Annotated in this window: 115 protein-coding genes and 2 pseudogenes (2 of these 117 only partly in view); 42 read left to right on the forward strand and 75 right to left on the reverse strand. The window is 71.0% G+C overall.

Annotated elements, in window-relative coordinates; all coding sequences use genetic code 11:
* Positions 1-25 carry the 5' portion of a zinc-binding dehydrogenase gene (locus tag N1031_RS05335; protein WP_259478569.1) on the reverse strand. 1,070 nt of this gene lie to the left of the window's left edge, so 25 of the gene's 1,095 nt are visible here — the first part of the coding sequence; it begins with the start codon at positions 23-25; its stop codon lies beyond the left edge, outside the window.
* A 24-nt stretch (positions 26-49) separates the two neighbouring features.
* On the reverse strand, positions 50-655 hold the full coding sequence (locus N1031_RS05340; protein ID WP_259478570.1) for a TetR/AcrR family transcriptional regulator: 606 nt from the start codon (positions 653-655) through the stop codon (positions 50-52).
* Between the two features lie 149 nt (positions 656-804).
* Here N1031_RS05340 and N1031_RS05345 point away from each other — a divergent pair, with 149 nt between their 5' ends.
* Together N1031_RS05345 and N1031_RS05350 are read left to right on the forward strand one after the other, a co-directional pair.
* Positions 805-3,456 (forward strand): ATP-dependent Clp protease ATP-binding subunit, encoded by a 2,652-nt coding sequence (locus tag N1031_RS05345; RefSeq protein ID WP_259478571.1) that lies wholly within the window; start codon positions 805-807, stop codon positions 3,454-3,456.
* Positions 3,457-3,616: 160 nt separating this feature from the next.
* Positions 3,617-4,000: a hypothetical protein gene (locus N1031_RS05350; protein WP_259478572.1), complete on the forward strand. Its 384-nt coding sequence runs from the start codon at positions 3,617-3,619 to the stop codon at positions 3,998-4,000.
* Between the two features lie 16 nt (positions 4,001-4,016).
* Here N1031_RS05350 and N1031_RS05355 read toward each other — a convergent pair whose 3' ends face one another.
* Entirely contained in the window at positions 4,017-4,982 is a 966-nt protein-coding gene (locus N1031_RS05355) for a hypothetical protein (RefSeq protein WP_259478573.1), read from the reverse strand.
* A gap of 195 nt (positions 4,983-5,177) precedes the next feature.
* Between N1031_RS05355 and N1031_RS05360 the strand changes: the two genes are divergently transcribed.
* From N1031_RS05360 to N1031_RS05370, 3 genes are all read left to right on the forward strand, one after another.
* Positions 5,178-6,218, forward strand: coding sequence for an isopenicillin N synthase family dioxygenase (locus N1031_RS05360; RefSeq protein ID WP_259478574.1), 1,041 nt, complete (start codon positions 5,178-5,180; stop codon positions 6,216-6,218).
* Positions 6,219-6,258: 40 nt separating this feature from the next.
* A complete protein-coding gene (locus tag N1031_RS05365; protein ID WP_259478575.1) occupies positions 6,259-7,437 on the forward strand; it encodes an ABC transporter substrate-binding protein in 1,179 nt (392 codons plus the stop codon).
* Between the two features lie 80 nt (positions 7,438-7,517).
* Positions 7,518-8,009: a DUF2269 family protein gene (locus N1031_RS05370; protein WP_259478576.1), complete on the forward strand. Its 492-nt coding sequence runs from the start codon at positions 7,518-7,520 to the stop codon at positions 8,007-8,009.
* Positions 8,010-8,027: 18 nt separating this feature from the next.
* Here N1031_RS05370 and N1031_RS05375 read toward each other — a convergent pair whose 3' ends face one another.
* From N1031_RS05375 to N1031_RS05395, 5 genes are all read right to left on the reverse strand, one after another.
* A complete protein-coding gene (locus N1031_RS05375; protein ID WP_259478577.1) occupies positions 8,028-8,453 on the reverse strand; it encodes a DUF805 domain-containing protein in 426 nt (141 codons plus the stop codon).
* Positions 8,454-8,463: 10 nt separating this feature from the next.
* The gene (locus N1031_RS05380) at positions 8,464-9,084 is read right to left on the reverse strand and encodes a histidine phosphatase family protein (RefSeq protein ID WP_259478578.1); all 621 of its coding nucleotides are present in this window, start codon (positions 9,082-9,084) and stop codon (positions 8,464-8,466) included.
* An 8-nt stretch (positions 9,085-9,092) separates the two neighbouring features.
* The gene (locus tag N1031_RS05385; protein ID WP_259478579.1) at positions 9,093-9,860 is read right to left on the reverse strand and encodes a glycoside hydrolase family 16 protein; all 768 of its coding nucleotides are present in this window, start codon (positions 9,858-9,860) and stop codon (positions 9,093-9,095) included.
* Positions 9,861-9,890: 30 nt separating this feature from the next.
* Positions 9,891-10,532 (reverse strand): hypothetical protein, encoded by a 642-nt coding sequence (locus N1031_RS05390; RefSeq protein WP_259478580.1) that lies wholly within the window; start codon positions 10,530-10,532, stop codon positions 9,891-9,893.
* A gap of 75 nt (positions 10,533-10,607) precedes the next feature.
* Complete coding sequence (locus N1031_RS05395) at positions 10,608-11,282, reverse strand: hypothetical protein (protein ID WP_259478581.1); 675 nt, start codon at positions 11,280-11,282, stop codon at positions 10,608-10,610.
* A gap of 56 nt (positions 11,283-11,338) precedes the next feature.
* Between N1031_RS05395 and N1031_RS05400 the strand changes: the two genes are divergently transcribed.
* Positions 11,339-12,655, forward strand: coding sequence for a GNAT family N-acetyltransferase (locus N1031_RS05400; RefSeq protein ID WP_259478582.1), 1,317 nt, complete (start codon positions 11,339-11,341; stop codon positions 12,653-12,655).
* 68 nt (positions 12,656-12,723) lie between these two features.
* Here the strand turns inward: N1031_RS05400 and N1031_RS05405 are convergent, their stop codons facing one another.
* Positions 12,724-13,269: a CDP-alcohol phosphatidyltransferase family protein gene (locus tag N1031_RS05405; protein WP_259478583.1), complete on the reverse strand. Its 546-nt coding sequence runs from the start codon at positions 13,267-13,269 to the stop codon at positions 12,724-12,726.
* On the reverse strand, positions 13,266-13,481 hold the full coding sequence (locus tag N1031_RS05410) for a hypothetical protein (protein ID WP_259478584.1): 216 nt from the start codon (positions 13,479-13,481) through the stop codon (positions 13,266-13,268). Before N1031_RS05410 ends, N1031_RS05405 begins: the two co-directional genes overlap by 4 nt.
* Positions 13,482-13,533: 52 nt before the next feature.
* On the opposite strand from N1031_RS05410, the gene N1031_RS05415 reads away from it, so the two are divergent.
* The 4 genes from N1031_RS05415 (at position 13,534) to N1031_RS05430 (ending at position 15,310) form a co-directional block, all read left to right on the forward strand.
* Positions 13,534-13,866, forward strand: coding sequence for an STAS domain-containing protein (locus tag N1031_RS05415; protein WP_259478585.1), 333 nt, complete (start codon positions 13,534-13,536; stop codon positions 13,864-13,866).
* Positions 13,859-14,272 (forward strand): ATP-binding protein, encoded by a 414-nt coding sequence (locus N1031_RS05420; protein ID WP_259478586.1) that lies wholly within the window; start codon positions 13,859-13,861, stop codon positions 14,270-14,272. The genes N1031_RS05415 and N1031_RS05420 overlap by 8 nt, the downstream gene beginning before the upstream one ends.
* A 179-nt stretch (positions 14,273-14,451) precedes the next feature.
* On the forward strand, positions 14,452-14,712 hold the full coding sequence (locus N1031_RS20495) for an excisionase family DNA-binding protein (RefSeq protein ID WP_375163614.1): 261 nt from the start codon (positions 14,452-14,454) through the stop codon (positions 14,710-14,712).
* Positions 14,713-14,773: 61 nt separating this feature from the next.
* Positions 14,774-15,310 (forward strand): PIN domain-containing protein, encoded by a 537-nt coding sequence (locus N1031_RS05430; protein ID WP_259478588.1) that lies wholly within the window; start codon positions 14,774-14,776, stop codon positions 15,308-15,310.
* On the opposite strand, the gene N1031_RS05435 is transcribed toward N1031_RS05430, so the two are convergent.
* Positions 15,291-16,463 carry a PP2C family protein-serine/threonine phosphatase gene (locus N1031_RS05435; RefSeq protein ID WP_259478589.1) on the reverse strand — a complete coding sequence of 391 codons (1,173 nt, stop codon included), beginning with the start codon at positions 16,461-16,463 and terminating at the stop codon, positions 15,291-15,293. The two genes, N1031_RS05430 and N1031_RS05435, sit on opposite strands and share 20 nt — an antisense overlap.
* Positions 16,464-16,519: 56 nt before the next feature.
* Between N1031_RS05435 and N1031_RS05440 the strand changes: the two genes are divergently transcribed.
* Positions 16,520-17,794, forward strand: coding sequence for a hypothetical protein (locus tag N1031_RS05440; RefSeq protein ID WP_259478590.1), 1,275 nt, complete (start codon positions 16,520-16,522; stop codon positions 17,792-17,794).
* Here the strand turns inward: N1031_RS05440 and N1031_RS05445 are convergent.
* From N1031_RS05445 to N1031_RS05475, 7 genes are all read right to left on the reverse strand, one after another.
* Complete coding sequence (locus tag N1031_RS05445) at positions 17,761-18,366, reverse strand: hypothetical protein (protein WP_259478591.1); 606 nt, start codon at positions 18,364-18,366, stop codon at positions 17,761-17,763. The two genes, N1031_RS05440 and N1031_RS05445, sit on opposite strands and share 34 nt — an antisense overlap.
* Positions 18,363-18,986, reverse strand: a complete 624-nt coding sequence (locus N1031_RS05450) for a hypothetical protein (protein WP_259478592.1) — start codon at positions 18,984-18,986, stop codon at positions 18,363-18,365. The genes N1031_RS05445 and N1031_RS05450 overlap by 4 nt, the downstream gene beginning before the upstream one ends.
* On the reverse strand, positions 18,983-19,741 hold the full coding sequence (locus N1031_RS05455) for a hypothetical protein (RefSeq protein ID WP_259478593.1): 759 nt from the start codon (positions 19,739-19,741) through the stop codon (positions 18,983-18,985). Before N1031_RS05455 ends, N1031_RS05450 begins: the two co-directional genes overlap by 4 nt.
* Positions 19,742-19,808: 67 nt before the next feature.
* Complete coding sequence (locus N1031_RS05460; RefSeq protein ID WP_259478594.1) at positions 19,809-20,690, reverse strand: aggregation-promoting factor C-terminal-like domain-containing protein; 882 nt, start codon at positions 20,688-20,690, stop codon at positions 19,809-19,811.
* Positions 20,691-21,066: 376 nt separating this feature from the next.
* Positions 21,067-23,055, reverse strand: a complete 1,989-nt coding sequence (locus N1031_RS05465) for a carbohydrate-binding domain-containing protein (protein WP_259478595.1) — start codon at positions 23,053-23,055, stop codon at positions 21,067-21,069.
* Positions 23,056-23,066: 11 nt separating this feature from the next.
* A complete protein-coding gene (locus N1031_RS05470; RefSeq protein WP_259478596.1) occupies positions 23,067-23,918 on the reverse strand; it encodes a polyphosphate polymerase domain-containing protein in 852 nt (283 codons plus the stop codon).
* On the reverse strand, positions 23,915-24,592 hold the full coding sequence (locus tag N1031_RS05475; protein ID WP_259478597.1) for a DUF4956 domain-containing protein: 678 nt from the start codon (positions 24,590-24,592) through the stop codon (positions 23,915-23,917). The genes N1031_RS05470 and N1031_RS05475 overlap by 4 nt, the downstream gene beginning before the upstream one ends.
* A 167-nt stretch (positions 24,593-24,759) precedes the next feature.
* Here N1031_RS05475 and N1031_RS05480 point away from each other — a divergent pair, with 167 nt between their 5' ends.
* Positions 24,760-25,572 carry an NAD(P)H-hydrate epimerase gene (locus tag N1031_RS05480; RefSeq protein ID WP_259478598.1) on the forward strand — a complete coding sequence of 271 codons (813 nt, stop codon included), beginning with the start codon at positions 24,760-24,762 and terminating at the stop codon, positions 25,570-25,572.
* 45 nt (positions 25,573-25,617) lie between these two features.
* Here the strand turns inward: N1031_RS05480 and N1031_RS05485 are convergent, their stop codons facing one another.
* Both N1031_RS05485 and N1031_RS05490 read right to left on the reverse strand, forming a co-directional pair.
* Positions 25,618-26,799 (reverse strand): cation:proton antiporter, encoded by a 1,182-nt coding sequence (locus tag N1031_RS05485; protein WP_259478599.1) that lies wholly within the window; start codon positions 26,797-26,799, stop codon positions 25,618-25,620.
* A gap of 22 nt (positions 26,800-26,821) precedes the next feature.
* Positions 26,822-27,316 (reverse strand): cation:proton antiporter regulatory subunit, encoded by a 495-nt coding sequence (locus N1031_RS05490; protein WP_259478600.1) that lies wholly within the window; start codon positions 27,314-27,316, stop codon positions 26,822-26,824.
* A gap of 33 nt (positions 27,317-27,349) precedes the next feature.
* Between N1031_RS05490 and N1031_RS05495 the strand changes: the two genes are divergently transcribed.
* Together N1031_RS05495 and N1031_RS05500 are read left to right on the forward strand one after the other, a co-directional pair.
* Entirely contained in the window at positions 27,350-28,012 is a 663-nt protein-coding gene (locus N1031_RS05495; RefSeq protein WP_259478601.1) for a GntR family transcriptional regulator, read from the forward strand.
* A gap of 77 nt (positions 28,013-28,089) precedes the next feature.
* Positions 28,090-29,136 carry an ATP-dependent DNA ligase gene (locus N1031_RS05500; protein ID WP_259478602.1) on the forward strand — a complete coding sequence of 349 codons (1,047 nt, stop codon included), beginning with the start codon at positions 28,090-28,092 and terminating at the stop codon, positions 29,134-29,136.
* 21 nt (positions 29,137-29,157) lie between these two features.
* Here N1031_RS05500 and ligD read toward each other — a convergent pair whose 3' ends face one another.
* From ligD to N1031_RS05530, 6 genes are read right to left on the reverse strand one after another with little or no spacing between them, the layout of a single operon-like run.
* The gene (gene ligD / locus N1031_RS05505; RefSeq protein WP_259478603.1) at positions 29,158-30,186 is read right to left on the reverse strand and encodes a non-homologous end-joining DNA ligase; all 1,029 of its coding nucleotides are present in this window, start codon (positions 30,184-30,186) and stop codon (positions 29,158-29,160) included.
* 9 nt (positions 30,187-30,195) lie between these two features.
* Positions 30,196-31,728, reverse strand: coding sequence for an SPFH domain-containing protein (locus N1031_RS05510; RefSeq protein ID WP_259478604.1), 1,533 nt, complete (start codon positions 31,726-31,728; stop codon positions 30,196-30,198).
* Positions 31,729-31,762: 34 nt separating this feature from the next.
* Positions 31,763-32,770: an oxidoreductase gene (locus N1031_RS05515; protein ID WP_310795666.1), complete on the reverse strand. Its 1,008-nt coding sequence runs from the start codon at positions 32,768-32,770 to the stop codon at positions 31,763-31,765.
* 15 nt (positions 32,771-32,785) lie between these two features.
* The gene (locus N1031_RS05520; RefSeq protein WP_259478605.1) at positions 32,786-33,559 is read right to left on the reverse strand and encodes an SDR family NAD(P)-dependent oxidoreductase; all 774 of its coding nucleotides are present in this window, start codon (positions 33,557-33,559) and stop codon (positions 32,786-32,788) included.
* Positions 33,556-35,217 carry a flavin-containing monooxygenase gene (locus tag N1031_RS05525; protein WP_259478606.1) on the reverse strand — a complete coding sequence of 554 codons (1,662 nt, stop codon included), beginning with the start codon at positions 35,215-35,217 and terminating at the stop codon, positions 33,556-33,558. The genes N1031_RS05520 and N1031_RS05525 overlap by 4 nt, the downstream gene beginning before the upstream one ends.
* A 59-nt stretch (positions 35,218-35,276) precedes the next feature.
* The gene (locus tag N1031_RS05530) at positions 35,277-36,179 is read right to left on the reverse strand and encodes an alpha/beta hydrolase (protein WP_259478607.1); all 903 of its coding nucleotides are present in this window, start codon (positions 36,177-36,179) and stop codon (positions 35,277-35,279) included.
* 179 nt (positions 36,180-36,358) lie between these two features.
* Here N1031_RS05530 and N1031_RS05535 point away from each other — a divergent pair, with 179 nt between their 5' ends.
* From N1031_RS05535 to N1031_RS05560, 6 genes are all read left to right on the forward strand, one after another.
* Positions 36,359-37,522, forward strand: a complete 1,164-nt coding sequence (locus tag N1031_RS05535; protein WP_259478608.1) for an ABC transporter substrate-binding protein — start codon at positions 36,359-36,361, stop codon at positions 37,520-37,522.
* On the forward strand, positions 37,519-38,241 hold the full coding sequence (locus tag N1031_RS05540; RefSeq protein ID WP_259478609.1) for an SDR family NAD(P)-dependent oxidoreductase: 723 nt from the start codon (positions 37,519-37,521) through the stop codon (positions 38,239-38,241). The genes N1031_RS05535 and N1031_RS05540 overlap by 4 nt, the downstream gene beginning before the upstream one ends.
* Positions 38,238-40,847 (forward strand): ATP-binding cassette domain-containing protein, encoded by a 2,610-nt coding sequence (locus tag N1031_RS05545; protein WP_259478610.1) that lies wholly within the window; start codon positions 38,238-38,240, stop codon positions 40,845-40,847. Before N1031_RS05540 ends, N1031_RS05545 begins: the two co-directional genes overlap by 4 nt.
* The gene (locus N1031_RS05550; RefSeq protein ID WP_259478611.1) at positions 40,844-41,890 is read left to right on the forward strand and encodes an ABC transporter permease; all 1,047 of its coding nucleotides are present in this window, start codon (positions 40,844-40,846) and stop codon (positions 41,888-41,890) included. Before N1031_RS05545 ends, N1031_RS05550 begins: the two co-directional genes overlap by 4 nt.
* A 70-nt stretch (positions 41,891-41,960) precedes the next feature.
* Positions 41,961-42,227: a helix-turn-helix transcriptional regulator gene (locus N1031_RS05555; protein WP_259478612.1), complete on the forward strand. Its 267-nt coding sequence runs from the start codon at positions 41,961-41,963 to the stop codon at positions 42,225-42,227.
* The gene (locus N1031_RS05560; protein ID WP_259478613.1) at positions 42,224-43,465 is read left to right on the forward strand and encodes a type II toxin-antitoxin system HipA family toxin; all 1,242 of its coding nucleotides are present in this window, start codon (positions 42,224-42,226) and stop codon (positions 43,463-43,465) included. Before N1031_RS05555 ends, N1031_RS05560 begins: the two co-directional genes overlap by 4 nt.
* 104 nt (positions 43,466-43,569) lie before the next feature.
* Here the strand turns inward: N1031_RS05560 and N1031_RS05565 are convergent, their stop codons facing one another.
* The 3 genes from N1031_RS05565 to N1031_RS05575 are packed head-to-tail and all read right to left on the reverse strand — an operon-like array spanning position 43,570 to position 45,166.
* Positions 43,570-43,848: a DUF6510 family protein gene (locus N1031_RS05565; protein ID WP_259478614.1), complete on the reverse strand. Its 279-nt coding sequence runs from the start codon at positions 43,846-43,848 to the stop codon at positions 43,570-43,572.
* Positions 43,848-44,573, reverse strand: coding sequence for a ferredoxin reductase (locus N1031_RS05570; RefSeq protein ID WP_310795667.1), 726 nt, complete (start codon positions 44,571-44,573; stop codon positions 43,848-43,850). The genes N1031_RS05565 and N1031_RS05570 overlap by 1 nt, the downstream gene beginning before the upstream one ends.
* The gene (locus N1031_RS05575) at positions 44,573-45,166 is read right to left on the reverse strand and encodes a sulfite oxidase-like oxidoreductase (protein WP_259478615.1); all 594 of its coding nucleotides are present in this window, start codon (positions 45,164-45,166) and stop codon (positions 44,573-44,575) included. The genes N1031_RS05570 and N1031_RS05575 overlap by 1 nt, the downstream gene beginning before the upstream one ends.
* Positions 45,167-45,370: 204 nt before the next feature.
* Between N1031_RS05575 and N1031_RS05580 the strand changes: the two genes are divergently transcribed.
* A complete protein-coding gene (locus tag N1031_RS05580; RefSeq protein ID WP_259478616.1) occupies positions 45,371-46,549 on the forward strand; it encodes a Na+/H+ antiporter NhaA in 1,179 nt (392 codons plus the stop codon).
* A gap of 40 nt (positions 46,550-46,589) precedes the next feature.
* On the opposite strand, the gene N1031_RS05585 is transcribed toward N1031_RS05580, so the two are convergent.
* The 6 genes from N1031_RS05585 to N1031_RS05610 all read right to left on the reverse strand — a co-directional run bounded on the left by N1031_RS05585 (position 46,590) and on the right by N1031_RS05610 (position 54,329).
* Positions 46,590-48,524: a glycoside hydrolase family 127 protein gene (locus tag N1031_RS05585; RefSeq protein ID WP_259478617.1), complete on the reverse strand. Its 1,935-nt coding sequence runs from the start codon at positions 48,522-48,524 to the stop codon at positions 46,590-46,592.
* A 3-nt stretch (positions 48,525-48,527) separates the two neighbouring features.
* The gene (locus N1031_RS05590; RefSeq protein ID WP_259478618.1) at positions 48,528-49,346 is read right to left on the reverse strand and encodes a carbohydrate ABC transporter permease; all 819 of its coding nucleotides are present in this window, start codon (positions 49,344-49,346) and stop codon (positions 48,528-48,530) included.
* Positions 49,343-50,260, reverse strand: coding sequence for a carbohydrate ABC transporter permease (locus N1031_RS05595; RefSeq protein ID WP_259478619.1), 918 nt, complete (start codon positions 50,258-50,260; stop codon positions 49,343-49,345). Before N1031_RS05595 ends, N1031_RS05590 begins: the two co-directional genes overlap by 4 nt.
* Positions 50,261-50,334: 74 nt before the next feature.
* Positions 50,335-51,591, reverse strand: a complete 1,257-nt coding sequence (locus N1031_RS05600; RefSeq protein WP_259478620.1) for a sugar ABC transporter substrate-binding protein — start codon at positions 51,589-51,591, stop codon at positions 50,335-50,337.
* Between the two features lie 47 nt (positions 51,592-51,638).
* Entirely contained in the window at positions 51,639-52,658 is a 1,020-nt protein-coding gene (locus N1031_RS05605; RefSeq protein WP_259478621.1) for a LacI family DNA-binding transcriptional regulator, read from the reverse strand.
* Positions 52,659-52,799: 141 nt separating this feature from the next.
* Entirely contained in the window at positions 52,800-54,329 is a 1,530-nt protein-coding gene (locus N1031_RS05610) for a carboxylesterase family protein (RefSeq protein ID WP_259478622.1), read from the reverse strand.
* 59 nt (positions 54,330-54,388) lie between these two features.
* Between N1031_RS05610 and N1031_RS05615 the strand changes: the two genes are divergently transcribed.
* Genes N1031_RS05615 through N1031_RS05630 form a run of 4 tightly spaced genes read left to right on the forward strand, consistent with a single transcriptional unit; the run spans position 54,389 to position 58,362 of the window.
* Entirely contained in the window at positions 54,389-55,432 is a 1,044-nt protein-coding gene (locus N1031_RS05615; RefSeq protein WP_259478623.1) for a FecCD family ABC transporter permease, read from the forward strand.
* Positions 55,429-56,460: a FecCD family ABC transporter permease gene (locus tag N1031_RS05620; protein WP_259478624.1), complete on the forward strand. Its 1,032-nt coding sequence runs from the start codon at positions 55,429-55,431 to the stop codon at positions 56,458-56,460. The genes N1031_RS05615 and N1031_RS05620 overlap by 4 nt, the downstream gene beginning before the upstream one ends.
* Positions 56,457-57,311: an ABC transporter ATP-binding protein gene (locus tag N1031_RS05625; protein WP_259478625.1), complete on the forward strand. Its 855-nt coding sequence runs from the start codon at positions 56,457-56,459 to the stop codon at positions 57,309-57,311. Before N1031_RS05620 ends, N1031_RS05625 begins: the two co-directional genes overlap by 4 nt.
* A 25-nt stretch (positions 57,312-57,336) precedes the next feature.
* Positions 57,337-58,362 (forward strand): ABC transporter substrate-binding protein, encoded by a 1,026-nt coding sequence (locus N1031_RS05630; RefSeq protein WP_259478626.1) that lies wholly within the window; start codon positions 57,337-57,339, stop codon positions 58,360-58,362.
* A 154-nt stretch (positions 58,363-58,516) separates the two neighbouring features.
* Here the strand turns inward: N1031_RS05630 and N1031_RS05635 are convergent, their stop codons facing one another.
* Both N1031_RS05635 and N1031_RS05640 read right to left on the reverse strand, forming a co-directional pair.
* A complete protein-coding gene (locus N1031_RS05635; RefSeq protein WP_259478627.1) occupies positions 58,517-59,545 on the reverse strand; it encodes an alpha/beta fold hydrolase in 1,029 nt (342 codons plus the stop codon).
* Positions 59,546-59,562: 17 nt separating this feature from the next.
* Complete coding sequence (locus tag N1031_RS05640; protein WP_259478628.1) at positions 59,563-59,994, reverse strand: DUF6157 family protein; 432 nt, start codon at positions 59,992-59,994, stop codon at positions 59,563-59,565.
* A gap of 180 nt (positions 59,995-60,174) precedes the next feature.
* Here N1031_RS05640 and N1031_RS05645 point away from each other — a divergent pair, with 180 nt between their 5' ends.
* On the forward strand, positions 60,175-60,390 hold the full coding sequence (locus N1031_RS05645; RefSeq protein WP_259478629.1) for a multidrug transporter: 216 nt from the start codon (positions 60,175-60,177) through the stop codon (positions 60,388-60,390).
* Between the two features lie 79 nt (positions 60,391-60,469).
* Here the strand turns inward: N1031_RS05645 and N1031_RS05650 are convergent, their stop codons facing one another.
* Entirely contained in the window at positions 60,470-62,194 is a 1,725-nt protein-coding gene (locus N1031_RS05650) for a sigma-54-dependent Fis family transcriptional regulator (protein ID WP_259478630.1), read from the reverse strand.
* 67 nt (positions 62,195-62,261) lie between these two features.
* Positions 62,262-62,975, reverse strand: a complete 714-nt coding sequence (locus N1031_RS05655) for a GntR family transcriptional regulator (protein WP_259478631.1) — start codon at positions 62,973-62,975, stop codon at positions 62,262-62,264.
* A gap of 94 nt (positions 62,976-63,069) precedes the next feature.
* Between N1031_RS05655 and N1031_RS05660 the strand changes: the two genes are divergently transcribed.
* Genes N1031_RS05660 through N1031_RS05675 form a run of 4 tightly spaced genes read left to right on the forward strand, consistent with a single transcriptional unit; the run spans position 63,070 to position 67,400 of the window.
* Entirely contained in the window at positions 63,070-64,584 is a 1,515-nt protein-coding gene (locus N1031_RS05660) for an NAD-dependent succinate-semialdehyde dehydrogenase (protein WP_259478632.1), read from the forward strand.
* Between the two features lie 4 nt (positions 64,585-64,588).
* The gene (locus tag N1031_RS05665; protein ID WP_259478633.1) at positions 64,589-66,019 is read left to right on the forward strand and encodes an iron-containing alcohol dehydrogenase; all 1,431 of its coding nucleotides are present in this window, start codon (positions 64,589-64,591) and stop codon (positions 66,017-66,019) included.
* The gene (locus tag N1031_RS05670) at positions 66,007-67,065 is read left to right on the forward strand and encodes a 3-hydroxyacyl-CoA dehydrogenase NAD-binding domain-containing protein (RefSeq protein WP_259478634.1); all 1,059 of its coding nucleotides are present in this window, start codon (positions 66,007-66,009) and stop codon (positions 67,063-67,065) included. Before N1031_RS05665 ends, N1031_RS05670 begins: the two co-directional genes overlap by 13 nt.
* Before the next feature lie 50 nt (positions 67,066-67,115).
* On the forward strand, positions 67,116-67,400 hold the full coding sequence (locus N1031_RS05675; RefSeq protein WP_259478635.1) for a hypothetical protein: 285 nt from the start codon (positions 67,116-67,118) through the stop codon (positions 67,398-67,400).
* A gap of 147 nt (positions 67,401-67,547) precedes the next feature.
* Here N1031_RS05675 and N1031_RS05680 read toward each other — a convergent pair whose 3' ends face one another.
* From N1031_RS05680 to N1031_RS05695, 4 genes and pseudogenes are all read right to left on the reverse strand, one after another.
* Positions 67,548-68,312: an IclR family transcriptional regulator domain-containing protein gene (locus tag N1031_RS05680; RefSeq protein ID WP_259478636.1), complete on the reverse strand. Its 765-nt coding sequence runs from the start codon at positions 68,310-68,312 to the stop codon at positions 67,548-67,550.
* 218 nt (positions 68,313-68,530) lie between these two features.
* Positions 68,531-69,709, reverse strand: a complete 1,179-nt coding sequence (locus tag N1031_RS05685; RefSeq protein ID WP_259478637.1) for a thiolase family protein — start codon at positions 69,707-69,709, stop codon at positions 68,531-68,533.
* Between the two features lie 164 nt (positions 69,710-69,873).
* A pseudogene (locus N1031_RS05690) lies at positions 69,874-70,566 on the reverse strand (3-oxoacid CoA-transferase subunit B); the annotation flags it as partial.
* A complete protein-coding gene (locus N1031_RS05695) occupies positions 70,563-71,351 on the reverse strand; it encodes a 3-oxoacid CoA-transferase subunit A (RefSeq protein WP_259478928.1) in 789 nt (262 codons plus the stop codon). The pseudogene N1031_RS05690 and the gene N1031_RS05695, both read right to left, overlap by 4 nt.
* 109 nt (positions 71,352-71,460) lie before the next feature.
* Between N1031_RS05695 and N1031_RS05700 the strand changes: the two genes are divergently transcribed.
* Positions 71,461-72,249 (forward strand): ABC transporter permease, encoded by a 789-nt coding sequence (locus N1031_RS05700; protein ID WP_259478638.1) that lies wholly within the window; start codon positions 71,461-71,463, stop codon positions 72,247-72,249.
* A 202-nt stretch (positions 72,250-72,451) separates the two neighbouring features.
* On the opposite strand, the gene N1031_RS05705 is transcribed toward N1031_RS05700, so the two are convergent.
* Positions 72,452-73,192 (reverse strand): hypothetical protein, encoded by a 741-nt coding sequence (locus tag N1031_RS05705; protein WP_259478639.1) that lies wholly within the window; start codon positions 73,190-73,192, stop codon positions 72,452-72,454.
* A gap of 57 nt (positions 73,193-73,249) precedes the next feature.
* Positions 73,250-75,901, reverse strand: a complete 2,652-nt coding sequence (locus N1031_RS05710; protein ID WP_375163611.1) for a phosphoenolpyruvate carboxylase — start codon at positions 75,899-75,901, stop codon at positions 73,250-73,252.
* A gap of 94 nt (positions 75,902-75,995) precedes the next feature.
* Between N1031_RS05710 and N1031_RS05715 the strand changes: the two genes are divergently transcribed.
* Positions 75,996-77,843 carry a DEAD/DEAH box helicase gene (locus tag N1031_RS05715; RefSeq protein WP_259478641.1) on the forward strand — a complete coding sequence of 616 codons (1,848 nt, stop codon included), beginning with the start codon at positions 75,996-75,998 and terminating at the stop codon, positions 77,841-77,843.
* A gap of 97 nt (positions 77,844-77,940) precedes the next feature.
* Here the strand turns inward: N1031_RS05715 and N1031_RS05720 are convergent, their stop codons facing one another.
* Positions 77,941-78,477, reverse strand: coding sequence for a CGNR zinc finger domain-containing protein (locus N1031_RS05720; RefSeq protein ID WP_259478643.1), 537 nt, complete (start codon positions 78,475-78,477; stop codon positions 77,941-77,943).
* 136 nt (positions 78,478-78,613) lie between these two features.
* Here N1031_RS05720 and N1031_RS05725 point away from each other — a divergent pair, with 136 nt between their 5' ends.
* The 5 genes from N1031_RS05725 to N1031_RS05745 all read left to right on the forward strand — a co-directional run bounded on the left by N1031_RS05725 (position 78,614) and on the right by N1031_RS05745 (position 83,044).
* A complete protein-coding gene (locus N1031_RS05725; RefSeq protein WP_259478644.1) occupies positions 78,614-79,099 on the forward strand; it encodes a DinB family protein in 486 nt (161 codons plus the stop codon).
* A complete protein-coding gene (locus N1031_RS05730; protein ID WP_259478645.1) occupies positions 79,096-80,316 on the forward strand; it encodes a MalY/PatB family protein in 1,221 nt (406 codons plus the stop codon). The genes N1031_RS05725 and N1031_RS05730 overlap by 4 nt, the downstream gene beginning before the upstream one ends.
* Complete coding sequence (locus tag N1031_RS05735; RefSeq protein ID WP_259478646.1) at positions 80,300-80,932, forward strand: hypothetical protein; 633 nt, start codon at positions 80,300-80,302, stop codon at positions 80,930-80,932. The genes N1031_RS05730 and N1031_RS05735 overlap by 17 nt, the downstream gene beginning before the upstream one ends.
* A 149-nt stretch (positions 80,933-81,081) precedes the next feature.
* On the forward strand, positions 81,082-82,215 hold the full coding sequence (locus N1031_RS05740) for a Dyp-type peroxidase (RefSeq protein WP_259478647.1): 1,134 nt from the start codon (positions 81,082-81,084) through the stop codon (positions 82,213-82,215).
* A 28-nt stretch (positions 82,216-82,243) separates the two neighbouring features.
* Complete coding sequence (locus N1031_RS05745) at positions 82,244-83,044, forward strand: family 1 encapsulin nanocompartment shell protein (RefSeq protein ID WP_259478648.1); 801 nt, start codon at positions 82,244-82,246, stop codon at positions 83,042-83,044.
* A 6-nt stretch (positions 83,045-83,050) separates the two neighbouring features.
* Here N1031_RS05745 and N1031_RS05750 read toward each other — a convergent pair whose 3' ends face one another.
* Positions 83,051-84,385 carry a glycosyltransferase gene (locus N1031_RS05750; RefSeq protein WP_259478649.1) on the reverse strand — a complete coding sequence of 445 codons (1,335 nt, stop codon included), beginning with the start codon at positions 84,383-84,385 and terminating at the stop codon, positions 83,051-83,053.
* Positions 84,386-84,448: 63 nt separating this feature from the next.
* Between N1031_RS05750 and N1031_RS05755 the strand changes: the two genes are divergently transcribed.
* Both N1031_RS05755 and N1031_RS05760 read left to right on the forward strand, forming a co-directional pair.
* On the forward strand, positions 84,449-84,868 hold the full coding sequence (locus tag N1031_RS05755; protein ID WP_259478650.1) for a BphX family protein: 420 nt from the start codon (positions 84,449-84,451) through the stop codon (positions 84,866-84,868).
* A 10-nt stretch (positions 84,869-84,878) separates the two neighbouring features.
* Positions 84,879-85,514 carry a TetR/AcrR family transcriptional regulator gene (locus N1031_RS05760; RefSeq protein WP_259478651.1) on the forward strand — a complete coding sequence of 212 codons (636 nt, stop codon included), beginning with the start codon at positions 84,879-84,881 and terminating at the stop codon, positions 85,512-85,514.
* 57 nt (positions 85,515-85,571) lie between these two features.
* Here the strand turns inward: N1031_RS05760 and N1031_RS05765 are convergent, their stop codons facing one another.
* The 4 genes from N1031_RS05765 to N1031_RS05780 form a co-directional block, all read right to left on the reverse strand.
* Entirely contained in the window at positions 85,572-86,594 is a 1,023-nt protein-coding gene (locus N1031_RS05765; protein ID WP_259478652.1) for an aldo/keto reductase, read from the reverse strand.
* Between the two features lie 88 nt (positions 86,595-86,682).
* On the reverse strand, positions 86,683-87,291 hold the full coding sequence (locus N1031_RS05770) for a TetR/AcrR family transcriptional regulator (protein WP_259478653.1): 609 nt from the start codon (positions 87,289-87,291) through the stop codon (positions 86,683-86,685).
* Positions 87,288-88,691, reverse strand: coding sequence for a dihydrolipoyl dehydrogenase (gene lpdA / locus N1031_RS05775; protein WP_259478654.1), 1,404 nt, complete (start codon positions 88,689-88,691; stop codon positions 87,288-87,290). Before lpdA ends, N1031_RS05770 begins: the two co-directional genes overlap by 4 nt.
* 73 nt (positions 88,692-88,764) lie before the next feature.
* Positions 88,765-89,142 carry a hypothetical protein gene (locus N1031_RS05780; protein WP_259478655.1) on the reverse strand — a complete coding sequence of 126 codons (378 nt, stop codon included), beginning with the start codon at positions 89,140-89,142 and terminating at the stop codon, positions 88,765-88,767.
* A 61-nt stretch (positions 89,143-89,203) separates the two neighbouring features.
* Here N1031_RS05780 and N1031_RS05785 point away from each other — a divergent pair, with 61 nt between their 5' ends.
* On the forward strand, positions 89,204-89,698 hold the full coding sequence (locus N1031_RS05785; RefSeq protein ID WP_259478656.1) for an SRPBCC family protein: 495 nt from the start codon (positions 89,204-89,206) through the stop codon (positions 89,696-89,698).
* Positions 89,699-89,701: 3 nt separating this feature from the next.
* Here the strand turns inward: N1031_RS05785 and N1031_RS05790 are convergent, their stop codons facing one another.
* Positions 89,702-90,808, reverse strand: a complete 1,107-nt coding sequence (locus tag N1031_RS05790) for an NAD(P)-dependent alcohol dehydrogenase (RefSeq protein WP_259478657.1) — start codon at positions 90,806-90,808, stop codon at positions 89,702-89,704.
* A 123-nt stretch (positions 90,809-90,931) separates the two neighbouring features.
* Here N1031_RS05790 and N1031_RS05795 point away from each other — a divergent pair, with 123 nt between their 5' ends.
* Entirely contained in the window at positions 90,932-91,282 is a 351-nt protein-coding gene (locus N1031_RS05795) for a winged helix-turn-helix transcriptional regulator (protein WP_259478658.1), read from the forward strand.
* Between the two features lie 7 nt (positions 91,283-91,289).
* Here the strand turns inward: N1031_RS05795 and N1031_RS05800 are convergent, their stop codons facing one another.
* From N1031_RS05800 to N1031_RS05820, 5 genes and pseudogenes are all read right to left on the reverse strand, one after another.
* Complete coding sequence (locus tag N1031_RS05800; RefSeq protein WP_259478659.1) at positions 91,290-91,808, reverse strand: YbhB/YbcL family Raf kinase inhibitor-like protein; 519 nt, start codon at positions 91,806-91,808, stop codon at positions 91,290-91,292.
* A gap of 61 nt (positions 91,809-91,869) precedes the next feature.
* A complete protein-coding gene (locus tag N1031_RS05805; RefSeq protein ID WP_259478930.1) occupies positions 91,870-92,076 on the reverse strand; it encodes a zinc-binding dehydrogenase in 207 nt (68 codons plus the stop codon).
* A 118-nt stretch (positions 92,077-92,194) separates the two neighbouring features.
* Positions 92,195-92,914 (reverse strand): annotated as a pseudogene (locus tag N1031_RS05810) (alcohol dehydrogenase catalytic domain-containing protein); the annotation flags it as partial.
* Positions 92,915-92,991: 77 nt separating this feature from the next.
* Positions 92,992-94,353, reverse strand: a complete 1,362-nt coding sequence (locus N1031_RS05815; protein ID WP_259478660.1) for an NtaA/DmoA family FMN-dependent monooxygenase — start codon at positions 94,351-94,353, stop codon at positions 92,992-92,994.
* 62 nt (positions 94,354-94,415) lie between these two features.
* Positions 94,416-95,030 carry a cupin domain-containing protein gene (locus tag N1031_RS05820; RefSeq protein ID WP_259478661.1) on the reverse strand — a complete coding sequence of 205 codons (615 nt, stop codon included), beginning with the start codon at positions 95,028-95,030 and terminating at the stop codon, positions 94,416-94,418.
* A 112-nt stretch (positions 95,031-95,142) separates the two neighbouring features.
* Here N1031_RS05820 and N1031_RS05825 point away from each other — a divergent pair, with 112 nt between their 5' ends.
* Positions 95,143-96,291, forward strand: coding sequence for an ABC transporter substrate-binding protein (locus N1031_RS05825; protein ID WP_259478662.1), 1,149 nt, complete (start codon positions 95,143-95,145; stop codon positions 96,289-96,291).
* Positions 96,292-96,354: 63 nt separating this feature from the next.
* On the opposite strand, the gene N1031_RS05830 is transcribed toward N1031_RS05825, so the two are convergent.
* The 18 genes from N1031_RS05830 to N1031_RS05915 form a co-directional block, all read right to left on the reverse strand.
* Complete coding sequence (locus tag N1031_RS05830; protein WP_259478663.1) at positions 96,355-96,834, reverse strand: nuclear transport factor 2 family protein; 480 nt, start codon at positions 96,832-96,834, stop codon at positions 96,355-96,357.
* A gap of 123 nt (positions 96,835-96,957) precedes the next feature.
* The gene (locus N1031_RS05835; RefSeq protein ID WP_259478664.1) at positions 96,958-97,911 is read right to left on the reverse strand and encodes an Lrp/AsnC family transcriptional regulator; all 954 of its coding nucleotides are present in this window, start codon (positions 97,909-97,911) and stop codon (positions 96,958-96,960) included.
* Between the two features lie 23 nt (positions 97,912-97,934).
* Positions 97,935-98,774 carry an aldo/keto reductase gene (locus tag N1031_RS05840; protein ID WP_259478665.1) on the reverse strand — a complete coding sequence of 280 codons (840 nt, stop codon included), beginning with the start codon at positions 98,772-98,774 and terminating at the stop codon, positions 97,935-97,937.
* A gap of 32 nt (positions 98,775-98,806) precedes the next feature.
* Positions 98,807-99,571, reverse strand: a complete 765-nt coding sequence (locus tag N1031_RS05845; protein WP_259478666.1) for an ABC transporter ATP-binding protein — start codon at positions 99,569-99,571, stop codon at positions 98,807-98,809.
* The gene (locus N1031_RS05850; RefSeq protein WP_259478667.1) at positions 99,568-100,635 is read right to left on the reverse strand and encodes an ABC transporter substrate-binding protein; all 1,068 of its coding nucleotides are present in this window, start codon (positions 100,633-100,635) and stop codon (positions 99,568-99,570) included. The genes N1031_RS05845 and N1031_RS05850 overlap by 4 nt, the downstream gene beginning before the upstream one ends.
* A 42-nt stretch (positions 100,636-100,677) precedes the next feature.
* The gene (locus N1031_RS05855) at positions 100,678-101,529 is read right to left on the reverse strand and encodes an ABC transporter permease (RefSeq protein ID WP_259478668.1); all 852 of its coding nucleotides are present in this window, start codon (positions 101,527-101,529) and stop codon (positions 100,678-100,680) included.
* On the reverse strand, positions 101,496-102,266 hold the full coding sequence (locus tag N1031_RS05860) for an ABC transporter permease (protein ID WP_259478669.1): 771 nt from the start codon (positions 102,264-102,266) through the stop codon (positions 101,496-101,498). Before N1031_RS05860 ends, N1031_RS05855 begins: the two co-directional genes overlap by 34 nt.
* Positions 102,267-102,430: 164 nt before the next feature.
* Positions 102,431-103,408 (reverse strand): nucleoside hydrolase, encoded by a 978-nt coding sequence (locus N1031_RS05865; RefSeq protein WP_259478670.1) that lies wholly within the window; start codon positions 103,406-103,408, stop codon positions 102,431-102,433.
* Entirely contained in the window at positions 103,405-104,415 is a 1,011-nt protein-coding gene (locus N1031_RS05870) for an acrylyl-CoA reductase family protein (protein ID WP_259478671.1), read from the reverse strand. The genes N1031_RS05865 and N1031_RS05870 overlap by 4 nt, the downstream gene beginning before the upstream one ends.
* Positions 104,412-105,551: an FAD-dependent oxidoreductase gene (locus N1031_RS05875; protein ID WP_259478672.1), complete on the reverse strand. Its 1,140-nt coding sequence runs from the start codon at positions 105,549-105,551 to the stop codon at positions 104,412-104,414. The genes N1031_RS05870 and N1031_RS05875 overlap by 4 nt, the downstream gene beginning before the upstream one ends.
* A gap of 14 nt (positions 105,552-105,565) precedes the next feature.
* Positions 105,566-106,771, reverse strand: coding sequence for a dihydrolipoamide acetyltransferase family protein (locus tag N1031_RS05880; protein ID WP_259478673.1), 1,206 nt, complete (start codon positions 106,769-106,771; stop codon positions 105,566-105,568).
* Entirely contained in the window at positions 106,768-107,751 is a 984-nt protein-coding gene (locus N1031_RS05885; RefSeq protein WP_259478674.1) for an alpha-ketoacid dehydrogenase subunit beta, read from the reverse strand. The genes N1031_RS05880 and N1031_RS05885 overlap by 4 nt, the downstream gene beginning before the upstream one ends.
* Positions 107,748-108,740: a thiamine pyrophosphate-dependent enzyme gene (locus N1031_RS05890; RefSeq protein ID WP_259478675.1), complete on the reverse strand. Its 993-nt coding sequence runs from the start codon at positions 108,738-108,740 to the stop codon at positions 107,748-107,750. Before N1031_RS05890 ends, N1031_RS05885 begins: the two co-directional genes overlap by 4 nt.
* Entirely contained in the window at positions 108,737-109,549 is an 813-nt protein-coding gene (locus tag N1031_RS05895; RefSeq protein WP_259478676.1) for an enoyl-CoA hydratase/isomerase family protein, read from the reverse strand. Before N1031_RS05895 ends, N1031_RS05890 begins: the two co-directional genes overlap by 4 nt.
* Before the next feature lie 4 nt (positions 109,550-109,553).
* The gene (locus N1031_RS05900) at positions 109,554-110,039 is read right to left on the reverse strand and encodes a DUF3830 family protein (protein WP_259478677.1); all 486 of its coding nucleotides are present in this window, start codon (positions 110,037-110,039) and stop codon (positions 109,554-109,556) included.
* A 60-nt stretch (positions 110,040-110,099) separates the two neighbouring features.
* The gene (locus tag N1031_RS05905; protein WP_259478678.1) at positions 110,100-110,804 is read right to left on the reverse strand and encodes a purine-nucleoside phosphorylase; all 705 of its coding nucleotides are present in this window, start codon (positions 110,802-110,804) and stop codon (positions 110,100-110,102) included.
* 1 nt (position 110,805) lies between these two features.
* Positions 110,806-112,113, reverse strand: a complete 1,308-nt coding sequence (locus N1031_RS05910; RefSeq protein WP_259478679.1) for an ABC transporter permease — start codon at positions 112,111-112,113, stop codon at positions 110,806-110,808.
* A protein-coding gene (locus N1031_RS05915) for an ABC transporter permease (RefSeq protein WP_259478680.1) crosses the window boundary here: on the reverse strand, positions 112,110-112,876 show its 3' portion. 457 nt of this gene lie beyond the right edge of the window; only the last 767 of its 1,224 coding nucleotides appear in the window; its start codon lies off the right edge, out of view; its stop codon occupies positions 112,110-112,112. Before N1031_RS05915 ends, N1031_RS05910 begins: the two co-directional genes overlap by 4 nt.

The following is a 112,876-nucleotide window of genomic DNA, read 5'->3' on the forward strand; positions in this document are numbered from 1 at the left end:
TCTCGCGCACCAGGGTGGCTTTCATGGGTGTTCCTCTCTTCGGGTCGGTTCAGCGCACTCCGCTGAACCACGGTGGCAGCAGGCGGGTCAGGTGGTCGACCAGCTCTGCGTCGGCGAGGTCGATCTCGCCGGTGATCCACGCGTCGAGCAGCCCGTAGGCCGCGCCCGCGATGTAACGGGCCGTCGCCGTCACCTCGAGACCGGTGGGCAGCCCTGGCTGCCGGCCCAGCGCATCCTCGATCTCGGCGGCCATGGCGCGCACGTCGGCGAGGTAGGCCTCCTTCGACACGGGCAGGGCCGCCACCGCGGCGTAGAGCGCGCGGTTGTCGGCGAAATGGGCGACGAGCCTCTGCTGCGAGCTGAGCATGGCCTCGGCCGACCCGTGCGGATCGGCGGCGTAGAGCTCGGCGATGGTGTGGAAGGCGGTGCGGCGCAGGCTCGCCGCGAGGTCGTCGAGCCCGGCGTAGTGGGAGTAGAAGCTCGCGCGGCTCACGCCCGCCGTGCGCACGATGGCCGACACCGAGAGCTCGTCTCCCGCCGCGACGAGCTCGTGCACGGCGGCGAGGATGCCCGCCCGCGTGCGCACCACCCGGGGGTCGGAGGAGCGGTCGAGGGTCGATCGGATGCTCTCGTTGCCACCCTGCTCGACCGCCACGCTGCGATGCTACGCCTGTTCTGGACAGCTGTCCAGAATCTTCGATTACGGACGAGTTGAGTCGTTCACAGTCAACTTTCGGGAATAGGGATGCGCGCCCTGCGTTGAACCTGAGCGTAAGGCACTCAAGTTTCAACCCAGGAGGTCTCGTGCCCGACAACTTCTCCCCCGACGGCACCCCCGAGGAGACCGGCGGCAACTCGTTCGACGAGTTCCTCGCCCGGTACCTCGAGGGTGAGCAGCGTGCGGCCAGGGCCGGGCGCTCGATCGACCTCAGCAAGCTGATCAGCCGGCGCACCCAGGAGTTGCTCGCCCAGTCGGGCAACTTCGCCATCGAGCACGGGCACTCCGAGCTCGACGCGCTGCACATCCTGCGCACCATCGCGCCGCAGCAGCCTGCGGCCGACGCCATCCGCCGCGTGGGCGCCGACCCGCGCGCCATCGCGGCCGCGGCCGAGCAGCGCCTGCCCGCCGCCTCCACCGATCGCGTCACCGCGCCCGCGCTCACCCAGAGCGCGCAGCGCACGCTGTTCCACGCCTACCAGGTCGCCCGTGCCTCGGGCTCGACCTACATCGACCCCGAGCACCTCTTCTTCGCCCTCGTCATCGCTCAGGACTCCCCCGCCGGCCAGGTGCTGGCGCAGGCCGGCGTGACCCCCGAGGCGCTGCAGGAGGGCATGCGGCAGAGCGTGGAGACCGGTGCGCCCGGCGCCTCCACCACCGGAGCCCCCGCGGCCGCCGGTGCCGTCGGCGAGCCCGGGGCATCCGACACCCCCACCCTCGACGCCTTCGGCACCGACCTCACCGCCCAGGCGCGCGAGGGCCGGCTCGACCCCGTGATCGGGCGGCTCGACGAGATCGAGCAGACCATCGAGATCCTCTCCCGCCGCACCAAGAACAACCCGGTGCTCGTGGGCGAGGCGGGCGTGGGCAAGACCGCGATCGTCGACGGCATCGCCCAGGCGATCGTCGACGGCGAGGTGCCCGAGCAGCTGCGCGACAAGCGCATCGTCTCGATTGACCTGCCGGCGATGCTGGCCGGCACCCGCTTCCGCGGCGACTTCGAGGAGCGCCTCACCAAGCTGATGGACGAGATCTCGGCGCACAAGGACTCGGTGATCGTCTTCATCGACGAGATCCACACCGTGGTCGGGGCCGGCGGCAACGGCGAGGGCGGCATGGACGCGGGCAACATCCTGAAGCCCCGCCTCGCCCGCGGCGAGCTGCACCTCGTGGGCGCCACGACGCTCAAGGAGTACCGCGGCATCGAGAAGGATCCGGCGCTCGAACGCCGCTTCCAGCCCGTGACCGTCGGCGAGCCCTCGCTCGGCGACGCCGTGCTCATCCTCCAGGGGCTCCGCCCCGCCTACGAGGAGCACCACGGCGTGAGCTACACGGATGCGGCCCTCACCGCGGCCGTGGAGCTGAGCGCCCGCTACGTGAGCGACCGCTTCCTGCCCGACAAGGCGATCGACCTGATCGACCAGGCCGGGGCGCGGCTGCGGCTCGCCCTCGGCAAGAAGGCCGAGCCCGTGGACATCTCGGCGCTGCAGAGCGACCTCGCGTCGCTCGAGGCCGCCAAGAATGCCGCCGTCACGGCGGAGCACTACGAGGAGGCCTCGCGCATCCGCGACGAGATCGAAGACGTGCAGCACCAGCTGGCCGAGGCCACCAGCGCCTCGCGTCGGGCGGCCGTCGTGGCCGCCGAGGCGGCACGGGATGCGGTGGTCGACGAGAAGGAGATCGCCGCGGTGGTCTCGCGCGCCACGGGCATCCCGGCCGGCCGCCTCGGCGAGGTCGACCGGACGCGCCTGGCGGTGCTCGAGCAGGAGCTGCACGACCGCGTGATCGGGCAGGACGACGCGGTGACCGTGGTCGCGCAGGCCGTACGGCGCAACCGCACGGGCATGGGCGACGCGCGCCGGCCGATCGGCTCGTTCCTCTTCCTCGGCCCCACCGGGGTCGGCAAGACCGAGCTGGCGAAGACCCTGGCGTCGAGCCTGTTCGGCGACGAGAAGGCCATGCTGCGCTTCGACATGTCGGAGTTCGGCGAGCGGCACACCGTGTCGCGGCTGGTCGGCGCCCCTCCCGGATACGTCGGCTACGACGAGGCCGGGCAGCTCACCGAGCGCGTGCGCCGCAACCCGTACTCGGTGGTGCTGTTCGACGAGATCGAGAAGGCCCACCCCGACGTGTTCAACCTGCTGCTGCAGGTGCTCGACGACGGGCGCCTCACCGACGGTCAGGGCCGCACGGTCGACTTCCGCAACACGGTGGTCATCATGACCTCGAACCTCGGGTCGGAGTTCCTGGCCTCGCGGTCGGGAGCCATGGGCTTCGTGGCCCACGCGGAGGGCGACACGACCGGCTTCGGCTCGGAGAAGGCGCTGCGCGACCGCGTGATGGGCAAGCTGCGCGAGGCGATGCGGCCCGAGTTCCTCAACCGCATCGACGAGATCGTGCTCTTCCGCAAGCTCGAGAAGGCGCAGCTGCGCTCGATCGTGACCTTGATGCTCGGCGCCACCCGCGCCCGGCTGGCGGTGCGGAAGATCGAGCTCGTGGTGACGGAGGCGGCGACCGACTGGATCGCCGACGCGGGCTACGAGCCCGAGTACGGCGCCCGGCCGCTCCGCCGCGTCATCCAGCGCAGCATCGACGACCGCATCGCCGACCTGCTGGTGTCGGGCGAGCTGACCGACGGCGGCACCGTCACCCTTGACGCCGCCGACGGCCGCCTGAGCGTCACCGCCGGCGCATCCAGCCCCACCGCCGCCGAGACCCCCCTGGCCTACGCCGCCTGACGCAGACCATTGGTCTCGACGACCACCCAGGATGAGCGGCCTGGTACCGGAGTGCCGGTACCGGGCCGCTTTTTCGCGACCGGGGGATGATTCGGGGCGCGTCGTGGTTGAGAAGGATGGAGTGATGAGGCGCACGGGGCGCCGGAGGAGGTTCGGGACCATGTCGGACGTGTGGGTCGTGCTGAACGGCGACGGAGACGGCGAGAGCGCGAGCAGCGCATCGCGGGAGCTGGTGGAGCTGCTGCTCGCCCAGCGGCACCAGGTGGCCGTCATCTCCCCCGACGTCGAGCCCTTCGCACTGCTGGTGAACCGCTACGCCGACGCGGTCGTGACGGCCGAGCTGCGCGAGCCCGACCTGCTCGCCCTCAACGAGGCGGTGTGGTCGATCGACGAGAACTTCGGGGCGGTCGATGTGATCGCGTTCGTCGGTCAGCCCGCCGACGCGGAGCGCGCCCGCCTGGCCACCGAGTTCTTCGCCGGCCGCTGGCCCGACGCCGACATCGTGGTGGCGCCCACACCTCTGCCGGCTGACTGCGGCCGCTGACCACAGGCGGCCGCAGTCAGCCGAGGGGCGAGCGCACCGTCTCCCGTCCCGACAGCGACCACTCGATCACGCGCACCTCGTGCACGTCGTCGACACCGCGCTCGGCGAGCCGCTCGGCCACGGCGACCGCGTTGGCACGCAGCCGCGCCGACATGCCCGACTGCACCTGCACGATCGGCACCACTGTCGGTGAGGCACCGGGCAACGGGGTCTCGGGCGGGAGCAGCCCCAGGGCCACCCGGGTGCGCACTGTCGCGGCGAGCGCCGCCACCGCATCCGGGTCGTGCTCGAGCCAGAGCCGCAGCATCCGCGCGTTCACGAGCGCGATGCCCGTCGACCACGGCACCTCGCTGGCCCGGCGCGGATGCACGTCGCCGATGAGCAGGTCGCCGGCCTCGTCGACGTAGAGCACGACCGCCTCCACCTTCATCGGGTGCGGGAACGCTTCGATCGGAGACGGGTCGAAAGCCTCCTCGATGTCGGCCTTCAGACCCGCGAACACCCGCTTGCGCAGCGCGTCGTCGCGGAACTGCGGGGCGAAGTCCTGCGCGATGCACCACCGCGTTCGCGTGCCCGGGTGGAACCGCGACGGTGCCATCGCGCCCATCGCCCCACGGCTCTCGGCCGCCCACGGCACCGCCTGGTCGAGGAAGAGTTCGAGCGCCTCATCCCACACCTCGCCGACGGGCCGCCAGCCCAGCCACGCCTCGTCGAAGCCGAACTCGCGCCGAAGGGCACGCAACGGATGCAGGCGCACGACACCCTGACGGAACTCCAGGTCGAGCAGCCGGTTGAGCCCCACGTGCAGCGTGGCGTGCTGCGAACCCGATACCCAGTCGCGCCGGAAGTGCAGGTCGACCGGGTAGTCGCTGAAGGCGTACTCCACGAGCGGCCGCAGCGTGCCGCCGGGCAGGAACGCCTCGAACACGAGCGGGTCGAGCCGGGAGTCGAAGCGGAAGGCGAGATCGGCCGGCGCGCTCATACGGCCCAAGTATAGGCAGGGGCGGGAGCGATTTTCGCAGGCCGATACGGCCGTGAAATCTGCCCGAAACACGCGCACCGCACCATGGAGGCAGCACTTGGTTTTCCTGGAGCCTCGCGCGGTGTTCGCCGCCGAGTCAGAACAGCAGATCGTGAAGTGCCTCGTTCCGTTCACCCATGACTGGAGGAGGCATTCGTGTCTTTCGCTGTTCCCACCATCGACATCACGCCCTACGTGCAGGGCGGCTCGGCCGACGAGAAGGCCGCCGTGGCGCGCGCCGTCGACGAGGCCTGCCGCACCGTCGGCTTCATGCAGGTCACCGGCCACGGCATCCCCGACGAGGTGATCGAGGGCCTCAAGGGCGCCATGGACGCGTTCTTCCTGCAGGAGCTCGACGCCAAGAAGGCCTACCAGACCCCGCCCGGCATCAACCGCGGCTATGCCCCGCCGAAGTCGGAGTCGCTCAGTCTCTCGCTCGGCGTGGAGTCGGCCTCGAAGATGAACGACTTCTTCGAGGCGTTCAACATCGGGCTCACCCGCGACCACTTCCCCGGCCACGACGTGGCCGAGGTGGAGTTCCAGGACAACGTGTGGCCCGACGTCGACGGCTTCGAGACGGATGTGACCACCTACTTCGACGAGGCCCGCCGCGTGGCGCGCACCCTGGCGGGCATCTTCCCCGACGCGCTCGGGCTGCCCTCGGACTACTTCGACGCCGGCCTGGTCACCGACACCGGCACCATGCGCATGAACAACTACGCCCTCGCGCCCGGCCAGCTCATCGAGCTCGACGGCGATCTGCGCGGCATGGGCGAGCACACCGACTTCGGTGTGGTGACGGTGCTCTGGGCCGACCAGGTGAAGGGCCTCCAGGTGCTCGGCTCCGACGGCGGCTGGTACGACGCCTCCCCCGCCGACGGCGCCCTGCTGGTGAACCTCGGCGACGTGATGGGTCGCTGGACCAACGACCAGTGGATGTCGACGCTGCACCGCGTGAAGCCGCCGATCGTCGACGGCCAGATCGAGCGCCGCCGCAGCGCCGCCTACTTCTTCTCAGCTGCGCCCGAGACCGTCATCGCGCCGATCCCCGAGATCCTGGCCGAGGGCGAGCATCCGCTCTACGACCCCATCACCGTCACCGAGCACACCCAGGCCAAGCTCGCGGGCTCCCGCGGCGGCAAGCGCAACGACACCGTGCCCGGCGACGCCGCGCGCGTGCTCAGCTCGCACTACTGATCCCCCTTCCCCCACCCCTCCCACAGCAAGGAGCACACCCATGCCCAGATTCACCCTCCCCCGCACGGCCGTGGCCGGCGGCGTCGCCGTCATCGCGGTCGCCGCCCTGGCCGGGTGCTCGGCGGGCTCCGGAGCCACTGAGCCCTCCGCATCCGCCGACCTCACCATCGGCTCGGTCGACCTCGCCGCCGCCGGGTGCCCCGCCACCGTGGTCATCCAGACCGACTGGAACCCCGAGGGCGAGCACGGCCACCTCTACGAGATGTTCGGCGACGACTACACGCTCGACGCCTCCACGAAGGCGGTGCGCGGGCCCCTGATGTCGCAGGGCGAGTACACCGGCGTCGACCTCGAGGTGCGCTCCGGCGGGCCGGCGATCGGCTTCCAGACGGTGTCGAGCCAGCTCTACCTCGACCCCGAGATCACCCTCGGCTACGTCTCGACCGACGAGGCCATCCAGCTCTCCGACCAGAACCCCACCGTCGCCGTGATGGCACCACTGGACAAGAGCCCGCAGGACATCATGTGGGACCCGGAGTCCTACCCCGGCGTCACCACCATCGCCGAGCTCGCCGAGGCGGGCGCGATGGTGCGCTACTACAGCGGTGCGGCCTACATGAGCTACCTCATCGGCGCGGGAATCATCCCCGAAGACCAGACCGACGGCAGCTTCGACGGCACGCCGGCGAACTTCGTGGCGTCGGGGGGCAAGGATGCGCAGCAGGGCTTCGCCTCGGCCGACCCCTACATCTACGAGAACGAGGTGCCCTCGTGGAACAAGCCCATCACCTACCAGCTCATCCATGACACCGGGTACCCCTACTACCAGGGCGCGCTCTCGGTGAAGGCCGACCAGCTGGAGTCGCTGTCGGGCTGCTTCGAGGCGCTCGTGCCGGTGCTGCAACAGGCCGAGGTGGACTACTTCGCCGACCCGGCCGCCGCGAACACCCTCATCGTCGACGCCGTCGAGGCGTTCGACACCGGGTGGGAGTACTCGGTGGGCGTGGCCGACTTCGCCCACGACACCATGCTCGAGGAGGGCCTCGCGTCGAACGGCGACGACGGCACGATCGGCGACATCGACGAGGAGCGGGTGCAGCGCATCATCGACATCACCACGCCCATCTTCACCGACGCGGGTACCCCGCCGGTGGACGGGCTCGTGGCGGGCGACCTGTTCACGAACGAGTTCCTCGACGAGAGCATCGGCCTGCAGTAGCGGACGCCGGCCGGCGGCCCGCGGTGGCCGGCGGCCCGCGGTGGCCGGGCGCCGGCGGCGTGCTCGATAGCCTGGAGGGCATGGATACCCTCTTCGCTGTTCTGCACGTCGTCGGCGCCGTCTTCATCGTGGGCCCGATGGCCATCCTCCCGATGACCGCGATGCGCGCGCTCCGCTCCGGTCAGCTCGCCCAGGTCGCGACGCTGGCGAAGTCGACCACGATCTTCACCTACCTCTCGCTCGTGGTGATCGTGCTCGGCTTCGGGCTCGTCGGCATGGCCGACCCGCGCTACGAGCTCTCGCTCACCACACCGTGGGTGCTGGCCTCGATCGTGCTCTCGCTCGCCGCTGTCGTGCTCAACCTCGCCCTCGTGGTGCCGGCCATGAAGCGCGCGGCCGCGGGCACCGCCTCCGGCACCGCGACAGACGCCGTCGCCTCGAGCACCGTCGCCGTGGCGGGTGCGCCCACCGCCTCCCCCGGCCGCTCCGGCTACGCCGTCATCAGCGCGGGGTCGGGCGTCGTCAGCCTCCTGCTCCTCGCCGTCGTCGTGCTGATGGTCTGGAAGCCCTGACCCCGGCTTCCTGTGCCGTCAGATGCGGGGTTGATCGGGGGCGGCTGCGAGGGTGCGGGAGGGGTCGCAGAGGCGCAGGATGATGATGATCAGGCCGGCGATGGGGAGCAGGAGCCAGAACAGCTGGGTCCAGCGGTTGCCGCCGTCGCGGAGGCGGCGCACGGCGACGGCGAGGCTCGGGAGAAGTACGGCGAGGCTCCAGAGGCCGCCGAGCACCGAGCCGACACCGGCGGCACCCACCACCATGAGCTGATCGAGCGTGCCCAGCCCCGCACTCACCAGCACGGTGAACAGGGTGAACCACCAGAACTCCGAGAGGCTGGCGGTGCCGTCGAAGCGGGCGTAGTTGCGGAATGCGACCACGATGGCCGTGCCGAAGTCGACCGGGCGGGCTGTCGGCGCGGGTGCGATGCCCGGGGCCTGTTGCGGGTACTGGCTGCTCACGGCACCGACTCTAGCCGAGCATCCAGCCCGCCGGCCCCCGCTCGATGGTGGTGACGCTGGCGTTCTCGAGCGCGAGCGTGTCGTAGCCGGCGATCTGCCGGTGCAGGTGCACGACGAGGGTGATGCCATGCCCCACCACGAGCACGTCGCCCGAGGGATGCGCGGCCTCGATGGCGGCGAAGCCCGCGGTGACACGGTCGAGGTAGTCGCGCGACGACTCCGCCCCCGGGAACACCGAGTCGCTGCCGTCGAGGATCCCGGCGAAGATGACCGCGGGGTCGCCGAGTTCGACGAGTTCCGAGACCGGAGCCGACTCGAGCTCACCGAAGTGCAGCTCGCGCAACCTCTCGTCGACGACGAGCCGCACTCCCGGATGGTGCACGAGGATCTCGCGCGCCGTCGCGACCGTGCGCCCCGACGACGAGCTGTACGCCGCGACGAACGGCACCTCGCGAAGGGCCTCGGCCGTCGCGCGCACCCCGACCAGACCCTCCGCCGTGAGCGCGGAGTCGTGCCAGCCCTGCAGCTTCTCCTCGGCGTTCAGCACCGTCTGCCCGTGGCGCACGAGGTGAATGCGGAGTGGGGGCGGCGGCGGCGCACCGTCGCGCTCGGCCAGGACGACGTCGTTCATCGCGACCATTATGACCGGTCGTCCCCGACGATCCGCTGCACGAGCGCTGCCTTCGGGTACTCTCCCGGCGGTCGTTCGTCGCCCACGGGGAACTCGAACAGGTCGACCAGCAGCATCAGCGGATAGTCGATCCGCTGATGCGACTCGTGCACGCACCGGCCGTCGATGGCGAACCGCACCCCCGTCGCATCCCACTCGGCGGCGTAGCGGTGCACACCGTCCGCGCTGTCGAAGGGCAGCGCCACGTCGGCCACATCGTCTCGGAGACCGGGGTCTTTCAGCGCCTTCACCCCGAGTCGGGCGGTGCCGCGGGCGTCGCCGAAGAGCTCGGCGACCGTGATCTCGCCCGACTCCCGCGGGTCGCCGGCCTCCACCCCCACCAGCCAGGCGGCGAGCATGCAGGTGGGGTCGGGGCTCGAACGCATCCACACGTCTACCCGCCCCGCGCCCGCGGGCGCCCAGAGGAGGCGCGTCGGCACCGCAGTGACCACGTCGAGCCCCTCGCGGTGCCGGTGCGTGCCGTGCCCGGAGCCGACCGGGCCCGAGAACGTGGCGGTCTGGATGCTCGACACGCGCATCCGCCCCTCGTCGGGCCGCCAGGCCGGCTGGTCGGCGTCGATGCGCAGCACGAGACCACCGCCGGGCGCGAGGTGGTAGCGCGCCCGCGAGCGATCGGGGGTGGACCAGTGCGGCAGATAGTGGTCGACCCAGAGGGCGCCGTCGAGCGCGCCCCCTTCGGAACCGCCTGTGCCGAACCGCTCGTCGAACACCCTCACGGCGCCCACGCTAGAGGACGCCGCCGACACTCACCACGACGACGGGCTCCCCGACCCCGACACCACGAACCACTCCGACATCGGGTCGACGGATGCGGGCGCGAGCGCGATCCACGCGTCGGCGAGCGCGGCGCACTCCACCGGGAGCGCCGTGCCGGAGCGGCTCGCCAGGTGCAGGGCGGTGGTGCAGCCCGCCAGGGTCCAGCGGTCGGCGGCCTCCGCCGAGGTGTCGAGAGCGCCGAGCGCCTCGGTGAGCAGTTCGCGCTCGACGTCGTCGCGCACCACGGAGGGGTCGATCTCCCAGTCGCGGTGGCGCGTCGTGAGATCGAGACCGTCGCGGAAGCTCGCGGCGCAATCGGGATCGCCCGCCAGCTCGGCACCGGCGCACCCGAACAGGCGCCACCCGCCCGACCAGTCGAGGTAGGTGTAGGCGAAGGCCCGGGCCGCACCGCGGGAGGCCGCTTCGGCCGCATCGGCGGCAGTGCCGGCGGCGGGCGTCGGAAAGCCGGGCGTCGAGGTGGCCTGGGCCGTCGGGGCGGCGTCGGCGACGCCGATCCAGTCGAACGGCACGGGCGCCACGCATCCACCGAGCACGGTGAGCACGGTCAGGCCGACGAGCGTCGCGACGCCGGCGCTTCGGGCGGCGCGGGTACGGCGGGGAGCGGTGGACACGAACCCGAAGCTACCGATCCACGAGGTCGACTCCTCGTGGTTCTCCCCCGCCGCAACGCTGCGGCAATGCGCCCGTCAGAGGCCTCGGTCGGCTTCCCGTTCCACGGGCGCGATCGCGGCCAGCGCCGCTCCGAGCTGGGGAGGCTCGGCCCCGCCGCGGGGCACCGCCCGCTCCCCCGCGGCGCGAGCGGGCACGGCGGTGACCGCCACGGCCGCGGGCGGAGATGCCTCGGTCTGCACGGGCGCGACTCGCACGGGCCGCACGGCCCCGGGGCGCGCGCCGGCCCCGGTCGCCACCAACGCCCATCCCTCGCCCGGCACGCGCGGCCGTCGCGGCCGCCGACTGCGCGCCAGCGACACGCCCGCCGCTGCCCCGCCCACCGCGGCCGGGATGGGCACCGAGAGCAGCACCATCCCCACGTCGGGCATGAGCGCCGCCGCCGTGACGATGCCCGCGACCACCACGAACAGGGCCGACGCGACCCCGATCATCCAGCCGGCCGTGCGCGGCCGCAGCGCGGGCGAACGAGCCCCCGCATACCAGCCGAGCACCGTGCCGGCGGCCGAGAACAGGGCGAGTGCGAGCGCGATCTGCAGGCTGGCCTGGGTGGTGACCGTCCAGGAGTGCGGGTCGAGCCGGGAGGAGGTGGTGAGCAGGAGCTGGGTGGCCAGTGCGCTCGCCACGAGGGTGGCGGTTCCGCTCATGGTCGCGAACCAGGGCAGGGAGTGCCGTTCAGACGCCGTCGTCATGCACCCGAGTATGCCACTGCCGGGCCACAGATGTCGGCAAGCTCTACGCTGTGTGCATGAGCACCACCGAGCAGCCCGCGTTCGACGACCGCTACGACCTCACAGTCTTCCCCGCCGCCGTCGACGCCGGCGGTCACGCCGACCCCGCCACGGCGGCGTGGATCCAGGCCGAGGCCCAGGGCTTCCACGACCCTCACCTCGCACCCGAGCTCGTCGACCGGCTGGCCGGCCATCACGCGGTCGACCGCAAGCGCTTCACGAGCGTGCTGCAGCGCGAGCCGCTGGCCGGATCGCTCGGGGCCGACGCCCCCGTCGCCACCTTCGCGAGCTTCGATCGAACCCTCCAGGTGGGCGGCGCCGAGCCGCTGCCCGCGCACCTCATCTCGAACGTCACCGTGCGCCCCACCCATCGTCGCCGCGGCGTCCTGCGCGCCATGATGACCGAGAGCCTCGGCTGGGCTGCCGCCGAGGGCTACGCGGTGGCCGCACTCACCGTGTCGGAGGCCACCATCTACCGCCGCTTCGGCTTCGGCCCCGCCACCACGGTGCACTCGGTGGCGGTGACCACGGATGCGCGGTTCCGGCTGCAGTCCGCCCCGTCGGGCCGCTGCGAGCTGATCGACTCCCGCACGCTGCTCGAGCTCGGTCCCCGGCTGTTCGCCCGCTTCCACGCCGTGCATCCCGGCTCGGTCGACCGGCAGTCGAAGCACTGGGGCCGCATCGCCGGCACGGAGGCCGAGAAGGGCGGAGACGACCCGGCCGTGCGGGCAGCGGCACACTACGACGAGGCAGGCACGGCCGACGGCTACGTCAGCTACCGCTTCGGAGGGTGGGATTCCAAGCCCCACACCCTCGAGGTGCTCGACCTCGTCGCGGCCACCCCCGACGCCTACCTCGGGCTGTGGGACTTCCTGGCCTCGGTCGACCTCGCCGAACGCGTCACCTGGGAGGCGGCCCCCTCCGACGACCCGCTGCGCTGGGCCCTGGCCGACTGGCGGGTGGTGAGCACCACGAGCCTCGACGACTGGCTCTGGCTGCGCGTTCTCGACCCCGTGCGCGCATTCGAGGCGCGCGGCTACACCGAGGGCGCGGAGGGCTCGCTCGTCTTCTCGGTCGCCGACCCGCTCGGGTTCGCCGACGGGGTGTTCCGGATGCGCGTGGCCGGTGGCCGTGCCACGGTCGAGCGCGACGACGCGGCGGTCGCCGAGCTGGCGGTCGACGCGCCCACCCTGGGGTCGCTGTACCTGGGCGGTACGGATGCGCGGGTGCTCGCGGCCGCGGGCACGTTGCGCGAACTCGTGCCGGGCGCCGCGCAGAAGGCGGCGTCGCTGCTCGCCCCGGTGTCGCCCGTGTGGGGCATCAGCCACTTCTGAGCCGGCCCGCGCCTCCGTGAGCCGGCCCGTGCATCCGGGGCCCGCACATCCGGAGCCCTCCTGGCCCGTCAGACCTCGCTGGCCCCCACGGGCTGCCGCGCGACCAGCACCACGTAGAGCAGGTTCGCGACCGCGTGCAGCAGCACGCCCGCACCCACCACGACCAGCGCACCCGTGGTGAGCACGGGGCTCTGCGGCCACAGCGCGGCGACGAGCAGCAGCAGCGGGAAGCCCACCATGAGCAGCACGGTGCGCACCCGGCCGATCACGCGCACGCGCACGACCTGGGGCTTGCGCACGAGCACCACCACGCCGAGCAGGAGGTCGCTCACGAAGAGCACGAGCGCCATCCAGAGCGGCACCAGCCCGGCCAGCACCAGGCTCACGCACACCACGAACTGGCTCACCCGGTCGGCCACGGGGTCGAGCTTCTTGCCGAACTCGGTCACCAGGCCGAACCGCCGGGCGATGAAGCCGTCGGCCCAGTCGGTGACGCCGAGCACCACGAGCACCACCAGGGCCGCGAGCTCGTCGCCGAACCCGAGCAGCACCACCGCGAAGAGGGGCGTCAGGATGACGAGGCGCCCGAGCGAGATCGCGTTGGGGAGGTTCACGCCTCGGGCAGCGCCTCGGTCGTGATGATGGTGCCCTTCCAGCCGGGCTGGGCGGCGATCACTCCGGTGAGCTCGGCGTTGATGTAGAGGGTGCCGCCATCGGGACCCGCCGAGTGGAAGTAGGAGTCGGCGAACACCGAGTCGCTGAGCACCACTTTCACGTTCGGGAAGGCTTCGACTATGCGCGCGATGGCGCGTTCCGGATCCGCCATGCCCGTTCCTTTCGCTAGCCTGAGAACAGTTTAGGCGGAGGGATACAAGAACATGGAGTTCCGGACGGATCCGGTCGGCACCGACATCGCCGTGATCAGCGGGGAGGGAAGGCTCAACATGGTGTCGGGCCCCCTGCTGCGCGATGTGGTGAAGCGTGCGATCGACGACGGACGGCCGCGGGTGGTGGTCGATCTCAGCCGGGTGGCGTTCATGGACTCGTCGGGACTCGGAGCCCTCATCGGCGCCCTCAAGTCGACCCGTGAGGCGCAGGGCGACCTGCGGATCGTGGCTCCCTCGACGCAGGTGTCGATGGTGCTGAAGCTCTCCAACGTCGACACCATCCTGCCGCCGTACACCACCGCCGAGGAGGCCTACCGTGACTGAGGAGCGCAAGAACCTGGTCTTCTCCTCGCCGCCCGACGACGTCGACGCGGTGCACGCCTTTCTCGAGACGGTGTGGGAGGCGAACCCCGAGGTGGGCGAGTTCGACCGCATGGCGTTCGAGACCGCTCTCATCGAGCTGGCCTCGAACGTCATCCAGCACGCCTCGGGCGACAGCGGTGTCACCTGCGTGCTCACGGTCTCCGCCGGCGACGACGGGCTGACGGCCTCGCTGGCCGACACCGCGGATGCGGGCGGCATCGTGCTGATGAACCGCGAGATGCCCGAAGAGCTCGCCGAGTCGGGCCGCGGCATCGCCCTCATCCAGGCCCTCGTCGACGACCTTCGCTATGAGCGCCGCGACGAGCGCAACGTCTGGACCATCACCCGAGGCCGCAGCGCCGACTGACCCCGCGACTGCACTGAACCTGGTTGTCATTATTGCAGTTGAGGCGTAGCGTGATTGTCATGAATGCATTACAGCTCGCGGCAACTCTCGATCCGGTCGATTCCTCGGTGCGCGCCCGCGCTCACGAGCTGGCGGAGACCCTGGAGGGTGACAGCGCGCTCGAGGCTGCGATCCGTTCGATGCTCCGAGACGTAGCGGGAGGTGCCCGAGTCGTCGTGCTTCGCACCGAGGATGAGCTGACCCCCGCTGAGGCCGCGAAGCTTCTCGGAGTGACGCGCCAGTTCGTCGACCGGCTCTGTGAAGATGGCACCCTTCCGTTCCGCCGGCTTCCGGGCAGTCGCCACCGTCGCATCCGAGTACAGGATGCGCTCGATGTCGCCGCAGAACGCGAGCAACGCCGCGTCGGCGGCGACGCTCTCCGATCCGCACTGACCGCGTAGCCTCGTGGCCCGCCCACCGCGGGTCTTCATCGACACGAACGAGTTATTCCCGTTCACGATCATGGACGTGCTGCTCACGCTGTGCGAAGACCTCCATTTCACCTGGGTCTGGACCGACGAGATCCTCGAGGAATGGGAGATCGTCATCGTGCGTGAGGGAATGCGCAGCCGCGAATCCGCTCGTTCTGTCACCGATGTGGTCCGCGAGCACTTCGGTCAACACCGCCTCGATCCAGCGCTCTACCGTGACAAGGCTGCGGAGGACCTCTCACCCGATCCGGACGATCGGGTGCACGTGGCCGCCTGCTTGTACGGCGACGTGGATGTGATGCTGACTCGCGACGTCAAGCACTTCCGCGGGGTAGCCCTCGACGCCGCTCAGGTGGAGGTGCAGACCGCCGATGCATTCCTTTGCCGACTGCTCGGCCGGCACGGACACGGGGTGGCCGAGTCCTTCGCTCGAGCCGCGTCTGCGAAGGAGAACCCGTCGACCACGCCTGAACACCTGGCGATCGCGATTGCACGGGCAGGGGCTCCCGTCTTCGCCGAGAGGATCACGGCGAAGTTCGCCGGCGGGGTCAGGGGGCGGCGCGGGTGACGACGACCATGGTGACGTCGTCGTCGGGCTGTCGGGTGGTGATGAGCTGCTGGAGGCGGCGGAGCACGTCGTCGGCGTCGGAGGCCTCGGCGACGAGGGCGGCGACCTCGGGCAGGCAGTCGATGGTGCCGTCGTAGAGGTCGAGCACGCCGTCGGTGAACGTGACGAGCCTGTCGCCGGGGGCGAGCTCGACGCTGCCCACGCCCCAGCGCGCATCCGCCACGATCCCCAGCGGCAGCCCCGTGGCGGCGAGCCGCTCGCTCGAGCCGTCGGGATGCACGACGAGCGTGAGCCCGTGGCCCGCGTCGGCGTAGTCGAGGCGGCCGGTGGCCACGTCGATCACGCCGTGGAACAGCGTGGCGAAGCTGCCGATGCGGTCGAGGTCACCGGCCAGCTGGGCATTGGCGGCGTCGACGGCGGCGGCCACGTGCAGCCCGCTGCGTGACTGGAAGGCGGAGCGCACCGCTGCCGCCACGATCGCACCCGCGGTGCCCTTGCCCATGACGTCGGCCAGCGTGAGTTCGATCTGCTCTCCGGTGCCGTGCCAGCTGTAGAAGTCCCCTCCGACGGTCTTCTTGGGCAGGGACAACCCTGCGACGTCGTAGGAGGGCCAGCTCGGCTGCCCTTCGGGAAGCAGCAACTGCTGCACCTCGGCCGCGCGGTCGAGGTCGAGCGTGTCCTTCAGTTCACGCTCCACCCACGCGCCCATCTCGTCGAGCAGCTGCTCCTGTTCGTGGCTGAAATCGCGCGGCGCCGTGTCGACCAGGCAGAGGGTACCCACCCTGAACTCATCGCCGAGGCTCAGGGGCCGCCCCGCATAGAACCGGATGTGGCGCTCGTCGCTGACCGGAGACCGCCACGAGAACCGGTCGTCCTTCGTCGCATCCGGAACCACCACCAGGTCAGGCCGCTGCACCGTCACCTCGCAGAACGAATCGATGCGGTTGATGCTCGCGGGCTTGGGCGACTTGGTGAACTGGTGCTGGTCGTCGATGAAGTTGATCTCTGCGATCGGCACGTCGAACAGTTCTTTCGCGATGCGCGTGATGCGGTCGAAGCGCTCCTCGGGCGGGGTGTCGACGAGTCCGAGCCGCTGCACGGCGGCCACACGTAGCTCTTCGAATCGCTCGTGGTCGGTGTCTGGGGTGGCCATGATTCCAGGGTAGCCAAGGCCGTGCCGCCGCGGGGAACCCGTTGTAGCGTGAGGGCGTGGCCGCCGTTCTGACCAGCACCCTCCGCCTCGCCGCGGCGCGCTGGCCGGTGCTGCTCGCCTGGTTCCTCGCCGGCTGGCTGGTGCGCTACCTGGTCATCGAGGTGGCCGCGTTCTTCGGCGCGACGTCGAGTCTGCTGGGCCTGCTCATCCTGCCGCTGGCCATTCTGGCCCGGCTCGGCAGCTTCATCGCGATGTTCCTCGTGCTGCGCGGTGACATGCCCGCCTTCCGTGAACTCCGCGCCACCGGCGGCGACGCCGTCGACCGCACGGCGACCGGCCCCCGGCAGCGCGTGACCGAGATCGTACTGGTGAGCATCCTGCCGTTCTTCGCGTTCTACGCCGCCTGGCAGCTTCTCGCCGACGACGTGCGGGAGTACGCCGAGAAGGCCCTCGGCAACATCGACTACTTCGCCGACGACGCCGCCGGCGCGGGCTCCCGGGTGCTGGAGCTGCAGCTCGACGTGTGGACGATCGTCGCGATCGTGGTGGCGTTCACGGGCCGTTTCCTGCTCAAGCGCTACGCGGCGAAGCTGCCGCGGTGGACGAACCTGGTGGCGGTGTACCTGGAGTCTGTCTGGGTCTTCCTCACCCTCTTCCTCATCAGCAACTACACCGGGCAGTTCCAGAACTGGATCGACACGCGGGCCGGCACGGTGTGGTTCGAGTCGGTAAAGGATGCCGCGTTCGACCTCGTGGCCCCGCTGGCCTGGATCTGGCACGGCGCGGAGTGGGCCATCGGCGAAGCCGGCGCGCTCGTGCTGCTGCCCCTCGCCTGGCTCACCCTCGCCGGCATCGTCTACGGCCGCGCCCTGGCGAAGCCGACGGTGGCCTTGCAGCCCACTCACCGCTACTACACCGGCGTGCGCGACCGGATGGCGGCCCTGCCGAAGGGCGTGCTACGCCGTGCCCGCGACGTGGGCGCCGACCTCACCGACCGCTGGCGCCCGCTCGCGGACGCGCTGCTGCTCATCTGGCGGGCGGGTGTGGTGCCGATGGGGCTGTTCGTGCTCGCCTACACCGTCATCGACGCCGCGGGGTCGTGGCTGCTGCTGGCCGGCGTGCGGCTCATCGGCCCCCACGAGCTGGGTGCGTTCTGGATGAACTTCGACGCGGTGCTCATCTTCGTGGTGAACGCCGTGCTCGAGCCGTTGCGATTGTGCCTCATCGCCGCCGCCTACGACTTCTGCCTGCGCAAGCTCGAGGAGCGGCGGGAGGCGGCGGCCCAGGATGCGAGTGCTCAGGATGCGGGCGGAGCGGTCACCGCCACGTGAAGGTAGCGCGGGAGCTCCGCGGCGACCTGCACCTGCAGCGCCAGATGCTCCCCCGCATCCGAGGGCACCAGGAAGATCGACTCGAGCCGGTAGGGCGTGGTGAGCTCGGTGTCGCAGTAACTGCTGCTGTCGTCGGCGGTGTCGTGATCGATGGCCGAGAACGCGGAGTCGCTCCACGTGCGCAGCACCGCTCCCCCAGCGCCGTCGAGCTCGTCGAGCCGCACGATGCAGCCCGGTGAGCGTCCCTCCTCGTCGAGTTCTCCGGGCTCGACCCGCGTCGTCACCACGACGAGGTCGGTGCCCTCGGGAAGGCCCGCCTCCTGGCCCGCGGGGTCATCGGCGGCGATCCTCCGCACGCTCTCGAGGCTCCAGGAGGCCCCGGCGAAGTCGGCCGTGGCCTCGGCCGCCACCTCGATCGGCGCGCTCGGCCGACCGGAGATGTACCCGCCGAACTCGGTGGAGAACATCACCCCGACGGTCGCCGGCGCCAGCACGGCGAGCGCCACGAGTCCCACGGCGTTGCGCCGCCACCAGCCCTTCTGCGGCGTGTTCACGGGCTGCGACGCGCTCACGGGTTCGCCCATCCGGGTTCGGCGGTCTCGATCGAGGACTGCAGCTCGAGCGCGGTGAGGTCGATGGGCACCTCGATCATCGAGTCGGCGCGCGGATCGGAGTTGATCGCGAGTTGCACGGTCGCGTGCGCCGCCTCCTCGGACTGCAGCACGGCCCTCGGCACCTCGAACATCAGCGGGCCCGAGGTGGGGATGCCCGTGGCGAGCGAGTCGCCGGCCAGCGTGCCGAGATCGGGGCGGTCCGAGGCGCTGTACACCACGTCGCCCACTCGCAGCTGCGCGGTGCCGAGCAGCGCGCCGAAGTCGTCGACGACCGATTCGACGGTCGCGTCCACCACCACCCACACCCCCGTGGTCTCGCCGGCCCAGCCGTTCGACGCCACAACCCGCTCGGCGACCCGTACCTCGTCGACGGTGGCCGCGATGTTGCGCCCCACGACCCGCTCGCCGAGCTGCCCCGACACCGGGATGGCGGCCTGCCATCCGGCGTCGGTGGGTGCCGTGTGGGCGACGACCCCCGCCACCACCAGCACGACGACCAGCACCACGCCGTGCGCGAGGTGACGCCACCACGGCACTCTCGCCGACGGTGCGGCGGTCTCGGTGACGGCCCCACTCATCCGTCGCTCCCGTCGGCCTGGTCGTTCTCTGCCTGATCGTCCTCGGTCACGCCGGCGCCCACGTCGGCGACCTCGAGCGTGACGGTCGCGGCGACCACCGGGTTCTCCCAGCGCTCCCCCGAGGTGACGAAGCCGTCGGCGCGGTAGCTCTTGTCGTACACGTCGACAGCGATCTCGTCACCGTCGGCCACCGCATCCGGAGTCACCTCCCAGATGAACGCGAGCTCGATCGGCACGCCGGTCTGCAGCTCCGGGTACTCGGCACCGTCGTTCAGCACCGCCACCGTCAACGGCTCGGAGGCGGCGTCGAGCCCCGCGACGCCCACCGGCCGCAGGTTGTCGGCGGCGCCGATGTTCGAGATGGTGGAGGCCGGGTTGCGCCAGAGGTTCTCGACGGTGGCGACCACCACGAGCAGCCGGTTGCCCTCGGTCTCGGGCTCGATGTACTGCTCGGGGAAGCCGTCGATGAGCGCCGCCCGCTCGACAGCGATGCGCAGCTGCGCCCCGCTGTAGGGCTCACCCGCGGCGAGCGCCGGGGGCGGCGTGACGGCGGCGGTCTCGAGACCACCGAAAAGGGCGGAGCACGCGAGGAACACGGCGAACAGTCCCGAGACGAGCCACTTCGTGGGCACCTTGTCGCCGAGGGCCCTGGCCCGGGTGCCGATACCCGGCCGGGCGACTCCGCCGGCGGCGGCACGGCGGGTGGCCGCCGCCTTCGGCTCGTCGGCCGGGGGCCGCTCGGTCGGTGTCGTCACCTCCTCGAGCGTACCTCGATGCCCTCGTCGCGGCCCGTGTCAGCGACCGAGTCAACAGGTCGGCCGATCAGTACCAGTTCACCGACTGCGAGTGCGACCAGGCGGAGCAGGGCGTGCCGTAGCCGCGCGCGATGTAGTCGAGGCCCCAGGTGATCTGGGTGACCGCGTTCGTGGCCCAGTCGTCGGCGATCGACGACATCTTCGAACCGGGCAGCGACTGCGGGATGCCGAAAGCGCCGCTCGAGGCGTTCTCGGCCTGGTAGTTCCAGCCCGACTCCTTGGTCCAGAGCGAGTCGAGGCACTGGAACTGGTCGTCGCCCCAGCCGTAGTTCTCGGCGGCGAGCTCGGCGGCCACCGTGCGGGCGCCGTCGGGGGTGGCCGCCAGAGCGATGCGGTCGGCGATCGCCTGGGCGGCTGCCGCGGCCGCGGCGGCCTCCGCGGCAGCGGCGTCGGCGGCGGCCTTGTCGACCGCAGCCACACCGGCCTGCACGACGGCCGTGGCGGCGACGGCCGTGTTCGTGAGGCTCTGCACCGTCGTGGTGTCGAGGTAGGCGTAGTTCGCCAGGGCCGCGATCGAGCTCACGAGGGTGGAGTCGTCGACCTTGCCCTTCGCCGAGCCGAGCACCACGTTGGCGCTCGCGAGCGCCGTGGCCGCGCGCTCGTCGGCGCGTTCGGCCGTGCGGGCGAAGAGAGTGTCGCCGTCGTCGGCCGCAGCGGCGTTCGAGCTCACCGGTGTGGTGGCCGACAGGTTGACGCCGGCCGGGGTGGCGGCGTTGGCCAGGGTCGGATGCGCGAAGCCGGCGACGGTGACGAGCAGCCCGGCGGCGGCGACGCCCGCGATCGGGGCGGCGACGGCCCGAAGGCGTGCGCCGCGCCTGCGGCGGCGGAGTTCTCGGCGGGTGAGCGGCGCTTCGACGGTGGTGGATTCGAGGGGGGAGGAGATGTGCATGCTGATCCTGAGGTTCAGCCGGCGCACACGGGCACGACGGAGCGGCCGACGTCGGGTCGGCGGGGTCGCGCGGGCGGGCCGGCGCTGACGGACGGTGTCTCTCCACGCGGCACTCGGGGGGTGCACGCGGTGTGGCGTGCACTCGGTCGGCGTCTCACGTGGCGTTCGCCCGGGTCTTCGGGTCGGGTCGGGGTTCGGGTCTGCCGCGGCGAACGATTGAAGCCACAAGTATGGGTGGCGTTTCTGGGAGAAATCTCCATACACCGTAATGGGCCGGGTGCACGGGGCGGGTGGCCCGCGCATCCGGCCCTGTGGGTGGGCCGACCGTCCGGTCGGCTGGGTGGCCGGCGGAGTGAACGGCTGTGGCGAAACCCGGTCAGCCCTGGCGGGTGCCCGGGCCTCCCCCCGAACCGCCGGGGCCGCCGCTCATGCCGCCCCCGCCCATCCCGCCCGCGGCCGCCTCACCGGCGGTGACCGTGGTCGCGGTGGTGCCGCCCGAGCTGTCGCCCGAGGTGGCCAGGCCGCCGAGCAGGTCGCCCGAGACGGTGCCGCCCACCACGATGCTGTAGCTCGCGCCCGTGGAGATCGACGACGACGAGTAGACGATGTTCTGGAACTGCTTCGACGACTCGAACGAGGCGAGCTCGGTGCCGTCGTCGGAGACGACGTGCACGATCGTGCCGGCGTCGACGGTGGAGTCGAGGGTGGCCGAGATCCAGCCCTGGCTCGACGAAGTGCTCGGCGACACGACCATGCCCGAGCTGCCGGCCGCGAGCAGCACACCGCCCGAGATGGTGAAGTCGCCGTTCACGTCGAGCGCGCCGTTGCCGTTGCCGGTGGGGCCGCTCACGACGGTGGTGCCGCCCGTGATGGTCATGGTGCCGTTGGAGTCGAGGCCGTCGCCGTCGGCGTCGACCACGAGGGTGCCGCCCGAGATGGTGATGGAGTAGTCGCCCACGCTCATCTCACCGCCCCCGGCGCCGCCGGCGCCCTCGGTGGCCTCCGTGGTGCCGCCGGCGGCGTTGAGGCCGTCGTCGGAGGAGGTGACGGTGGTGGCCCCGCCGGCGATGGTGATGTCGGCCGACTCGAGGCCCTCGTAGGACCCGGTCACCTCGAGGGTGCCGCCGTCGACGACGAGCGCGGTGTCGGCGTGCACGCCGTCGTCACCCGCGGTGAGCGTGACGTCGCCGTCGGAGACGTGCACGTAGGCGGAGGAGTTGACGGCGTCGTCGGAGGCGTCGACCGAGACGGTGCCGCCCTCGAGCACGGTGATGACGCCGCTCGAGATGCCCTTGTGGGTGGAGTCCTCGGTGGTGTCGGTGGTGCTGGTGCCGCTGGTGCTGGTGTCGCTCGATGCGGCGTCGTCGTCCCAGCCGGAGCCGGTCGCGGTATCCCGCGCATCCGCCTCGCCGGAGCCGCCACCCGCCGTCACATCGAGGGTGCCGCCGGTGACCACCACGTCGGTCTCAGCCTGCACGCCGTCATCGCCGGCCACCACCGAGATGGTGCCGCCCGAGATGTCGATGTAGCCCGGGGTGGCGTCGTCGTCGGCGTCGGACTTCAGGCCGTCGCCGCCCGCGGTCACGTCGAGAGTGCCGCCCGTGATGACGAGGTAGTGCTTGCCGCGGATGCCGTCGTCGACCGCGTCGACCGTGATGTCGCCCGACTCGATGACCAGCGCATCCTTGCCGGTGATGCCGTCGTTGCCGTTGCCGGTGATGCTGAGCGCGCCGTCGCCGGTGATGAGGAGGTCGGCCGCGCTGTAGAGCGCCGCGTTCGCCTCGGCGGTGTCGTCGTAGCTCGCGGTGTCGCTGAGGCTGTTCGAGCTGCCGTCGGCCAGTACGAGCACCACCTCCTCGGCGGCCTCGACGTCGATCGCCGAGGTGGTGCTGCTGGAGATGTCGGCGTCGTCGAGGATGAGGCGCACGGTGCCGGTGTCTCCGGAGTTCACGACCAGCTGGCCGTCGGCGAGGGTGCCGGTGACGCGGTAGGTGCCGGAGGCGGTGATGGTGACCGTGGTGCCGTCGACCGTCACGGCCGCGGCGTCGGCGGCGCTGCCGTCGGCGTTCGTGACGGTGGCGGAGTCGCCGGTGAGGGTGATGACGGTCGCTTCGGCGTCACCGCTGTCGTCGTTCGTGAACTCGTGCGCGGAGTCGTTGGCGGCGCGCACCGCGGCGGCGTTCTGCGTGGCGTCGACACCGGTGGCGTCGGCGGTGGTGCCGGTGGAGTCGACGGTGGTCTGGGCGGTGGTGCCCGAACCGGTGTCGGTGGTGACGAGGGTGGCGCAGCCGGCGAGGAGGCCGACTGTGACGATGCCTCCGGCGAGGAGGGGGAAGACGAGGCGGCGGCGGGGGCGGGTGTTCATGGCGTGCTCCTTCAGGTGAGCGGGAGGGTGGGGTCTGGGTGGGTGTCGACCCGAGGGTCGAGGGGGGCGTCGAAGTGGCGCCGCAGGGTGCGGGCCCACTTGTTCGCGCGGAGGCGGGGGTCGAGGGCGGCGAGCCCGGTGCCGTATTTCGAGATGGTGTCGGGGCGGTGGCCGTGCGACCAGAGCACACGGTCGACGCGCGAGGGGCGGGAGCCCGACTTGGTCTCGACGACCACCACGTGCGGGGTCTCGAGCGAGGCACCCGCCGTGGCCCACTCCAGGTGGGTGTCGATGGTGGCGCGGCTCTCGTCGAGGCCGGGCACGAACAGGGTGGTGCGGCGGTAGCGGGTGACCAGGGTGGCGCTGAGCCCGTCGAGGTCGAGCGCGATGCCGGCCGCGTCGAGGGTGTCGGCGGCGTAGTCGAGTCCGGCGTCGGTGAGCGACTCGCGGTCGGAGAAGGCGTACTCCAGACGGTCTTTCACCGTCGCCGAGCGCGCGCCGCGGGTCTTCACCTCGAAGAAGGCCGTGGCGGAGTCGACGTAGGCGCGGGTGCGCATCTTGAACCGGCGGCGGCGACCGTGCGCCGCCATCCAGAAGCTGTCGAGCCCGGGGGTGTCGAAGTACACCGACTCGTAGCGGAAGTCGCGCACCTCCTCCATCTCGAGCACGCGGGTCGAGTCGTCGAGTTCGCCGAGCACCGCGGCGAGGTCGCGGGTCGGCACCACGTACTTTCGGTCGACTCTGGTCTGCAGCGAGGCGCGCTCGATGAGCTCGTCGAGGCTGATGGGGTCGAAGGCGTGCACGAGCAGCTCGGCGCGGTCGAGGTCGGTGGCGCGGGCGGCGTCGGGGGCGAGGAGGGTCATCGGAGCACCTCGCTCGGCACAGTCGGGGCCGGGGCGAGCGGGGCCGGCTGCGCGGACGGGGCCTGCCGCGCGGACGGCACCACCTCGGCCACGTGAGACTCCTGGGCGTCCCTCCGCGCGCGGCCACGCGCATCCTGAACCTGGAACCGCACGTCGACGAGGGTGGTGTCGTTCACCAGGTCGAGGCTCTTCACCTGCACCTGGCGCACGCGCCCGCCGAGCAGCTGCTCGAGGTGGGCGGTGAGGGCGGCTTCGTCGGTGTACGCACGGTCGACCACCACGGTCTGCTGCCGGTATCTCGGGAAGAGCGCGTGGTTGTCGCCGATGAACATCACGACGAGGATGAGCGCCATGAGGCTGACCGTCAGCACCGTGACCGTCGAGGTGAGGCCGGCGAGGAGGCCGAGAGCCAGCGCCGAGAAGTAGTAGGCCACCTCGTGCTGGGCGATCTCGTCGGAGCGGAGGCGGATGATCGAGAGCACACCGAAGAGGCCGAGACCGAGGCCGGCACCGATGGTGGAGGAGCCGAGCACCATCGAGACGGCGAGCACGCCCACGTTCACGCCCAGGAAGGCGACGACAAGGTCGCGGCGGTGATGGCGGCGGAAGTAGAGACCGAAGGTGAGGATGCCGACCGCCACGAGATCGATGGCGACGAGGAGTGCTTGCGACACGGAGGCTCCAGATGAACTAGGCGGAAACGGACGATGTCCATTCAGCGCTGCGTGGCTATGCCGTTCCTATGACGCGTCTATGGCGGGGTTTCGAATCGGCGGACCGGATTGCGGGGTGGGGCGTCCGGCGGGTTGCCGGGTGGGCCGGGTCGGCCGAGGATGTGGTCATGCACGGATACACGGCGCAGCAGGTGCGCGAGGCGGAGCGGCCGCACCTCGAGGCGGGTGAGCCGCTGATGGAGAGGGCTTCTCGGGGGTTGGCGGAGCGCATCCGGGGACTGATCGCGGCACGGCTCGCGGCGCGCGGGGAGGCACCGGGGTCTGGCGTGCGGGTTCTGGTGCTCGTGGGGTCGGGATCGAACGGCGGCGACGGGCTGTTCGCGGGGGCGCTGCTGGCGGGGTGGGGGCACGAGGTGATCGCGCTGACGCTGGGGTCGCGGGTGCACGAGGCAGGGCGCGATGCTGCGGTGGCCGCGGGGGTGCGGCTGGTGGGTGCGGGGGGCGCCGACGCCGTGCTCGACACGCTCGCCTCGGGCGTGCTCCCGGTGGAGGTCGTCATGGACGCCCTTCTCGGGACCGGTGCCGCCGCCGGCGCCGCGCCCGCAGCCGCGTTGCGCGGGGAGGCACGCCGCGTGGTGCAGCTGCTGCGGGCCGTGACGCTCGCGGGTGCCGACCCGGTGGAAGCGGTGCCCCTCGGCGGCTACGCGCCCGAGACCGCGGCCGCCCTGCTGCAGGCGGCTCCCGTGCGCGTGGCACCGGCCGTCGTGGCCGTCGACCTGCCGAGCGGGCTCGACCCCGACACCGGCGACACCGACGGCCTGATTCTGCCCGCCGACCTCACGGTCACCTTCGGCGGGGTGAAGGCCGGCCTGCTGCGGGGGCACGGCCCGCAGCTCGCCGGTGAGGTGGTGCTGGTGCCGATCGGCATCGAGGCCGACCTCGCGCTGCTCGAACCCGCCGTCACCGTAGGTTCTGCATAGGAATCCGGGGTGGCATCGACACTATGTGGATGCCACCCCGGATTCCTATGCAGAACCCACGAGCCTCCGCCGCCGCACCGCCTGCTTGAACCAGACGGTGTCGGGAATCCTTGCCAGGAACGGCCCCACCACCACCGTGATGAGCACGTAGGCCGTCGCGAGCGGCGCCAGCCGCGGCTCCACCCCCGCGCTCACCGCGAGCCCCGCGATCACGATCGAGAACTCGCCCCGCGGCGTGAGCGCCAGCCCCGCGCGCCACCGCCCGGGCACCCCGATGCCGCCGCGCTTGGCCGCGAGATACCCGGTCGCCACCTTGGTCGCCATCGTCGCCGCCGCCAGCAGTGCCGCGGGCACGATCATCGTGAGCAGCTCCCCCGCATCGGTAGAGAGCCCGAAGAACACGAAGAACACCGCCGCGAACAGGTCGCGCAGCGGCGTGAGCACCTGGCTCGCCTGGTGCGCCACCCGCCCCGACAGCGCGATCCCCACGAGGAACGCCCCCACCGCCGCCGACACGTTCACCTCGGCGGCGAGCCCCGCCACGAGCATGGTGAGCCCGAGCACCCCGAGCAGCAGGGGTTCGGGATGCTCGGGCGTGAACAGCCGCGAGATGACGGAGCCGAATCGCAGCGCCACGAACAGGATGCCCGCGACCACCGCCACCGCGATGGCCACGGTCACGGCCCCCTGCAACAGGCTCACCCCCACCACGAGCGCCGCCAGGATCGGCAGGTAGAACGCCATCGCGAGATCTTCGAGCACGAGGATCGCCAGCACGATCGGGGTCTCGCGGTTGCTCAGACGCCCGAGATCGCGCAGCATCTTCGCCACCACGCCCGACGACGACACCCACGTGATGCCGGCGAGCGTCACCGCCGCGACCGGCCCCCAGCCCAGCACGAGCGCGAGCAGCGCACCGGGCAGCGCGTTGAACAGCGAGTCGAGCAGCCCCGCGGTGCGCGACTGCTTGAGGTTCGTGAGCAGCTCCTGTGCCGTGTACTCGAGCCCGAGCAGCGCCAGCAGCAGGATGACGCCGATCTCGGCCCCGACCGTGAAGAAGTCCTCGCTGGCGTCGAGCGGCACCAGCCCGCCCTCGCCGAAGAGCAACCCCACGAGCAGGTAGAACGGGATGGGCGAGATGCCGATGCGCAGGGCCAGCCGTCCCAGCAGGCTCATTCCGAGCAGGAGCGCGCCGACCTCGATCAGGATCAGCGTCGTCTCGTGCATGGCGGATCTGGGCGGGGGCGGCTCAGTCGGGCCCGTTGGCCACGATGCGGGCCAGCAGGTCGAGGCCTTCGCGGATGCCGACGGCCACGATCACGTCGCCCGGCCGCAGCACCTCGGCGGGCGTGGGCGACGGGATGACCTTGTCGCCCCGCACGAGCGCCACGATCGACACCCGCGTGCGGGTGCGCGCCTTGGTGTCGCCCAGCGGCCGGTTGAGGTAGGGCGAGTCGGTCGGCAGCGCGAGCTGCTCGGTGAAGAGACCCTCGGCGTCGCCCGCGAGACTGGTGAGGCGCGACATCGTGACCGAGCTGCCGAGCAGGTCGGCGAGCGCCGCCGCCTCGTCGTCGGTCAGGGCCACCGACTCGCTCGACGCATCCGGATCGTCGACGTCGAAGAGCGCCAGGTCGCGCTCGCCGTCGCGGTGCGACACGACGCTCACGCGGCGGCCACCGTCGGTCAGCAGGTCGTGACGCGTGCCGATTCCCGGCAGGTCGACCTTCTCGATGCGTACGCTCACGAGGCACAGGCTACCCGACACTACGCTCGAGGAATGACCGACCAGCCCTCGACCGCGGTCGAGCAGCTCGCCGACACGCTGCGCGAGCTGATCCTCGACGCCGGGCTGGAGGCCGCCGAGCCCCTGCGCGAGGCCGCCCTCGCGGCGGAGTACGGGGTGAACCGGCACACCGTCCGAGCCGCGTTGCAGCGCCTCGCTGCCCAGCGGCTGGTCGACTTCGAGCCGTATCGGGGGGCACGGGTGCGGGCGTTCAGCGACGACGACATCGTGGCGCTGATGCAGTACCGCACCGCGCTGGAGGCCGAGGCGGTGCGGCTGCTGGGGAGTGCATCCGAGGGCGCGATCGAGATTCCGGATGCGGTGAGCGCGGCGAACGCACGCCTCCGTGACGTGTGCGAGACCGCACCGCACGACCATCGCGCGATCGAAGAGGCGCACGCCGCCCTGCACCACGCGCTGGTGGCGGCGGCGGGCAGCCCGCGCATCACCGAGGCGCACGCGGGCCTCGAGAGCGAACTGCTGCTCTTCCTCGCCCAGCTTCGACCGCTGCTCCCCGCCGACGAGATGGCCGACCAGCACGACCGCCTCCTCGCCGAGATCGCCGACTCGGGCGACGCCGCCGTGCGCGCCCACCTCGCCCACTCCGCCCAGCAGCTGCTCGCCCTCCGCCACGATCCCCCGGCGTCGTCGCCCTGACGTGGCCGCCCGCGGGTGGGATGCGCGAGGCTCAGCCACAGGATGCGCCGAGCCAGGCGGCGCGGCATGATCAGAGGATGACGCACGCTGAGTTGCCCGCGCCGATGCTCGCCAAGGCGGTGGACGCCGTCCCGGATCCCGGGAAGGTGGAGGGCGGGCTGTCGTACGAGCCCAAATGGGACGGGTTCCGCGGGATCGTGTCGTTCGACGGCGACACCGTCGAGATCGGAAGCCGCGGCGCGAAGCCGCTCACGCGGTACTTCCCCGAACTGACCGAGGCCCTCGCCCGCCTCCTGCCACGGCGCTGCGTGCTCGACGGCGAGGTGGTGGTGCCGCGGGGCGAGCCCGGGGCGCAGCGACTGGACTGGGAGGCGCTGTCGCAGCGGATCCACCCGGCGGAGTCGCGCATCCGCAAGCTGGCGGAGGAGACGCCGGCGCTGTTCGTGGCCTTCGACCTGCTGAGCCTCGACGGCGAAGACCTGCTCGACTGGCCCTTCGAACGACGGCGGGATGCACTGGAGGAGTTCGCGGGCCCGCTCGCCTCACCGCTGCACGTCACCCGCACCACGCGCGACGTCGAGCTCGCCCGCACCTGGCTCGAACGCTTCGAGGGTGCGGGGCTCGACGGTGTGGTGGCCAAGCCGCTGGCCGCGCCGTACGCGCCGGGCAAGCGCACCCTGTTCAAGATCAAGCACCACCGCAGCGCCGACGTGGTGGTGCTCGGCTACCGCGTGCACAAGAGCGGCGCGGGCGTGGGCTCGCTGCTCGTGGGACTCTACGGTGAGAACGGCGAGCTCTACGGCGTGGGCGGCATCTCGGCGTTCAGCGACGTGAAGCGGCTCGAACTGGTCGACGAGCTGGCGCCGCTGGTCGAGCGCGACGAGTCGGGTGAGGCCGTGCGCGGCGAGGGCGAGCGCAATCGCTTCTCGTCGGCGAAGGACGTGTCGTTCGTGAAGCTGCGGCCCGAACGGGTGGTGGAGGTGCGGTACGACCAGATGGAGGGACACCGCTTTCGGCACACCGTGCAGTTCGCGCGCTGGCGCCCCGATCGCGACCCGGCGTCGTGCACCTACGAGCAGCTCGAGCTACCGCACTCCTACGACCTCGGGGCCGTGCTCGACTGAGCCGAGCAGCCCTACGGGGGCTTACTCGGCGACGGACTTTTTGGCCCGCGAGGGCTGCACGCGGGGCGGCTCGCCCGGCATCTTCGGGAAGTCGGGCGGGAACGGCAGCTCGCCGAGCCCCGCCGCGAGGTCGCGCTCCCACCAGCCGAGCAGCGTGTCGATGCGCCCGGGCGAGGCACCCATGCCCGCCCACGGGTCGCCCACCGACGCGAGCCTCTCGGGCACCGTCAGCACGGTGAAGGCGGCCGGGTCGACCGACGGCAGCTCCTCCCAGGTGACCGGGGTGGAGACCGTGGCGGTCGGCAGCGCCCGGGCGCTGTAAGCGCCGGCGATGGTGCGGTCGCGGTTGGCCTGGTTGAAGTCGACGAAGATGCGCTCGCCGCGCTCCTCCTTCCACCAGTGGGTGGTGACCGCCGTGGGCATCCGCCGTTCGAGCTCACGGGCCGCGGCGATGACGGCGTGCCGCACGTCGAGGAACTCGGCGACCGGCTCGATCGGCGCATAGACGTGCAGGCCCCGGTTGCCCGAGGTCTTGACGAACGCGGTGAGCCCTGCCTCGTCGAGCACCGCACGCAGCTCGAAAGCCGCCGTCACGGCCTCGGCGAACTCCGTGCCCGGCTGCGGGTCGAGGTCGATGCGCAACTGGTCGGGGAAGTCGGAGGTCTCGGCGCGCGAGGCCCACGGGTGGAACACGATCGTGTTCATCTGCGCCGCCCACACCGCGGCGGCCGGCTCGTCGATGACGAGTTGCGGATGCGAGCGGGCGCTCGGGTAGGTGACCGTCACCGCGCGGATGAACGGGGGCGCACCCTTGGGCGGGTTCTTCGAGAAGTACTGGTCGCCGTCGACCCCGTCGGGAAAGCGCTGCAGCGCCACCGGCCGATCGCCGTTGGCCTCGACGAACGGCCCGCCGACGGCGACGAGGTAGTTGACGTAGTCGAGCTTGGTGATGCCGAGCTCAGGCCAGAGCACCCGCGAGGGGCTGGAGACCCGCATTTCGCGGTCGCCGTCGGGCCCGGGCACCGACACCGTCGTCGCTTCGCTGGCCATCGTTCTGCGCTACTCCGTGGCCTTCGGCGTGACGCGGGGAGCGGCCGCCTTTCCGAGCGCCTTGCCCGCCGCCTCGCCCGCGGCCTGACCCGACACCCGCCCCGTGACGATCTCGGCGATGTCGATGCCCACGAGGTCTTTCACGATCTGCACGCTCGACGCCAGCTGCGACGCCACATTGTCGCCCACCTGCGAGGCGCCCGACCCGTCGCTCGAGATGACGGTCATGTTCGCGATGGCCGCGAGCGGCTCGGAGGCGGCCCGCACGATGGCGGGGAGCTCGGCGATCACCTGCTGACGCAGCAGGTCGTCGGCGCCCTCCTCCAGCGCGTCGGCCTTCGCCCGCGTGGCCTCCGCCTCGGCGGCACCCTTGAGGCGGATGGCGGTCGCCTCGGCCTCACCCTCGGCCTTGAGCGCCTCCGAGGCGGCGATGCGCCGGTTCTTCTCGGCCACACCCTCCGCCTCGAGGGCCTCGGCCGCGCTGCGACGGCGGTTGCGCTCGGCGAGACCCTCGGCCTCCACGGCCTCGGCCACAGCCTTGCGTCGGTCGCGCTCGGCGTTCGCGGCCGCGACCGCCGCCGCGGCGTCGGCCTGCGCCTTCTTCTCGAGCGAGTAGGCCTCGGCGTCGGCGACCGCGCGGATCTCGGCGTCGAGCTCCTGCTTGCGCAGACCCACGCGCTTGCCCGCGGTGATCTCCTGCTGGGCGATGACCTCCTGCTGCGAGATCGCCTCGGCCAGCGGCCTCGAGGCCGCGGCCTCGGCGCGCGCCTTGTCGGTCTCCTTCTGGATCTCGGCGTTGCGCAGGTCGAGCTTGCGCTGCTGCTCGGCGACGGCCTGGTCGGCCTCGATGCGCGCCTCCTCCGAGGTGCGCCGCGCCACCGACTCGGCCACCTCGGCGACCTGCTTCACGCGAGCGGCCTCCGCGCGCCCGAGGTCGCGGATGTAACCGTTGTCGTCGTCGATCTCCTTGATCTGCAGCGTGTCGATCTGGAGCCCCTGCACGTCGAGCGACTCGCGCACCGCGTCGAGCACCTGGCCCTGGAGCGCCTGCCGGTTGGTGATGATCTCGGTCACCGTGAGCTGACCCACGATCGATCGCACCGAACCCGAGAGCACCTCCTCGGTGGAGGTCTCGATCTGGTCCTGCTGGTTGAGGAAGCGCTGGGCGGCGGCGCGCACCATCGACTCCGAGCCGCCCACCTTCACCACGGCGACCGCGTTCACCTTGATGGTGATGGCGTCCTTCGTCTGCGCGGTGGCCTGCACGTTGAGCTGCCGGCTGCGCAGCGACAGCTTGAAGTAGGCCTCCACGATGGGCTTCACGAACACGCGCGAGCCGAACACCACGCGCTGGCCGGCGTTCTCGTCTTCTTCGAGCGGGGTGGTGCCGGGCTTCACCGACTTCTGACGAGAGGTGACGATGATCGCCTCGTCGGGCTTGGCCACCTTGATGCCCCGCAGGAGCACGATGAGCACGATGAGCAGCACCACGATGCCGGCGGCGACGCCGATGGCGGCGAGGAGGGAGTCGAACGAGAACAACAGGCGGCCTTCCAGGAGGGAGCGGTCGGATGGATCAGAAACCGTTCGGGTCGATCTCTCCCCTCCAGTATGGCTGCTCCCCCCGACACTGCCTACGGGATGGCTCCCGCGAACCGCGCCATGCGGTACTGGTCGGGCCACTCCATCGACGCCCCGAGCTCCACGGCCGCCCGCCGCACGAGCATCCGGTCGCGCAAGAACTCGCGCCCCACGAACACGGCGTCGGCCGCCCCCTCGGCGAGCACCTCCTCGAACTCCCGGGGCGTCGTGAGCAGGCCCACGGCAGCGACGGGCACCGTGGCCGCCTCGCGCACGGCCCGGGCCAGCGCCACCTGATACCCGCGGCCGATGGCGATCGCCTGCCGCGGGTCGAGCCCGGCGACACCGCCCGCCGCACGTCCTCGACCACCTCGAACAGCATCCGGGCGCGACCCTCGGGCGACGAGCCGTAGCCGTCGGTGCGGTGGTTCGCGAGCGGCGACAGGAACTCGTGCAGCAGGTACCCGTGCGCCGCGTGGATCTCGACCACAGCGAAGCCGGCATCCTCGGCCCGCCGCGCAGCCTCGCCGAACGAACGCACGACGTCGCCGATCTGCGAGACCGTGAGCGACTCCGGCACCGCGTAGTCGCCGTACGGTACCGCCGACGGCGCGACCGTCGGCCACCCGCCGTCGGCGACCGCCACCGGCCCCGAGCCGTCGGCGATCGACGCGGTCGAGGCCTTGCGCCCCGCGTGCGCGAGCTGCAGCCCCATCGGCACGCCCTGCGAGCGCGCGAACGCGGTGATGCGCGCCCACCTCCCCTGCTGCTCGGCGTTCCAGATGCCCGTGCACACCGGCGTGATGCGCCCCTCGGGCCGCACCGCGGTGGCCTCGGCCATCACGAGCCCCGGCCCGCCGACGGCGAGCGCCCCGAGGTGCACGGCATGCCACTCCTGGGGCAGCCCGTCGACGGCCGAGTACTGGCACATGGGCGACACCCAGAGCCGGTTCGCGAACGAGACCCCGCGGATGCTCAGCGGAGCGAACAGCAGCGACGACACGACGCCATCACCCGTTCACCGCGCCGTGTACCCGCCGTCGAGCGGCAGGTTCACGCCGGTCACCCACGCCGACTCGTCCGACGCGAGGTACAGCACCGCGTACGCGACCTCGACAGGCCGCCCGAGCCGCCTGATCGACTGGTTCGCGGTCATCATCTCCTCGTACGCGGGCAGGCCACCCGGGTACGCAGAGGCGATGCCCTCCACCAGCGGGGTGAGCACGGTCGACGGATGCACGGAGTTCACGCGTATGCCGTATCGGCCATACGACGCCGCGTCCTGCTTCGTCTGCATCGTCACCGCACCCTTGGCCACGTGGTACGGCGTGAACTCGTCGTTGCCGATGAGCCCGTAGATCGAGGAGAAGTTCACGATCGAGCCGCCACCGCGCTCGATGAGGTGCGGCACCGCGTGCTTCGTGGCGAAGAACACGCCCTTCACGTCGACCGCGAACAGCGCGTCCCACTCCTCCTCGGTCACCTCGTGCGTGGGCTTGTCGACCCCGATGACACCGGCGCAGTTGACCAGCACGTCGAGCCCGCCGAACCGCGCGACCGCACCCGAGACCGCGGAGGCGACACTCGCCTCGCGAGCTACGTCCATCTCGAAGAACTCGGCGATGCCACCGGATGCGGTGATGGCGTCCACGACCGAGCCGCTCAGCGCGGCGTTGAAGTCGGTCACCGCCACCGAGGCGCCCTCGGCCGCGAAGAGCTCGGCCGTGGCCGCGCCCATCCCGGAGGCGCCACCGGTGATGAGCGCGACCTTGCCCTCGAGCCGCCCCGTCACGCCGAGGCCCCCGCGGTCACGGGCGCGCCCGCCGGCGACCACAGCAGCGAGGCGTAGCCCGACTCCTCCAGCTCCTTGCAGTGCGCCTGGTACACCTGCCCACCTCCCATGTACACCTGGAACTCCTCGGCCTTGCCCGGCACGTTCTCGCCCAGGAACCAGGCCTTCGCCTTCTTGCCCTCGGAGTACATCACCGTCGCCTTGCCGGTGCGCTCGGCCTCGGCGGCCCACCACTCCTCCGACTCCGGCGTCGCCTCGAACCGCTCCACGCCGTTCGCCTCGGCCCAGGCCAGCGCCCGCTGCAGCCACTGCGCGCCGAGCTGGATCGGCACGACGAGGTTGGAGTACGGCGTCTGCGGCCCGAGCGACATGAAGAAGTTCGGGAAACCGTTCGCGTTGATGCCGAGGTTCGACTTCAGCCCGTCCTCCTGCCACTTCTCACGCAGCGTGCGCCCACCGCGCCCGCGGATGTCGATGTTCGTGAGCGTGCCCGTCATGGCGTCGAATCCGGTCGCGAAGATGATGACGTCGAGCTCGTACTCGGTGTCGCCCACCACGATCCCGCGCTCCGAGATCGACGTGATCGGCACCGCCTCGGTGTCGATGAGGTGCACGTGCGGCAGATTGAAGGTGTTGTAGTACCCGTGCCCGGTCGGCACCCGCTTTCCGTTGAAGGAGTACGAGGTGGGCGAGAGCAGCGCGGCCGTCTCCGGGTCTTTCACGATCTCGCGGATCTTCGACCGGATGAACTCCGAGGCGAGCTCCGAGGCCTCGTGGTCGGTGGCGAGGTCGTTGAAGCACTCGTTGGCGAAGTGGAACCCGCCCTCGTTCCACTTCGACTCGAAGATCTCGCGACGCTTCTCGGGAGACACCTCGAGCGCCGAGAACTCCGCCGGCTCCATGGCGACGCCGAACGGATGCGCGGCCGCCTTCGCGTAGATCGCGTCGTAGTTCTCGCGCACGTACTGCATCTCCTCGGTGGAGACGGCGTCGTTGTTGGTCTCCACGATGAAGTTCGGCGTGCGCTGGAACACGAAGAACTCATCGACCTCCGGGGCGATCACGGGCACGATCTGGATGCCCGAGGCCCCCAGTCCGATGAGCCCGACCTTCTTGCCCGTCAGGTCGACGCCCGTGCGCGGCCAGTGGGCGGTGTGGTACTTCTCGCCCCGGAACGAGTCGATGCCCGGGATGTCGGGGTAGATCGCCTGCGAGAGCACCCCCATCCCGCTCACCAGGTACTTCGTGGTGAGGGTGGAGCCGTCGGCGAACGAGACCGTCCAGAGGTTCGTCTCCTCGTCGTACGCGGCCGAGTCGACCCGGGCGTTCAGCCGGATGTCCTTGCGCAGGTCGAGCCGGTCGGCCACGAAGTTGAGGTAGTCGAGCACCTCGGGGCCGGCCGGGTAGCGCTGCGTCCAGGTCCACTCCTCGCGCACCTCCTTCGAGAACGAGAAGGAGTAGTAGCTGAACTCGCTGTCGGTGCGCACGCCCGGGTAGCGGTTCACCCACCAGGTGCCGCCGATGCCGTCCTCGCCGTCGACGACGAGGGTGTTCAGGCCGATCTCGCGCAGGTGGTGCAGCAGGGCGAGGCCGGAGAAGCCTGCTCCGATGACCACGGCGTCGTAGTCTCGGGTGGCCGCGGTGGTGGTGTCGGTCATGAGGTGTTCCTTTCGGTGGAAGGGGTGTGCGGGAGGGCGGGCCGGGGCTCGCGGGGCGTTCAGTGAGCGCGGTACCAGTCCGCGATGGCGGCGATCGACTCGTCGGCGGCGGGCAGGTTGCCCGCCTGGAGGGGGTAGACATGCTGCATGCCCGATGCGGCATGGAAGGTGACGTCGACTCCGGCGGCTCGCGCCACCTCGGCCAGCCGCTGGGCGTCGTGGAAGAGCGACTCGCTCTCGCTCGCGTCGATGTAGAGCGGCGGGAACCCGGTGAAGTCGGCGTAGAGCGGGTTCACGAGAGGATCGGTCGGCGATGCGCCGCCGGAGAGATACCGGTCGATGTTGCCCTGCAGCCCCTCGCGGGCGATGAGGAAGTCGGTGTCGTCGTTGGTCTCGATCGTCACGCCCGAGTTCTCCATGTCGACCCAGGGCGACACCGTGATGACCGCGCGGGGCAGCTCCCGGCCGGCGTCGCGCATCCGGAGCACCGTCGCGACGGCGATCGACGCCCCCGCGCTGTCGCCCACGAGCACGATGTCCGAGGCCGACCGTCCCGACTCCAGCAGCGCGTCGATGACGGCCGTGGTGTCGTCGAGCTGTGCGGGGTAGGGATGCTCGGGCGCCAGTCTGAAGTCGAGCACGAAGCCGTTCGCGCCGCACGCCTTCGCGACGTGCCCGGCCATCTTGCGGTGGCTGGCCGAGGAGCCCAGCGCGAACCCGCCGCCGTGCAGGAAGAGCAGGATGCGCGACGCATCCGCCCCCGCCGGAAGCACCTCGAGACCGGGCACGCCGCCGATCGAAGTGGAGCGGTAGCTCACCTCCTCGGGCTCCGCGGTCGCCCGCTGCCAGTCCTCGAACACCCAGCGCATCAGCTGGAGGCTCATCTCGGGGTTGGCCTGGAACTCGACCGTCCACTGCGCATAGATCTCGCCGAGCAGGTCGGTCGGCTGGTTCGCTGACATGCGTTCACTCCTCATCGTCGGGGATGACACCAGGATGAACGCGGCCCCGAGCGGCCCGGAACGCTTGTCTCAAAAAGACGCAACGGTGTCTCAGGGTGAGCCGTCCGGCCCCCTCTCCCAGCCCGGAGACTTCTTGTCACGCAGCTCCTGCTCAACGACGAGAAACGAGGACAACGCCCATGTTCACCAAGAAGACACCGCTCATCGCACTGGGTGCGGTGACGCTGCTGGCCCTCTCGGGCTGTTCCACCGGATCGCTGTCCTCCGACGGCTCCGACGCCGGGTCCGGGTCGGACTCCGGCAGCACCACCAGCGCCTCCGAGGTCACCGTCGGCACCGTCGGCGTGCAGGGCGACATCCAGGACATCTCGGCCTTCTGCGGCGACGACGACCTCACGGTCGCCCTCGCCGACGGCTTCGGCGGCAACTCCTGGCGCAAGATCACCCGCGCCATCTTCGAAGAAGAAGCCGCCAAGTGCCCCAACATCACCAAGGTGCTGTACACGGATGCGCAGGGCGACACCCAGAAGGCCATCAGCGACATCAACTCGCTGGTCGCCCAGGGGGTCGACGTGATCGTCACCTTCGTCGACGGCGGCGAGGCCCTCCTCCCCACCATCCAGAAGGCCACCGAGGCCGGCGTGAAGGTCGTGCCCTACGTCGGCTCGCCCGGCGGCACTCCGGGTGTCGACTACGTGGACTTCGTGTCGGAGGACATCAACACCTACGGCAAGAACCTGGCCGAGTGGACCATCGAGAAGATGGGCGGCGAGGGCAACCTCGTCATGCTCGGCGGCATCGCCGGCAACTCCTACTCGCAGGCCGTGTTCGACGGCGTGATGGAGGCCGTCGAGGCCAACCCCGGCATCACCCTCCTCAACGAGGACGGCCCGGTGGCGACCGACTGGGAGCCCGGCAAGACCCAGCAGGTGGTGGCCGGCCTCATCACGAAGTACGGCGACATCGACGGCATCGTGGCCGACTACGGCGGAGGCTCGGTGGGCGGCATCCGCGCCTTCGAGGCCGCCGGCAAGCCGCTGCCGGTGTGGTCGGCGAACGACTCCAACGAGTTCGCCTGCCTCTGGTACCAGTACAAGGACGCGCAGCCGACCTACCAGATCGCCACGGAGTCCAGCCGCAACTGGGTCGTCACGGCCGCCCTGCACAAGGGCCTCGCGGCCGCCAACGGGCTGCCCAACGACGAGCCGTCGACCTACAACCTCGAGATCATCGAAGACTCCACCGACCCCGACAAGCAGCCGAAGTGCGAGTCGGAGCTGCCGCCCGACGCGATCCTCTCCTCCGGCCTCAGCGTCGACTCCCTGAAGAAGCTGTTCCAGTGAACCGCCTCGACGGAAAGGTCGCCATCGTCACCGGGGCCGGCCGCGGCATCGGCCGCTCCATCGCCGAGTCGTTCGCCGAGGAGGGCGCCACGGTCATCGCGACCGGCCGCGCGCCCTCCGACGCCTCCTTCCCCGACGGCGTCGAGTACCACCGGCTCGACGTCTCGCGGGAGGAGGACTGGCAGCGGGTGGTGGCCGATGTCATCGCCGCCCACGGTCACGTCGACGTGCTGGCCAACAACGCCGGCATCATCGCCTACGAGACGCTGCACGACCTCACGGTCGACGACTGGAACACGGTGGTGGCCGTGAACCAGACCGGCACCTGGCTCGGCATGCGCGAGGTCATCCCGCACATGATCGCGCAGGGCGGCGGGTCGATCATCAACATCTCGTCGATCTGGGGTTCCGTCGCGGTCTCCGGTGCGCACGCCTATCACGCCACCAAGGGCGCCGTGCGCACCATGTCCAAGAGCGCGGCGATCACCTACGCGAAGGAGAACGTGCGCGTGAACTCGGTGCACCCGGGCTTCATCGAGACGCCGCTCACCGACGCGCAGGCGCCGGAGATCAACGACTACGTGGTGTCGATGACCCCGATGGGCCGCGCGGGCAAGCCCCGCGAGATCGCCAATGGGATCGTGTTCCTGGCCTCCGACGAGGCCAGCTTCGTCACCGGATCCGAGCTCGTCATCGATGGAGGGTACCTAGCGCAATGACCGTCTACGACCTCGCCGCCGCCCCCGCCCCGGTCTCCTCCGGGGCGGGGGCGGCCGGGGCGCCCGGCGCCCCCGTGCTCCAGCTCGACGCCATCGTCAAGACCTTCCCGGGCGTGCGCGCCCTCACCGACGTCACCCTCGAGGTGCTCGCCGGCGAGGTGCACGCGCTCGTGGGCGAGAACGGCGCGGGCAAGTCGACGCTCATGGCCGTCGCATCCGGTGCCCTGGCACCCGACTCGGGCACCGTCGCCATCGCCGGCACCCAGCTCGCCACCGCCTCCCCCGAGGCGGCGCGCGAGCTCGGCCTCGGCATCGTGCGGCAAGACCCGGCGCTGCTGCCCGACCTCACCGTGGCCGAGAACATGGCCGTGGGGGTCGGCTACCGCCGAGTGGGCGGTCTGCGCCGGGCGGTCGCCTGGTCGCAGAAGCAGCTCGACCCCTGGGGCATGGGCATCGACGCGAAGACCCGCGTGGCCGACCTCTCGGTGGAGCAGCGCTTCATCGTCGAGATCGCGAAGGCCCTCGCGCTCGACCCCCGGGTGCTCATCCTCGACGAGCCCACCGAGCACCTCTCGCTCGACGAGGTGCAGAAGCTGTTCGCGAAGGTGCGCGAGCTCGCCGCGAACGGCACCGCCGTGGTGTACATCTCGCACCGCATCCCCGAGGTCAAGCAGATCTCCGACCGCATCACGGTGCTCCGCGACGGCCAGGTGCGCGGCACCTTCGAGGCCGCCGAGGTCGACGAGCAGCAGATCGTGGAGCGCGTCATCGGCCGCAAGCTCGAGACCGTCTTCCCCGAGAAGACCGCTCCGGATGCGCTGAGCGGCCAGCACGCGCAGCTCTCGGTGAGCGGGCTGCGCGGCGACGACTTCCACGACGTGAGCTTCGAGGTGAAGCCCGGCGAGATCATCGGTCTCGCGGGCGTGCAGGGCAACGGCCAGGCCGCGCTCATCCGCGCACTTGCGGGCCTCGAGCCCACGACCGGAACCGTGGAGGTCGCGGGTCGCCCCGTCTCGAACGGTTCGAACGCGGCCGCCGCCTCCGCCGGCGTCGTCTACGTGCCGGCCGACCGGCACGGCGAGGGCGTCTTCCTGCCGCTCTCGGTGGGCGACAACATCTCGGCGAAGACGCTCTCCCAGGTCTCCACGGCCGGGATGGTGAGCGAGCGCAAGGTGTTCGCGGTCGCCACCGAGCAGATCCGCCGGCTCGCCATCAAGACCCCCTCGGCGCGCACCCCCATCCAGTCGCTCTCCGGCGGCAACCAGCAGAAGGCGGTGCTCGCGCGCACCTTGCTCGCGAAGCCCAGCGTGCTGCTCGCCGAGGAGCCCACCCAGGGCGTCGACGCGGGCGCCCGCGTCGACATCTACCGCATCCTGCGCGACGCCGCGGATGCGGGGGCCGCCGTCGTCATCCTCTCCTCCGACGGCGTGGAGCTCGAGGGGCTCTGCGACCGCGTGCTCATCATGTCGCGCGGGCAGGTGGTGCAGGAGCTCGTGGGCGAGGAGGTCTCCGAGGCGGCGATCGCCCGGGCCGCCCTCACCTCCACCACGGTGCGGGAGCGCACCGACTCCGACAAGGCGGCCCGGGGCGTGAAGCTGCGCCGCTTCCTGCGCGGCGACCAGTCGCCCGCGGCCGTGCTCGGCGCCATCTTCCTCGTGCTCGGCGTGGTGGTGGCCGCCACGAACCCGGCCTACCTCGGCGCGTTCAACATCAACAACCTGCTCTTCATGGCGGCTCCGCTGCTGTTCGTGGGCGCGGCCCAGCAGGTGGTGGTGCTCGGGTCGGGCTTCGACCTCTCGGTCGGGCCGCTGATGGGGCTGCTGGTGGTGCTGGCCTCCTACTGGATCGTCGACGGCGGCAACCTCTACGTGGGCGTGGGCCTCATGATCGTGGGAGCGATCGGCACCGGGGTGGTGAACGGGTTCCTCGTCACGAGGTTCTCGATCAACCCGGTGGTCGTGACGCTCGCGATGTACATGGCCCTGCAGGGCATCTACCTGACTCTCCGCTCCACCCCCGGCGGCATCATCTTCGGGCCGGTGGCCGACCAGATCCAGGGGCGCATCGGCATCGTGCCGGTCGTCACCATCGTCGCCGTGGCCGTGCTGCTGCTGCTCGAGTTCGCCCTGCGCCGCACGCGCTGGGGCGTGGAGCTGCGCGGCGTCGGCTCGCGCGCCGACGCGGCCGCCCGACTCGGCATCCGGGTGAAGCGCACGCAGTTCTTCTCCTACGTGCTGTGCTCGTTCCTGGTGCTGCCCGCGGCCGTCATCATGATGGCCCAGATCGGCATCGGCGACGGCCGGCCGTCGCTGTCGTACACGCTCTCCTCGGTGACCGTGGTGGTGCTCGCCGGCGCCTCGATCTTCGGCGGGCGCGGTTCGTTCATCGGCATCCTCGCGGCGGCGTTCCTCGTGCAGCAGGTGCTCAACGTGTCGCCGTTCCTCGGGCTCAGCCAGGCGTGGTCGTACTGGCTGCCCGGGCTCATCACGCTGGCCGCCGCCGTGCTCTACGCGCAGCTGCGGCGGTCCAGGCGCCGGCGCCGGGGTGCCGCGCCGATCGCGAGCGCGCCCTCCGCATCCGGTTCGACCTCAGGAGCACTCTCATGACCGACTTCACCAGCCAGGCCGGTTCGGTGTGGCGCCGGATGCTCTCCGGCAGCTGGGTGGGCATCACCGTCGCGACCGCGCTGCTGTTCGCGCTCTCCCCCGTCATCGCGCCCGGGAGCCTCGGGGCGGCGCCGCTGCTCAGCATGCTGCCGTTCGCCTCGGTGCTCGCCATCGTGGCGGCGGGGCAGACGCTCGTGGTGCAGCAGCGCGGGCTCGACCTCTCCATCCCGGGCATGATCGCCCTCGCCGCCGTGCTCTCGACGGGACTGCCGCAGAACTACGGGTGGCCGCTGTGGGCGGCCGTGATCGCGGGAATCGTGGGGCCCGGCATCGTGGGCATCGTGAACGGGGTGCTCGTCACCGTGTTCAAGGTGATGCCGTTGGTGGTGACACTCGGCATGAACGCCATGCTGCTCGGCACCGTGTTCTTCATCGCCGACGGCACGCCCTCGGGGGCACCCGCGGAGCTGAACGGCTTCGCGCTCGACCGCACCCTGGGCATCCCGAACACCCTCCTCATCGCGATCGTGGTGGTGGTGCTCGCGGGGCTCGTGACGCAGAAGTCGATCGTGGGGCGCCGGCTCACCGCGGTGGGCGTGAGCGAGCGGGCCGCAGCGGCGCTCGGCATCCGGGTGAACGTCTACCAGATGTTCGCCTACGCGTTCGCGGGCCTCGCCTACGGGGCCGGCGGGGTGCTGCTGGCGGGGTACACGAAGACGCCGGCGCTCTTCCTCGGCGACTCGTACCTGCTGCCGTCGGTGGCGGCCGTCGTGCTCGGCGGCACCGCGCTCACCGGGGGCATCGCGAGCGTGGTCTCCACCGGCATCGCGGCCCTGTTCCTCACCCAGCTCGGGCAGCTGCTGCGCTCCCTCGGCTGGCAGGACGCCCTGCAGCTCATCGCCCAGTCGGTGGTGCTCATCGCCGTGGTGCTCGTGCGCGAACTCGTCCCCGTGCTCGTGCGCCGATCGCGATCGCGTCGCACACCCCCACCTCTGCGCCAATTCAGAGCTAGTGGTCCCGAATACGCTCATTATGATGCTTAATGGTGCTTATCCGGTCCCTTACGCGTAGAGTGGAGTCATGTCACGCCCGCTTCCCACTCGAGTCTCACAGATGGCCGACGAGCTCGGAGACCACCTGACGGCCTGGCGGAAGCTCCAGGGCCTCACGGCGGAGCAGCTCTCCGAGCGGTCGGGCATCTCGCGCGCCACGCTGCGTAAGCTCGAACACGGAGATGCCGGCTCGAGCCTCGAGTCGTTCCTCCGTGTGGCGCTGTCGCTCGGCATCCTGACCGACGTGGTCGCGGCCGCTGATCCTTACGAGACCGATCTCGGCCGTGCCCGAGCCGACGAGGCCCTCCCGCAGCGGGTGCGACGTTGAGCTCGGTCTCCGTCTCCGTCGATCACGCGGGTCGAACCCTTTCGGTCGGCACGGCCTACCTCACGACGAAGCGCGGTGTCGTGAGCAGCTCCTTCGCCTATGGGCAGAGCTACCTCGCAGACCCCGACGGCTATTCCGTCGAGCCGGCTCTCCCTCTCCTCGCAGGCACCGCCACTCAGCGACTACCTGGTTCGGGGCTACCCGGATGCTTCGCCGATGCGGCTCCCGATCGCTGGGGCCGCTCACTCATCGCGAGGCGCCTGAGAGCTTCAGCGATCGCTGCGGGAAGGACCCCGCCGGCGATCACCGAGCGCGACTATCTCCTCGGCGTGAGCGACGCGACCCGTCAGGGCGCTCTGCGCTTCTCGGCCGAGCCGGGAGGCGAGTACCTCTCGCCCTCCTCCGACGTGCCACGCGTGATCGAGCTGCCACAGCTGATGCGGGCGGCGGAGACCGTCGAGTCAGGAGATCCCGATGACCAGAGCGCCATCAAGACCCTCCTGGCGGCCGGCACCGGGTCACTGGGCGGCGCCCGGCCCAAGGCATCGGTGCGCGACGGAGACGATCTGTCGATCGCCAAGTTCGAGCACTCCGGCGACGAGTGGTCGGTGATCGGCTGGGAGGCCGTGGCACTCGACCTGGCCGGGCGGTGCGGTGTGACCGTGCCGGAGCACCGGTTGCTAAGCATCGACGGCCGGCGGGTACTCCTCCTGCGCCGATTCGATCGGCACGGGGCGGAACGCGTCGGCTACATCAGCTCCATGACTCTGCTCTCGGCGCGCGATGGCGAATCGCGCGACTATCTGGAGATCGCGGAGTCGCTCGCGACGATCGGGGCCTCCGTCGCGATCGACCTCGAACAGCTGTGGCGTCGTATCGCCTTCTCGCTGGCGATCAACAACGTCGACGACCACCTGCGCAATCACGGCCTCCTGCGTGCCCCAGGGGGTTGGGCGCTCTCGCCGGCGTTCGACCTCAACCCCGATCCCGACCCGGCCGCGCAGCGAGTGACGTCGATCGGCGGCTCCACGTCGCTGGACGCCGGCACCGCTGCTCTGCGTCGGATCGCACCCAGCTTCGGAGTGAGCCCCCAGCGGGCCACGGCCATCCTGAGCGAGGTGGCCATCGGCGTGGGTGCCTGGCGTTCTGTTGCATCGCGGCACGGCCTACCGGAGCGTGAGATCACTCGGTTCGAACCCGTCTTCGCCGCGGGCCTCGCCGCGTTGTCCACCGCTTGAGGTCCCGTCGCCCGGCGTGATTCGAGTGGGCGCGATCGGTCGCCTGGGTGCGCCGGCGGCGACCGATCGCGCCCACTCGACGGGCACGCGCATGCGCGCGGGCGCTACGGGAGGGTGAGGGAGGCGAGGCCGGGGAGCTGGAGGCTGCGGCCGGCGGGGGTGCTGAGGTAGGTGAGGAGGGTGTGGCCGCAGGAGCGGCAGAGCACGATGACGCCCTCGTCGTCGAGCTCGGCCTCCGCCTCGGCGAGCAGGGCGCGGGCGCCGCAGTGGGCGCACTCCCCCAGCACCTCGGTCACGTCGAAGCAGAACACCTCGGCGAGCGCCCCCGCCGCCGCATTGCCGTCGACCCTCGCCGCCACGCGGCCGGGTTCGGGGTGGGCCATCATGCGCCTCCGAATCTCTCCGTCTTCACGCGGGCCGGGTCGTGCCCGAGGGCCACGAGCGCCCGCGACACCGCCTCCACGAACCCGGTGGGTCCGCACACGTACACCAGGGGGTTCCCGGATGCGGGCAGCGTCACCCGCTCGATGGTCGCCGCGTCGATGCGGCCGGCCGGGCGCTCCCACCCCGGCGGGGTGCGCCGGGTGTACACCCAGTCGAGCGTGAAACGGTCGCCCTCGAAGCCGCGCAGTTCGTCGGCGTAGTACGCGTCTTCGGGCGCGCGCACCGAGTACACCAGCTTGAACGGCGCCGGGTTCGACGAGGCGTGGTGCGCCCGCGCGATGGCGACCAGCGGCACGATGCCCGAGCCGCCCGCGATCAGCTGTACCGCATCCGGCTGCTCGTCGCGCCACACGAAGTAGTTGCCGATGGGGCCGCGCACCTCGAGCTCGTCGCCGGGTTCGACCACGTCGACGAGGTAGGGCGACACCTCGCCGTCGGGCAGTTCGTCGACCGCGAGCTCGACCCGGCTGCCCTGGCCGTACGAGGCGATCGAGTACGACCGCACGGCCTGGTAGCCGTCTTCGGCGGTGAGCCGCAGGTCGAGGTGCTGGCCGGGGAGGTTGCCCGCCCAGCCGGGCACGTCGAGTTCGAGCACGCGGCCCGTGGGCGTGACCCGCCGGGCCGACGCCACCGTGGCGGGGCCCCAGCCGGAGACGATCGCCACTACCAGTACCGCTGCTCTCTCCACGGGTCGCCGTAGAGGTTGTAGCCGTTCTGTTCCCAGAACCCGGGGTCATCGTCGGCGTGCATGCGGAGCCCGCGCACCCACTTCGCGCTCTTCCAGAAGTAGAGGTGCGGCACGAGCAGGCGCGCGGGGCCGCCGTGCTCGGGGTCGAGTGGCTCGCCCTCGAACTCGAAGGCCACCCAGGCCTTGCCGTCGAGCAGGTCTTCGAGCGGCACGTTCGTGGTGTACCCGCCGTAGGAGTGCACCATCGTGTAGGCCTCGCTGGTGTCGACCTTCTCGAAGAAGTGGTCGAGCGCCACGCCGCGCCAGTGGGTGCCGAGCTTCGACCAGCGGGTGACGCAGTGGATGTCGGTGTGCACGTCGTCGACGGGCAGCGCCATCATCTCGTCCCAGCTCCACGAGACGCGCTCGTTCGACTCGTTGACGATGTCGAACGACCAGCTGTCGGTCTGCACGTCGGGGGTCGGGCCCGCCGAGAGCACCGGGAAGTCTTCGGTGAGGTACTGGCCGGGCGGCAACGCCGGATCCGACTCGCGCCGACGACCACCGAACCCGCGTGAGAACACCGCCATGAGAGCCTCCCCTTCCGTGAGGCCAGCGTACCCGCGCATCCGGTGCCCGCGCGAGGGGCGAGAGTGGCCCTGCCCGCCCCAGCCGGGACGGCGGCGCGCGCGCCGGTACAATCGGATGCGGTGCGCCGGGAAGTCTGGTCGGCGGGCGGTCGAGGTGATCGCTCCCCGCTACCGACGCGCCCGCCGCGTCAGTGAGGACACCGTATGGCCTTCATCCGCTCGGAGCGCGTCGCCGCCTTCCTCCTCCTCGCCGCCGCCGCCCTCGGCCTGATCGCGGCGAACAGCCCGCTCGGCCCCGCCCTCATGGGTCTGCAGGATGCGCATCTCGCCGTCCCGGGCACCCCGCTCGACCTCTCCGTGGGCCACTGGATCAGCGACGGTCTCCTGGCCGTGTTCTTCTTCGTCGCCGCGGTCGAGCTGAAGAACGAGCTCACGGTCGGCCAGCTCAACTCCGTGTCGAAGGCCGTCCGCCCGGCGATCGCGGCCTTCGGCGGGGTGCTCGTGCCCGCGCTCATCTACGTGGCGGTCACCGCGGGGTCGGGCTACGAGAACGGCTGGCCCATCCCCACCGCAACCGACATCGCGTTCGCCCTCGGGGTGCTCGCCGTCTTCGGCAAGGGCATCCCGTCGCGGTTGCGGATCTTCATCTTGGCCCTCGCCATCCTCGACGACATCGTCGCCATCGTCATCATCGCCCTCTTCTTCACCACCGACCCGAACCTGCCTCTGCTCGCCCTCGCCGTGGTGGGGGTGGCCGTGTTCGGCGTGCTGAGCCGCCTGCTGAACACCCGGATGCGGGTGCTCGTGATCGCGGCGATGGTCGCGGTGGCCCTCGTCACCTGGTCGCTGGTGTACCTCTCCGGGGTGCACGCCACCATCGCGGGCGTCGCCCTCGGTCTCGCGATGATGCGGGTGCCCGCGATGCACCTCAGGCACCACCTCGAACCGGCGACCAACGGCGTGGTGCTGCCGCTGTTCGCGTTCTCGGCGGCGCTGGTCGCCATCCCCCAGGTCGGTCTGTCCCAGCTCGCGCCGCCCTTCTGGGCGATCCTCATCGCCCTCCCCGTGGGCAAGCTCATCGGCATCGCGCTGGGAGGCTGGCTCTCGTCGTTCGTCGGTCCTCGCGAGCGCCGCCCGGTCCTGTCGCCCCTGGCGCTGCTGGCGGCGGGCGCCCTCGGCGGCGTGGGGTTCACGGTGTCGCTGCTCATGAACGAGCTCGCCTTCGCCGCCCAGCCCGAGGTGGCCGACGAGGGCACGCTCGCGGTACTGCTCGGCTCCTCGGTGTCGATCGTGGTGGCCGCGGTGCTCGTGTCACGGCTGGCCGTCTACCACCGGCGGCTGCGGGTGCTGCGCTCGGCAGCAGAGCAGCGGATGCGGGGCTGACCGCCGGCGTGCGCAGACCGCCCCGCCCCGCCGCGAGGCGTCAGCCGCGCACGGGGAGGAAGACCCGCATCGTCGCCGGACCGCGCTCGGCCCAGCGGTGGTACGGGATGAGCGGCACGTCGATCGCCGTCGGCGACTCGAGTTCGACGCGCTCGCCCTCACCCGCATCCGGCGCCCCGTAGGGCAGTGCCGGCCCCGCCGCACGGTCGTGCCGCACGATCCCCGACACCACGGCGCCGTCGCCGCTCACGCGCACCCCGGCCGCCACGTCGACCTCGAGCCCCGCGAGCTCGGCCCCGACGGGCAGGTCGGTCGACTCCACGCACAGCACCAGCGGACCGCGCTCCACCGCGACGGTGCCGCGCACCGCGTCGATGCGCAGGTCGGGCCAGGTCAGGCGCGGCCCCACCGGCAGCTCGAGCACCAGCTCGTCTCCGGGCGAGAACACGCGGCGCAGGTCCACCCATCCGGGCAGCACCTCCTCCGCCGCCCCACCGCCCACCGCCAGTCGCGCCCCGTCGGCCCAGGCCGGCACGCGCATCCGGAGCCTCGCTTCGCCCTCAGGCGCCTCGAGCACTCGCACGGCTACCCGGCCGTCGGAGGGATACGCGGTGTCGACCCGCATCCGGAACCCCCCGAGCTCCACCTCCCCCGCCGCGTACTGCAGCAGGCTGACGCCCTCGTCGTCGGCCGACGCCGTGTAGGCGCCGAGCGAGGCCAGCGTGCGCGCCACGTTGGTGGGGCAGCACGACACCTCGAACCACGGAGCCCGCACCCCACCCTCGGCGCGCGTGTTGACGCCATCGACCGCCGCGGCACCTGGCTCCCGCTGGTGCAGCGGGTTGGCGTAGAAGAAGGCGCGACCGTCGGCGCTCGGCGAGGTCGCCACCACGTTGAACAGCGTGCGCTCGATGAGGTCGACGTAGCGCACCTCGCCGCTGGCGAGGTAGAGCCGCCACGCGAGCATGACGGAGGCGACCCCGGCGCAGGTCTCGCAGTAGGCGCGGTCGGCCGGGAGCTCCCAGTCGTCGCCGAACCCCTCGTCCTGATGACGCGATCCCATGCCCCCGGTGAGGTAGGTGCGCGCACCCACCGTGGCGGCCCACTGCCTGGTCACCGCGGCCAGCAGCTCGTCGTCGCCGGTGTCCACCGCCACGTCGACCGCCCCGGCCGAGAGGTAGAGCGCCCGCACGGCGTGGCCCCGCAGCACCGTGGCCGAACGCACCGGCTCGTCATCCTGGAAGTACTCGGCCGACAGGAGCGGGCGCACCGCGAGGGTGCCCCGCCCCCGCCGGTCGACGAACAGGCGGGCCTGTTCGAGGTAGCGACGCTCGCCGAACGCGCGCCCCGCTTCGGCGAGCGCCACCTCTATCTCGGGATGGCCGCAGACGCCGTGGCGCCCCGACTCCCCGAACTCGTCGCAGATCTGGTCGGCCGCCCGGCGGGCGACCCGCACGAGCTCGTCGTCGTGACCGGTGCGGATGCGCGCCACGGCCGCCTGCAGCAGGTGACCGGCGTTGTAGAGCTCGTGCCCCATGGCGAGGTCGGTCCAGCGGCCGGGGAGGCCGGGGTGGCCGAAGGCGGTGTTGAGGTAGCCATCGGCGTCCTGCGCCGCGGCCACCCGCTCCACCAGCCGGCCGAACAGCGCTGCGAGCTCGTCGTCGGGGGCGCGGCCGAATTCCCACGCCATCGCCTCGAGCAGTTTGTACACCTCGGAGTCGGAGAACTGCCAGCCCGGCCGGTCGACCGTCGTCTCCCCCCGGGCCACGCGGTCGAAGTTCTCGATCCAGCCGAGGCGCTCCATCCAGTCGAGACAGTGCCGCAGGGTGGCGGCCCTGTTGACGCCCTGCCTGACACCCCAGAACCCGGCCGGGTCGAGGGTCACCGATGTCACGCCGGCACCGCGGAGCGCACCGCCGGAGGGCACGACGGGAACGGCGGAGGCGGTGGAGACGGTGGAGGGGAGAACGGTCACGGATCAGTCCTTCACGGCGCCGGCGGTGACTCCCGCCGCGACGTAGCGCTGGGCGACGATCAGGAGGATCGCCGCGGGGATGGAGGCGACCACGGCGGTCGCCATGATGGCGTTCCACTGCGTGGTGTTGTTGCCGATGTACGAGTAGATGCCGAGCGTGATGGGCGTGAGCGCGGAGTTGCGCGCCAGCGTGGAGGCGAACACGAAGTCCGACCACGCCCACAGGAAGGCGAACAGCGCCACGGTGAGCGCCGAGTTGCGGCTGAGCGGCATGACCACCGACACGAAGGTGCGCCACGCGCCCGCCCCGTCGATGCGCGCCGCCTGCAGCAACTCCCGAGGCAGTCCGCTCATGAAAGCGGTGAACAGCAGCACTCCGAACGGCACGGCGATCGTGGAGTCGGCGAGGATGAGCCCCCACACGCTGTTGAGCAGCCCCAGCCGCACGTAGATGGCGTAGAAGCCCATCGCCATGACGACCGCCGGGATCATCTGGGCCACGAGCAGAATGAAGTTGAGCGAACGGCCTCCGCGCATGTTGAGCAGCGCGATCGCGTACCCGGCGGGCGCGGCGAGCGCGACCGTGAGCACCACGCAGCCGAGACCGATCAGGAGGCTGGTGCCGAGGTTCGGCAGCTGCTGCCGCAGCACCTCGGCGTAGCCCTCGAAAGTGGCGTCGACGGGGAAGATGTGTGGCGGGCTGAGCCGGAGGTCTTGGGTCTTGGTGAGCGAGACGTTCACCATCCAGTAGACCGGGAAGAGCATGAGCGCGGTGAAGACGATGCCGAGCAGCGTCTTCCACCAGGGCCTGCGGGCGGTCATGAGTTCTCCTGACGGCGCTGCACCCTGAGGTAGAGGAACCCGAAGACGAGCGCGATGACGATGAGGATGTTGCCGACGGCGGCGGCGGGCGAGAGGTCGGGTTGCCCGGTGCCGAAGGCCTCGCGGTACGACCAGATGGCGAGCGTGGTGGTGGCGTTGGCCGGGCCGCCGTTGGTCATGATCCAGATGATGTCGACCACCTTGAGGGTGTAGACGAGGCCGAGCAGCAGGGTGATCGCCGAGACCGGTCGCAGCAGCGGGAAGGTGATGCTCCAGAACTGCCGCCACGCCCCCGCCCCGTCGAGCGAGGCGGCCTCGTAGACGTCGGCCGGGATGTTCTGCAGGCCCGAGTAGAGGATGACGAGGTTGAACGGGATGCCCAGCCAGATGTTCGCGATGACCACCGCGACCATCGCGGTGTCGGGCGAGGTGAGCCAGTTGATCTGACCGACGCCGAAGGCCTGCAGCACCGAGTTGACGATGCCGTTGTCGCTGTTGAGCATCCAGGCCCAGGTGGAGCCCGAGACGATGAGCGGCAGCAGCCACGGCACGAGGAAGAGGGCGCGCAGCACCCCGCTCAGCCGGAAGCTGCTGCGGAAGAAGACGGCGAGGGCCAGGCCGATCGCGTATTGGAAGAGCAGCGACGCCACGACGAACACCGTCGTGTTCCACAGCGCCTGGCCGAACAGCGGCGAGGAGACGACGTCGATGTAGTTCTGCAGCCCCACGAACTCGGCATTGCCCTGCACGAAGGCGCGGACGGTGTAGTCGTGGATGCTGAGGTCGATGCTGCGGATGAGCGGGTAGGCGTAGAAGGCGAGCAGGTACGCGATGAGCGGGGCCGCGAACGCGAACGCGATCCAGCGGGAGCCTGAGCGGCCGTCCCGCCGCCGGCGCACCGTGGTGGTGGTCATGGGGTCATTCCTCGGTGGGTGTCGGGGCGGAGCGGACGGACGTCGATGACGCCCGCCCGCTCCCCTGCTGCGTGCTACTTGCCGGTCTCCGCCGCAGCCGCCGCCTGGGCGTCGGCGAGGGCGTCCGCCGGCGACTGGGCGCCGGAGAGGGCGCTCTGCACGGCCGTCCACAACTGCTCGGAGATGAGCGGGTAGTCGGTGCCGAGGTTGTCGCTCGTGCGGCCCTTCGCGGCCTGCACCGCCGACACCCAGGTGCTGAGGTCGGCATTCTCGGCCAGCAGCTGCTCCTGGCCCTCCGCGGTGGGCGGGATGTAGTACGCGAAGGTGTTCGCCGTCTCCACGAAGCCTTCCGGCGTGGTCATGCAGTCGACGATCTTCTTGGTGGTCTCGTAGCGCGCGGTGTCCTGCTGCACCGGGGCGATGATGAACTCGCCACCGGTGGGCGCGGGGGCCACGCCTCCGTCGATCGCGGGCAGTTCGATCACGCCGGTGGCGAAGGACTGGTCGGCGGCGCTGTTGACCTGCCAGGTGCCGTTCTCCGAGAACGCGAAGTCGCCCGTGATGAACTCCTCCCAGCTGGTGTTCTGCGAGTTGCCGATGACCGACTGCGGCGCGTAGCCCTTGTCGACCCAGTCCGTCCAGAGCTGGAGCGCCTCGACCGCCTCGGGCGAGTCGAGCTCGGTGAGGTCGGCGCCCGCGCCCCAGAACCAGGGCAGGAACTGGAACGAACCCTCCTCGGTGTTGATGCCCGCGAAGGTGATGCCCTTGTGGCCGGTGGCGGACACCTTCGCCAGGGCGTCGGTGAGGCTCGCCCAGTCGGTGATCGACGCGGGGTCGACCCCGGCCTCGGTCAGGATGTCGGCGTTGTAGTAGAGCGCGAGGGTGTTGGCGCCGATCGGGATGCCGTACGACTCGCCGTCGAGCTCGCCCGCGGCCAGGAGGTTCTCGTCGATGCCCGAGGTGTCGAGACCGAGCTCGTCCGTCGTGGTGAGCATCCCGGTCTCGGCGAGGGTCGACACGGCGGGGTTGTCGAGCAGGATGATGTCGGGCGAGGTGCCCTCCTGCGCCGACAGGAGCGCCTGGTTGGTGAGCGAGGTGGTGTCGTAGGCGGTGCGCTCGATGGTGACGCCGGCCTCGGTGCCACAGGCCTGCACCCGGTTGGCCCAGTCGGAGCCCTCCTCGTGCTGCGGGTACGGGTCCCACCAGGTGTAGGTGCCGCTCGCGGCGTCGGTGGAGCCGGTGCCTCCGCCGGCGCTACAACCTGCCAGTGCTCCCACCGCGATCGCGGCGACCGCGACCGCGAGCGGCGCTCGAAGCGTTCTGGTGTTCATCTGTGTTCCTCCTTGAACGTGCCCCGGTACCACCGGGACTCTCGGTGTCAGTGTTGGGTGGGTGGTGCGGCGATGCTGCCGCGATCGTCGATCCTGGGCGCGATCAGATCGACGACGGTGGTGCCCGCATCCGTGCTGCCTTCGATGCGGGAGACGAGGTGCTCGACGGCACGGCGGCCGAGCTCGGCGGCGGCGCTGTCGATGGCGGAGTACGGGAGCGAGAAGGTGCGGGCGAAGTCGTCGGAGTAGCGCCCGATCACCGAGAGGTCGTGCGGCGAGCTGAGCCCGCGCTCGTGCAGCACGCTCGGCAGGGCGGCGGCGGCCGCCTCGTTGTTGAGCAGCAGCCCCGTGGCACTCGGATGCGCGTCGAGGAAGGCGGAGAGGTCACGGCCGATCTGCGGCTGGGTCGACGACCCGAAGTAGGGGTGCAGGAGCACCCCTAGCTCCGCGGCGCGGTCGGCGGCGGCGTTGGCGAGGCGCCAGACGTAGGCGCCCCCGCGCTCGAGCACGTGCTCGGGCTGCGACACGAGCACCAGCTCGCGGTGGCCGAGGTCGTGGAGGGTGTCGACCATGAGGCGGCCGGCGCCCTCGAAGTCGAGGTCGAACACGTCCACTCCCGCGGTCTCCGCCGGGAGCCCCACGAGGGCGCCGGGCTGGCTGGCCGCGCGCAGGATGTCGAGCCGGTCGTCGCGCTCGGCCACGTTGAGCAGCACGAAGCCGTCGGCCATGCGCGAGTCGGAGATGCGCTTCAGCGCCGAGACGCCGTCCTCCTCGGAGACGAGGAGCGTGTCGTAGCCGAGCTCCCTGGCCTCGTTGGTGACACCGAGGATGTACTGCAGCATGGCCGGCGCGAACTCGTCGTCGAGGAATCGGGCCAGCAGGGCGATCACCTTGGTCTGCGAGGTGGCGAGGGCGCGGGCCCCGGCGTTCGGGGTGTAGCCGAGCTGCCGGACGGCCTGCTCCACCTTCTCGCGCACCTCGGGCGAGATCGACCGTTTGCCCGAGAGCGCGTACGACGCCGTGCTGCGGGACACCCCCGCCTCACGCGCCACGTCTCCGATCGTCACCACGTTGTGTCTCCATCGCCGTCGAAAGCTGTCGAATGTGTCGAACCGGTTCGATTCGAACCGGTTCGACGATAGGGCATCCAGCCGGGGCGCGCAACCCCGGAACCGGCCGGCCGCCGCGCGTCCGGCCGCGGCCGCGAGTCAGTCCTCGGCCTGCAGCAGCGTCAGCAGGTCGAGGTAGCGCGCCGGCCGGGCGGCCCAGAAGGCCGCGTGGATGGGTGAGCCGTCGAGGTCGAGACGCCCGCCGTCGTCGCCGAACACCACGCGCGGAACCACGCCCGGCACGGATGGCACCTCGTCGACGTGCGCTGTCCCCGCCTGCAGTGCGGGCCAGGCCAGCGCCGCCGTCGAGGGGTCGCCCGTGCGGGCGAACGCCGCCCAGGCAGCCGAGAGCACCCGGGAGAGCGGCCCCGACTCTTCGTGCTGCGGCAGCCCGATCGCGAGCGCGAGCTCGGCGGTGTGGAACGCGCCCATCGCCCCGCCGTCGTGCGGTGGCACGTGGGTGAACAGATACTCGAACACCGCTCCCCCGGCCTCGGCGCGCCGGCGGGCGAATCGCGCGACGTCGGGGCCGAACGAGGCATCGGAGGCGGCCCGCAGCACCGTCGCCGGGTCGAGCCGGTCGACACCGTACTCCACTCGGAGCGCCTCGCGGTCGCTCGCCTCCGGGCCCACCAGCAGGCGTACGACGGCAGCCGCCTTGGCTTCAGAGATCGTGGCGTCCGCGACGAACATGGTGAACTCGTCAGCCGCGTGCCCGATGATGACGGGCACCTCGGGCATCACGCCCGCTGCCTCCTCGCCGAACGGGTCAGCCACCACGACTCGCCCGTCGATCACGGGAACGTACGACCAGGGCGAGAGCACCGAGGCGGCGAAGAGCTCGTCGGCGGTGGCCTCGGTGAGCGCCGCCACCGAGCCGAGCGCCGCGGCCAGCGCGGCTCTGTCGGCGGCCTCCTGCTCCGGCGTGCGCATCGAGAACTCGGCCGGGCTCTCCATCACGGCCCGGTGGAACAGACCCCGCGCATCCGGCATCACCAGCAGGGTCGCGATCTTCACGGCGCCGCCCGAATCTCCGACGAGGGTCACCGCATCCGGGTCGCCCCCGAACGCGGCGATGTTCCCGCGCACCCAGCGCAGGGCGGCGACGAGGTCGAGCATGCCGGGGTTCGGCGCGCCGCCCGAGACGAAACCGAAGGCGCCGAGACGGTGGTTCACGCCCACGAGCACCACGTCGTGCTCGGCCACGAACGGCTGCGCGGCGGTGGTGCCGATGCTCGAGCCCACGATGAAGCCGCCGCCGTGCAGGTAGACCAGCACGGGGCGCCTGGCACGGGGATCGGGCGCCGGGGTGAGGATGCTCAGCTCGAGGCAGTGCTCGTCGCTGCGCTCGGCGTCGAGCCGGATGCGGTCGAGGCGGCCGCCGGTGAAGTAGTCGCCGAGCGAGGTGGCGAAGAGACTGCCCTCGCCCTGCGGGCAGCGGGCAGAGGGCGTGGTCGCCTCGCGCGTCCCGGGCCACGGCTCGACCGGTGCAGGCGCGGCGAAACGGCGCGGGATGCGCGCGTAGGGCACCCCGCGGAAGGTCGCCACACCGTCGACGATCTCGCCCCGCACGGCACCGGCCGCCGTGCGCGCCACGACGCGGGCGAAGGGCGTGCCGGACTCGGGCATGACGTCTCCTCACACGGAACGATGAAGCGTCCCTGGTGAGGCAAGGCTACGCTTACACGGTGCACCCCGACACGATCCAGCGATCCGCCACGCAGGCGCCGCGTCGTCCGTCCCCGCTCACCCGGGCGGTCGTGATTGTCGTGCTCGCACTGGTGACCCTGCTCGCCACGGTTCTGAGCCTGCTGCTCGGCAGCAACCTCATCGATGTCGGGGCCGTGATCGGCGCCCTGCTCGACCCCGCGAACGACCCGGGCGCCGTGGTGTGGGGTTCGCGCGTGCCGCGCACCGTGCTCGGACTCATGGTGGGGTTCTGCCTCGGCATCGCGGGCGCCGTGATGCAGGGTCAGACCCGCAACCCGCTCGCCGACCCCGGCATCTTCGGCGTCTCAGCCGGGGCGAGCCTCGCCGTGGTGATCGGCGTCTACGTGCTCGGCACCAGCTCGGTCATCACCACGCTCTTGCTCGCGCTCGCGGGCGCGCTCGTGGCGAGCGTCGTCGTATTCGGCGTGGCCGCGCTCGGCCGCGGGCTCACCAGCCCGGTGCCGCTCGCCATCGCGGGCACGGCGGTGACGGCACTGCTCGTGGCCATCACCTCGTACCTCGTACTCTCCGACGAGACCACCCTCGCGGCCTACCGCATCTGGGTGGTGGGGTCGCTCTCGGGCCGCACGCTCGACGGCGCGGGCGCGGCGGCGCTGTTCGCCCTCGCCGGGCTCGTGTTCGCGGTGGCCAACGTGCGCTCGCTCAACAGCCTCGCGCTCGGCACCGAGCTCGCGCACGGCCTCGGCGAGAACCTCGTGCGCGCCCGCATCGTGGGGCTGCTCGCCATCACGCTGCTCACGGCGAGCGCGGTGGCCATCACCGGCCCCATCGGCTTCATCGGCCTCACGGCACCCCACATCGCCCGGCGGTTCGTCGGCGGCGACCATCAGTGGCTGCTACCCGCATCCGGTCTCATCGGGGCCGCGCTGCTGCTGCTGTGCGACGTGATCGGGCGGATGATCGGCGGCAACGCCGAGGTGCCCGTGGGCGTGGTGCTCGCCGTCGTGGGCGGCATCGCGTTCATCGTGATCGTGCGGCGCGGAAAGGTGGCGACGCTGTGATCGACCGCAGACTCTGGCGTGGACGCGTCGTCATCGTCACCCTCGCGTGCCTCGTCGCCGCCGTGCTGGTGGGGCTCATCGGCATCGTGGTGGGATCCTCCTCGCTCACCATCCCCGACGTGGTGGTCACCCTGTTCGGCGGCGGCACCGGCAGCCAGGAGCTCGTGGTGTTCGAGCTGCGCATGCCCCGCGTTCTGGGCGGCCTGCTCGTCGGGGCCGCGCTGGGGCTCGCCGGGGCGCTCACGCAGACGTTCGCGCGCAACCCGCTCGCCACCCCCGACATCCTCGGTGTCACCTCGGGCGCCGCCCTTGGTGCGGTCGCCGCGATCGTGCTGGGTGGCGGAAGCTACGCGGTGGGCGCGGGGCTGCTCAGCCTGGGGCTGCCCGTCGTGGCGGCGCTCGGTGCCATCGGCACAGCGGTCATCGTCTACGGGCTAGCCTGGCGCGGCGGGGTGGACAGCTACCGCCTCATCCTCATCGGCATCGGTGCCACGGCCGCCCTCATGGGTGTGACCAACTACCTCATCGCGCGGGCGCAGATCACCGAGGCCCAGGCGGCGTCGCAGTGGCTCGTGGGCAGCCTCTCGGGCATCTCGTGGGCGAGCGTGTGGCCCGTGCTGATCGCGCTCGTCGTGCTCGTGCCGGTCGCGCTGCTGCAGTCGTCGCGGCTCGACCTGGGGCTCCTCGGCGACGAGATGGCGACGGGTCTCGGCATGGCCGTGCAGCGGCACAAGCTGCTCGTGATCGCCTGCGCAGTGCTGCTCACCGCGGCGGCGGTGTCGGCGAGCGGTCCGATCGAGTTCGTGGCGTTCGTGGCTCCGCAGATCGCGCTGCGGCTGGCCGGGTCGGGGCGTCCCCCGCTGGTGGCCTCGGCGCTGATGGGCGCACTCATCGTGGCCGGCGGCGACGCGTTCGCCCGCGCCGTGCTGCCCGACGAGACGCCCGTCGGCATCGTCACCGCCGTCATCGGCGCCCCCTACCTCATCTGGCTTCTCACCCGCCGCAAGCACCGGGAGTCCCTGACATGACCTCTGCATCCGCATCCGCGCCCTCCGCATCCGCACCCGCCGCCGCGGTGCCCTCATCCGCGCCACCCGCCCTCGAGGCGCGCGGACTCACCATCGGCTACGACCGCGTCCCCATCTTCGAGAACCTCGACCTCACCATCGCCCAGGGCGAGGTGACCACGCTCATCGGGGCGAACGGATGCGGCAAGTCGACGCTGCTCAAGGCCTTCGGGCGACTGCTCCCGCCCACCGAGGGGTCGGTGTCGCTCGAGGGGGTGCCGGTGCGATCGATGTCGGCGAAGGCGGTGGCCAAGCGGCTCGCGATCCTGCCCCAGAAGCCGCTCACGCCCTCCGCCACCACCGTGCGCGACCTGGTCTCGCGCGGGCGCCACCCGCACCAGAGCCTGTTCCGGCCGTGGACGGCGGAGGACTCCCGCATCACCGACGCGGCCCTCGCCGCCACCGGCATCGCCGAGCTCGCCGATCGCGACGCGGGCGAACTCTCGGGAGGGCAGCTGCAGCGCGCCTGGATCGCGCTCGTGCTCGCGCAGGAGGCCCCCATCATCCTGCTCGACGAGCCCACGACCTTCCTCGACCTCAGTCACCAGCTCGACGTGCTGCGGCTCGTGCGCTCGATCAACCGCGAGCGGGGGGCCACCGTGGTGATGGTACTGCACGACCTCACGCTCGCGGGGCGCTACTCCGACCGGCTCGTGGTGGTCGGCGGTGGACGCGTGATCGCGGACGGCAGCCCGTGGGAGGTACTCACGCCCGAGGTGCTGCGCGAGGCGTTCGCGCTCGAGGCGCAGGTGATCGCCGACCCCGCCACGGGCACGCCGTTGATCGTTCCCGCAGCCGATATCGTTTCGTGATTTAGGATCGGCTAACCTAACAAGCGTGAAAAACCTTGCCACCCAGAACTCCCGCACCGCGCTGAAGCGTTCAGCCCTGCTCGTGGTGCCCGCCCTCACCCTCGCCGCGCTGGCCGGCTGCTCCTCCTCCGACACCGGAGCCGCGTCGACCGCCGCCGGCGAGTGGAGCTACACCGATGCCACGGGCACTACCGTCACGCTCGACCACACCCCCGAGCGCATCGCGAGCTACACCGACTACGCCGTCGGGCTCATGAGCTACGGCATCGACCCCGTCGCCATCTTCGGCCGATTCGACGTGGCCAGCGACACCCGCTTCGACGAGTTCGACATCACCGACACCGCCGTCGTGGGCAACAGCTACGGCGAGATCGACCTCGAGGCCCTCGCCGAGGCCGCACCCGACCTCATCGTCACCGGCATCTACCCCACCGACCGCGAGGGCACGCTCGACACCGAGGGCGCCTACTACGGCGTCGCCGACGTGGAGCAGCAGGAGCAGCTCGAGAAGATCGCGCCCGTCGTGGCGATCGAGGTGGGCGGCCGCGGCCTCGACGTGATCGAGAGCCTCACCGCGCTGGCCGAAGACCTCGGGGCCGACGCCTCCACGGTGGCCGCAGCGAAGGCGGAGTTCGACGCCGCCGCGGCCGACCTCACGGCCGCCGGCGAGGAGAGCGACGTCGAGGTGACCCAGATGTACGCCGACGCCGACGGCATCTACGTGGTGAAGCCGCAGGACGAGCCGGAGACCCAGCTCTACAGCGAGCTCGGCGTGACCTTCACCGACCTCAACCCCGACACCGACTACTACTGGGACATCTACAGCTGGGAGAACGCCGCCCAGATGATGACCGGCGACGTGCTGCTGGTGAACAACGAGGGCTTCCAGGAGGCCGACCTGCTCGCGCAGCCCACCTTCGCCTCGCACCCCGCCCTGGCCGCCGGCCAGGTGCACGACGGCTGGGTCGGCGCCGCCCTCGACTACCACTCGCAGGCCGCCCACATGGAAGAGCTCGCCACCATCCTCCGCGACTCCAAGAAGCTCGGCTGACCTGAGCTGACCCACCACCGGGCCCTGCGCCCCGCCCGAGAGCCCCGTCCCGCACCCACCGCGCGCGCCGGGGCTCTCCCGTTCCACCCCCCCCGCACCGACCATGGCACCCCGCACCACCCGCACGCGCCCGCGGGCGAGCGGCGCCGGGGGGTCAGCGGCGGCGGGTGTAGGCGTGCCAGAGGAGCTTGGCGTGCTCGCGCTTGGCGCGGCCGACGGCGGCGTCGTCGCCGCGGAGGGCAGCACCCCACTCGGCGGCACGGCTGCCGAGCGCCCGCAGCACGAGCGCGAGGTCGGCGTGACGCGCGGGCGGCACCGCGGCCTCGGCCGACGGCATGCGCCCGCGTCGGGCCAGGGTGCCGCGCACGTGCCCGAGCGTGAGCTCGGCCACCCCGAGGGCGTGCCCGTTGATGATGGAGTGCGCCGCCTCCTCGATCTCCCACCGCCGTGACCGCTCCGCACCCACCGCCGCCACGAGCCGCGAGTGGAACCGCCGCGGCGAGGTGCGATCGAACTCGCCCCGGATGAACAGCACCGACGCCCGCACTCCCCCGATCCGCGCGACGATCGGGTAGCTCAGCAGATGCGGCAGCACCGTCAAGAAGTACGCCACCCCACACAGTATGTAGGCCGACAGCGCCGTGAGCACCAGGTGCACCGACTCGTGCACCCCCGCCTGCGCGAACCGCACCGCCTGCACCGGCGCCGCCCGCTCGGCATCGTTCACCACGGGGCTCACGAGCACCGCGTGGGCGAGTTCGGGATGCGCGGCCAGCACCTCGGTGACCACCTGCGTGCCCATGGAGTGGCCGAGCAGCACGGGGTTCTCGAGCTCGTAGCGATCGAGCACGTGCGACACCTGGCGGGCGAAGAACGCCGCCGTCGGCTGCTCGTTGCCTCGAGGGCGCGGCATGCCCGCGAAGCCGGGCAGGTCGAGCGCGTACACCGTGCCATGCCTGGCCAAGGCGGGAGCGAGGAACTCGAAGTACGTCGCCGCCACCCCCACGCCGGCCACGAGCACGAAACTCCGCTCGGACTGCACACCCTCGACCGACACGATGGTCACCCGGGTGCAGGCCCCGTCGAGCTCGACCCGCTCGACCGTGAGGTCGATGGGCGCCTCGTCGACGTCGCCCGAGTCGAGCGCGCCGGTCTCGCCGCCGCCGTCTCCCGCCTCGCCCATCACCCCAGCATGCCAGGTCAGCGGGCGCGCGAACTCCGCATCGCCTTCGTGACCGCGACGACCCCTCCCGCCGGCCCGGCACCCGCCGCGAACGCCTCGTACTCGGGCGTTCCGATCGGCACCAGCGCTACCCGGCTCTCGGAATCGGCGTGCACGCCCCACCCGTAGCGCTTGCCGAGGTCGCTCGACCGCAGGCACGGCTGCCCCTTCGAGAAGAACTCCTGCCGAGCCGCCGCGCCCTCGGCCGAAGCCGCGTCGATCCCCCGCCGCTCCGCCCACACCCCGAACACCACGTCGTCGGAGGTGTAGCGATACGGATGCTCGGCGATCATGCGGTAGGTGAGCTCGGCGACGCTCGGCGTGGCCCGCGCGGGCGGCACCACCGCCCCGGGCGCCGTGCTGTCGTCGGCCACCGCGATGAACGTGTCCACGTAGTTCGTCGTGTGCATGCCCCCATGCTGCCCCTGACCCCCGACATCCACCAGCGCCATATCCACCAGCGCCACATCCACCACCGCCGCATCCGCCACCCCTGCCTCCACCGGCGAGTGGTGCGCCGCAGCCGGTGCAGGGCCAGGCTCGACAGCACACGCCCGCCGGCAGGCCGGCCTGGACGAGAGGAATTCAGCATGGAACGGAACGGCCACTCCCCCGAGGAGCCCACCGAGGTGGACCGCGACGACTTCGAGTCCAAGCGCCACGATCAGCTCACGGCGGCCCCGAAATCGACGGAGGACGACGCCGAGCCGCGGATCGACGTCACCAGCACGGACCACGGCACGACCCGCATCGACGTGCGCGACGACGCCGAGGTGCGTCCCGGCGGTGATCGCACGTCACACTGAGGCGTCACCGGGGCCGTCGCACCGGCCACCGGCGCGGCACCTCCCGGTCCGCCGGAGCACGCCTCGGCCCCGCGCATCCTCAGGCCGTCAGCCGGTACGCCTTCATCTTGCGGTACACCGTCGCCCGCGACAGCCCCAGGATCTCGGCCGCCTTCGACCGGTTGCCGTCGGCCTCGTGCAGCGCCTTCCTGATCGCCTCGAGCTCCACCCGCTCGATCATCGACAGCGCCCGCGAGCCCTGCATCGAGTCGGGCAGGTCGGAGGGCAGCACCGCACCCCGCTTGCCGGTGAGCGAGAGCTGCTCCAGCACGCCCCGCAGCTCTTTGAGGTTGCCGGGCCAGCCGTACGCTTGAAGTGCATCCAGGGCGTCGGCCCGCAGCTCGAGCCCGGCGCCGTGCGCCACCTGCTCGGCGAACACATGCCAGAGAGCCGGGATGTCGGCCGACCGTTCACGCAGCGGCGGCACCCACAGCGAACTCATGCCGAGCCGCGAGGCCATCGCCTCGGCCTCCTCGGGCGACGTCGCGGCGAGCGTGAGCAGCACCGGCCCGCGCCCTGTACTCGACTCCACGAGCGAGCGCACGCCGTCGAGCGTGTGGGCGTCGAGGGTCTCGATGCCGCGCACGATCACGGGCGCCGAGGCGCCGAGCTTCTCTGCGAGCCGCTGCAGCCACTTGCGACTGCCGGTGACGTGCCGTTCGGCGGCGTCGGTGACGAGCCCCTGGGCGACGGGCGTGCCCGGCCTGAACGGCAGCCCCAGCGCGAGCGAGGTGCGCCCCGTGCCCGACTCCCCCGCGATCACGAGCGGCCGCCGCGCCTCGCGATGCCGGGCCACCTGGTGCACCACCTGCAGCCACTCGGGCGAGCGCCCCACGAGCTGCGGCCGGGCGGGCCCGATGCTCGTGGTCGCCGTGCGCCGGTCGCGCTCCAGCACCACGATCACGCCGGCGCCCTGCTCGAGCGCGTTCACCTGCAGCTCGGCGGTGCCGGTGGACAGCTCGAGCGCGAGCCGCCCAGAGTGCCGCTCCGAGGCACAGTGCTGCTGGATGAGGTTGAGGTCGGCCACCGTGAGCCGCCCCGCCTTCTGGCTCTGCATCACGAGCCCCTGCGGCCCGAAGGCGAGCACCGGCCCGGTGTGGGCGCGCACCGTCTCGAGGAAGGTGGTGAACATCATGCGCGCCGCCGGCTGCTCCACGTCGAGCACCTGCTGCTCGAGCTGCATCGTCACCGAGGTGATGAGCGGCTTCAGCAGCCCGCTGCGCTCGGAGAGGTCGCTCGAGATGGTGACCACCGCGAGCAGCTTGCCGGTGACCGGGTGCCGCACGGGCGACCCGGTGCACACCGCCTGGCTGTAGAAGTCGGCGAAGTGCTCCACACCCGAGATCTGCACGCTGCGCCCCGTGGCCGCCACGGTGCCCACGCCGTTCGTGCCCACCACGTCTTCGGCGAGCACGGCGCCGCGCACCGTGCCGAGGCGGTCGAGGTGGTCGAGCGCGTTGTGGTCGTGCGACCAGCGCTGCAGGATGCGCCCCTGCGAGTCGGCGAGCAGCAGGCCCATGCCGGTGCCGTCGAGATCGTCGGAGACCCGCGCCAGCGGCGCCTGGAACATGTCCAGGATGTGCGCGTCGAGCAGGTCGTCGTCGACCCGCGGCACGTCGCGGATGTTGGCGGGCACGCCGATGGCGTCTTTGGAGCGCTGCCACGATTTCAGCAGTTCGGGATTGAGCGTCTTGGTGAGCGCATCCGCGGCGAGGAAGTCGTCTTTGACCTTCTGCACGCGATGCGCGTCGAACGGGATTGGCACGATGAACTCCTGTGTTCCGAACCGTGACGTCATCATCCCGGCTCCTCTGGGGCAGGTCAAGTCACGATCAGATAGCGATGGCCTCGGTCTGGCTCGGCTGGCCGCTGTGGCCCAACCGCTTGGTGTACTCCAGCACGGCGAGCTCGCCGGCCAGCTGGATGTGGTGCTCCGACGCCTGCCGCGCGGCGAACGGGTCCCGGGTGACGGCGAGCTCGTGCACGATCTGGCGCAGCTCCTCCATCGAGATCGCCACGCGGCGCTCGTCGACGAACGCGTAGCGGCGGAACAGCCCGATGCGCGTGTGCACGCCACGCAGCTGGCTCTCGAGCACGGGGTTTCCCGCCCCCTCGAGCAGCAGCCGGTAGAACTCCTCCTTGCTCTCCTCCCGGCTCTCGACCGTGCCCCGCAGGTAGCGGTGCTCCATCGAGTCGATCAGGATGCGCATCCTGGCCGCCTGGTCGTCGCTCGCCTCGCGCGCGAAGAGCTCGGCGGCGAGCCCCTCGAGCGCCCGCCGCACCTCGTAGAGCGACTCGATGTCGTGCCTCGTGAGCACGGTGACGATGGGGCCGCGGCCCGGCAGCATGGTGATGAGGCTCTCGGTCTCGAGCTGGCGCAGCGCCTCGCGCACGACCGTTCGCGACACCCCGTAGCTCTCGCAGAGCGTGTTCTCGAGCAGGCGGTCGCCGGGGGCGAGCACGCCCTCGAGGATGTCCTCACGCAGCTGCAGCACCACCTGCTGGCGGAGCGGAGCGGCGTGGCGCTCGATCTTGACGGCGGGCATCCGATCCTCCTCGATCTCAATCTGACACACTCGGCCCGAGCGGCCGTGCTGGGATCTTATCGTAATACGAGATTATTACCGGAAGGACAGATCGATGACGATCCTCACCGACACCCTCGGCACGGAGCCCGCCGACCGGGTCGCGCTCCGCGACCACACCGTCGCCGTGGGCCTCTACCTCGGCGGCGCGTGGCGCCCCGTGGCCGAGGGCCCCACCTTCGAGGTGGTCAACCCGTCCACCGGCCAGGTCATCGCGCGCGTCGCCGACGGCAGTGCGGCAGACGCGCTCGCTGCGCTCGACGCGGCCGCCGCCGCCCAGGAGGCCTGGCGCGACGTGCCGCCCCGCGAGCGCGCCAACCTCTTCCACGCCGCCCATCGCATCCTGCTCGACCGCGCCGACGCGATCGTCGAGACCATGACCCTCGAGAGCGGCAAGCCCCTCGCCGAGGCCCGCGGCGAGTTCCAGCTCTCGGCCGACTTCTTCCTCTGGTACGCCGAGCAGATCGCACACCTGCACGGCACCTACGCCGAGGGCTCGCGCGGCGGCTACCGCATCGTCACCACGCACCAGCCCGTGGGGCCGTCACTGCTCATCACGCCCTGGAACTTCCCGCTGCTCATGATCGCCCGCAAGGCCGGTGCCGCCCTCGGCGCCGGGTGCACGGTGGTGGTGAAGTCGGCCAAGGAGACCCCGCTCACCTGCGCGCTGTTCGTCGAGGTTCTGCACGACGCGGGTTTCCCGCCCGGCGTGGTGAACCTCGTGCACACCACGCACTCGGCCGAGGTGTCGGCGGCGGTGATGGCGGATGCGCGGCTGCGCAAGGTGAGCTTCACCGGCTCGACCGGGGTCGGCTCGACGCTGCTGAAGCAGGCCGCGCCCGGCATCGTGAACGCCTCGATGGAGCTCGGCGGCGACGGGCCGTTCGTGGTGCTCGACGACGCCGACGTGGAGCTCGCGGCGCGGCAGGCGATCGTGTGCAAGTTCCGCAACGCCGGGCAGGCCTGCGTGGCCGCCAACCGCATCATCGTGCACGAGGCGGTGGCCGACGAGTTCACCCGCCGCTTCGTGGAGCTCACCCGGGCACTCACCGTCGGCGACGGGTTCGCCCCCGGCGTCGACGTGGGCCCCATCATCTCGGCGAAGCAGCGCGACGGGGTCGCCCGGCTCGTGGCCGCGCTCGGCGAGATCGACTCCGAGCTGCTCACCGGCGGGTCGCCCGTCGAGGGCGAGGGCTTCTTCTTCGAGCCGACCGTCTTCAAGGTCAACGACCGCGACAACGACGTGTGCAACCAGGAGCTGTTCGCCCCCATCGCCACCATCTACACGGTCGGCTCGACCGCGGAGGCCGTCCGGGTGGCCAACGACACCAGCTACGGCCTGGCCGCCTACGTGTTCACGCAGAACCTCTCGCGGGCCATCGCTGTGAGCGAGAGACTCGACTCGGGCATGGTCGGCATCAACCGCGGCATCATGGCCGACCCCGCCGCCGCCTTCGGGGGCGTGAAGTCGTCGGGGCTCGGCCGCGAGGGCGGACACGACGCCATCTACGAGTTCCTCGAACCCAAATACCTCGCCATCACCGTCGATGAGAGCACCGGACTGGAGTAGGACCATGAGCATCACCACCCCCGCGGGCGCGCCCGCATCCGCCGCGGCCACCGCATCCGCCACCGCCGCTCCCTCGACGCCGGCCACCGCATCCGTCGCCCGCCTGGGCATCCTGCGTCAGCCCAAGACCGTGCTGTTCGGCCCCGGCCAGCGCCACCAGCTGCCGCACCTCGTGTCGGCGATCGCCGAGCACCTGCTCGTCACGACGGATGCGCGCATGGCCACCACGCCCGAGTTCCTCGAGGTGGTCGAGGGCATCCGCGCCGCCGGCGTCGAGGTGTCGATCTACGCCGAGGCGGAGCCCGACCTGCCGCGCGAAGACGTGGTGGCCGTGGTCGAGCGTTTCGGGCACACCGAGATCGACGCCATCCTCGGCATCGGCGGCGGCTCGTGCATGGACCTCGCGAAGGTCGTGTCGATCGTGCTCGCGAACGGCGGCGACGTGCGCGACTACTACGGCGAGTTCCTCGTGCCGGCGCCCGGTGTGCCGGTCATCACCGTGCCCACCACGGGCGGCACGGGGGCCGAGGTCACCTGCATCTCGGTGGTGTTCGACAAGGAGAAGGGGATGAAGATCGGTGTGGCGAGCCCCTTCCTCGAGGCCCACACCGCGGTCATCGACCCCGAGCTCACGCTGAGCTGCCCGCCCGGGCTCACCGCGGCCACCGGAGCAGACGCGCTCTCACACCTGGTGGAGTCGTTCACCGACCGGGTGAAGACCCCCACGCCCGACGAGATCGCGTCGAAGCTCTACATCGGCAAGAACCCGCTCACCGACATCTACTGCCGCAACGGCCTCGCCCTGCTCGGGCAGTCGCTCGAGGTGCTCGCGACCTCGCCGCGCGACCTCGAGGCCCGCTCTGCCGTCATGCTCGCCGCCTACAACGCCGGCATGGCCATCAACACCGCGGGCACGGCGGCGGCGCACGCCATCCAGGGCGCGATCGGCAACCTCACCCACACGCCGCACGGCTTCGGCATCAGCGCGCTGCTGCCGTCGGTGATGCGGTTCAACCTGCCCGAGCGGGTGGCCGAGTTCGCCGAGATCGGGCGGCTGCTGGGCGCGGTGACGCCGGATGGGCGGGATGCGACGGGCGGGCGGGATGCGGCGGGCGGGTCGGGCTCGGCCGGTGGGGCAGGCGGGGCAGGCGGGCCGGGCTCGACCGGCGCGGCCGTCGGGTTGGACGCGCCGCTGTCGCAGATCGAGCAGGCGCACGCGGGAATCACGCGGGTGGAGGAGATCCTCGCAGCACTCGGTGCCCCGCTCGACCTCGAGACCCTCGGACTCTCGCGCGACGACTTCGGCTTCGTCGCCGACCAGGCCCTGCTCGCCACCCGCCTCACCGCCAACAACCCCCGCGAGCTCACCCGCGAGGCCGTGCTCACCATCCTCGAGCACGCCTACACCGCCGACCGCACCTGGTGGTCGGAGTGACCCCGCCCCCACCTGCCGCGCCGACGTCGTCGGTGCCCGACGCCGACGCGGGCGACACGGTGGGGGTGCTCGGGGCGGGGTCGATCGGGGTGGCGTTCGCCGTGCTGTTCGCGCGGGCGGGGATGCGGGTGCGGGTGTGGGACGCGTTCCCCGAGGTGTTCGAGCGTGCCGCCGCCGACCTCGGCGACCGGCTCGCGCTGCTCGACCGGCACGGGATGCTCGGCGGCGCGCCCGCATCCGTCGCCGCTCGCGTCACGTTCCACGCCGACCTCGCCGACGCGCTCGACGGAGCAGCCCTCGTGCAGGAGTGCGCCCCCGAACGCGTCGACCTCAAACGCGAACTCTTCGCCCGCGTGCTCGAGTCAGCCCCCGCCGACGCCGTGCTCGCGAGCTCGAGCTCCGCCCTCACCCCGAGCACGATCGCGGGTCTCCCCACCGGAGCCATGCCCACCCCCAGCACCGTCGCCACCGCCGAAGCTACCCCCACCACCGCGGGTGCCGTCGGCGAGCTCGCGCGCCGCCTGATCGTGGGGCACCCGGGCAACCCGCCGTACCTGCTGCCCGTGATCGAGGTCGTGCCCTCGCCCGCGACCGACCCTGATGTCGTCGACCGCGCATCCGCGCTTTACCGTCGCGCCGGACTGCGGCCGGTGCTGGTGCGGCGCGAAGTTGAGGGGTTCCTGTTCAACCGGCTGCAGGGCGCGGTGCTCCGCGAGGCGTACGCACTCGTGCGCGACGGGGTGGCGTCGGTGGAGGACATCGACGAGGTGGTGCGCTCGGGCCTCGGCCGCCGGTGGGCCTTCATCGGGCCGTTCGAGACCGTCGACCTCAACACCCGCGGCGGGGTCGAGTCGCACGCCGCGAAGATGGGCCCCGCCTACGAGCGGATGGGCGCCGAGCGCGGCCAGCACGACCCGTGGACCCCCGAGCTTGTCGCCGAGGTCGCCGCCCAGCGCCGAGAGGCTCTTCCACTCGACGAGTGGGATGCGCGCGTGCGCTGGCGAGACGAGACCCTGCTGCGGGTGACGGCGGCGCTGCCGGGGTGAGCTCCGCCCGGCGGAGGATCCTCCCAGCCTCGCGGGCCACACTCACGCTCATGGATCTCGTGTTCGTCGCCGCCGCGATGGTGGGTGCGGTGCTCCTCGCGGTCATCGGCATCCCGCGGATGATGCGCTCCGAACGCACCCGCCAGCGCTCCGAATTCGAGGCGGGCGAGCGCGGGGTCGCCGGCTTCGGCGTGGTCGACGAGCTGTTCAACCCCTCCGCACGCAACGCGGTGTTCGAGCGCCAGGCGCAGCTCGAGCTGCCCGCACCCGCTCCGGCGCCGGGCGATCCGCCGCTCGAGAGCGGCCGCATCCGCATCACCCTTCCGCCCGAGTGACCCGCGCCCTCCCCCTCAGGGATGCCCGCTGTTCGTTTCGCCACGCCTGCGCCACACCGGTCCGCATAGGGGCTCGGATGAGCGCAGGCGTGGCGTTCCGCTGTTGGGCCGGGGTGGTAGACGGCCGTGAGCGGGCGGGCGGGCTGGTCAGCGCACGAGATCGAGCTCGGTGGAGATGGCGGTGGCGGCGGCCAGGAGCGGGGGCACGAAGTCGCCGGTGAGGCGTTCGAGCGGGGTGGTCGCCGCGGCGGTCGACACGTTGATCGCGGCCACCACCCGGCCGCCACGGCGCACCGGGGCCGCGAGCGAGCGCAGGCCGTTCTCGAGCTCCTGGTCGACGAGGGCCCAGCCCCGCTCGCGGGTGACGGCTATCTCGGTGCGCAGTGCATCGGCATCGGTCACGGTCGCCGCGGTAGGGCCCTGCTCGGGCAGGCCGGCGAGCGCCTCGTCGAGGGCGGCAGGCGGCAGCCCGGCCAGGAGCACGCGACCCATCGAGGTGGCGTAGGCGGGAAAGCGGGTGCCGATGGTGATGGCGACGGTCATGATGCGCCGCGCCGGCACCCGTGCGACGTACACGATGTCGGCGCCGTCGAGCACGGATGCGGAGGTCGACTCGCCGAGGTCGCGCGAGAGCCGCTCGAGGTGGGGCTGGGCGACCTCGGGCAGCGAGAGTCCCGAGAGAAAGCCGTAGCCGAGCTCGAGCACGCGAGGCGTGAGGGCGAACAGCTTGCCGTCGGTGCGCACGTAGCCGAGCTCGACGAGGGTGTGCAGCAGGCGGCGCGAGGTGGCGCGCGTGAGCCCGGACGCCCGCGCGACGTCGCTCAGCGTCTGCTCCCGGCTCTCCGCCGTGAACGCGGTGAGCACCCGCAGCCCGCGCGCGAGCGACTGCACGAACTCCTCACGACCCTCCACACTCACACGCTACCTCCCCGGCCTCGCGCGGCCCGCGCATCCCGCACCTGCTCCGAGCGTCCGCCTCGCGCGTCCCGCACCCGCCCCGCGCAGGCGCGTGCCTTCCGTTCGCTACCGCAAGAATCACGCCGACCGACCGCCCTACAGCAGCGGATGCGCTGATTCCTGCGTCTCTGAACCGCCCGGCGCCGTCGCGCGCATCCGCCCCGCGCATCCGCTCAGCGCTCGAGCACGACCGCGAGGCCCTGCCCCACGCCGATGCAGATCGCCGCAACCGCGACGCCCCCGCCGCGGCGGGCGAGCTCGTGCGCCGCGTGCCCGATGATGCGCCCGCCCGACGCCCCCAGCGGGTGCCCCAGCGCGATCGCCCCGCCGTGGATGTTCACGATCGACGGATCGAGCTCGGGCCACAGCTTCAGGCACGCCAGCGACTGCGACGCGAACGCCTCGTTGAGTTCCACGACGTCGACGTCGGCCCAGGTGCGCCCGGCTCGCGCGAGCGCCCGGTTCGCCGCTTCGACCGGCGCGATGCCGAAAACCTCGGGCGACACGCCCGACACCCCGCGCCCCGCGATGCGCGCGAGGGGCTCACCGCCGAGCGACCCCGCGGCCGACTCCCCCGCGACGAGCACCATCGACGAGCCGTCCGACAGCGGCGACGAGTTGCCCGCCGTCACGCTCCCGCCCACGGTGAACGCCGGCTTCAGCGGCGCCAGCGTCTCGACGGTCGACGACGCGCGGATGCCCTCGTCGCGCACCAGCTCAGACCCGGGCACCACGGTCGTCTCCGCGGAGTACACCCCCGCATCCCACGCCGCCGCAGCGAGCTGGTGCGACCGGGCGGCGAAGGCGTCCTGCTCCTCGCGCGAGATGTCGTAGCGCTCGGCGAGCAGCTCGGCCGAGAGGCCGTTCGAGATGCTCCACTCGTCGGGCATCGCGGGGTTGACGAAGCGCCAGCCGAGGGTGGTCGACGTCATCGTCACGTCGCCCGCACCCCACGGCCGCGCGGCCTTCGGCACCACGTAGGGCGCGCGCGTCATCGACTCGACGCCGCCCGCCACCACGATCGACGCGTCGCCCGCCTCGATCGCCCGCGACGCCTGCACCACCGCTTCGACGCTCGACCCGCACAGCCGGTTCACGGTCGCCCCGGGCACCGAGGTCGGCAGCCCCGCGAGCAGCACCGCCATGCGGGCGACGTCGCGGTTGTCCTCGCCCGACTGGTTCGCCGCACCGAGGATGACGTCGTCGATGACGGCCGGGTCGAGACCGGGTGAACGCTCGAGCAGGGCGCTCAGGGTCGAGGCGGCGAGATCGTCGGGCCGCACCTCGGCGTAGGCCTTGCCGAAACGCGCGAAGGGGGTGCGCACGGCGTCGTACACGTAGCTGGCGGTCATCGGATGCTCCCGGTGGTCGGGCGGGCGTCGTCGCCCTGGGTGGTGGAGGGGGTGGGGGTGACGGATGCGCGGCCCGCGTCGGTCGCGGCGGTTCCGGTGCCGGGCGGGGTGGTGGGCTCGGTGCCACGCGGGGTGACGGGTGCGGTGGCACCGGGCGGGGTACCCGCCGTCGCGTCGGCGAGGTCGAGGCCGATGAGGGCGCGGAGCTCGTCGAGCGTGGTGTCACCGAAAAGCTCGGTGACCGCGAAGCCGGACGGGGTGACGTCGAAGACGGCGCGGTCGGTGTAGACGCGGCTCACGCATCCGACCCCCGTCAGCGGATAGCTGCAGCTCGCGACGAGCTTGGAGGCGCCGTCGCGGGTGAGCAGGTCGGTCATGACGAAGACGTTCTTGGCGCCGATCGCGAGGTCCATGGCGCCGCCGACGGCGGGGATCGCTCCGGGCGCGCCGGTGTGCCAGTTGGCGAGGTCGCCGTGCTCGGACACCTGGAAGGCTCCGAGCACGCACACGTCGAGATGCCCGCCGCGCATCATGCCGAACGAGTCGGCGTGGTGGAAGTAGGCGCTGCCGGGCAGCTCGGTGACGGGCTGCTTGCCCGCGTTGAGGAGGTCGGGGTCGTCGAGGCCCGATGCCGGCGCGGGGCCCATGCCGAGCATCCCGTTCTCGGTGTGCAGGATGATCTCGAGCCCCTCGGGCAGCGCGTCGGCGATGAGCGTCGGCGCCCCGATGCCGAGGTTCACGATCGACCCTTCGGGGATGTCGCGCGCGATCCGCGCCGCCAGCTCCCGCCGCCCGATGCCTCGCCGCTCCCGCAGGTCCACCCCCGCGGCCGCCGCGGTGCCGCTCGTGGCGCTCATGCCGCCGCCCCCGCATCCCGTGTCCCCGCATCCCGCGCCGCAGTCCCTGGGGCCGATGCCGCACCCGCGGCCGCCCCCGCCGCACCGGACACCCCCACGAACGCGCCGTTGCGCATCCACGCCCGCTCCCCCACCGCGACCACGCGATCGACGAACAACCCGGGCGTCACCACGGCCTCCGGATCGAGCGCTCCCAGCTCCACGACCTCGTCGACCTGCACCACCGTGGTGCGCGCCGCCGCCGCCATGATGGGGCCGAAGTTGCGCGCCGTCTTGCGGTACACGAGGTTGCCCCAGCGGTCGGCCTTGAACGCCGACACCAGCGCCCAATCGGCGCGGATGGGGTACTCGAGAATGTAGTCGCGCCCCTCGATGGTGCGGGTCTCCTTGCCCTCGGCGACCAGGGTGCCGACACCCGTGGGCGTGTAGAACGCGCCGATGCCCGCCCCGGCGGCCCGGATGCGCTCGGCCAGGTTGCCCTGCGGCACGAGTTCGAGCTCGATCTCGCCTGCGCGGTACGTGGCGTCGAACACGTACGAGTCGCTCTGCCGCGGGAACGAGCACACGATCTTGCGCACCCGGCCCGACCCCACCAGCGCTGCCAGGCCGAGATCGCCGTTGCCCGCGTTGTTGCTCACCACCGTGAGGTCGCCGGCGCCCTGCGCGATGAGGGCGTCGATGAGCTCGACGGGCTGCCCCGCCCGGCCGAAGCCGCCGATCATGACAGTCGACCCGTCTTCGATGCCGGCCACCGCCTCCTCGAGCCCGGGTCTCACCTTCGAGATCACCTCGCCACCTCCTTGTGTTCGCTCTGCGCACGCTCGTGCGCTACTCGCACACAATTCTCCCGCCGTCGAGCACGCGGCGCAAGACCCGATCAGGGAGAGTGGAGAGATGAGCCTCCTCTCCACGGGTCTCGCGGTGCTCGCCCTCACCGCGGTGACGTTCGCCCTCGTCGCCCGGCTCCGCCTCGAACGCCCGTGGTTGCAGCCGTGGGCGATCGTGCGCGCGTGCGTGCAGTTGGGCATCCTGAGTCTGTTGCTCACGGGCATCATCGCCGACCCGCGCTGGGTGGCTGTCTTTCTCGTCGTGATGGTGCTGGCGGCCACGGCGGTCAGCGCGCGCCGGCTCGAGGTCGGGATGCGGGGCGCGGTCGTGGTGCTGCTGGTGATCGCCGTCTCAGCCGCCGTACCGCTCGGCGTGGTGTTCACCCTGGGCGCGGTCGGCGTCGACAGCCGCTCCGTGCTCGCGCTCGCCGGCATCGTGATCGGCGGCACCATGACGGTCACCACTCTCATGGGCCGCCAGCTGAACGCCGCACTCTCCACCCAGCACGACGAGATCGAGGGATGGCTCGCGCTCGGCGCCACACCCCGGCGCGCCACGCAACGACTGGTGCGGATGGCGGCGTCGACCGCGCTCGTGCCCTCCACCGATCAGACCCGCACCACCGGGATCGTCACCCTCCCCGGCGCGTTCGTGGGCGCCGTCTTCGCGGGGGCGTCTCCGCTCGAGGCCGCCCAGTTCCAAGTGATCGTGCTGAGCTGCATCCTGCTCGCCGCGGCCATCGCGGTCACGCTCGTCTCGGCCGCGTTCGGCGCCCCCGCCACGCTCCGCACGCCCGCCTCCGCCGCCACCGCCACACCGCGCGACGCGATCGACCCGTCACGAAGCGCCCCCTGACCCGCGCGAGAGGGCACTTCGCGACCGGTCGAGGGGGGTGGGGATGCGGGGCGGGATGCGGCGCAGGCGCGATGCGTGGCGCAGGCGTGGAGATGCAGGATGCGCGGGGCGGGCGGGCAGGATGCGCCGCGTCGAGTTGGTCGACGGTGGGACGGGATGAGCGGGGCCGGGTGCGGCCGGATGCGGTGGACGCGCGCGGGCGTCAGCCCCAGGTGCCCGCGGGGGACGCGACCTCGGGCACCGGGCTGTACGACCAGTGTCCGCCGTTGGCGTAGTGGGAGCTCGCCCAGGGCGACGCCCAGATGGCGGCCTCGATCTGCGAGGTGGGCGCCGACGCCGCGAACCCAGCGACGATCGCCGCGTAGCCCGAGTTGCCGTGCAGCGCGTTGCCCACGTTCTCGGCCGCGGTGACGAGGTTGTCGTAGCTGCCGAGCCCACTGCCGCCGCCCGACCCCCACCCGTTGTTCAGCGGGTTGTTGCGCAGCCACCAGTTGTCGGGACCATTCTCCTGCCGCATCCAGCGCAGCATGACGGTGACGTTCGACTCGCTCGTCGGGAACCCCGCCATGTAGAGCACGAGCACCGCCCAGTCGCGGTTGGTCGACCCCTTCGAGAGGTTCTCCAGCCCCGAGGTCGCGCCGAACCCGTCGCGCACCACGGATGCTCCGGCCACGTCGGACGGCACGGACAGCCCCTGCGTCGCCACGGCACCGGAGGCGAGCCCCGCCAGATCGAGAGCCCCGCCGGCACCCGTGCCGGCACCGCCCGGCCCGAGCGTGGTCTGCGCCATCGTCTGCGGCGTGGGCGCGATCACCACGAGCATCACGAGCGCCACCGCCGACGCGGCCGCCAGCACCGTCAGCGCGCGCCCCCACGCCCGCCCGGCCCTTCGGGAGCCGCGCGCACCACTGCGGAGGAAGAGCGACGCCATCAGGCGCCCCACGCTACCAGCGGATGCTCCCCGCCGCCTGGGCGGTCACCGCACGCGAAGCGCAGCGCGTCACCCCGTGTTCTGCAGCCCCGCCGCCACCCCGTTCACGGCGAGCAGCAGCAGCCGGTGCGGCGCATCCGCCGGATCGCTCGACCCCGACTCCCGCACCGCCCGCAGCGCCCGCAGCTGCAGCAGCGACAGCGCGTCCACATAGGGGCTCCGCAACCGCACCGCACGCCGCAGCACCGGCCGGTCTTCGAGGATCGTCTCGTGCCCGCTGGTGCGCTTCACCCACTCGGCCGTGAGCGCCATCTCCTCCTGCACGAGCGCGGCCAGGTCGGGCCGTTCGCCCAGGGCGAGGTAGCGCTCGGCGATGCGCGCATCCGTCTTCGCCAGCGACATCTCGACGTTGTCGATCATCGCCTGGAACAGCGGCCACCGCGCATAGGCGTCGCGCAGCACGGCCTCATCGCCCACGGCGGCGAGCGCCGAGCCGAGCCCGAACCAGCCGGTGAGGTTGATGCGCGCCTGCGTCCACGAGAACACCCACGGAATGGCCCTGAGGTCTTCGAGCGACTCCACCGAGAGCCCGCGCCGCGCCGGCCGCGAGCCGAGCGCGAGCAGCCCCACCTCCTCCATCGGAGTGACCTGCGCGAACCAGGGCGCGAAGCCCTCGGCCTTCACCAGCTCGAAGAACCGGATGCGCGAGGCCTCGTCCATGGTGGCCGCCACCGCCGCGAAGTCGTCGGCCGCCGCGCGGTTCGCCTCCTCGTTCGAGGGGCTCGAGGCCAGCAGCGTCGCCGCGGCCATCTGCTCGATGTGGCGCACCGCGATGTCTTTGTCGCCGTATTGCGCGAAGATCACCTCACCCTGCTCGGTGAGCTTGAAGCGCCCGTCGACCGACCCCGGGGGCTGCGCGAGCACGGCCTCGTTGGCGGGCCCGCCGCCGCGCCCGAGCGCGCCGCCGCGCCCGTGGAAGAGCGTGAGCACGATGTCGTTCTCGGCCGCCCAGTCGGCGATGCGCTGCTGCGCCGAGTAGAGCGCGAGCGTGGCCGACACGGGCCCGACGTCTTTCGACGAGTCGGAGTAGCCGAGCATCACCTCGATGCGCCGCCCCGTGGCCGCCATGCGCGCCTTCACCGGCTCGAGCTCGATCATCTCGCTCAGGATGCGCGTGGAGGCCTGCAGGTCGTCGAAGGTCTCGAACAGCGGGATGGCGTCGAGCGTGGGGGCGTCGGCGCCGAGCGCCGCCTCGGCGAGCTCGTACACGGCCGCGAGGTCGGCGGAGGACTGCGTGAACGACACGATGTAGCGGCGGGCGGCGTTGACGCCGTAGCGGCCCTGGAGGTACTTGATGGTGCGGTAGACCTCGAGCACCTCCTCGGTCATCTCGCCGCGGGCGCCGCCCGCGCGGACCTCCTCGAGCGCCTGCCGGTGCACCTTCGAGTGCTGCCGCACCTCGAGCTCGGCGAGGTGGAACCCGAAGGTCTGCACCTGCCACACGAGGTTCTGCAGCTCCCCGTTCGCGCTGCGTGCGGCACCGCCGGCGCGCAGCGACTCCTGCACCACCGCGAGGTCGGCGAGCAGCTGCTCGGGGCCGGCGTAGGCGAGCCCGTCTTCGCCGCGCCGCGTGGCCGCGATGCGCTCGGCGATCACGAGCACCACGCGCCGGTGCGGCTCGTTCGGCGCCCGGGTGCCGATGGTGGAGGTGACCCGGCCGGCGATGCGCTCCTGCTCGGCGGCGAGTGCGACGAGCGCCTCGCTCGGCGGGGTGTCGGCCTCGTCGAGGGTGAGGGTGCGGCCGATGCGGTCGGCGGCGTGCTCGAGCCCGAGCAGCACGTGCTCGGCGGCGATGGCCGCGGCGGCCTTGGTGGTCTCGGCGGTGACGAAGGGGTTGCCGTCGCGGTCGGCGGCGATCCAGCTGCCGAGTCGCATGAAGGCAGGCGCGAGGGCGGGAGCCCGGCCGGCGTCGGCCCCGAGCATCCAGTCGTCGAGCAGTCGGTACACCTTCGGCACCGTCTGGAACAGCGTCTGGTCGAAGATGGCCATCGAGGTGCGCACCTCGTCGAGCGGGGTGGGGCGGGTGGTGCGCAGCGGCGAGGTGCGCCACAGCACCTCGATCTCCTCGAGCAGACGCCGCTCGTTCTCGGCGAGCGCCGAGGCGCCGTCCTCGGCGTCGCGCTGATCGAGCAGCTCGCTGATGCGCCGGATGCCCGAGGCGATGGCGCGGCGGCGGGCCTCGGTGGGATGCGCGGTGAGCACGGGATGGAATCGCAGCGACTGCAGGCGCTCGGCCGCCGCATCCGGACCCAGCTCTTCGGTGAGCTTCTCGATCGCGGCGGGCAGCGAGTCGGGGCGCGGGGCGTCGGCGCGCAGCACGCGCACGCGGTGGTGCTCCTCGGCGAGGTTGGAGAGGTGGAAGTAGCAGGTGAAGGCGCGAGCGATCTGCTCGGCGCGCTCGGGGGTGAACGACTCCACGAGCGCCTCGGCGTCTTCGATGGAGGCGTCGCTGTCGCGCTCATAGGCGTGGATGACGAGGCTGCGCAGCTTCTCCACGTCGGCGAGCAGCTCGTCACCGCCGGCCTCGGTGAGCACGCGGCCGAGCAGCGCTCCGAGCAGGCGCACGTCGGCGCGCAGGTCGCGATCGACCTCGTCGCGGACGCTCTGGCGGGTGAGATCGGTGCTGTCGGCGGGTGGTTCCAACTCGCTGTTCACCCTCATCACGGTAGTGCCCGGTCACTCCCCGCGAAAATCCTGCCGTGTTCGACGGCCTCCCTCCCAGCACCGGCACCGCCGGAGGACTACCGTTGACCCCATGTCCTCCCCCAGCGCCGACGACTCGGCCGACCAGTCCACCGCCCCCACCGGCCCGTCCTTCGCAGACCTCGGCCTCGACGACGCGGTGCTGAAGGCCCTCCGCGACGTGGGCTACGAAACCCCCTCCGCCATCCAGGCGGCCACCATCCCGCCGCTGCTCGCGGGGCGCGACGTGCTCGGCACCGCGCAGACCGGCACCGGCAAGACCGCGGCGTTCGCGCTGCCCATCCTCTCCCGCCTCGACCTGGCGCAGAAGACGCCGCAGGCGCTCGTGCTCGCCCCCACCCGCGAGCTCGCGCTGCAGGTGTGCGAGGCGTTCGAGAGCTACTCGGCGCACCTGCGCGGTGTGCACGTGCTCCCCGTCTACGGCGGGCAGGGCTACGGCGTGCAGCTGTCGGCGCTCCGCCGCGGCGTGCACATCGTGGTGGGCACCCCCGGCCGCATCATGGACCACCTCGACAAGGGCACCCTCGACCTGTCGCAGCTGAAGTACCTCGTGCTCGACGAGGCCGACGAGATGCTCAAGATGGGCTTCGCCGAAGACGTGGAGACCATCCTCGCCGACACGCCCGACGACAAGCAGGTGGCGCTGTTCTCGGCCACCATGCCGGCGCAGATCCGCCGGCTCTCGGGCCAGTACCTCAACGACCCCGAGGAGATCTCGGTCAAGTCGAAGACCACCACCTCGGCCAACATCACCCAGCGCTACCTCGTGGTGTCGTACCCGCAGAAGGTCGACGCCCTCACGCGCATCCTCGAGGTCGAGAACTTCGAGGGCATGATCGTGTTCACCCGCACCAAGAACGAGACCGAGACCCTGGCCGAGAAACTGCGGGCCCGTGGCTACTCGGCGGCGGCCATCAACGGCGACGTGGCGCAGGCGCAGCGCGAGCGCACGGTGAACCAGCTGAAGTCGGGCAAGCTCGACATCCTGGTGGCGACGGATGTGGCGGCGCGCGGTCTCGACGTGGAGCGCATCAGCCACGTGGTGAACTTCGACCTGCCGATCGACACCGAGTCGTACGTGCACCGCATCGGGCGCACGGGCCGGGCGGGCCGCACCGGAGACGCGATCAGCTTCGTCACCCCGCGCGAGCGCCGCATGCTGGTGTCGATCGAGAAGGCCACCCGCCAGCCGCTCACCGAGATGAAGCTGCCGAGCGTCGACGACGTGAACGCCACGCGCCTCACCCGGTTCGACGACGCCATCACGGCGGCGCTGGCCGACCCGGAGCAGATCCAGACCTTCCGCGACATCGTGGGACACTACGTGTCGCACCACGACGTGCCCGAGGCCGACGTGGCGGCGGCGCTCGCGGTGGTGGCGCAGGGCGACACCCCGCTGCTGCTGGAGCCCGATCCCGAGCCGGAGCGGCGGTCGCGGTTCGACCGCGATCGCGACCGAGACCGGGACGGGGGTCGGGGCGAGCGCGGCGAGCGGGGCGACCGTTTCGAGCGCGGGGATCGCGGCGCCCGTGGCGAGCGGGACCGCGATCGCGACCGCGGGTCGCGCTACGACCGCGACGAGCGGGACGGTCGCGGCGACCGCTACGGCTCCGACCGCGACGACCGGCGTGCCCGCACCTCGGAGCGCTTCGCGTCGTACCGCATCGCGGTCGGCCGCCGCCAGCGTGTCGAGCCCCGCCAGATCGTGGGCGCCCTCGCCAACGAGGGCGGCCTCCGCCGCGAAGACTTCGGGGCCATCCAGATCAAGCCCGACTTCTCGATCGTCGAGCTCCCCGCCGACCTCCCCCGCGGCACCCTCGACCGCCTCCGCGACACCCGCATCTCGGGCAAGCTCATCGAACTCCGCCCCGACCGCTACACCCGCCGCCCCCGCGACTGACGCCCTGTGCGTCCTCCCCGCGATCGCGGGGGCGGGCGGCACCTGGGCGGCGACGCCCGAGGCGGCGGCCCGGTCGCCCGGCCTCAGCCGCGCGCCCTCAGACGGTCGAGTGCCGGCGCCGATAGGCCGCGGCCTTGACCCGGTTGCCGCACTCCTCCATGCCGCACCAGGCGCGACGGGACCCGCGGGAGCGGTCGACGAACACGCGGGTGCATCGATCGCGACCGCACTCCTTCACGACCAGCGCGGGATCGGCCACTACCTCGACGGCGTTGCGGGCGAGCGCCGAGAGCACCTCCCGGGGAGATCCGAGGTGCTCGACCCCCTCGGCTCTCAGCACCGGGCGCACACTCGGGGTGGCGGCGAAGCGATTCACCGTGGCCACCGCCTCCTCGGGGGGCGCGGTGGCGCTCAGTCGCGCGGTGATGGCGGCGTAGATCGCCTCGCGCAGCTCCCGTGCCTCGAGGAGATCGGCGGTCGAACTGGTGATCGGCGCCGAGACGATACCCGACTGGAGCGCCCAGTCATCGAGATCGGCCGCCACGACGAGCAGCTCCTCCGGCGCGTCGCGGCGCCATTTGAGGGTGCCAGCGAAGTCGAGCGCCGCCTCACCACTGACGAACACGTGTGTCACGTCACCATCTTGACCGGTGACGGGAGTTCATGCAAGTATCGTCACCACTTGAACCGGTGACGCACGCGGGCGCATCGGCTCTCCTGCACATCCAGACGCCGATCCCACCGGCCATCGACCCCCGATTGGAACGCTCATGCTGACCCCCGACGACTACTGGTACTTCACCGATCGTGCCCTGCGAGGTCTCACCGACATCGTGCGCGAGCTCGGCGATGACCTCGCGAACCGGCGCCCGCCGTTGCCGGGCGCCAACAGCCCGTACGCTCTCCTCACGCACTGTCTGGGAGTGGTGGACGCCTGGGTGGGCGGATTCGTGGCCGGGCGCCCGATCGACCGCGACCGCGACGCGGAGTTCGTGGCCGAGGGCTCCGTGACCGCCCTGCTGACCCGGGCTGAGGAAACGCGGGGCCGGTTCCTGCTCGACCTCCGGGCCGCCGATCCGTCCGCCCCGCTGAAGGCGCAGCCGCCCGCCGACTTCGAGGGCCCCGACCGCGGGCTCGACGCGGGCGCCGCACTGCAGCACGTCTACGAGGAGCTTGCCCAGCATCACGGGCAGATGCAGCAGATGCGCGACCTCCTTCTCGCGGTCGAGCGAGGCGATCTGGTGGTCGCGCGGTGAGCGGCTCGAGCCCGTTCGACCGGATCGACGAGGGCCGCCTGCGCAGCGGTGCGGGCGTGAAGTGGGGCGCCGTCGCCCCGGAGGTGCTGCCCGCCTGGGTCGCCGACATGGACTTCGGCATTCCGGGAGCCGTGCGCGAGGCGCTCTCCCGAGCCGTCGCGAGAGAGGACCTCGGCTACCCGTTCTGGCCCGGCGGCGACCCTGTCGTGCTGTCGTTCGAACGCCGGATGCGACGGTTCGGCTGGACACCGGAACCGGGTCGCACCCGCGTGTTCACCGATCTCATCCAGGTGCTGCAGGTGATGATCGAGCACGCCACCGAGCCGGGCGACGGCGTTGCGGTGCACGTTCCGGCCTATCCCCCGTTCCTCGCCGCCATCGAGCGCTCGGGGCGGCGTATCATCCCCATCGCAGCCCGGCTGGGTGCGCGAGGATGGACCTTCGACGACGAAGGGCTCCCCGAACGTCTGCGCCGCGACAGCTGCCGGCTGCTGCTGCTCGTCAACCCCCACAACCCCACGGGTCGCGTGTTCGACCGGCACGAACTGACCACGCTCGCGACGATCGCCGCCGATCTTGACCTCGTCGTGCTGAGCGACGAGATCCACGCCGACCTCACCTATGGTGATCGCGAGCACATCCCGTTCGCCTCCGTGTCGCCCGATGCCGCCGCACGCACCATCACGGCCACGAGTGCCACCAAGGCCTTCAACATCGCCGGGATGCGCTGCGCCGTGGCGCACATCGGCCCCGACGAGGTGCGCGACCGCATCGAGCGGGAGCCGCTGGACTACTTCGGCCAGCCGAGCATCCTGAGCCGGGTCGCCACCTGTGCGGCATGGGACGATTCGGGTCCCTGGCTCGACGGGCTTCGGCTCCGACTTGCCGAAAACCGTGCCATCGTGGCCGACTGGGTAGAGTCGCGTGCTGGTGTGGCGCACGTGCAGCCAGAGGCGACCTACCTCGCCTGGCTCGACTTCGGGGCGACAGCGATCGGATCGGACCCCGCGGGCATCCTCCACCGACGAGGCGGGGTGCTGCTGAGCGAGGGGGCGGAGTTCTCGCAGCACACGATCGTCGACACCCGGTCGTTCGCCCGACTCAACTTCGCCACCTCGGAGCAGGTGCTGCTCCGCGCGCTCGCGCGAGTCGATGCGGTGCTCGACGGCGCACCTGACGGACTGCTCGACGGGCCCGGCCATGCGCCGCGCCGATGACGACCGCCGGGTTCGAGAGCTCCGCCGCGATCGGGTGATCGAGTGCCTCGCCGCCCAACCAGGACCCTGGACCACGGGCGATCTGGCCGTCACGGTGAGGATTCAAGGATCGACCCTAGACCGTGTGCTCGGCGGCCTGGCAGACGAGGGCGCCGTGCTGTCGACCAGGCGAATCGGGTTGATGGCCGGCCCGATGCTCTTCTCGCGAAGCCCTCACGCCCCGGCGAGATGGGCCACCACCTTCGGGGCAGTGATCGAGCCCTACCTCTCCGATACCGACATCGTGGCGGGGACTCCGCTGGAGCTCGCCGTGTCGACGAGAACACGCCTCCTGCTGCTCGCCCGGTACGAGCGGACGGCGGGCCTGGTCTTCGCTCGCGGGGACGGCGGTGCGGCGCATCCCGAGAGCGCGACGCTCGATCGGGCGAGCGCCGCCTCGATCCGCACGCTCCGCGGGCGACTGCTGCTGGGTACACCGCGCGGCGCCCCGCCGACGACCGTCTCGGAACTCCGGCCCGTGGCACAGCGCCTGCAGCGGGCGCTGGCGCGAAACTACCCGCTCGTCTGCGGGCGCACCGAGGTGCCCGACTCCGAAAGCCTCACGACCCTCGCGTGACCACACGTGCGGGGCGTCGCGGGGCGGGTGGCCTCGGGCAGGTCAGGGTGGGCGGGTGACGGATACGCGGCGGTGCAGCATACTGGGGCGGTGGCGGTGTGCCGCGAGGGATGCGCTGCCCTCGCGCCGGAGTCGCAGAGGGAGGGCGCGTGGCCGGGAGTGACGCAGACGGGGCGACCACCGCATCCGGCAGGGTGCCGATCGAGCCGCAGAGCATCGACGCCCCGCTCACACAGTCGGCCGTGTTCCTCGTGCTCACGGTGGGCGACGACCCCGGTGCCGTCGCCCAGGTGCGCGATGTGCTGGCCGGGCTCGACGAGCTCGTGAAGACGGTGTCGTTCCGCGATCTCTCCTCGGCGCTCACCTGCACGGTCGCGATCGGCGCCCGCGTGTGGCCCGCTCTCGTGCGCCGGCCGATGCCGGCCGAGCTGCACCCGTTCCGGCCGGTGCGCGGCAGCACCCACACGGCGCCGTCGACCCCCGGAGACCTGCTGTTCCACATCCGGGCCGACCGCCGCGACCTGTGCTTCGAGTTCGAGCGCATCCTGCTCGACCAGCTGGGTGCGGCCGTGACCGTCGTCGACGAGACCATCGGATTCCGCTACTTCGACGTGCGCGACCTGCTCGGGTTCGTCGACGGCACGGCCAACCCGGTGGGGCGCGAACTGCCCGAGTCGACGATCGTCGGCCCCGAAGACCCGGCGGGCGAGGGCGGCAGCTACGTGGTGGTGCAGAAGTACACGCACCCGATCGAGGCCTGGCGGGCGCTCAGCACCGAGCAGCAGGAGGCGATCATCGGCCGCACGAAGGCCGACAACATCGAGCTCGACGACGCCGTCTCGGGCCAGAAGTCGCACAAGACGCTCAACACCATCACCGACGACAGCGGCGAGGAGGTCGACATCCTCCGCGACAACATGCCCTTCGGCAGCCCCGCCTCGGGCGAGTTCGGCACCTACTTCATCGGCTACTCGCGCCGCCTCTGGGTGATCGAACGGATGCTCGAACGCATGTTCATCGGCGACCCGCCCGGCCTGCACGACCGCATCCTCGACTTCTCCACCGCCCTCACCGGCAGCACCTTCTTCGCCCCGAGCGCCGACCTCCTCGCCTCCCTCGACGACGACCCGGCCGCCGCCGACGACGCCTCCGCCACCGTCAACGACTCACCCGACGCCGCCACCGACACCGATGCCGCTCCTGCCCCGGCCTCTGCCCCACCGCCCGGCCCGGCCTCGGCCGCGCCCGACGGCTCGCTCGGCCTCGGGTCGCTCAGACCCTGATTCCCCGCCACCCCGAGAGGACCACCCCGTGAACCATCTCTTCCGCGACCTCGCCCCCGTCACCCCCGACACCTGGGCGATGCTCGACGACGAGGCCCGCACCCGCCTCGCCCCCGCACTCGGCGCGCGCAAGCTCGTCGACTTCGAGGGCCCGCTCGGGTGGGAGCACTCCGCCACCTCGATCGGCCGGGTCGGCGCCGTCGCCGACTCCCCCGCCGACGCGGTCATCGCCCGCTCGCGCGTGGTGCTGCCGCTCGCCGAGGTGCGCGCCGAGTTCACCCTCTCGCGCGGTGAGCTCGACGCCGCGGCGCGCGGGGCCATCGACGTCGACCTCACCGCACTCGACGAGGCGGCCGCGCGGTTGGCCGCCGTCGAGAACTCGGCCGTGTTCAACGGCTGGGACGCGATGGGATTCGCCGGCATCATCCCGTCGAGCCCGAACGCGCCGATCACCCGCGACGACGACCCTCAGCGCTTCGCCCAGCAGGTGGCCGCGGCGGCCGCCGAGCTGAAGCGCTCGGGCATCGGCGGCCCGTACGGCTTGGCGCTCGACACCGACGCCTGGGTGAACGTGGAGGGCGGCAGCGACACGGGCGGCACGCCACTCATCGAGCACCTCAAGCGCATCCTCGACGGCCCCGTGGAGTGGGTGCCGGGCATCGAGGGAGCCGTGCTCGTGAGTCAGCGCGGCGGCGACTTCGTGTTCGAATCGGGGCAGGACATCGCGCTCGGCTACAGCCACCACACCCCCGACGCGGTCACCTTCTACCTCGAGGAGACCTTCAGCTTCCGCATCGCCACCCCCGAGGCGGCCGTAGCGCTGCGGTAACACCGGTCACCACCACTGCGGCCACGTCTCCACGGCCGCCGCGATCTCGCGCTCGATGTTCGCCAGCGTGTCGTAGCGCGCCGAGGCGGCCGCCATACGCCCCGCCGCAGCCCCGAACCCCGCGTCGCGGTCGAGCACCCGCTCCACCGCGCCCCTCACGGCCGCCGCCGTCGGCGTTCCCGTGTGCAGATCGACGCCCACCCCCGACCACGCCACCCGCGCCGCCACCTCCGGCTTGTCCTCGGTGTCGCCCGCCACCACCAGCGGCACCCCCGCGGCGAGCGCCTGCTGCACCCCGCCGTATCCGCCGTTCGTCACGAACACCGAGGTCAGCGGCAGCAGCCGGTCGTAGGGCAGGTACGACGCCACGCGGGCGTTCGCCGGCACCGGGCCCAGCGCATCCGGAGCCCGCCCGCCGAGTGACACGACCACGAGCACGTCGAGTGCGGCCAGCCCTTCGAGCGTGGGGCGGATGAGGCGCTCGAGATCATGGTTGTCGATCGTGCCCTGCGTGACGTGCACGACCGGGCGGGTGCCGTCGAGGTCGCCCCACCACTCCGGCAACGCGGCTCCGGCCGAGCCGACCGCACCGCCCGAGCCGCCCGGCGCCGCGGCGGCCCCCAGCGGCATCGCCCCCACGAACACCGTGTTCGGCGCCAGGTCGCTGCGCGGGTACTCGAACTCCGGCGGCGAGAGCTGCATGAACCGGTCGAAGGCGCTCGAGATGTCCATGACGAACAGCTCGAGGTGATCGATGCCGAGCCCCGCGAAGATCTGCTCGGCCACCCGCTGCGTGCGCCGGAACAGGATGCGCCGGGCCACCACATCGAGCACCCGGTTGCGCACGCGCCCCGGCAGCGTGGACGACGGCGGGATGCCCGTGCCGGCCGGTGCGACGTCGCGACTGCGCTGCGTGAGCGGCGTGACCCCCAGCGCCAGCACAGGAGGTCGCGGGCCGTCGCGCAGCAGCAGCGGCCCCACTCCCCCGAAGGCTCCGTCGACCAGCACGGCGTCGGGCCGCAACTCGTCGACGATCCGCTGCACCGAGCGGTACTGGTCGGGGATGGTCTTCACGAAGATGTTCTGGATGTCGTACTGCGCCTGCGCCAGGCCCCGGTAGCGCTCCCGCTCGGGCAGGTAGCTCGGCACGTCGCGGTCGTCGAAGTCGGCGATGCCGTCGAGCGGGCGGAACTCGGCCCCCGCATCCGTCACCCGGCGCGCGAAGCGGCTGCCGGTGAGCATGACGACGCGATGCCCACTGCTCACGAGATGAGCGGCGGCGGTGAGCAGCGGGCTCACGTGACCGTGGATGGGCGAGCTGCACACGAGGATGGTGGACACGAGAGATTTATAGCACGAATTTATTCATTGACGTATAGCTCTAACCAATGTAGGAATGCAGCCATGACATTCCTCACCTGGTGGTTCCGCCTCGTCGGCCTCGTCAACATCGTGCTCGGCGCGATGTGGCTCCCGTTCCTCAACGCCCCTCGCCTCGAACTCACCGTGCCGGGGTGGGACGCGCCCATCGGCGGCACTGCGTACCGCGGCTTCCTCGACTTCACGATGCTGTTCGGGCTCGACCTGCTCATCCTCGGCGCGTTCCTCATCGCGGCCTCGTTCCGGCCGTTCGAGAGCCGCATCGTGGCGTGGCTCGCCATCGTGCTGTCGATCGTGCGCGGCATCCTCGACGACCTCTACATGATCGCGGCCGGCTACCCGCTGCCCGGCATGCTGGCGTTCATCGCCCTGCACCTCGCCATCGTCGTGACGGGCCTGTTCGCCCTGCGCGCCGCCGGGCGGTCGCGGAGGACCACCGCCTAGGATCGGCACCATGGCACCGCGCAGCTACTCCTCGCCCATCCGGGAGGAGACCTCGGCGTACACCCGCCGCCGGATCGTGGAGGCCGCGGCCACGCTGTTCTCCCGCGACGGCTACCAGGGCACCACCATGGCGGCCATCGCGAAGGAGGCCGGCGTCTCGGTGCAGAGCGTGCACCTCGCCGGCCCGAAGAGCGCCCTGCTCATGGCCGCGTTCGAGCTCGCGCTGGCCGGCGACGAGGGTACGCACCCGCTGCACGAGCGCCCCGCGGTGGCGGCGATCATGCAGCTACCGCCCGCCGAGGCGCTGCCGGCCTACCTCGCGTTCCTCGCCGAGGCCAATGCCCGCACCGCAGGCATCGACCGCGCGCTCTACGTGGCCGCCGAGACCGACGAGACCGTGGCCGCGCTCGTGGCCGACCTCAACACCCGCCGGCACGCCGACATCGGCGCGGCCATCGCCTGGAGCGCCGCCCACGGCCTCCTGCACGGCGACGTCGACCCCGACGAGCGCACCGAGGTACTCACCCACCTCGTCTCGCCCGACACCTTCCGCTTCTTCACCCAGGAGCGCGGCTGGAGCGTCGACCACTACACCCGCTGGCTCGGCGACGCCATCCAGCGCCTCGTCTTCCGCACTCCCGGCTGACCCCGCGGCTCCGGATGCGCGGGGCGAGCGGATGCGCGGGCCAGACCCGCGGCTCCCTCAGCGGCGGCGCTCGCCCGGCGTGAGCTCGAAGGCGCTGTAGCTGGTGTCGTCGGGGTTGAGGGTGACACCCGGCGGCACGAGCTCGTCGATGCGGTCGAGCACCTCCTCGGAGAGCACCACGTCGGCGGCCGGCAGCTGCGAGACGAGCTGCTCCATCGTGCGCGGCCCGATGATGGCCGAGGTGATGCCCGGGTGCCGGATGACGAACGCCAGCGCCAGCTCGATCATCGTCAGCCCCGCCTCCTCGGCGAGCGCCGAGAGCTGCGTCACCACCTCGAGCTTGCGCTGGTTCGCCGGGCTCGTCATGTCGAAGCGGGCCGCGGGCCGCGCCGACGAGGTGGGGGCCGCATCCTTGCTCCACCGTCCCGAGAGCCATCCGCCGGCGAGCGGGCTGTAGCTCAGCACCCCCATGCCGTGCCGGCGCGCGGTGGGCAGCACGTCGGCCTCGATGCCCCGCACGAGCACGGAGTACGGCGGCTGCTCGGTCACGAAGCGCTGCAGCCGGCGGTCGCTCGCCACCCATTGCGCCTCGACGATCTGGCTGCCGGTGAACGACGACGACCCGATGTAGCGCACCTTGCCCTGGTGCACCAGGTCGGTGAGGGCACCGAGCGTCTCCTCGATGTCGGTGTCAGGCGTGGGCCGGTGCACTTGGTAGAGGTCGATGTAGTCGGTACCGAGGCGGGTGAGGGAGGCCTCCACCTCCTGCATGATCCACTTGCGGGAGCCGCCGCGGCGGTTCACGCCCTCGGCCCCGACGCCACCCATCGGCATGAAGAACTTGGTGGCGAGCACCACGTCGTCGCGGCGCCCCGCGAGCGCCTTGCCGACGATGCGTTCCGACTCGCCCGCCGAGTACACGTCGGCCGTGTCGACGAAGTTCACCCCCGCGTCGAGTGCGGCGTGGATGACCCGGATCGAGTCGGACTCGTCGGGATTGCCCCACGGCCCGAACATCATCGTGCCGAGGCAGAGCGGGCTCACCGAGACTCCGGTGCGGCCGAGGGGACGGTAGTCCATGGAGGTTCCTTCCGATCGTGGTGCTCTTCGCACGCTACGCCGCCACCCGCCGCGGGTGACAGGCACTGCCGGTACCCCCGCGGCGCCGTCAGCGCAGGCCGGCCGCCCGCAGCTGGTCGCGCACGGCCGCGAGCACGTCGGCGGCGGGCGCGGCGGCGGGGGCACTCGCCATCGCGAGATACAGCACTGCCGAGACCACCCGCGCGAGCGCCGCCGCCCGCGCCGCATCACGGGCCGGCGCGGCGCCGGCGCCCGTCACGGCACCGGCGAGCACCCCGGCCACGGCCTCCTCGGTCTCGGCCACGATCGCGAGCGCCGCCTCGCGCTGCGGCTCCCCCGGCGCGCCGAACACCATCTCGCGCAGGTAGTGCCGCCCGTTCTCCACGTGCATCCGGTTGCACTCGACGACGGGCGTGACGAGCGCCATCACCCGGTCGAGATCGCCGGATGCGCGCGACGCCGTCTTCCGTCCCCGCCCGAGCGCCTCCGCGTAGCGCGCGTTCTGCACGAGCAGCAGCAGCTCGCCCTTGGTCTTGGCGTAGAGGAACACGGTGCCGGCCCCCACGCCGGCCCGCTCGGCGACGGCCTGGGTGGTGACCCCGTGCATCCCGTGCGCGTCGAACAGTTCGCCCGCGGCCTCGACGATGCGGTCGAGCTTCTGCTGCTTGTTCAGCGCGCGGCGCCCGACGGCCGTCACAGGTTGATCATGTGCCCGGTCAGCCCGTGGAACGCCTCCTGCAGCGCCTCGCCGAGCGTGGGATGTGTATGCACGTTGCGGGCGAGCTCGGCGGCGGTGAGGTCCCACTTCTGGGCGAGGGTGAGTTCGGGCAGCAGCTCGGCGACGTCGGCCCCGATGAGGTGACCGCCGAGCAGCTCGCCGTACTGCGCATCCGCGACGAGCTTCACGAAGCCGCCCGCCTCGCCCAGCCCCTGCGCCTTGCCGTTGGCGGTGAAGGGGAACTTCGCCACCTTCACCTCGTGCCCCTCGTCGCGCGCCTGCTGCTCGGTGAGCCCGAAGGAGGCCACCTGCGGCTGGCTGAAGGTGGCGCGCGGCATCATGCGGTAGTCGCCGAGCGTCATGGTCTCGGCGCCGGCGATGGTCTCGGCGGCCACGACGCCCTGCGCCTCGGCCACGTGCGCCAGCTGCAGCTTGGCCGTGACGTCTCCGATGGCGTAGAGGTGTGGCACCGAGGTGCGCATGTGGTCGTCGATGGCGATCGCGCCCCTTTCGGTAAGGGCGACGCCGGTGCGCTCGAGGCCGTAGCCCTCGGTGCGCGGGGCGAATCCCACCGACATGAGCACGCGGTCGGCGCGGATGCTCGTGCGCTCTCCGCCCGCCGGCGTGTACTCGACCACGACCGACGAGCCCTCGTCGGTGACCGACTCGACCTTCGTGGAGGTGAGCAGCGTGATGCCGAGCTTCTTGTACTGACGCGCGATCTCCTTCGACACCTCCGCATCCTCGTTGGGGAGGGCGCGGTCGACGTACTCGATGATCGTCACCTGCACGCCGTAGTTGACGAGCACGTAGGCGAACTCCATGCCGATGGCACCGGCCCCCACGATCACGATCGACCCGGGCAGCTCGCGCGAGAGGATCTGCGACTCGTAGGTGACCACGTTCTCGCTGAGCGCGACGCCGGGCAGCAGGCGCACCACCGAGCCTGTCGCGATGATCGCGTCGTCGAACGTGACGGTGGTGGTGCCACCGCCCGTGAGCGCGACCTCGATGGTGCGGGCGTCGACGAAGGTGCCGAGCCCGTCGAGCTCGGTGATGCCGTTCTTCTTCATGAGGTAGTGCACGCCCTTGACCCGGCCGTCGGCCACCACCCGGGAGCGGTCGAACGCGGCTCCGTAGTCGAAGCTCACCTCTCCCGAGATGCCGAACAGTTCGGTCTGCTGCGTGACGGTGTGGGCGAGCTCGGCGTTGCGCAGCAGCGCCTTCGAGGGGATGCAGCCCACGTTGAGGCACACCCCGCCCCAGTACTGCTTCTCGATGACGGCGACGCTCTTGCCGAGCTGCGCGGCGCGGATGGCGGCCACGTACCCGCCGGGCCCGGCTCCGAGAACGACGACGTCGACGTGCTGCGCGGTCATGGGGTCTCCTTCAATTCTGAGTGCACTCAGAATTGTACGCCCCGCCCGCCGGGTCGCGTCGGCCGCGCGCGGATCAGGAGCGGAAGTACGCGTTGGCCCGGGAGGTGTAGAGCATGATCAGTCCCACCACGGCGAGGAGGGCCGACACCACGGGGCCGAGGATGGTGGCGGGCTGCGCGAGCAGCACGTAGATCGCGTTGGCGATGGAGAGCAGCAGCACGATGGTGGTGAGCACCCGGGCCACACCGCTCCCCCGCAGCAATCCCACGCCGACCGCGATGGTGATGACGCCCAGGATGATCGAGATGATCGCCGAGGCCGCGAGCGGACCGGCGAGCTCGCCGCCCGCGGGCGCGGCCACGAGCGAGAAGATGCCGCCAAGCAGGGTGAACAGGCCCTGGATCCACACGATCACGGCGACGAGGGTCACTCCGGCAGGGCGTCTGGCCATGGCCCCACACTACCGACAGTTTCACCCAGCGCGAGGGCGCCACCGCGAGTAGGGTGCGAGCATGCCCGTCACGCAGAGCACGGTCGACGACGACCAGCACAGTCTCACCATCGAGGGCGAGTTCGCCGCCCCGGTCGACCGCGTCTGGCAGCTGTGGGCCGACCCGCGGCAGCTCGAGCGCTGGTGGGGCCCGCCCACCTGGCCGGCCACCTTCCGCGAGCTCGAGCTCCACCCGGGGGGCACCGCCCACTACGTGATGACGGGCCCCGACGGCACCGAGGCGGGCGGGATGTGGAACGTCACCGCCGTCGACGCCCCCACCTCGTTCTCGTTCGACGACCGCTTCGCCGACGCCGACGGGCATCCCCTCCCCGACATGCCCGTCACGCACGGCACCGTCACCCTGGAGCCGATCGGCGGCGACGTCGTGGCCACCCGCATGCTCGTCGTCTCACACTACGACACGGCCGACGAGCTGCACCGGGTGCTCGAGATGGGCATGGAGGAGGGGATGCGCCTGGCCGCCGGCCAGATCGACGCGCTCCTCGCGGAGTGAGCGCTACGGCATCGTGAGCACGGCCTTCACGGCCACGCCCGACTGCGTGTCGGCGATCGCCTGCTCGATCTGCTCGAACGGGTACCGCGTCACCAGCTCGTCGAAGGGGAACAGCCCCGCCTCGAACAGCGCCAGCATCTCAGGGATGAAGATCTGCGGCACCGAGTCGCCCTCGATCGCCCCCACCAGCGTCTTGCCGGCGCCCGACACCAGCCCGAGCGGCAGCACCGCATCCGGCTTCCCCACGCCGAGCAGCGCGATGGTGGCCCCGAAGCGGGTGGCCGCCACGACGTTCTGGATCACCTGCGGCACTGCGGTGGTGTCGACGCCGTAGGCGGCTCCGAGCCCGTCGGTGATCTCGAGGATGCGCGCGACGACGTCGTCGGTGCGGCCGTTCACGACGTGGGTGGCGCCGAGCTTGGTGGCGAACTCGAGGCGCTCGGGCAGCACGTCGACCGCGATGATCGTGGTGGCGCCGGCGACCTTGGCGGCCATGATCGCCGAGAGGCCCACGGCGCCGGTGCCGCTCACGACCACGCTCGATCCGGCGGGCACGTCGAGCGTGTTCAGCACGGTTCCCGCGCCGGTCTGGATGCCGCAGCCGAGCGGCCCCACGATGTCGAGCGGGATGTGCGCAGGCACCTTCACGGCGTTGCGCTCGGCCACGATGGCGTGGGTGGCGAACGAGGACTGACCGAAGAAGGCTCCGTGCATCTCGCCGCCGTCGGGTGCGGTCATGGTGCCGGAGCCGTCTTCGCGCACGCCGGCGACGTTGAGCAGCATGAACTTGAGGCAGTACGCCTCGCGGCCGACGAGGCAGTTGGCGCAGTGGCCGCACGAGGCGAACGACACCGCCACGTGGTCTCCGATGGCGAAGTCGGTGACGGCCGAGCCGACCTGCTCCACGACGCCCGCACCCTCGTGCCCCAACACCGTCGGGAAGGCGGCCGGGATGTGACCGTGCACGACCGCGAGGTCGGTATGACAGAGGCCGGTGGCGACGATCTTCACGAGCAGCTCGTTCGGCCGGATGTCGTCGAGCACGACGTCTTCGAAGGAGAACGGGGAGTCGAGGCCGCGGAGCACGGCGGCGTGGGCGGTGGTGGTCATGGTGTGCCTTTCTCGGGATGACACACCTCAGCCTACGCTTCTCTGACAGGTGTCAGATAGTTGCCGAGAATCGCTATTGATTGCATACTAGATACCCAGAAGAAACCAAGGAAGGGATTCGGCGTGAGCACAGTGGCCTCCGACGCCTGCGATCGAAACGACGTGTACGCAGCAGCCTGCCCCTGCCGCGAGATGCTCGACCTGCTCGCCAACAAGTGGTCGGCGCTGGCGATCGGCACGCTCGAAGACGGTCCGCGACGCTTCGGCGAGATCAGGCGCGAACTCCAGGGTGTGAGCCCGAAGGTGCTCTCCGCCACACTCAAGCGGCTGGAGGACGCCGATCTCATCGACCGGAAGGTGTTCGCGGAGGTCCCTGCCCGGGTCGAGTACTCGCTCACACCGCTGGGGCACAGCGCGGCCGCGCCGCTCGCCCACCTGCGCAATTGGGTGAACGAGTCGGTCACGGCGCACTGAGCTCGGTTCAGCCCCGTCCGACCGCGGTGATGACTCCGCGGGCGATCACGTGGGGCAGGATGGCGAACGACACGAACGCGGGGGTCGACTCCGAGTCGATTCCGAGCTCGCCGACCCCGGCCACATCGAGGGCCTGCACCGAGAGCGCGTAGTGGTCGACGGCACCAGCCGGCGGGGCCGATCCGATGAACGCGGCCACCCGGGCGTCGTTCTTGACGACCCACGCCCCGGCGGGCAGGTCCGCGATTCCGGTCTCGAGCTTCGCCGTCTCAGCCGGCAGATCGACGACCATCCAGTGCCAGAAGCCCGACGGGGTGGGCGCTTCGGGGTCGTAGAGCGACACGACGAAGCTCTTCGCCCCGTCGGGAACGCCGGTCCAGGCGACCTGGGGCGAACGGTCCTCCCCTCCGGGCACTCCGAAGATCGCAGAGTACTGGGGGGTGGCGAAGTCGCCGCCGTCGGCGACATCGGTGCTGGTGACCGTGAGTGCCGGCACGGCGGGCAGGCGATCGAAGGGGGTGGTCATGATTTCTCTCCTCAGAGGGACGTGTGTGTGGTCAGGGTCGGATGGGAAGCGCTCGAGCGGGTCAGTCGCGGGCGATCACGACCTTTCCGATGGCCCGCCCCGACTCGACGATGCGGTGCGCCGCGATCAGCTGCTCGGCATCCAGCGGAGACAGTCGCTCGGTCGCCGTGGTGCGGATGCGCCCCTCGTCGACGAGTTCGGCGACGAGGCTCAGGGTGCGGTGCTGTTCGATCAGATCGGCGCTGTGATGCATCGAGCGGGCGAACATGAACTCCCAGTGCCAGGAGAGCGCTTTGCCTTTCAGCGCTACCACGTCGAGGTGGGCGGGCGTCGATCGCGACGATCTGCCCGAAGGGCTTCGCGATGCGCACGTAGCTCGCCACGGCACCCGGTTTCGCCGAAGCCGAGGTGAAGATCCAGTCGACCCCGTCGGGCGCGGCCTCGAGCACGTGGGCAGCCAGGTCTCCCCCGTGGTCGACGACCGCGTCCGCACCGAGCGATCGCACCCACTGCTGCGACTCCGGGCGCGACGCCGTTCCGATGACGCGCACGCGCGGAGCGAGCACCTTCACCAGCTGGATCATGATCGAGCCCACGCCGCCCGCCGCGCCCACGATGAGCAGCGTTCCCTCGCTGGTCTCCGTGAGATGCAGCTTGTCGAACAGCGCCTCGTAGGCCGTGAGGGTGGTGAGTGGCAGCGCGGCCGCGTCGGCCCAGTCGAGCGAGGCCGGCTTCCGGCCCACGATCCGCTCGTCGACCGCTTGATAATGAGCGTTGGAGCCAGGTCTGTTCAGGGCACCCGCGTAGTACACATGGTCACCGGGCTCGAAGAGCGTGACCGACGAACCGGCCGCCACCACCACACCGGCCGCGTCGTAGCCGAGCACCCGGAATCCTCCCGAGCCCGCGTGCGCACGCTGCTTCACGTCCACGGGGTTCACGCTCACGGCATGCACTTCCACCAGGAGGTCGTGGGGGCCGATCTTCGGCAGAGGAACCTCTCGCTCGACCAGCGCTTCCGCGTCGTCGATCGCTGTGTTCTTCGAGTATCCGATCGCCCGCATGAGTGTGGGGAGGGGCCGTTCCTGGTGCGATTCCGTGGTCATGCCCACATCCTCATCCCGCGCCTCTGGTTACCCACAAGGGCATCTGGTTCCCAATGGGAACCAGTAGAGGAAGTATGCTACGAGCTCAGTCGGAGCCGGGACAGCGGGTGATCGTCGGGGAGCCGGGAGGCAGCACCTCCGAGCCTCTCGCGGAGAGTGAGCGACTCGGCGCGAGGAGCCTTGAGCCCGCGCTCGACCAGGAGCGGCATCACCCGCTCGGCGAACTCGCGGTAGATGTCGGACCCGCCGTAGGTCGGTTCGAGCATGATGCCGTCGATGTCGGTCGCCTCGACCCATTCCGCCAGGTCGTCAACGACCTGTTCGGGGGTTCCGATGAGCTCGAACCCGCGAACACCCTTTCGGCGGTACTGCTCGATGATCTCGCCGACGGCCATCGTGGTGTCGCCGACCCGGTAGCGGTCGATCATGGTCTGGCCGAGCTCGCTCGTGTAGTCGCCGATCGGTCGGGCCGGATCCAACGAGAGGAGGTCGACACCGGTGAGCGCCAGGAAATGCAGGCCGGCGTCGATGCTCAGGTACTCGTCGAGGAGGCGTTCGTGCCTCGCCACAGCCTCGGCGCGCGATGGCGCCGTGATCACCGTGCAGCCGCTCACGATCTTCACGCTGTTCGGGTCACGTCCTTCACGGCGGGCCTGCTCGCGGATGCTCGCGACCACCTCGCGGGTGGCTTCGGGAGTGGTGGCCTGGATGAAGACCCCTTCCGCCACGCGGCCGGCGGTCTTGCGCCCTCGCGCCGAGGCACCCGCCTGGAACAAGTACGGCGTGCGCTGCGGCGACGGCGGCACAGAGAGGTAGCCGGCACTGGAGAAGTGCTCCCCGGCGAAGTCGACGGGGTGGAGCCGGTCGCGCTCGGCATAGACCTTCCGGGCGCGGTCGGCCACGACGGCATCGTCGTCCCAGACCGTCTCCCAGTGGCGCGCGCAGAGCTCCACGAACTCGTCGGCCATCTCGTACCGCTGGTCGTGCCGGATCGGCGAGGCGCCGTAGAGCTTGGAGACCACCCCGTGCTGGGCGCCGGTGACGATGTTCCACGCGATGCGCCCCTTGGTGAGGTGGTCGAGGGTGGCGAAGCGACGGGCGAGTGTGTAGGGCAGCTCGGCCGTCGTCGAGGCGGTGACCACGAAGCCGAGGTCGCGCGTGGCCGCGGCCATCGCCGTGACCAGGGTGATGGGGTCGAGGATGGGGAACTGGATCGAGTGCTCTGCGACCTCGCGGGGCATGTCGCCGTCGCGCTCGGCGTGGCCGAGGGTGTCGGCGAGGAAGAGGAAGTCGAAACCCGCCTCGTCGGCGAGCTTGGCGAGCGATACCCAGTGATCCAGCTCAAGCCAACTGTCGAGCTTGCTGTCCTCGTGCCACCAGGCGGGGGTGCCGTTGCTGAGGAGGAAGCCCTCGAACAGGCCGACGCTGATTTCCTTCACTGCATCCCTTTCTCAGAATGTTTACTTGGTAAACATAGCGAGTCACAGGATCGTAGGCAAGGTCAGCTGTGTGTGGTGAGCACCCGGAACGGCGCGCCGTCAGCACTGCGCCAGGAATGCGGGGTTTGCGCGTCGTAGACCACGGAGTCCCCGGCCTGCAGAAGATGCTCGCCGCCGCCGAGGTGCAGCATCAGGGCACCCTCGATCGCGTAGAGGAACTCGTCACCGTGGTGCACGAGGTGCGACCCTTCGTCGACGTTCGCGCCACTGTACTCGACGAGCAAAGGCAACCGGGGCGATGCGGCAAGCCGACGGGCACTCGCATCGCCGTAGTGGTCGAGCTGCGCACCTTGCCCGCGCACGATGTGCAGACCTCCGGGAGGTACGTCGACCGGCGCCGAATCGGTGAGATCGAGGAGGAATTCTATGGGGTCGGACTCGAGCGCCGTGAGGATGCTCGAGAACGACGTCATGCTCGGCCTCGCCATCCCCCTCTCCACGAGGCTGAGGAAGGGATGCGACAGCCCGGCCTTGGCAGCGAGTTCGGAGAGCGTCATCGATCGCTTCACCCTGAGCATCCGCATGCGGGCGCCCATCGCGACCGCCCGGTCATCAAGCGGAACGGAGTTGCGCTTCGCGCCCGCGGCCACCGATGTCGGATTCTCCTTGCGTGCCATGCACGAAGGCTACCGAACCCCTCAGGAAACACGCCCGTCACGCGACGTTTACATCTCCGCGTTCGTTTACCTGGTAAACATTTGGGCATCACACACCTTGAAAGGACCTGTCATGTCGTTCCGCATCCACCCGGCCGCCGCCCTCGCGCCGGCCCTGCTGCTCACCGCCTGCGCTTCGAGTGCACCCGCCTCCGAGACCACCGGTTCGTCGATCGGCGCCGGAGGTCCGCTGGCGTCGGTCTGCCCCGAGACCGTGGTGATCCAGACGAACTGGAACCCGGAGTCGGAGCACGGGATGCTCTATCAGCTCCTGGGCCCCGATCCCGTCGTGAACGCCGCCGCCAAGTCGGTGAGCGGCCCCCTCACGAGTGGCGGTGAGCCGACAGGGGTCGATGTCGAGATCCGTGCGGGTGGGCCGGCGATCGGATTCCAGCTCGTGTCGTCGCAGATGTACCAGGATCCGTCGATCCTGCTCGGTGTCGTCACGTCCGACGAATCCGTGATGCTGTCCGACGACACGGCCACCACGGCCGTCTTCGCCCCCTTCGAGATCGGCCCCGAGTTCGTGATGTGGGATCCCGAGCGCTACCCTGACGCGACCACGATCGCCGACGTGACGGCAGCGGGCGCGACCGTGCGGTACTTCCCGGGCACGGCCGCCTTCGAGTACTTCATCGCCACAGGCCTGATCCCCGAGAACCAGGCCGACCCCGGCTACGACGGCACCCCTGCAGTGTTCGTCGCCGCCGACGGGGAGATCGCGCAGCAGGGGTACGTGAGCTCTGAACCATATCTCTACGAGCACGAGGTCTCCGCATGGGCGAAGCCGGTGGCGTTCGAACTCCTCTACGACGCCGGGTGGAGGCCCTACACCAACGCCCTCGCCGTCCGAGCCAGCGAGGTGGACACCCAGTCGGCCTGCCTCGACAAACTCGTCCCGATCCTGCAGCAGGCGGAGCTGGACTACTTCGCCGACCCCACGGCCGTTGACCAGCTCGTCGTCGACCTCGTCGAGGAGTACGACACCGGGTGGGTCTACTCCGAGGGGAATGCACGGTACGCGGTCGAGACGATGACCGGGATGGATCTCGTGGGCAACGGTGACGACTCGACTGTCGGAGACTTCGACGAGTCGCGACTCCAGGACTTCATCGACAAGACCGTGCCGGTGTTCGAGGGGCTGGATCTTCAGCCGCTCGAGGGCCTCACGCCGGAGCAGATCGCGACGAACCGCTTCATCGACACGTCGATAGGGTTCTGAGAGCGGGGTCACCGCGATCCCAGCGGTGGGGCGTCGTCGCGGGCGCCCCACCACCCGTGCGGGTCAGCTCGCGGTGGGGCTGAACACGCCGAGGGTGTTGGGGCCACTCGACCACACGAGCTCGTAGTCGATGACGGCGATCCGCCAGAGGCCTTCCGATCGAACGAATCGCCACAGATAGCGGCCCCCGAACATCGAGTCGACCGAGCGCGGGTCGCCTGCACGACCCAGGTGCACTTCGAGGAGGCTCGACGTGCCCTCCGCCTCATCCCCGTCGACCCTCACCGTGAGGTTGGTGAGCAGGTGATAGAGCACGGGAACAGCATCGAGGGTCTCGCCGACCTCACTCAGGATCGACTCCCTCCCCCGAATCGTGCTCCAGGCCGAACGCAACTCCGCGTCCTCCGTCAGCAACGCCGCCATGCCACCCCACCGCTTGTGGTCCCAGTGACCGACGTACTCATCGAGGAGCCGAGTGAGGGCTGACTCGTCTTCGAGCATCGCGAGACGCTGCTCGAGTTCGGCAGCACGCGTTTCATCCATGGAATCTCCTAGAGCAATCAACGTTACTCGCACACGATGTGCTTTCATCTTTATCGACTCTAGCGGGTAGATATCGCCCAAAAATTAACTGGAAGATGCCTGCTCCAACTTTTTTGTCGAGCGTTATGCCCACGCTGGGCTCTCGTGCACGACGGTGTCGAAGGAGTGGAGCTCCCAGGAGCTGATCGCGGGGAAGGCGTGGAGCTGCCGCACGGAGTCGAGGAGCTCTGCGTCGGAACGCGCGCAGAACTCCGCGTGGATCTCGGATCGCCCGAGCACACGGCTCACGTAGTACACGCCGGGCAGCGCCGCGATCGCCTCGGCCAGACGCGTCGTCTCGCCCGTCACCCGCAGGTAGGCCTCGGCCCGAGACACCAGACCGAGTGCAGAGGGCAGCACGTGCACCTGCAGCCGTATGGTCTTCGACTCGAGCAGGCGCAGCGCGCGCTGTCGTGCGGCGGGGGTCGTGAGTCCGGTGATCGCGGCGAGACGGGTGAACGACACCCGCCCGTCGTCGCGGAACGCGTCGATGATCGCGCGGTCCGTCTCGCTGAACGTGGTGGGCGAGTTCACCCCCAGCCAGGGTTCCGACCGCCGGCCCATCGTCTCGGGGAGGAAGACCGCCGTGATCATCTCGACGTCGGCGCGCACGACCCCCGGCCGCTGCTGGATGTTCTGCTCCACGAAAAGGGCAGCCTCGGTCGGATTCGCCGCACTCAGCGTGATGACGAACTGCCCGACCGAACGCAGGGTCACGATCCAGTGCACGTTGCCGAATCCGGCGAGCGCCGTGACGATCGAGTGGAGCGAGTGCTCGACCACCACGGTGGCCTTCACCAGCACGGGGCGCCCGAGGGAGGCGGGGTCGACCAGGCCGAAGACCCGGAGTCTCCCGCTCCCGACGAGCAACGCGATCCGTTGCTGGACTGCGACCCGGGTGGCCCCGACCCGGGTCGCGATGGTGCTCACCGCCGCGCGGGGGTCGTCGCGGAGCACCGCTACGATCGCGAGGTCGAACTCGTCGAGCTCGTCATCGCGGCCGGACTCCGTCGCTCCAGGCGCTCTCGAATCTGTCACGCCTTCAATATAGGTGCACGGGATCAGTTGACCTCGTGGGGGTGCGCACCGATCCGCCCCGCCTCTGCGCGGTCGAGCGCGGCGATCGTCTCGAGCTCGCTGCGGCCGAGCTCGAACCCGCCGAGGTCGAGGTTCTCGCGCATCCGCTCGCGATTGTTCGACTTGGGAATGACGATGTTCCCCACCTGGAGATGCCACTTGAGGATGGCCTGGGGCACCGTCGCACCGTGGGCTCGGGCGATGGCGGCGAGCTCGGGAGAGGCGTTGATCGCACCTTGCCCCAGGGGCCCCCAGGCTTCGGTGGCGATCCCGTGCCGGGCGTGGAACGCCCGTAGCTCCGCCTGCTGGAAGTCGACATGCAACTCGATCTGATTGACCGCGGGCACGATGCTCGTCTCGCCCATCAGCGCCTCCAGGTGGGGCACCAGGAAGTTCGACACCCCGATCGCCCTGGCACGGCCCGACGCCGCGATCGCCTCGAGCCCCTTCCATGCGACCTCGAAGTTGCCGAGCGCGGGCGCCGGCCAGTGGATGAGGTAGAGGTCGACGTAGTCCAGCCCGAGTCGTTCCAGGCTGGCCGCGAAGGCCGCCTCGACATCGGCCTGATCGCTGTTCCAGAGCTTGGTGGTGATGAACAGCTCGTCGCGCGCGGCCACACCCGAGGTGATCACCTCGGCGATCGCCTGACCGACGCCCTGCTCGTTGCCGTAGATCGACGCGGTGTCGATGTGCCGGTATCCGACCTCGATCGCGTCGCGGACGACCCGTGCCGTCTCGTGGGGATCCACCCGGAAGACACCGAATCCCTCCTGGGGGATCTCGACGCCGTTGTTCAGCAGCAGGGTGGGGGTGGTGCTCGTCATGGTTCCAGCCAATCGTTGTTCATTCACAGGTGTCAGTCGTCGCCGAAGAGGATCGCGCTGATCCGGTCTTCGTAGGAGCGGAAGACGGGGTCGCGCATCACGGCCACGGTACGGGGCCGTTCGAGCTCGATCGGAATCACGGAGTGCACCCTGCCGGGCCGGGCCGTCATGACGGCCACGACGTCGGACAGCAGCACCGCCTCGTCGATCGAGTGGGTCACGAGCAGGGTCGTGATGTCGCGCTCGCTCCAGATGCGCATCAGTTCCAGGTTCAGTCGTCGCCTGGTGAGGTCGTCGAGCGCGCCGAACGGTTCGTCCATCAGCAGCACGTTCGGCTCGGTGATCAACGACCTGGCGATGGCGACCCGCTGTTTCATGCCGCCGGAGAGCTGGGCGGGCCTGGCCTTCTCGAAGTCCGTGAGCCCGACGAGCGCGATGACGTCGTCGACCTCGGTCTTCCGGATCGGACGGCCGACGATCTCCAGCGCCAGCTCGATGTTCCCCCGCACCGATCTCCACGGCAGCAGGGACGGGTCTTGGAAGGCGATCGAGATGTGGCGGTTGCGGCGGGCCGCGTCGGGATCCTCACCGTGGACCAGTGCGACTCCGGAGCTGGCCCTCTCGAGGCCACCGAGGATGCGCAGGATGGTCGACTTCCCGCATCCCGACGGCCCGACCAGCGAGATCAGCGAGCCGCGAGGCACCGTGAGGTCGACGTCGTCCAGCGCCGTGATCGTCGAGCGCCCCACGGTGAACGTCTTGCGGAGCTTCTGGAGATCGATCCCCGTGGCGGTCATACCCGGGTCTTCCCCGCGTAGATCTCGTCGAGGATCTCGCGGGTGACGATCGAGTCGACATCGGCGTCGATCCCGAGGGTGTCGAGCACGTCCTGCGTGCCGGCGATGAGGTCGTCCGACATCGTGCAGAGACCGTTGGCCGTGCTCTCCTCTGTCACCACGAAGTCCATCTGGCCCACGAGCGCCGCCATCTGCTCCTCCGGGTTGAGGCCGAGATCCTTTCCGTACCGGTTCACGGTGAGATCGATGGCTTCGTCGAACTGCTCGCCGAACGCGATGTCCTGCCACCCCTGGATCTCGCCCCGGAGGAACGACACCAGTTGTGCTCGTTTCACCTCGTCGTCGAGGGTGGACTTGGTCACCGCATAGGCGGCCGAGATGGGGTTGTACCCGAAGTCCGCGAGTTGAAGGGTCTCGAGGGTCACGTCGGTGGCGAGCTGGAACACCCGGGTCGAGCCGTACCCTTGCACCGCGTCGACCTGCCCTGCGGCGAGCGGGGTGATGTCGAAGCTGCCGGGGACCTCGGTGATCTTCGACCGGTCGACCCCGTTGATCTGCAGGAACGCCGCCCAGTCGCTGTCATTCGAGGCGAAGACGCCGACCGTCATCCCTTCGAGATCCTTCGGGGAGTGCACCGGCTTGTCCGAACGCGAGATGACGGTCAACCCGTACTTCTGCCACAGGCATCCCACGATCTGCAGATCGATGCCGTCGGAGACCAGCATGTTCGCGGCCGACACCACCTTGCTCGACGACACCAGCGCCTGACCCGAGGCGACGAGCTGCTCGGGGTTCGTGTTCGGGCCGCCGGGGAGGAGGGAGACACCGAGGTCCTGCGCCGTCCAGTACCCCTTCGCGTCGGCGATGTAGCTGCCGGCGAATTCGTAGTCCATAGTCCAGGAGAGCTGGTAGGGAAGCGGATCACCAGTCACGCCGGCCATCGAACCGGAGGCCCCCGGCGCACTGCACGCGGCGAGGAACCCGCTGATGCCGAAGGCGCCGGCACCGACGAGCAGGGAACGGCGGGACAGAACAGGGTTGGGGAGGACGAGGGACGATCGCATGATTCTCCTGGGTGAGTGAGGGGGAACAGGGCGGCGGAAGGGTCAGTGAGCGGCGAGCTGGTCGGGGTCGTAGCGAGCCAGGGCGATCGCCTCGACGATCTCGACGGCGACGTAGGCGATCATGGTGAGCAGGGTGGTCGCCGACACGGCCGCCCACAGGGGGGAGAAACCCCCCACGGCCTGCATCGACGTGACCACGAGGTAACCGAGCCCGTCGCCCGTGGCGAGCCACTCCGCCACGAAGGCGCCGAAGAGCGCACCGGGGACGGCCAGCCGGGCGGCGACGAAGAGACCGGCCACCGCGCTCGGGAAGCGCAGCCGGATCATGACGGTCGTGCGTGTCGCATCCAGACTCCGGAACAGGTCGACCGTCGTCGGATGCGGTGAGCGCAACCCTTGCGACACCCACACCAGGGTCGGGAAGAACACGGTGAGGGCGACGATGGCCGTGGTCACCAGGTCACCTCGACCGAAGATCAGGATGAACAGCGGCAGGATCGCGAGGATGGGCACCGTCTGGATGAAGAGCACTGTCGGCAGGCTCGCGCGTTCGATCCGGGGCGCACTGGTGAACACCACGGCGAGGCCGATTCCCACGATCGACCCGACGACGTAGCCGCTCAGCGCGTGCCGCACCGTGACGCCGAGGGCATCGAAGACCACGCGGCGGTGCTCTGCCGAATCCGGCTCGAGAGCCCACCATTCCCACACCCGCCACGGCGTCGGCGTGCCGAAGGAGTCGAGTCCCAGTCCCCGCACGGACAGGTCCCAGATGACCGTGATGACCACGAGCGCCAGGAGCATGAATCCGAGCGTGCTGGCGATGCGCCTGACGGCGGCACCGGCGAAACCGGCCCTCATCATGCGGTGGACCCCGCCATCGGTTCGCTCCACCCGTTCACCTTCCGGTCGGCCAGGCCCACCAGCCAATACAGCACGAGGGTTCCGGCGACCAGCACCACGCAGGTGCCCCAGACGCGGAGGGGCTGCAGATAGGCGAGCGAGTTGACCATGAAGATGCCGAGACCTGAGCTCGCCCCGAGCCACTCGCTCGCGATCGCCCCGAGCACGGCCCCCGGCACGCCGAGCTTGAGCCCCGCGAAAATCTGCGGGAGAGCGCTGCGGAACGCGATCTTGCGAAGCACCATGACCCTGCCCCCGCCGAGCGACCTGACGAGGGAGCGCTGGTCGGCCGTCACCGCGCGGAGTCCTGAGGTGGTGGAGAGCAGGGTCGGAAAGAACACCACGATGGCGACCACGGCCACCCTCGTGCCGTCGAGGCCCACGATGGTTCCGAGGATCGGGGCGATGGCGAGTGTCGGCAGGCAGTAGACGACGAGCGCGAGCTTCGTGACGACCAGTTCGAGCGCCGACGACATCGACAGCACGAAGGCGAGCGCGAGCGCGATGGCCTGCCCGACGACATAACCGATCGCCGCGACGCGGAGGGTGGCGAGCGAGTTGGACAGGTAGAGGTCTCTGTCCTCCCAGAGCCCGGCCACGATCTGCGAGGGTTCGGCCATCACATAGGGATCGATCACTCCCGCGCGACTGGCCACCTCCCACGCCACGATCAGGCCGACCACGAGCGCGCCGACGACGAACCGATCCCTGGTTCCCGCTGCCATCATGACGAGCTCCTCTCGACAACTAAATTAAGTTCGTATTTATTTGCTCAACAGAATCTACATCTTGATTAGGGCTTTGCTCGCCAAATAGTTATTTTTATGCTCGCTTGCGACACATATTTACACGAGTGTCATCTGTGTAACAGGCCCGAAACACGGCGATGTCGTCAGCGAGAGCGCCCGCGACGGAGGATGCGCATCAGATCGGCCACGAAGGCCGCCTTATCGCCCTCGACCACCACATCGGTGTCGGGCACGGGCTCGATCTCGAACGCCGGAAGCGAGCCGTCGGGCAGCCGCATGAGCCGGGCCCGCGCACCGTACCCGTCGGACAGCACGTTGACCGGTCCGCGCTCCACCGCGCGGATCCACCCCGGCTCGAGCGCGAGGGCCACGGCGAAGCCGTCGTGGGCCGGCGAGATGCGTCGCCCCCAGGTGTGCCGGTAGAAGTCGTTGTACTGCTGGAGCACCGTGGCACTGAAGTGGCTCCACGCGCTCCCGCTGGACCTCAGATCCGCCCAGAAGCCCTCGTCGAGGATCGCCTGGATGGTCACGTTGACACCCACCGACAACATCGAGACGCGAGGCGCCGCAAACACTGCGCGCGCGGCCACGGGATCGTTCGACACGTTGGAGTCGGCCGTCAATTCGGAGCCGGGTGGGCCGAACGGACCCGATCCTCCCATCACCATCACGGATCGATAGCGGGTGAGGATGAGCGGGTCGAGCTGCAACGCGAGCCCCAGGTTGGTGAGCGGGCCGAGCGCGAAGAGGTGGTGCTGCCGGGGCTCCGCGCGGCCGATCTCCACGATCAACTCGGCGGAGCTCAGCTCGGAGAGCCGGAGCGGCCGCGCCGGCTCTGGCCAGAGTCCACCCAGTCCGTCGATGCCGTGCACCGGCGCCGCGAGCTCGGCCGTCCCCTCCAGGGGTCCGCTCGCGCCTCGCGCCGTCGGTGTCTCGCCGAGCCCCGCGAGGTCGAGCACCCGGGCGATGTTGAGCAGGGCGGAGTCGACATCGGTGTTGCCATAGACACTGGTCACCGCGCGCAGCTCCACGTCGTCGCGCCCGGCCAGATAGAGCAGGGCCATCGCGTCGTCGATCCCCGGATCCGTGTCCACGACGACGCTCCGTATCTCTCGACTCATGCGCCGCTCCTCCACTCACCCACACGGATGACGGTGCGCCCGCTGTGGGTTCCGCCGAGGAGGGTGCCCACGAGCTCCTCGAGCTCGCCCAGTTCCGCGTCGCGCGACCACGCCCCGATGTTCCGGGGCCGGAGGTCGCCGGCGAGGCGCTCCCACAGCTCTCGTCTCCGCGCCAGTCCCAGCTCCACACTGTCGATGCCCCGCAGGGTCACCCCACGCAGGATGAACGGCATGACGGTGGTGGGCACCTCGACACCCCCCGTGAGCCCACTCGCGGCGACCACGGCGCCGTACGCAGATGTGCTGAGCACGTGGGCGAGGGTGCGGCCGCCCACCGAGTCGACGGCACCGGCCCAGGTGGAGGCGCCGAGCGCGCGGATCGCCGCCCCCGGATCCTCGGGCAGCCGCCCGATCACCCGGGCCGCGCCGAGCGAGGCGAGGAGTTCCGTCGCCGCTTCTTTGCCCGTCGACGCCACGACCTCGTAGCCGAGACCGGCGAGGAGGTCGACGCTGACGACGCCCACGCCCCCGCTCGCTCCGGTGACGAGCACCGGCCCGTCGTCAGGGCGGATCCCCGCCTCGAGCAGGGCCTCGACACTCAGCGCCGCCGTGAAGCCCGCGGTGCCGATCGCCATCGCGTCGCGATCGCTCAGTCCACCGCGATGCATGAGGAACTCTGCCGGAACCCGCGCGTATTCGGCGAATCCGCCGTCGATCCCCGTACCGAGGGTGTATCCATGGGCGAGAACCGGCGCGCCCACGGGGAACTCCGGATCCGACGACTCGACCACCTCGCCGGCGAGATCGATTCCCGGCACGATCGGATAGCGCCGCACCACCTTGCCACCGGTCAGGGCGAGGGCATCCTTGAAGTTGAGGCTGGACCAGGTCACCCGCACGAGCACACCGGTGCCCTCGAGCATCCCAGCCGCCCGCTCGGTCAGCTGCCAGGTCACGGCGCCCGATTCCTCCCGGCGCGCCTCGACGGCGGTGTACGTGGTGTTCAAGATCGTCCTCTCCGATCGGTGGGCAGCTCGCGCCAGCGCGCGACGGTCTGCCAGGGCAGTGCGGTGTGGATCACGTCGTCGACGAGCAGTCCGGCTTCCACCGCGACCGCGATTCCCGCGATGAAGGCGGCCGCGTCCCGCCCCGACGCCCAGGCGCCGAGGAGAACGCGGGTGCGCCGGTCGTTGACGAGCTCGATCCACCCCGAGTCCCCTCGCTCCGCACGCACCGAGTCCGTCGGGCGCGCAGCCTCGAGCTCGGCGGACGCGTCGAAGCCCGAGCCGACCGCCGCGATCTCGAACCGGCTCGAACCGTCGTCGATCGCGGCGGCGCACGCCACCGGTCCGCTCCATACGGTCCGCTCCCCTGAGAGTGTCGCGATCGCCGCGCGCGCCTGCGCTACCGCCCGTTGCGGCGTGGCGACACCCGGCACGACGTCGCCGATCGCCGCGATCCGCGGGGCGGCGAGCAGCGTCTCGTCCACGACCACGCCTCCGTCGGCGTCGACGGTCACCCCGGCTCGTTCTAATCCGAGGCCCGTGGTGCCGGGCCGGCGGCGCACGTCGATGCACTTGGTGGCCTCGACCGCCCCCCTGGCCCCGGCATCCCGATCGCGCACGAGGACTCGGTCACCCAGCCAGTCCCAGAGCGCTCGCTCGGCCGCCCGCGGAAACTCGCGGACGAGCAGGGCTGTCACGTCGCCGAGCACCAGTGTCGACCCCGCCCTCAGCAGCTGCGCGATCGCGTGCAAGGCGGGCATCCCGGTGCCCCGGACCTCGACTGCCTCTCCCCTGTCGCACTCAGCGTCGGTGTACGCCGTGTTCTGCTCCCCGTGCGTTCCGGTAGCGACCACACAGCTGTCGAACTCGACGATCAGACTGGGCAGATCAGCGCGCTGCACCCGCAGCGCACTCGACGACAGGAAGGCGCCCCGACCGCGCACCACGTCGATCCCGAGCTCCGTCAGCTCCGGTTCTCCGAACCGGTGATCCGGTGCGGGGGCCCACTCCGCGAGCGCTCCGCCGAGCACGCCGTCGGTCACGAGCGTCACCTCGCGGCCTGCGGCCCGAGCGGCGGTCGCCGCCGCCACCCCGCCCGGGCCTGCTCCGATCACGACGAGATCGCGAGGCTCCGGCATCTCTCCGACCACCATCAGCCGGCCAGCAATCGGATGGGATCGGCGATCAGGCGCTCGATCTGGGAGCAGAACACACTCAACTCGGCGCCGTCGATGAGCCTGTGGTCTGCTGAGATCGACAGCGCGACGGTCTTGCGCACGGCCGGCACCCCGTCGACCGCCACCACCGCGTCGGCGATCGGCCCGAATCCAGCGATGGCGACCTGCGGCGGCACGACCAGGGGCGTGCCGTACCGTCCTCCGAACTGCCCGTAGTTCGACACCGTGAACGTGGCTCCGGTGGTCTCCGCCGCGGTGAGCCTGCCCGCTCGCGCCCGGCCGGCGACGTCGTCGATCGCCTCCGCGAGAGCCGCCAGCGTCAATGAAGCGGCGTCGTGCACCACCGCGACGGTGAGGCCGTCGGGAACCGCCACCGCGATGCCCAGACCCACCGCGGAGTGGTGGCGCACCATGCCGGCGTCGAGATCGAGAGAGGCGTTGAACCTCGGATGCGCGCGGAGCGCCGACAGCGCCGCCGCGGCGAACAAGGCGGTGTATGAGACACGGGCTCCGCCTCGCTCCTCCTGCAACGACCGTCGCGCCCGCACGAGTCCTTCCGCGTCGGCGTCGCGCAGGTCGGTGATGAGCGGAACCTCGCTCCACGCCCTGTGGAGCGCCGACGCGATGCCGCGTCGCATGCGGCTGAGCGGTTCGACACGGTCCGCATGCCCCGCACCGGGCGGCGACGGTTCGACAGCTGCTGTGGCCGGTATCGCGACTGGTGCCGCGGCCGGGCGCGACGACGTGCCGCGGCCCGCCAGGAAGGCCTCGAGGTCGGCCGCGAGCACGCGACCACCCGGCCCGGTCGCGGGCACCTCCGAGAGGTCCGCCCCGTGCTGCGCCGCCCGCCGGCGCACGGTGGGGGCAGCAGGAACCCGGCCCGCACCGTCACGACTCGGCCGGGCGACCCGATCGCCGCCCACCTCCACCGCTCGCGCATCCGCCGTCTCGAGCACCGCCAGCACCGTTCCCACCTCGACGGTGTCACCCTCGGGCGCTCCGTGGCTCACGAGGACACCGTCGACCGGACTGGGGATCTCGACCGTCGACTTCGCGGTCTCGATCTCCACCATCGGCTCCATCCGCACGAGCACACCGCCTTCGGGCACGAGCCAGCGCACGATGGCCGCCTCGGCCAGGCCCTCGCCCACGTCGGGAAGGCGGAACTCCGCGGCGCTCACTCGGCGACTCCGACGGTGCGGCGCACGGCCCGCTTGACCCGATCGACGTCGGGGAGGAAGAACTCCTCGACACCAGGGACCGGGTAGGGCGTGTCGGGTGCCGTCACCCGCACGATCGGCGCCTCGAGGTCGTAGAACGCCTCCTCCTGCACCGTCGACACCACCTCGGCACCGAACCCCGACGTGAGCGGCGCTTCGTGCACCACGACGCAACGGCCTGTGGCGACGACCGCCTCGACGAGTCCCTCGACGTCGAGCGGCACGATCGAGCGCAGGTCGACCACGGCGGCGCTGATCCCCTCGGCCTCGAGTTCTCGGGCCGCTCGCTCGCAGAGTTGCACGGCCGAGCTCCACGCCACCAAGGTCACGTGGGTGCCCTGGCGTGCCAGGCGGATGTGACCCAGATCTACCAGGTGCTCCCCGTCGGGAACCTCGCCCTTCACGAGCCGATATCCCTTGAGGGGTTCCAGCACCATCACCGGGTCGTCGTCGCGGATGGCGGCGAGCAACAGCCCCTTCGCGTCGCCGGGGGTCGCGGGCGCGACCACCTTCAGGCCGGGAGTGTGCGCGTAAAGCGCCTCCAGCGCATCCGAATGCATCTCGGGTGTGCGCACACCCCCGCCGAACGGGGCGCGGATGGTGAGCGCGGGCGCGAATCGCCCCTGCGAGCGGTAGCGATAGCGAGCCACCTGCTGGGTGATCTGGTGGAACGCCTGCGCTCCGAACCCCAGGAACTGGAGTTCGGCGACCGGTCGGAGCCCGGAGAGGGCGAGGCCCAACGCGGCCCCGACGATCGCGCCCTCGGCGATCGGCATGTCGACCACCCGGTCACCCCCGAACTCGTCGATCAGCCCGGCGGTGGCACGGAAGACGCCTCCGAGCCGGCCCACGTCCTCGCCCAGCACCATCACGGTCTCGTCTCGGCGCATCTCGTGGGCCAGCGCCGAGCGCACCGCCTCGAGGATCGTCATCGTGGTCATTCCCGGCCTCCACTCAGCTGCTCGCGACGCTGACGCTCGAGGCGGGCGGGCGGATTCTTGTAGACGTGGTCGAACACCCCGTCGGCACCCGGTTCCGGCTGTGCCAGGGCCCAGTCGAGGGCCGCGTCGAGCCGAGCCCGCACGGAGGCGGTGTACTCACGCTCGCGCTCGTCGTTCCAGGCGCCCTCCGCGCGCAACACACCCTCCAGTCGCTCGATGGGGTCGTCGCGTTCCCGCTCCGCGTGCTCGTCGGGGTCGCGATACCTGCTCGGGTCGTCATTGGTGTTGTGTGCCCCGGCGCGATAGGTGAGGCACTCGACGAGGGTGGCGCCGCCGCCCGATCGTGCGCGCTCGACCGCGTCGAGAACGGCCTCGTGCACGGCGTCGAGGTCGTTGCCGTCGACGGTGCGGCCGGCGATGCCGAAACCGGATGCGCGGTCGGCGATCCGCGATGCCCGCGTCTGCCGAGAGGTGGGGGTCGAGATCGCCCACCCGTTGTTCTGCACCACGACGACCACGGGGGCGCCGGTCACGCCTGCGAGGTTGCACGCCTCGAAGAAGTCGCCCTCGCTCGACCCGCCGTCCCCGACGAAGGCGAGCACCACGCCCGGCTTCTTCTGCAGGGCGAGACCCCAGGCCAGGCCCACCGCGTGCGGAAGCTGTGCAGCGAGCGACACCTGGTTGCAGAGCGCGTTCACGCCCGTCGGCACGGTGAAGCCGGCGGGCAGGTAGCGGTACAGGAGGAAAAGGAGTTCCAGCGGCACCCCGTGATGGACGAGGGCCGGGAGCTCACGGTACTGGGGCACCATCCAGTCGACGGCGGGATCGAGCGCCATCGCCGCTCCGACCAGGGTGGCCTCCTGTCCGCGCGCCTCACCGAAGGTGCCGAACACGCCCTGGCGTTGCAGCCCCACGGCGTAACGGTCCACCGCGCGCGAGAGCTTCATGAGTTCCAGCGCGGAGCGACGCTCTGCGGGATCCAGGGTCATCGGTCGCCGTAGGGGGCGTCTCGGGCGTCGAGGAACGCGCCCATGCCGTGGTCGCCGAGGGTCTTCATGATCGCGTCCTTCTCGGTCACGCCCCGCGAGTCGAGCAGGTAGGTGTCGATCCAGCGGTGCGCCGACTGGGCCGAGTGGAATCCCTGGATGTCCATGGTGAGGCGCACGGCCCGTTTCGCGAGGGTGAGCGCATAGCCGGGGGCGTTCGCGATGCGGCGAGCGATCCGGGCGGCCTCGCTCGCCAGATCCGCGTCGTCGACCACCCAGTTCACGAGCCCGAGCTCCTTGGCCCGCGCGGCGGAGATGCGGTCTCCGGTGAGGTAGAGCTCGTTGAAGCCCTTGAAGCTCGTGAGCCAGGGCAGCAGGAGTAACGGCGAGAGCGCACCGTGCCGGATCTCCGGTTCCCCGAAGGAGGCGCTGGCCGCCGCGATCGTGAGGTCGGAGGCCAGGGCCACGTTGCAGCCGCCGGCGAGTGCGAACCCGTTCACCGCGGTGATGACCGGCTTCGCCGCGTACCACAGCCTCGAGATGGCGTCGGCGTTGCCCCGGGTGTGCGCATCCCACTCGATCGAGTCGGCGGGCAGCCCGTCGGCCTCGAGGTCGATCCCGGTGCAGAAGGCCTTCGTGCCGCTCCCGGTGAGCACGATCACCTTCACGGTCTCGTCGCGCTCGGCCCGGTCGATGGCCGCCGTCAGTTCCCGGAACGTCTGCTGGCGGAGAGCGTTCAGCTTCGCCGGCCGGTTGATCGTGATGGTCGCGACGAGATCGTCGACGTCGTACAGCAGATCATGATCGCTCATGGAGTCACTGCTCGAAGCGGCTGATGGTGGCGATCTGGCGCCCCTCGCCGAGGGTGCGGTAGCAGGTGGCGAAGAGCTCCTCGTGCCGTTCGTCGATCGACGCGAAGAGGTTGCCGCGCACGTCGAGCTCCGTCATGCGTCGCAGCTCCCCCTCTCCGTACCAGATCGCGATCTCGGCGGCTTCTTTCGGGTTGCCCTCCAGGTTCACCTTGTGGGCGATGTTGCCCGCGTTCCGGCCGGGCTGGAGGTAGTAGTAGATGAACTGACCGGGCTTGGGATGCACGGTGTGGTTCTCCAGGGCGAGGTCGACGGCGGGGCAGTAGAGATAGAACTCGTAGCCCGAGAACACCGAGTGGTTCGTCGGCCCGGTGAGCGGCTCTTCGAGGAAGTCCCACACCGTCTGACAGGTGACGGGTGCCTCGTCCCAGTGCATCCGTACCGTGAAGTCGGCGCCGATCGCCGGGATGGTGAGCCTGAGGTCCTTGGTCATGAGCGTCCTTTCGTGTCTGTGTCTATGTCGGTGTCGTGTCTGTGTGTGCGGCGCGGGCGGTCACGCCAGGGTCGCCAGGGCGAGCTCCACCATGGTGCCGACCGCGCGCTCGCGCTCGGTCGCGCTCATCGACGGGCCGCCCAGGGTGTGGTCGGCGACCGTGCCGATCGTGAGGGTCTGCACCCTCTCGCGCAGTCCGATGGCGTAGAGGCCGGCGGCCTCCATCTCCACGGCGAGGGTGCCCAGACCCCTGAGGTACTCGATGAACCCCGTGCGAGGCGAGTAGAAGAAGTCGGTGGAGAAGACCGGGCCCACGTGCACCTGCCCGTCGACGACGGAGGCGGCGCTCATGGCGCGGGCGAGCAGCTGGGGCGACGGTGCGTGGCTGAGAGCGATCCCGTGCTCCTCGAGCGAGCGCAGACCCGAGTCGGTGTGCGCCGACGAGGCGATCACCACGTCTCCGACCGCGACCTCGGCCGGGATCCCGCCGACGGTCCCCACCCGCACCACCCGGCGCACTCCGTACTCACGAACGAGCTCGGTCACATAGATCGAGAGCGAGGGTATGCCCATCCCCGAGGCGATCACCGACAGCGGGCGGCCGTCCACGGTGCCGGTGTATCCGAGGATGCCCCGCACATCGGTGACGAGCCGCGCGCCGGTGAGGTAGGTCTCCGCGATCAGCTGCGCGCGCCGCGGGTCGCCGGGCAGGAGCACGTCGGGGGCGAAGTCGCCCGGTTCGGCGGAGATGTGGGCTGTGGGCATGTCAGATTCCTTTTCCGTAGGAGTCGCCGACCGCGGCCGGCGGGGTGACCTTCCCCGCGAAGCCGCAGACGGCGATCACCGTGACGACGTAGGGGATGGTGAGCAGCAGCTGCTGCGGCACGGCTGTGAGGCCGAGCGTGCTCAGCGTCTGCTGGATGCTGTTCGCGAAGGCGAACAACAGTGCGGCGGAGAGCACGCCGAGGGGCTTCCACCGCCCGAAGATGAGGGCGGCGAGTGCTATGTAGCCCTGCCCCGCCGTCATGTCCTGCGTGAACGCGCCCACCGACCCGATGGTGAAGAAGGCCCCACCGAATCCGGCGAGCAGACCCGACAGCAGCACGTTGCGCCAGCGCACACGGGTCACGTTGATGCCCATCGTGTCGGCCGCCAGCGGATGCTCCCCCACGGCGCGCACGCGCAGGCCCCAGCTCGTGCGTGTGAGCGCCACCGCGATCACGGCGACGGCGAGGTACATGGCATAGACGATCAGCGACTGGTCGAAGAGCACCGGGCCGATCACCGGGATGTCCGACAGCACGGGGATCGACAGATCCGGCAGCCGCTCCGGGGTGTTCCACACCGCGCCGTCGGGCACGAGCACCTGGTTGTAGACGAAGGTGGTGACGCCGGAGATGAGCACGTTGATCACCACACCCACCACGATCTGGTTGACGAGGTAGTCGATCGAGAACGATGCCAGGATCACCCCGGTGAGCACACCCGCGGCTGCGGCGGCGGCGAGGCCGACGAAGACGTTGCCGGTGAGACTGGTCGCCACCGCCGCCGAGAACGCGCCCGCAAGCAGCTGCCCCTCGATCGCGATGTTGATCACGCCCGACTTCTCGGCCAGCAGTCCCGACAGGCCGCCGAACACCAGCGGCACAGAGAGCAGCAGGGTGCCCGAGAGCAGGCCCACCACGGGGATCGTCTGCCCGGCGCCGGCGGCGACGAGGAAGGCGACCACACCCGACGCGATCACCGCGGCGAGAGGGAGGCGGCCGACCGGCCTGTGCCGGAGGACTCGAACGCAGGTCCAGGCGGCGCTCGCCGCGAACAGCACCGTCATGACCCAGCCGGCCGCGAGCGTGGGCACCTGCATGGGAGGCAGCTGCCACGCCTCGGTGCCACCGGCGAGCGTGAACACGGTGACCGCCTGCGGCCGCTGGGACGTGGTCAGGGCGACCAGCAGCGCGACCAGCACGACGAGAACCGAGACCGCGATCCACGCCTTCGCGCGCCCGGCCGCGGACACGGAGGCGCGCAGCGCCGACCTCGCGTGGTCACGGACGATGTCGATTCCGTCGGTCATCGGCTCAGCTCCACCTTCTGCAGGGGCGTGATCGCGCGCCGTTCACTGCGGCGGAGACCGAAGATCTTGGTGATCAGGGCGGGCGCGCAGAGGAACAGCACGATCAGCGCCTGGATCACGAGCACGATGTCGATCGAGAGCCCGGTGTAGGCCTGCATGTTCACTCCGCCGGCGCGGAGGGCGCCGAAGAAGAGAGCCCCCACCAGCACGCCCACCGGGTGCGATCGGCCGAGCAGCGCCACCATGATGGCGTCGCTCCCGATCGATCCGGCGATGCCCAGTTTGAGGAAGTGCTCGTCGCCGGCGAGGTGGATCGAGCCGGCGAGCCCGATCACTGCCCCGGAGAGCGCCATGCCCATCGTCCACACCACAGCGGGCCGCATGCCGGCTGTGCGGGCGGCGAAGGGGTTCGATCCCACGGCGGCCAGCTGGAAGCCGATCGTCGATCGCTGGAAGGTCCACCACACCAGCACCGTCATCCCGATGGCCACGACGATGCCGGCGGTCGTGCGCGTGCCAGCACCGAAGAGAGGGCCGAGCGATGCACTGGCGTCGAGGGCCGGCGACATCGGCGCGTTCGTGCCCGGCCGTTGGAACGCGGGCAGCGTGAGCAGGTAGGCGAGCACCAGGTAGGCGATCTGGTTGAACATGATGGTGAGGATGACCTCGTGGGCACCGGTCTTGGCCTTCAGCAGGCCCACGATGCCACCCCAGATCGCTCCCGCGGCGACGCCGGCGAGCAGGGTGAGCACGAGGTGGATCC

Origin of the sequence: Herbiconiux moechotypicola (genome assembly GCF_024979255.1) — a bacterium.
GTDB lineage: Bacteria > Actinomycetota > Actinomycetes > Actinomycetales > Microbacteriaceae > Herbiconiux > Herbiconiux moechotypicola.

Coding starts and splice junctions, on each gene's coding strand:
- N1031_RS05575 (WP_259478615.1), bottom strand. CDS start 45,166: ATGGCGGTGTTCTCACGCGGGTTCGGTGGTCGTCGGCGCGAGTCGGAT.
- N1031_RS05550 (WP_259478611.1), top strand. CDS start 40,844: ATGACCGACTTCACCAGCCAGGCCGGTTCGGTGTGGCGCCGGATGCTC.
- N1031_RS05450 (WP_259478592.1), bottom strand. CDS start 18,986: ATGAGTGGGGCCGTCACCGAGACCGCCGCACCGTCGGCGAGAGTGCCG.
- N1031_RS05820 (WP_259478661.1), bottom strand. CDS start 95,030: ATGGCACGCAAGGAGAATCCGACATCGGTGGCCGCGGGCGCGAAGCGC.
- N1031_RS05895 (WP_259478676.1), bottom strand. CDS start 109,549: ATGAGCGATCATGATCTGCTGTACGACGTCGACGATCTCGTCGCGACC.
- N1031_RS05635 (WP_259478627.1), bottom strand. CDS start 59,545: ATGGGCGAGGCGGGAGACGGCGGCGGCGAGACCGGCGCGCTCGACTCG.
- N1031_RS05885 (WP_259478674.1), bottom strand. CDS start 107,751: ATGACCACGATGACGATCCTCGAGGCGGTGCGCTCGGCGCTGGCCCAC.
- N1031_RS05780 (WP_259478655.1), bottom strand. CDS start 89,142: ATGGCCAGACGCCCTGCCGGAGTGACCCTCGTCGCCGTGATCGTGTGG.
- N1031_RS05365 (WP_259478575.1), top strand. CDS start 6,259: ATGCCCAGATTCACCCTCCCCCGCACGGCCGTGGCCGGCGGCGTCGCC.
- N1031_RS05660 (WP_259478632.1), top strand. CDS start 63,070: ATGACGATCCTCACCGACACCCTCGGCACGGAGCCCGCCGACCGGGTC.
- N1031_RS05595 (WP_259478619.1), bottom strand. CDS start 50,260: ATGACCACCACCACGGTGCGCCGGCGGCGGGACGGCCGCTCAGGCTCC.
- N1031_RS05640 (WP_259478628.1), bottom strand. CDS start 59,994: ATGCACACGACGAACTACGTGGACACGTTCATCGCGGTGGCCGACGAC.
- N1031_RS05665 (WP_259478633.1), top strand. CDS start 64,589: ATGAGCATCACCACCCCCGCGGGCGCGCCCGCATCCGCCGCGGCCACC.
- N1031_RS05830 (WP_259478663.1), bottom strand. CDS start 96,834: ATGGATGAAACGCGTGCTGCCGAACTCGAGCAGCGTCTCGCGATGCTC.
- N1031_RS05725 (WP_259478644.1), top strand. CDS start 78,614: ATGCTGACCCCCGACGACTACTGGTACTTCACCGATCGTGCCCTGCGA.
- N1031_RS05645 (WP_259478629.1), top strand. CDS start 60,175: ATGGAACGGAACGGCCACTCCCCCGAGGAGCCCACCGAGGTGGACCGC.
- N1031_RS05900 (WP_259478677.1), bottom strand. CDS start 110,039: ATGACCAAGGACCTCAGGCTCACCATCCCGGCGATCGGCGCCGACTTC.
- N1031_RS05430 (WP_259478588.1), top strand. CDS start 14,774: ATGGACGTGCTGCTCACGCTGTGCGAAGACCTCCATTTCACCTGGGTC.
- N1031_RS05610 (WP_259478622.1), bottom strand. CDS start 54,329: ATGCCCGAGTCCGGCACGCCCTTCGCCCGCGTCGTGGCGCGCACGGCG.
- N1031_RS05600 (WP_259478620.1), bottom strand. CDS start 51,591: ATGAACACCAGAACGCTTCGAGCGCCGCTCGCGGTCGCGGTCGCCGCG.
- N1031_RS05735 (WP_259478646.1), top strand. CDS start 80,300: ATGCGCCGCGCCGATGACGACCGCCGGGTTCGAGAGCTCCGCCGCGAT.
- N1031_RS05865 (WP_259478670.1), bottom strand. CDS start 103,408: ATGAGTCGAGAGATACGGAGCGTCGTCGTGGACACGGATCCGGGGATC.
- N1031_RS05395 (WP_259478581.1), bottom strand. CDS start 11,282: ATGACGACGGCGTCTGAACGGCACTCCCTGCCCTGGTTCGCGACCATG.
- N1031_RS20495 (WP_375163614.1), top strand. CDS start 14,452: ATGCTCCGAGACGTAGCGGGAGGTGCCCGAGTCGTCGTGCTTCGCACC.
- N1031_RS05400 (WP_259478582.1), top strand. CDS start 11,339: ATGAGCACCACCGAGCAGCCCGCGTTCGACGACCGCTACGACCTCACA.
- N1031_RS05545 (WP_259478610.1), top strand. CDS start 38,238: ATGACCGTCTACGACCTCGCCGCCGCCCCCGCCCCGGTCTCCTCCGGG.
- N1031_RS05350 (WP_259478572.1), top strand. CDS start 3,617: ATGTCGGACGTGTGGGTCGTGCTGAACGGCGACGGAGACGGCGAGAGC.
- N1031_RS05580 (WP_259478616.1), top strand. CDS start 45,371: ATGGCCTTCATCCGCTCGGAGCGCGTCGCCGCCTTCCTCCTCCTCGCC.
- N1031_RS05785 (WP_259478656.1), top strand. CDS start 89,204: ATGCCCGTCACGCAGAGCACGGTCGACGACGACCAGCACAGTCTCACC.
- N1031_RS05800 (WP_259478659.1), bottom strand. CDS start 91,808: ATGACCACCCCCTTCGATCGCCTGCCCGCCGTGCCGGCACTCACGGTC.
- N1031_RS05760 (WP_259478651.1), top strand. CDS start 84,879: ATGGCACCGCGCAGCTACTCCTCGCCCATCCGGGAGGAGACCTCGGCG.
- N1031_RS05625 (WP_259478625.1), top strand. CDS start 56,457: ATGACCTCTGCATCCGCATCCGCGCCCTCCGCATCCGCACCCGCCGCC.
- N1031_RS05890 (WP_259478675.1), bottom strand. CDS start 108,740: ATGACCCTGGATCCCGCAGAGCGTCGCTCCGCGCTGGAACTCATGAAG.
- N1031_RS05845 (WP_259478666.1), bottom strand. CDS start 99,571: ATGACCGCCACGGGGATCGATCTCCAGAAGCTCCGCAAGACGTTCACC.
- N1031_RS05590 (WP_259478618.1), bottom strand. CDS start 49,346: ATGACCGCCCGCAGGCCCTGGTGGAAGACGCTGCTCGGCATCGTCTTC.
- N1031_RS05525 (WP_259478606.1), bottom strand. CDS start 35,217: ATGACCGACACCACCACCGCGGCCACCCGAGACTACGACGCCGTGGTC.
- N1031_RS05535 (WP_259478608.1), top strand. CDS start 36,359: ATGTTCACCAAGAAGACACCGCTCATCGCACTGGGTGCGGTGACGCTG.
- N1031_RS05555 (WP_259478612.1), top strand. CDS start 41,961: ATGGCCGACGAGCTCGGAGACCACCTGACGGCCTGGCGGAAGCTCCAG.
- N1031_RS05910 (WP_259478679.1), bottom strand. CDS start 112,113: ATGACCGACGGAATCGACATCGTCCGTGACCACGCGAGGTCGGCGCTG.
- N1031_RS05710 (WP_375163611.1), bottom strand. CDS start 75,901: ATGAGGGTGAACAGCGAGTTGGAACCACCCGCCGACAGCACCGATCTC.
- N1031_RS05370 (WP_259478576.1), top strand. CDS start 7,518: ATGGATACCCTCTTCGCTGTTCTGCACGTCGTCGGCGCCGTCTTCATC.
- N1031_RS05355 (WP_259478573.1), bottom strand. CDS start 4,982: ATGAGCGCGCCGGCCGATCTCGCCTTCCGCTTCGACTCCCGGCTCGAC.
- lpdA (WP_259478654.1), bottom strand. CDS start 88,691: ATGACCGCGCAGCACGTCGACGTCGTCGTTCTCGGAGCCGGGCCCGGC.
- N1031_RS05790 (WP_259478657.1), bottom strand. CDS start 90,808: ATGACCACCACCGCCCACGCCGCCGTGCTCCGCGGCCTCGACTCCCCG.
- ligD (WP_259478603.1), bottom strand. CDS start 30,186: ATGGCCAGCGAAGCGACGACGGTGTCGGTGCCCGGGCCCGACGGCGAC.
- N1031_RS05465 (WP_259478595.1), bottom strand. CDS start 23,055: ATGAACACCCGCCCCCGCCGCCGCCTCGTCTTCCCCCTCCTCGCCGGA.
- N1031_RS05755 (WP_259478650.1), top strand. CDS start 84,449: ATGACATTCCTCACCTGGTGGTTCCGCCTCGTCGGCCTCGTCAACATC.
- N1031_RS05905 (WP_259478678.1), bottom strand. CDS start 110,804: ATGCCCACAGCCCACATCTCCGCCGAACCGGGCGACTTCGCCCCCGAC.
- N1031_RS05685 (WP_259478637.1), bottom strand. CDS start 69,709: ATGACCGCCAGCTACGTGTACGACGCCGTGCGCACCCCCTTCGCGCGT.
- N1031_RS05825 (WP_259478662.1), top strand. CDS start 95,143: ATGTCGTTCCGCATCCACCCGGCCGCCGCCCTCGCGCCGGCCCTGCTG.
- N1031_RS05500 (WP_259478602.1), top strand. CDS start 28,090: ATGACGCACGCTGAGTTGCCCGCGCCGATGCTCGCCAAGGCGGTGGAC.
- N1031_RS05850 (WP_259478667.1), bottom strand. CDS start 100,635: ATGCGATCGTCCCTCGTCCTCCCCAACCCTGTTCTGTCCCGCCGTTCC.
- N1031_RS05460 (WP_259478594.1), bottom strand. CDS start 20,690: ATGCACATCTCCTCCCCCCTCGAATCCACCACCGTCGAAGCGCCGCTC.
- N1031_RS05765 (WP_259478652.1), bottom strand. CDS start 86,594: ATGGACTACCGTCCCCTCGGCCGCACCGGAGTCTCGGTGAGCCCGCTC.
- N1031_RS05380 (WP_259478578.1), bottom strand. CDS start 9,084: ATGAACGACGTCGTCCTGGCCGAGCGCGACGGTGCGCCGCCGCCGCCC.
- N1031_RS05415 (WP_259478585.1), top strand. CDS start 13,534: ATGGAGTTCCGGACGGATCCGGTCGGCACCGACATCGCCGTGATCAGC.
- N1031_RS05655 (WP_259478631.1), bottom strand. CDS start 62,975: ATGCCCGCCGTCAAGATCGAGCGCCACGCCGCTCCGCTCCGCCAGCAG.
- N1031_RS05435 (WP_259478589.1), bottom strand. CDS start 16,463: ATGGCCACCCCAGACACCGACCACGAGCGATTCGAAGAGCTACGTGTG.
- N1031_RS05805 (WP_259478930.1), bottom strand. CDS start 92,076: ATGTTCGCCCGCTCGATGCATCACAGCGCCGATCTGATCGAACAGCAC.
- N1031_RS05530 (WP_259478607.1), bottom strand. CDS start 36,179: ATGTCAGCGAACCAGCCGACCGACCTGCTCGGCGAGATCTATGCGCAG.
- N1031_RS05485 (WP_259478599.1), bottom strand. CDS start 26,799: ATGCACGAGACGACGCTGATCCTGATCGAGGTCGGCGCGCTCCTGCTC.
- N1031_RS05675 (WP_259478635.1), top strand. CDS start 67,116: ATGGATCTCGTGTTCGTCGCCGCCGCGATGGTGGGTGCGGTGCTCCTC.
- N1031_RS05700 (WP_259478638.1), top strand. CDS start 71,461: ATGAGCCTCCTCTCCACGGGTCTCGCGGTGCTCGCCCTCACCGCGGTG.
- N1031_RS05480 (WP_259478598.1), top strand. CDS start 24,760: ATGCACGGATACACGGCGCAGCAGGTGCGCGAGGCGGAGCGGCCGCAC.
- N1031_RS05860 (WP_259478669.1), bottom strand. CDS start 102,266: ATGATGGCAGCGGGAACCAGGGATCGGTTCGTCGTCGGCGCGCTCGTG.
- N1031_RS05410 (WP_259478584.1), bottom strand. CDS start 13,481: ATGGCGGATCCGGAACGCGCCATCGCGCGCATAGTCGAAGCCTTCCCG.
- N1031_RS05470 (WP_259478596.1), bottom strand. CDS start 23,918: ATGACCCTCCTCGCCCCCGACGCCGCCCGCGCCACCGACCTCGACCGC.
- N1031_RS05875 (WP_259478672.1), bottom strand. CDS start 105,551: ATGCCGGAGCCTCGCGATCTCGTCGTGATCGGAGCAGGCCCGGGCGGG.
- N1031_RS05565 (WP_259478614.1), bottom strand. CDS start 43,848: ATGGCCCACCCCGAACCCGGCCGCGTGGCGGCGAGGGTCGACGGCAAT.
- N1031_RS05840 (WP_259478665.1), bottom strand. CDS start 98,774: ATGACGAGCACCACCCCCACCCTGCTGCTGAACAACGGCGTCGAGATC.
- N1031_RS05715 (WP_259478641.1), top strand. CDS start 75,996: ATGTCCTCCCCCAGCGCCGACGACTCGGCCGACCAGTCCACCGCCCCC.
- N1031_RS05495 (WP_259478601.1), top strand. CDS start 27,350: ATGACCGACCAGCCCTCGACCGCGGTCGAGCAGCTCGCCGACACGCTG.